Below are 115,343 nucleotides of genomic sequence, written 5' to 3'. Positions count from 1 at the left end.
GATACCCCCCCTACCTCTCCGCCGCCTGCTTCAGCGCCTTCAATGACGGCGCCCCGGTCAGCTTCTCCATCTCCGCAGCCACAATCTCCGCACGCCTTGCCGCCTCCAGGCGCTCCTTGGCCTTGGCCTGCACCGCAGCATTGTGCGCCTTGCGCAGTTTTTCGGCCACGGGCGAGGTGGGGCTTTTATCCGCGCCCGTGGCCGCCCAGTCTTGGGCAAACGAGTTCACCAGCCTCGCCAGCTCGGCATCATGCTGCTCCAGGTTTTGCATCACCTCATGAATTTCATCCGGCGTCGCTCCGGCGCTCGCAGACGAGCTGCGTGACGCTCCCTTGGAAGACGGCCAGAAGATCAACGCCAAAAACCCAACGACCACCACAGCCACCACCCCGATGACCAGCATGAGCTGTTGCTGCTGCGACGTCATTCGAACCGCCGGCTTGGGTGGCGGAGCAGCTCTCTTTTTCTCCACCACCGCCGGCACGCCTGGCGCTCGTACACCCGGTGCGCGCGGCACACTCGGTCCCGGTGCACGCACTGCAGGTGCCGGCGCAGCAGATGCCGCCGGAGCACTCGCACCCGGGCCCGCCCCCAGCCGCAACCCTGCACCCAAGCCCGCTCCCATTCCCACTCTCGGGGCAGTCCCCATGCCGATGCCTAGATCGATGGCCATGACATCGCCTGGCACCTCTCCAGGCGCCGCTGACTGCTTCATCGCCACATTGATGTGCGCACGCAGCTCTCCCGCATCCTGATACCGCTTCTCCGGATCGGGGTCGATGGCCTTGGCGATGATGCTGTCCCACCTCGTCGAGATTTTCGCAAACTCCGTGACCGAGCGCCGCGGCTCCCCCGGAATCGTGCCGGTCAGCATCTCATAGAGCACCACCCCTGCGGCATAAATGTCCACCCGGTGGTCCACCACGCTGCCGCCGCGAATCTCCGGTGCGGCATAATCCGGCGTACCAAAAGGGTTCTCCTGCTCCGCTTCGTCGGAGACTGGTCGCGCCAGTCCAAAGTCCGCCACCTTCACATGGTCGGCACCATTGACCATGATGTTGCCCGGCTTGATGTCGCGATGAATGATCTGATGCTCATGCGCAAACGTCAGTGCCTCGCACAGCTGCATCGCCAGGTTCGTCGCCTTCCGCAGAGATAGCCCGCCCTTGTGAATGAGATCGTGCAGGGACTTCCCCTCGATCCATTCCATCACCAGATACAGGTGCCCTCCCGCCGTGATGCCAAAGTCATACACACCCACGATGTTCGTGTGGTTCAGCTTCGCCATCGCACGCGCCTCGATCTTAAAACGATCGTTGAATTCCTTTTCAGCCCCAAACTCCGGCGGCAAAATTTTCACCGCCACCCGCCGGTCCAGGCTCTCCTGATACGCCTTGTACACCGCCCCCATTCCGCCGCAGGCAGCCAGCATTTCAAACTGGAACTGCGGCAGATAGGCGTTCATTGCCTCCAGACTCGGGACATCAAACGAAGGCAGCTCGCTGGGGGTGGATTCTTCGGACATGGTTGATTCATAACCTTCTACCACTTCCGCCGCGAGGAAATAATCTTAACGGTTCCGTCCTATAATGGCAGCTCAACGCACCGGCTCGGCAGCCGTCGGCGGCGCAGTGCCCACACCCGTCGCGCCAGCCGCGTTTTGTCTCAAGGCACTCAGCGACGGCGCCGTCTTCAGCTTCGCCAGTTCCGCAGCCACGACTTCCGCACGTTTCGCCGCCTCCTCCTTGCCTGCGGCTCTTCGTTCACGGGCCTTCTGCAAAACAAGTTCGCACTGTTCTGCACGCATTTTCTGCACGGCCATGTCTGCACGTCCTTGAATCGCCTCGCGCTGCGCCACATACGCTTTGCGCAGCGTCTTGAGCACTTCCGGCCAGAGCTGGTCCGGCTCCTCCAGCGGCTCATGATTCGCAATGTGGGAGATTTCACTCAGCACAAAATCCCGCTGCTGCGGCATCAGGCCGGTCAGACCACGTTGCAGCGCCGGGATGTATTTGTCAGCCAGGCTCTGCATTTCAGAATCCGTGCCTGTCTCCGTGTTGGCCAGCCATTGGGCCGCGAAATCAGTGATCATCAGCGCCAGCTCCGCATCACGTTTTTCCAGCTGCTGCATCAGCTCCTGCGGAGTTTCCGGCACCGGCACAATAACTGGCATCGCCGCAGGCACGGGCGTGGGCGTCGGAGCTGGCACAGGCTCCACCGCGATCTTCTTTTCGACCTTGGGCGCAGGTTCTGGCGCTTTCATTTCCGGTTCCACAGCGGGCGCCACCACCACCGGCTCCACCTTGTCGGCGGGCTCCTTCACTTTCTTAATTTCAGGATGCTGCTCAGTTTCATCAGCCTTGGAAACAGAGGCCGCTGAGTCCTTTGCCACAGGCGTCTCCGGCCCCCCTTCACTCCTGAACATCATCCCGCCCACGATGCCGATGACGATTACCGCAGCCCCGATCAATCCCAGATGCAGCGGCTTCAGCGCAGCTTTGCTCCTGGGCTCATCCTCCGCCAGCGCCACCACCTTCACCGGCTGCGCAGCCTGGTTGACCAGCATCGCAATATGCGCACGAAATTCGCCCACATCCTGAAAGCGCTTCGTGGGATCTGCATGCGTCGCCCTGTCAATCAGCTCATCCCACTTCGGAGACAGCGGCGCAAACTCCATCACCGAACGCCGGGGCTGCTGCGGCACGCGCCCCGTCAGCATTTCGTACAGCACCACACCGGCCGCAAAAATATCCGCCCGCTGGTCCACCGCACCCTTGCCCAAAATTTCCGGCGCCACGTAATCCGGCGTGCCGAAGGGGTTTTCCTCCGCTTCACCCGTGATCGGCCTTGCCAGTCCAAAGTCCGCCACCTTCACCTGATCATCCTCGCTGATCATGATGTTCCCCGGCTTGATGTCGCGATGAAGGATTTTGTGATGATGCGCAAAGGCCAGCGCATCACACAGCTGCATTGCCAGGTTCGCCGCTTTCCGCACCGGAATGCTGCCTTGATGTATCAGCGTGTGCAGCGTCTGCCCCTCCACCCATTCCATCACCAGGTACAGGTGCCCTTCCTGGGTGATCCCAAAGTCATACACCCCCACGATGTGCGTGTGGTTTAGCTTTGCCATCGCACGCGCCTCGGATTTAAACCGATCCGCAAAGTCCTCCTGCCGGCCAAATTCCGGCGGCAAAATCTTGATCGCCACCAGCCGGTCCAGGCTCACCTGCCGCCCACGGTAAACAGCCCCCATCCCACCAAAGGCCGCAAGCTTTTCAAACGCATACTGCGGCAGCAATGCGGCCATCTCCTCGACGCTTGGGACGTCAAACGGGGGTTGATGCTGGGCTGAGGGTTCCTGGGACATGAAAAAGGCGGCAGACTGTTACCGATACGCGCCCTGACAGCGAGTAAAATCACCATTGCTCGGTTTGCCCATCTCCAGCAGAGCTTCGCAGCCGCTCTTGCCAAACCGCCGCCCCTTTGCCCCTGCACAAAAAGAGACTCGGCATGAAAATCGACGGTCCAATGTGCCTGGGTCTGATACTTTTATCTCTTTTCCCTTCGGCGCAGATACCCGGCACATTTTTGGCGCAGATTATGCATAGGGAATTCATCGTGCCAAATCCCCCCCGGCATGTCAGTCGCACACCGTCCTCACCTCCTCCTTTTATGCCACGAATTCGTTCCTCTCAGCTTCTTTGAAAACACAACAGGTCGCATACCATCCTCACCCCCTTCTTTTATGCCACACTCCCCAGTCTCTGAAGAAAAGCTTGTCGGTTTCCCTGCCCGCTGCCTTTCACTACGCCAAAAGCTGCGCGTCTCAAAGCCCGAACTCGCCCACTGGCTCGGCGTGGGTCGCAGTTACGTCACCGTCTTGGAGAAAGGCCGCCAGGCTCCTTCCAGACCCGTGTTCCAATTGATCGAAAAACTCGAGGCTGCCGCCAATCTCAAACAGCTCGCCATGCACATGCCCCAGCCTGACACCACATCTGCACCCACCGAAATGGCAGGTCTCCCACCCGCAGCCATCGAAGCTCTCGACCGCTTGGTGCAGCCGGAGCCAACACCTGCACCCACGCCCGCAGTCAGCCCCGTCGAAAAGCACGTCATCCGCACAAAAAACACCTTCGCCCTGCGTGTCGCCGCCCTCCGTGAAAAAATGGGTGTCACCCGTCCAAAACTCGCCCAGCGCCTCGGCGTTTCCCGCCAGTACGTGACCAAAATCGAAAATGGGGCCCATGCCTCCCTGCCCGTCATCAAGCTGATCGAAAAACTCGAAGCCGAGATTCAAAACGAATCAGCCGTCGCCGCCGCCGCTGCCTCAGAACAAGAAACCGTCAGTGCTAACAACACACCACCCCAGGCAGCACCCGCCCCCGTTACGGCCCAAACTCCAGCCTTCTCGATTCCTGCGGCTCCCGCACCCGCGACCCCGCGCATCTCCCTCCTCCCCGTGCTCACCATCCCTGCCGCACGTGAACTGGCCTCGCCTGCCCAGGCCGTCTTCGCTGCCGCCGAGCACTTCGCTTTCAGCGTGACAGATCCCGATGCTTTCGCCCTCCGCCTAGCAGGAGATGCCATGCTCCCCCAGCACCACGATGGCGAACTCGCCATCCTCTATCCCAACAGCCTCCCTCACACCGGCAACCGTGTCGTCGCACGCCTCAGCGACAGCCTCGGCGGAGACATCCTCTTCCGCATCTACAGCACAGCAGACCACGGCCATTCCATCGTCCTCTCCAGTCTCAATCCCCTCTATCCCCCTGTCACACTGAGCCGCGAAGAAATCGCCTGGATCCATCCCGTCGCCACCACCGTCCGCCAGATGCTCCACTGAGTGACTCCGGCCAGTTGCCAATTTTCAGTTTTCAGTTCCCAGTTTACAATCACACCGTTTTCTTGCCCTCCCCGCCCCCCGGCGCGAAGAAGTCCCCATGTTCTTCCGCGCCCTCGCCCTTCTCTTTTCTGCAGCCACTCTCTCCCTCGCTGCAGACATCCAGCTCTCTCCCTCGGGCCCCATCTCCACCCCTCAGGCCGCTCGTGACGCCGCCCGCGCCGCCGCCAAGCCCGCACGCATCGTCGTAGCCCCCGGCACCTACCCCCTTACCGAAACCCTCACTCTCGGCAAAGAAGACTCCAAAGTCACCTGGTCCGGCAAAGACGCCACCTTCACCGCCGGCAAACCCATCACCGGCTGGCAGAAAGCCGAAGGCGGCCTGTGGAAAGCCTCTCTTCCCGACAAAGCCTGGACCTTCGAGCAGCTCTGGATCAACGGCCGCCGCGCCACCCTCGCCCGCTCGCCCAACAAAGGCTACTACCACATCACCGAAGCCGTCGGCGCAGGCGTGTTCCCAGACCTCAGGGAGAACATGAACTTCCACGCCTTCTCCATCGCCAAAGAGCAGTACGACGTCCTCAAATCCATCCCGCAGCCCGAGCGCGACCACGTCCTCCTCACCGTCACCCACGCCTGGGCCGTCGGCCAGTGCCGCATCAAGGAACTCAACGACGAAGTCCTCGCCGTCCGCATCAAAGGCCGCTCCCGCTACCCCTTCGTCGAATTCGAGCCCGACCAGCGCTGGTGGGTCGAAAACTTCCGCGCCGCACTCGATGCCCCTGGCGAATGGTTCCTCGATCAAGCCAAAGGCGAAGTCCTCTACATGCCCCTCCCCGGCGAAGACATGACCAAGGCCACCGTCACCGCCCCCGTCGTGGAAAAATTCATCACCATGAAAGGCGCACACGATGTGTCCTTCGAAGGCATCTCCTTTCAGAGCAGCAACTACCACTATCCAGCAGACGGCCTGCACGACGGCCAGGCCGCCACCACCAGCGACGGCAGCATCGAAATCGAAGACTCCAGCGCCATCCATTTCACAAACTGCGACATCTCCCACACCGGCCTCCACGCCCTCTGGTTTAAAAACGGCTGCTCAGACTCCACCGTCACCCACTGCCACCTCCACGACCTCGGCGGTGGCGGCGTCTATGTCGGCGAAATCGCACGCCCCACCGAAGAGCGAGTCAATCATCACATCACCATCTCAGACTGCATCATCCAGCATGGCGGCCGCCTCCACCCCAGCGCCTGCGGCGTCGTCTTCACCCACACCCAGCACTGCACCGTCACCCACTGCGACATCGCAGACTTCTACTACACCGGCATCAGCGCCGGATGGAACTGGGGCTACGGCGACACCGCCTCCCGCGAGACCACCGTCGAAAACAATCACATCCACCACCTCGGCTGGGCCTACCTCAGCGACATGGGCGGCTACTACGGCCTCGGCACCTCCCCAGGCACCATCATTCGTGGCAATCACGTCCACCACGTCGCCAGCCACCGCTACGGCGGCTGGGGCCTCTACAATGACGAAGGCAGTGCCGACACCCTCATGGAAAACAACCTCGTCCACGACACTTGGAACGCAGGCTTCCACCAGCACTACGGCTACTTTAACACCGTCCGAAACAACATCTTCGCCTTCGGCCACACCGCGCAGATCCAGGCCTCCCGCAACGAAGCCCGCCTCCGCTTCCGCTACATGAACAACATCGTCGTCTGGGACCCCGCCTCCCCCCTCCTCGACGGCGGCGAATGGAACTGGAAGTTCTTCGACAAACCCGAACGCGGCGATCCCAAAGACAGCCTCGTCTTCCGCAAAAACCTCTACTGGCCCACCGACGGCAAAATCCCCGCCACCCTCACCAAGACCCACTTCACCTGGGACGAATGGCGCAAGATGGGCCGCGACAAAGACAGCCTCTTTGCCGATCCCCTCTTCGAAAACCTCGCCGTACGCGACTTCCGCCTCCGGCCCAACTCCCCCGCCGAAAAAATCGGCTTCAAGCCCTGGGACCTCACCCTCGCAGGCGTCCGTAAAACCGACCCCGCATGGCGCACCCTCGCCGCCCAAGGCCACGAGTATCCCACCTGGGACACCGACGCCAAACCCTGGCCCGCACCCAATTACCAAATCAATCAAGACTTCGAACACGCCGGCCTCGGCACCCTCGGCATTCGCGGTGCCAAATACACCCACGAAAACAAAGGCGAATCCATCGCCGTCACCGACGAAACCGCTTCTCCGTTCACACCTGGCTCCAAGCGCGCTCTCAAAGTCCAGGACACTCCAGACCTCAAACACAGCTACGATCCCATCCTCGACATCTACCCCACCACCTGGGACACCGGCACCTTCCACGCCGAGTTCGATGTCATGGCCCAGCCCGGCGCTGATTGGTTCTTCGAGATCCGCGGCAAAAACCTCGACTTCGGCAACGGCCCCTACCTCCGCTGGCAGAAAGACCAGCTCGCCGCCAGCACCGACGGCAAAGTCCAGCTCATCAAAATCCCCGCCGGCGAATGGTTCCGCGTCTCCATCACCGCCACCACCGGCGCCGGCAAATGGTCCCTCGAAATCACCCGTCAGGACGGCACCCAGCACTCCTACCCCGACCTCAAGTGCAAGCCCGCCTGGACCAACGCCGGCTACCTCCTCTTCAGCGCCCTCGGCACCACCAAAACCGCCTTCTTCCTCGACAACCTCAAGCTCCAGCAGCTTAAATAACTCCATACCATGGCACGCAATGGATGCAGCCATTTGGCAATCAACCGCAGGCATCCCGCTCGATTCTGATTCGCGGTCATTCCTCCGCCCTTCGCGTTAAAAGAACAGACCACAGGCTTGACGAACAAACACCGGCATAACAACTGCCATGTCCTTTCTGTCCCTTTTGTCCTTCAGAAGGGTCACTGCGCTTTAGTTAGTCATTTTGTACTCTCGCCCTGATCAAACCGCCTGTCGAGAAGCCCCCCACTTCTCAACCGCGTAGCGGTGACATAACCGTAGCCGTCGGCGCCAACCCACGGCTCACTCATCCCCGCATTTCATCACCAAGCCTCTGAAATTCGAAAGGATTCGGGTTCAGCGCCGCTCTTTGTCCTACCACCAAATAATATGAGCGAAGACACCTACTGGGAAAAGACCGACAGCTTTGAGACGAAACTCCGCCTGCTCGAAGAAGCCTGGAAAAACAAGGACTTCCGCCTCGTCCGCTCGCTCACCGATTCCCTCCGCAGCACCACCCTGCAAGCCCAGGCGGAAGGCGAAGACCACGGCACCCCCTTCGTTCCCACCGCTCAGTTTGTGGCCGTGTCAGCACTGCCTCCCGCCTGGCGCACCTGGGCATCCGGCTGGCAGTTCTGCAAAGTGCTCACCCTGGATGAAACCATCGGCCTGGACCGTGCTCCCGAGCCCGTGGAGGTGCTGCTCAGTTGCGCAGCAGAGCAGGCCGTCTCACTCACCCGCGAAGTCCGTGTCGCCCGCATCCAGCCCGACCACAGCCTCCTCGAGGTGCCCAGCCAGACCCACAGCGAAGTACGCCGTGGCAAGGAGCGCCAGGCCCATGTTCTCTTCATGGCCGAAGGCGCTGCGCATCTGCGCCAGACCTACCTCCTCTTCTATGGCAACCCCGATGCCGAACTCCCCGCCTATCTGACCGACCTCCAAACGCGCGGCGAAGGCTACGCGCTCGACATCGAAAACGACGCCTACAAGGCCTCGCTCTCCCATCAGATGGGACAGCTTGAGCGCATGACCCTCAAGCGCGAGCACGGCCTCGAACTCTTTGCCGGCGGCGAAGGTCATGGCGAGCCCCCCGGCATTGACTGGGCCCACGACTACGCCGCCGCCGGTCACTTCCAAAAACTGCGCATCACCCTGTGGGAGCGCTGCCCCGACTATGAAGTCATTCGCGGCCCCCTCTGCACCATCGTCCGCCGCTGGGGCTTTCCTTATTCTCCCGTGCATCCCGTCTTCTCCCCCAGCCGCCTGCACATCGAGGTCGAGTACCGCTTTTACGCAGGCATTCCCTGGTTCCACAAGATCGGCCGCATGCACGTCATCAAAGAATTCGAAGCCGCCGCCCTGCGCGATGACGAGTGGGTCTTCTCCGGTCAGTCCTTCACCGAGATGCTCTGGATGGGTGCCGATGGCAAACTGCAAAGCGGCCCCGTCGACCCAAAGCAGCGCGACAACATCTGGGCCGTCGGCTTTGCCAACAAAGACAGCAAGGATTCCTTCGTCGCCCTCTATTTGGAGCACACCGCCCAGGGCATGCCCGAGCCCCGGCATTCAGGCTCGCCGCAGATGTTCTACCGCTGGCACGGTCATGTCTGGAGCCGCTATCCCTTGCCCCTGAAAGTCGTGCCCGCCGGTGCCGTCCTGCACCAAAAGAACGCCTACGTCGCCATCCCCTTCACCGCCGCCGAAGGCCCCGCGCAGCTCGAATCCTTGCGCCACTGCCTCGCCAATCCGCTCCACCTTTCACCCGGCGAAATCCCACGCAACATCACACCGCCCAAACCCACCACACGCCTCGCCCGCCCCGGTGAGGCAGGCGACAGCCCCATCTCCAAACAAGCCCTGTGGGAGGCCCTGCGCGAATGCAAGGACGAGCAGTTGTACACCGCCGACATCAGCGTCGTGGACCTCGGCCTCGTGCACGACATCAGCGTCCGGGGCGACACCGTCCACGTCACCATGTCCATGCCCCATCGCGGCCGCCCCCGCCTCGGCTTCTTCACCTTCGGCTCCGGCGGCAACTCCAAACCCGTCGAGCCCCAATTACTGAAAGTCCCCGGCGTCAAACACGTCGTCGTCGAACAAGTCTGGGACCCCGCCTGGTCCTCCAACCGCCTCACCGACGAAGGCCGCCGCAAGCTTGGCCTGGAGGGGTGAGTCAAACAATGCCAGTCATCATGAGCAATTAAAAAAGTGTCGCAGTAGCCTCAAACGGGAGGCTGAACTGTAGAGCTGTTTTCAATCGATTGTGCAACGGCCCACATCTCCTGCCTCTCCACCTTCCAAGGATGGCGCACCTTATTCAATGCCGGCGACGCCATAGGCCCTAAACTTCGCACTCGGCACAGCGGTTCCCTGCCAAGCCCTGCGGCACGTGCTGCTCTGGATGATAGGGATGCGCAGTGCGCGTCCGTGGAATCCTTCACTCCAACGTGGTCTGCTCCTCATCGCATTCCTTCTTTTCAAAAGCCACCGCTCCCAAGCGCATACGTCCTGGCTTTGCATGTGTGGTCCGCCACCTGCCATCCGAATCTGTAAAGGAGCCGTGAACCGTTTCGAGGGCATCGGCTTCACTGTCTCTCAGCAACAGACCTGTCTTCAGCAGCTCGCAATATCGCTTTACTCCCAGCTAAATCCATGACACGCGCTTATCTCATGAGAGCTGAAAAGCAATGGTCTTAAAAGCGCTTGCAATATTGGATTCATTCTTACCATCATAAAGCTTAAGCAAAGCATAAGGCATAAAATTGTATGGCATTTAATATTTCTCAAGAAAATCATAAGGCACTAAGAGCCATCATTGCGCTGCGCACTAAGCAAGTCGTTGTCGTAGTCGGCGCGGGGCTGAGTGCGCAGCCCCCTGCTAATCTTCCTGTTTGGTCGAACCTCAAAAAGCAACTTGAGGAAGATGCATTAGCAAAGCTGGATACACTTGAACAGTCTGAAAGAAAGCGACGCGAACCATATATCGCTCTAGCTGAAAGTGAGGAAAATTATGGCGCTTCGCTAAACAGGATGGGTAAACGCTGAAGGGATATTGAGGTTGAGGTCTCCAGCCATCCAATAGCAGATGGCTTTGAGATTGTTGAAGTTGCGGAAGCCGCGGGCTCGGCGGCGTGCGGTTTGGATGATGCCGTTAATCGACTCGATGGCAGCAGAGGTGATACGATGAGGGTAGTAGCGCGGATGCCGTCCCCAGTGGTTACGGATGCTCTGGGCCAGCTGCTTGAAGGCAGGCAACCGACAGCGTATCGCCCAGGAGCACCAGGCTTTTAGATAGGGTTGTGCTCTGCACCAGCAGGCCACTCCCAGGTTTCCCCTGCAAGCTCGCAAGGCCAAGGCCCTCGCCAGTGATTTGTGCCGGGCACAGAGGTCTTGACGCAACTTCCGGTGATTCTGGCTCAGCGTGCTCTCATTGCCGCGCAAGGCCCACAGCGCACCCTTCACATCGGCGTCATCACGCAGATGCTTGCGCATCGCCTCCACCGCATTGCCCGCCAGTTGCATGACATGAAAACGGTCGAAAACGATTTGTGCCTGCGGGCAACGTTCCGCACCCCTTTTGATAGGCCACACCCATGTCAATGGCGGCGAGTTACCTGCCAGGGTTGCGCTCCGTGCGCAAGGCATGGCCGCCACGAACTCACCGACACAGGCGGCGCTGCGCTCAGGTGTCATGAACAGCAGGCGCGGCCCGTTCGCTCGCGCTCATCATCTGCACCACCACCGTGGCATAACGGTGGCCGCGCCCGCGCGTGGCTGTTTCATCAATGGCTACGGCTGTCACATGGCTCCAATCCTGCTGGTCATGCGCCTGGGAAACATAATGCTGCGATGCGCCAGGGCGGGTGTCGTGTTCGGCCACAAGACCGGAGATGGCTGCCACGGGCATCTCCCGCGCCAGGGCCATGACGAAGGCCTCGAACATCAAGGTGAAGCCCGCTTTCCGGCCGCGCCCATGGCACCGTGACTTGTTTGACCTTGTGTTGTGGGCACTGGATGCGCGGCACCCGGGCGCTCAGGTAGGTGGGATGCTGCCAGTTCAGATGGCCGCCAGCGCTTCACCTCGTGATCAAGGGCCAGAGGCAGAGATGGCCGCAGACCGGACAAGGCATCTTTGCCCCCGCCTCCACCTCAAGGTCCACATACAGGAATTTTGTTCTCAGCATCTGCCTGTTCAAATCCGCTGCGCACGACCTTCCACGGCGTGTTCAATCCCAAAGCCATTGCAAACAAGTCGTTCTGGTCCATCCCCCAACTTGCAATCTCCTCCACTGCCGCGCCACCCGTTACCCATTCAATTCAGCGACGTGGCAAAATTATTGGCAGGCTTTTTCGCACCTTAAATCTGCATTGGGGGACACCAGTTACCGAGCAAGCATACGACGCGCGTTTTCAAACGCAGATGACACTAGACCGCCGTCAACATACGTTAAGTTGTGGGACTTAGGAATTTCTGGCATGATCACAACTAATATCGACCGCTTTGCAGGTCGCTCGTATGCCGAAGTGCACAGCAGCGGCCCACTGACCGAATTCAACGGCTTAGAAGTCGGAAATTACGCTCATACAATTCAGGCAGGAAAGCCGTTTGTTACAAATTTACATGGAACACTCCAGAATGATTCCAGTTGGATTTTCACCGCAGAGGATCTGGCACGAATTAAAACCCCCAGTTTTTTTGATTTTTTTATTCAGTGTTTGAGCTCAAGAACTCTTCTGTTTATTGGAATTTCAGCTGACGATTTTGCGATTGCTGAACATTTGCGACGACTGAAAAGCCACGGAGTGAGATTTGGTGGTCATTATTGGATTACGCATAGGAATGACAGGGCCACTGACGAGTTCGCTGAACAATATGGATTGCTAAGGATCGCCTATTCGCTAGCAGAGAGTGGCGACGCCCACCGGGAGGTTGCTGAGTTTATTGAGGACATTAAAAAGTTCATTGCCAAAGATGAACCTCCTCCAATCGTCATACCGGAAACAAAAAAAGAGAGGAATGTTTCTCTTCCTACTCCAGAGGAACTCCAAACACTTCCAGCGGAACAAATTAGGCAGGTTCTAAATCAAGAAGCTGTGAGAATTTTAAAATCGAATTCCCCCACAAAAGAGGATGACTACGACAAGCTACTTAAAAAGTACGATGAATGCGTATATCGCCTCTGGCGAGTCACCGCAAAAGAGCCAAATAACATCCTTTTTGGATACAAAATTATTTCCCACGTGTCAAAAGGAGGATTCGGGAATGTCTACGAGGCCGTAAGTCCAGAAGGCGAAAAAGTCGCAATAAAAGTTCTTTTAGAGAACATCCGAGAGGACCGTTCAATGCTCGAAAGCTTTCGTCGTGGCGTTTACGCCATGCGACTTTTGGAAGAAAGAAAAATCGACGGGATTGTTTGTTACAAGCACTCTTGGGAGCTGCCGGCCTGCACGGTAATGGATTATGTTGACGGCTACAGCCTTGAGGATGCGGTTGACTCAAAATTTATACGATCCTGGGCAACAAAATTTCGGATTGGGACACAACTGGTATCCATCTTACAAAATGCACATTCTGTCCCCGAACATGTTTTACATCGAGATTTGCGTCCGCCGAATATCATGTTGGAAGGCTTTCACTCGCCCGATGATGATGGCGATTGGAAAGTTGTCGTATTAGATTTTGATCTATGTTGGCACAAGGGAGCTACTGGAAACTCAGTCAATCCAGACAGCATCACTATTGCGTATCACGCTCCTGAGCAGTATCAGCAAACTGAAAAATCCAGTCGCCGCAGCGCCTTAGTGGATTCATTTGGCATTGGAATGACGCTTTTCTTTTTATTCTCAGGCAATCACCCACAGCCATACAGTGTCCAAAATAATATTGCTTGGTTGCAAGAGTTGAAGTGGAAAATTGGTAAGCTTGAGTGCCAAGCTTGGAAATCACTTCCTCATCGTCTTGCTCGGTTGATATTTTTTTCCACAATGAATGATCAACAATTTCGTTGGGATTTAACTAAAATTGCAGGAGAAATGAAGCGTCTAAGCGAGACATTGCGGGCTACAAAGCCGAATGATCCAGAGTTGATTGCGGAAGAAATCGCAGCAAGATGTGAGAGGCTGAACGACTATGTTTGGAGTCAAGAACATCTGAGGGCAGTGGTAGCGACCGTTACAGGTTTTGACTTTTGGATTTGGGGTAATGAAGGGTCCCAAAAAATTGAAGCCTCAATTTGTTGGTCTAATCAAGGCGATCGAGATTTTTCAACAGTCAAAAAGTACTTGCTGCCAAACGTCGATAAAGTTGTCTCGTGTCTCAAAAACGGCGGATGGAGTGCATCGGTTGTATCTCGCGGCTATGATCAAGTTAAGATCGGAGCTTCGATCGAATTGGCCAGAATTAAGACAACAGACGATATAACACGATTCGCGAATAGCTTTGCCGAAGGTGCCTCTTGTTTAAAGCTTATGTAAAGCCGTTTAAAAGCGCCAATTCGGAAAAGCACCATGCCGATTTGTCCATATTTCGCACGCTCCACCCCGGAAGACTGGAGCGTGGCTGCTGCACGCGAAGGCGAGGTGCTAAATAAAAATCACGAGCCTGGACCATCGTAGAAAACGACATCACCCATTAAAACAACAAATCCACTCTCCGTCTAGTTCCACAATCCTTGGGCACCAATTCCAGCGGAAAGATGAAATTCCTTGGCATCAGAGACCCATAAAGCGACGCATATAACTACTTCTACGCCGTCCCTTCATTCCACCCGGCCTCGTGAAGCAGCTGAGCTCCCATTTCAGCCTAAAAATTCAAAACTGATTTGATCGTGATTCATAACACTCACTTTCAGCAAGTGAGTCTGAGGAAGTTCGTTTGACCGCAGTGTGGCAATGACGCACAAGCCTCACAGGCTGATTCAAATCTCTGCCTCTTTCAGCCTTTTTGCGGCAAATCCGAAAGTCCCCGCGACTTTCAGAAAAATGCCATTCACTTGGCCCGTCGCAATCCCGTGCACTTCCACAACCTCTGGTGTAAACCACTGCAGCAACGCCCGCACTCCATGACCAACCGCCGTCACTTCCTCAGCAAAACCGCCGTTGCCTTCGCCGGTGTGCAAATCCTCCCGCGTTCCGTTTTCGGAGCCAATGAAAAGCTCAGCATCGCTTTTGTCGGAGCTGGTGGCAAAGGCTGGCACGCCGTGCAAAGCCTGCAAAACAACGACAGCGTGAACTTCGCCGCCTTTGCAGATGTCCATGAAGCCCGGGCCGCCGAGGCACGCAAAGCCAACCCCTCCGTGCCCTTTGTGTCCGACTTCCGCAGGATGCTCGATCAGCACGGCAAAAACATCGACGGCGTCATCATCTCCACACCGGACCACACGCATCACTTCAATGCCAAGACCTGCATGCAGGCCGGCAAGCCGGTGTATCTGGAGAAGCCGCTCACGCACAGCATCGCCGAGGCACGGGACCTGATGGCGCTGGAGCAGCAGACAAAGCTCGCCTGCCAGATGGGCAATCAAGGCCACTCCGGCGGCGGCATTCTCGTGCTCGAAGAGTGGGTGAAAGCCGGCGTCCTCGGGAATGTGAACGAAGCCCACTGCTGGGCAGGTCCCATCTGGAGCTACCCCGATGCACGACCCGCAGAAGAGCCGGTGCCCGCCGGTCTTGACTGGAATCAATGGCTCGGCCCCGCCGCCAGCGTACCTTACAGCTCCAAGTATCTGCCCGCTCAGTGGCGCGGCTGGTTTGAGTTTGGCAACGGCACGCTCGGCGACTGGGCCTGCCACAACATGGACGCACCGTATCACGTGTGGGGTCTCGACTGCCCCAGCCGCGTGGAGATTGAATCCTCCGGCCCCAGCAAGCTCTCCTTCCCGGCCAGGGTCAAGATCACCTACACCTTTCCCGCCAGCGCCACCCGCGGCGAGTTCAAACTGCACTGGTACCATGGCGCAGACCACGCCCTGAAACGCCCGCCGGAACTCGATGCCGCGCGCACCTTCCCAGATGGCGGCACCCTCATTCACGGCAGCAAAACCACCATCCTCATGGGCACCCACGCCGGCACACCCCGCGTGATCCCCGAGGCGAAGATGCAGGAGCTCAGCACCTCACTGCCCAAGGTGAACCTGAAGCGCTCCAACCACTGGGACAACTGGCTGCTCGCCATCAAAGGTCAGGAAACCTGCCGCTCCAGCTTCGCCTACGGCGGCCGTCTCACCGAGACCATGCACTTTGGCAACATCGCCCTGCACGTAAACCGCAGCCTCACCATCGACCCCACCACCCGCACCATCATCGGCGACGAAGAAGCCACCGCCCTCATGCACGGCCCCGCAGCGCGTGAAAGCTGGAAGGTGTGAGGAAAAAGACAGCAGCAAATACCCCGCGCGAAATCGCGCCAACGTCACCCAAAACTGAGCCCGAGCAGATGCATTGAAGTACGACAGACACTCCTTGTATGAGTGGAGTTGTCCTGATTCTGGGCTGAGATTGAACTCAAGCTTGGAACTCAGACTGGGTGGTGACGGCCAACCAGCCTGAGCGCGTGTGGGACAGACCGGAGGCACTCTTGATCCTTTGAGATCGTCAGGCAGCCAGTCGCTCACACGCCAGGACAAGCTCGAACTCGAACAGTTGACTGAGCCTGCCACAGGCCATGCCTGCAGCGGAAGCTCGCATCACAAGGAAGAAGTCGAACACTCAAACTCATCCTATCCATGAACACCCATTCTACCTCTGCTGCTGAGGTTGTCCATGTTGGCGTCGATGTCTGCGCCGAATGGCTCGACATCCACGGCATTCCAAGCAAAAAGAAGGCCTTCAGGCTGGCCAACACCACCGCCGGCCACCGCAAGCTCATCGCCATGCTGCCGCCTGGCGAACACGTCATCCTTGAGGCCACCGGCGGCTACGAGCAGGCCCTTTGGCTGGCCCTGCTGCGCGCAGGCAAAGCCGTAAGCAAGCTCAACTCCGCCCGCGTGCGCCACTTCGCCAAGGCCAGCATGAAGCTGGCGAAGACCGATGCCATCGACGCCGCCGTGCTCGCCGCCTTCGGTGCCGCGCTCAAGCCGCAGCCCGACACCCTGCCTCCTGACTGGGAGCTCGAACTCTCCAGCCTGGTCGGCCGCCGCGAGCAGCTGGTCACCGCACGCGCCATCCAGAAGACCCAGCTTTTGCAGCTGAGCCACCCGCAGATCATCACGCAGGCCAAGGTCCTGATTAAAGCTTTGAGCAGGCAGATCGCGCAGCTCGACAAGCTCATCAAGACCGCACTGGACCATCAGGACGCACGGGAGAAGGCCGCGCGGCTCCAGCAGATGAACGGCATTGCCCAGGTGGCCGCAGCCACTCTGATGGCCGAGCTGCCCGAACTCGGCAGCCTCGACGACTCGCGCATCGCCTCCCTCGCAGGTCTCGCCCCGCATCCCTATGACAGCGGGCCGATGCGCGGCCAGCGCCACATCCAGGGCGGACGCAAAAAGGTGCGACGAGTTCTCTACATGGCCGCAGTGCGTTGCGTGAGCATCAACCCCATCCTCAAAACCTTTTATCAGGGGCTGCTCAAACGCGGCAAGCCCTTCAAAGTCGCCATCACCGCAGTCATGCGCAAAATGCTCTGCGTCCTCAATCGCTTGATCGCCGATCCAAAATTCCAGCTTGCCAACTGACACAGTTGCTGTCTGTCGACCAGCGCCACCCCAATCCTCCGCGCCCACGCCCATCCCAGAGGCTGCGCATCCGCAGCAGACAACCATCCGCTAGTTTTTCGCCCCTCCCACGTTCTCTCCCCACCATGAAATCTCTTCTTCCACTCCTGCTGCTGGCAGCGTCTTCCGTTTTCGCACAAGACCTGGACGCCCAAAAAAAGAACGTCGTTACCATCGCCGAAAAGAACCAGGTCGAACTCCGCTTCGATCAACCCTACGCCGGCAACGACAATCCCAAGCAGAAGGTCGATCTCTACCTCCCCAAAAAACGCAACACCGACAAACCCCTTCCCGTCGTCGCCCTCATCCACGGCGGCGGCTGGGTCAATGGCGACCGCCTCGGTTACGCCGCCTCCGCCATCCAGTTCGCCCGCACCGGCGACTACGCCTCTGTCGCTGTCGGTTACCGCCTCACCAAAGAAGCCCACTGGCCCTCCCAGATCTACGACTGCAAAGCCGCCATCCGCTGGATCCGCGCCCACGCCAAAGAATACAATTTAGATCCCAACAAAATCGCCGTCATGGGCAGCTCCGCCGGCGGCCACCTCTCCTCCCTCCTCGGCACCAGCGGCGACGTCAAAGAACTCGAAGGCGACCTCGGCCCCAGCACCGCTTTCAGCAGCCGCGTTCAATGCGTGGTCAACCTCTGCGGCCCCGAAGACTTCACCCAGGCCCTCATGTTCGACAAGGATGAAAAGCCCATCGCCAAAGACGACGCCGTCTCCGGCCTCCTCGGCGGCACCTATGAAGAAAAACGCACTGAAGCTCTCGCCGCATCCCCCGTCACTTACGTCACCAGTGACGATCCTCCCTTCATCACCTTCCACGGCACCGCCGACAAACGCGTCGCCTTCCTCCACGCCGAAGCCATCCACGCCGCCCTGAAACAAGCCGGCGTCCCCTCCCTCCTCGTCCCCATCACCGATGGCGGCCACGGCTCCGTCGGCCATCCCGAAGTCATCGCCCGCGCCAAAATCTTTATTGGCAACACCCTCCGTGGCGAAGACACCCCCGTCGACGTCACCCCTATCCCCGCGCTTCCAGAAAAGAAGAAGTAGCATGTACACCCCCGCGCATTTCCAGGTCAATGACCGTGACACCCTGCATGAATTCATGCGCCGCCACAGCTTTGCCACCCTCGTCAGCCATGACGGCCAAGTTCCGCTGGCCACACACATGCCCGTTTTGCTGAATCCGACACAAGGTGAACACGGATTTCTCCTCTCCCACATGGCCCGCGCCAATCCCCAATGGCGCCATTTTGGCACCTCCGAGGTCCTCATCATCTTCACCGGTCCCCACGCCTACATCTCCCCCGCATGGTACGTCACCGAGCCCGCCATACCCACCTGGAACTACACCGCCGTACACGCCTACGGCATTCCACGCATCGTCACTGACCATGACCGATTTGTGCAAATGCTGCACGATCTCGTCGAATTCTACGAAACCGGACGCCCGAACCGCTGGCACGGCACCCTCCCCGCCGAATTCCGCGACGGCCTCATGAAAGGCATCGTCGGCCTCGAAATCGAAATCACCCGCATCGAAGGCATGTTCAAACTCAGCCAAAACCGTCCAAAAGATGCACAGTCTGTCATCGCCATGCTGGAAGACAGCATGGATCAGACCGATCGCGACACGGCTAAAATGATGAAAAAACTGACATGAAACCCCAACCTACCCCCCAACGGTTCGATGGCCGCTTTGTCACACTCACACCTCTCGATGTGGCTGCGGATGTGGCAGAACTGTTTGCCATTTCGCATGTCGATGAAACCACACGCAAACTGTGGCGCTACATGCCCTGCGGACCGTTTGCCCGTATTGAAGAGCAGGCAGCCTTTCTGCGTGGATGGCAGGCTACACCGAACGTGATCGCCTTTGCCGTTCGTGACGCCGCCACTCAGCATTGTCTCGGCAGCATCTCGCTCATGAGCATCCGCGCCGAGCATGGCGTGGCAGAACTGGGAAACATCTGGTATGCGCCTGCAGCACAGCGCACCAAAGCCAACACCGAAGCCTGCTACCTGCTGCTGCGTCACTGCTTTGAAGATCTCGGCTACCGGCGCATGGAGTGGAAATGCGATGCCCGCAATGAACCCAGCCGCAATGCAGCCCTGCGCCTCGGCTTCACGTTTGAAGGCATCTTCCGCCAGCACATGATCATCAAAGGCCAAAACCGCGACACCGCATGGTTTGCCATGCTCGACCACGAATGGCCGCAGATTGCCACCGCGTTCCGCCGCTGGCTCTATGAAGACGACTCAATCTCGCTCGGAAGATTAATCGCAGAAAGTCGCGGCGTACAGTCAGGCGCATGAAGCCCGCCCATTTCCTCCTGCTGCTCACCCCCGCGGCATTCGCCGCCGATGCGCCCAAACCCAAGCCCGAGTTCCAATACCAGACCGAAGGCATCCAGATCAGCCGGGCCACGGCCGACGAACCCAAAGTGAAAGCCTTCGGTCCCGAAACGATCAAGGCTGCCGCCAAATACCTCGATGACGGCGCCATCTGCTGGGTGCGCGAAAAAACCTGTGTGAACTGCCACACCACCGGCCCCTATCTGAGCGAGCGCCCGGCTTTGTCCAAACAGCTCGGCATGCCATTAGAGGAAGTGCTGGCGGACTTCGTGAAAACCGTGCCTGCAGAGGTCAAACCGCAGAAAGAAACGGAAAAGGATGGCATCAAATACTATGGCGGCTCCTGGTCGAGCATCTGGCGCTCCATGGGTCTCGCCGAATGGGACAAGCACGTGACCGGGAAGCTTTCCGCCCACACGGAGCGCTCTTTGCAGGAGATGCTTGCACGCCAGTCTGCCAATGGCTCCTTCGTCAGCTACGGCGAAGTTGAAATCCCACACATCACCACCGACTTCGAACTCACGCTGCAAGCTGCGCGTGCAGCAACCACCGCACCCGGCTGGCTCGCTGGACTGAAGGATGCGGAACTGCTCGCACGCATCGAAAAGATGAAGTCCTGGCTGCGAGACGCGCAGCCAAAGAATGACTTCGACCGCATCCTGCGCCTTCAGCTTGCGCATTACATGCCCGATCTAGTGCCTCAAACGCAACGAGATGCAGCACTGGCTCTGCTGTCCTCCAAACAGCATGCCGACGGCGGCTGGTCGCTGCGCGACATGTCCGCTGTTGGCGACTGGCATTTCAAAATGAGCGACACCGTGGTAAAGCTCATCAACGGCCTGCCGGATGTCGCAAAACCAGAAAGCGATGCCTACATGACTGCCGTTGCCATCGTCCTGATGCGTCAGAGCAACATCCCAGCAGGCGATGAACGCATCCAGCGCGGCCTGGCCTGGCTCAAGCAGGAGCAGCGCGTTTCCGGCCGGTGGTGGATGCAGTCGCTCTATCGCGGGAACTACAGCTACATCACCTACATCGCCACGGCGCAGGCTCTGAAAGCACTGGCCTTGTGCGACGAGTTGCACTGAGTTTCATCGCCTTGCGCGTCGATACACCGCCGGTGACTCTCCCATGCGTTTGCGGAAATGCTGGGTGAAGCTGCTCGCATCCACAAAGCCGCACTGCTGCGCAACCTCGCTCGCGGTCAGGGTCGTTCTCTCCAGCAAACGCACTGCCGCCAGCACCCGCGTTTTAATCAGAAACTCCTGCGGGGTGATGCCGAACGCGCTTTGAAACCGCCTCTGCAGCTGCCGCAGCGACTGGCCGCAGGATTTCGCCACATCTTCGATTAGCAACGGCTTGGAGTAGTCATGCCGGATGATTTCCACCGCCTGCGCCACGGTTTGAAACACCGGCAATCTGCGCTCCGCTTCATCAGGACGCCGCAGCGTGCCCATGACACCCTGCACCCGGCGTTTGGAATCAAAGAGCGGCAGCTTCGTCACCAGAAACCAGTCCGGGATGCCCTGAGAGTCCCACCACAGCTCGACGCGCTCGATCACGTCCACCTTGCCTGCCAGGAGGCGCTTGTCGTCGTCCACATAGGCCTGCGCCATCGTGTCCGGATTCAGATCAAAGTCCGTGCGCCCGATGATCTCGGAATCATCCGGCATCTGATAGCGCTGCATCAGCCCTTCACTGGCAAACATGAGATGCCCCGCTTTGTTTTTGGCAAAAAAGTAAACTCCCGGAATATGGTCAAACAGCCGCTGAAACAGCAGCGTCGGCTCCAGAGAGGCCATCCACGCAGCCCGTTGCTTCCTCCAGCGCGCAATTTCCGCCGCCGAACGCTTGGCGCGCACGCGGGGTCTCAGAGGCACATCAGATCGCCGGGGGGTCGTCACAAGGAGAAGGATGCCGTAGCGCAGACAACGCGCAACTGCCCCTCTCCACTTAACGCACGATCTTTTCCAGCATCGTCCGGCAGTCCTCCCAGGCCACTTCATGAGGCTGGCGCTTGTTCAGCGCGGCCAGTGCCGCCGTCACACCAGCGGCCTCTCCCATCGCCACGGCGTTGCCTGTCACGCGGTAGCTCGCATGTGCCACAAAATCCCCGCTGATGCAGCGTCCTGCCATCATGAGGCCGTCCACATCCTTCGCAATGAGCGCACGGAGCGGAATGTCGTAAGGAGTGAACTTTTTCACGCCACCGCGCTCGATGGTCAGCTTGTCATTGTCCGCCTTGCTCTTGGCATGAATGTCCACGCCAAAGGTCACACGCGCCACCGCGTCTGGGTGGCGTGCCCCCTGGGTGAGATCCTCCGTTTTCACCATATAGCGGCCATGGATACGCCTGCCATCACGCACGCCGATCTGCTCCGCCGTGGCCACCACCTGAAGGCCGTCCCACACACCGCCAAGCTTCCGCAAAGCGCGTGTGATGGTGAAGATCTCCCTGCGTGCGCGCACCGTGGCGGTGGTCATGGCGTCGGCGTCATCGGGGCGTACACCGTATTCGTGGTTCAGCATCAGCAGCACGATGTTGTCGCGCACATGGAAAATGGTCGGCATGCCATAGGAGGGGTCCACCCCGGCACGCTGAATTTCCGCTTTGAAGTTGGCCGTTGCCTCGACGTGCCACTTGAGGTCGCCCTGGTAAAAAGAGATGTACTTCCCCATCTGCGTCACGTCACGCACAACAGCCAGGGCATTCATGGTGAGCGGCTGGCAGGCGCATTCCGCCGACTTGTCATCCTGGCCCATCCTGCCCAGATCCCAGCCGCAGCCGGCGAGAGCGCCCAGCACGCCATCGCCCGTGGTGTCGATGAAAACAGGAGCCTGCCAGGCCTCACGGCCCGAACGTGACTCTGTGATGACCGTGGTGAGCTGCCTTCCCTCCCGATAAGCTGCCACCACCCGCGTTTGCAGGCGAAACTTCACCCCTGCCTCGCTGCAAAGATCCTCCAGCAGCAGCTTCATTTCATCCGGTTCATAAACAAAGCGTCCCGCGTCCGTGCCACGACGCGCACCGCGCTCATCAAGCAGCCGCGTGATTTCCCGCGTGAAGCCGGGCTTGTCGAAATCAAAGATCCAGGTGAGCAACCCCGCCGTCCACACACCGCCAAGGCAGCCGTTGGTCTCAAACAAACGCACCCGTGCGCCCGACCGCGCCGCAGCCACTGCTGCCGCCACACCGGCTGGCCCCGCACCGCAGACGATGACATCCGCATCATGCACCAGCGTCACGCTGCGGTTGGGTTCATCAAACGTCACTGCATTGCTCTTGTCTTCCGCAGCAGACACCCACGTGACAGCAGGCAGCACTGCCGGACCTGCGAGTGCAGCACGTAGAAAATGGCGACGGGAAAAATCAGCAGGAGCGGGCTTCATGGCAGAATGGCGGTGGTGGGTTCCGGAGCGGCGAGTACGCGTTGCAGTCTGCGGCTTCCGCCCCCAGCTTCCCAGCCCGAGTTGTTAACAAAAATAGCACAAACGCAACATGCCCGCCGCCCACGCCCCTGCTGGCCCATGGCCCACTTGGATCCGCCGCCTGCTCAGGCGCGGATGGCCCCGGCGTGTGCATCTGGCCCTGGAGTCCGGCACGCCAGCCTTGCGGGGAGGGCTGCCCGTGCATGACATTCCGCGCTTTTCCATCTGCCTTGCCGGTACCGGGCGCTACATCGTCCTCCGCCAGCAGAAGCTGGAAATCATCACGCTTCAGCGCGGGGACGCCGTTGTGGCCGCGCCCCAGGCGCTGATGGAGCCCCATGCATCGGCGCTCTATCTTGCCATGGGCTTCGTCTTCACGCCTGAGATGACGCGATACCTGCTGGCTAAAAAAGGCCGTGGAGGCCACCGGTTTCTTCAGACGCATCACTACTCAAGGGTGCTGGATGAAGACGGACGGCATTTCTTCCAGGCTCTGCAAAACCGGCGTGGTTCACCACCCGATGATCTGGCGGCACGTCGGCTCGTGGAACTCCTCATCATCAAGACCGCCGAGATGTCCGAGCAGCCCGAGCCAGCGGTAACAAAAGCTGGGAAGGCGCGATTCACCTGGCAGGCGGCCTGCCAGTTCCTTCAGGAAAACCTCCATCACCCCATCGGGCGTCAGGATGTGAGTTCTTTTCTACATCTGCATCCCAACCATGTCTCCCGGCTGTTCCGTGACTTCAGCGGCCGGTCTTTCCTCAATTACCTGCTGCTCGCACGGCTGGAACGCGCGCGCCCCCTTTTAAAAGATCCACAGCTCAATATCACGGAGATCGCGCACGCCTGCGGCTTCCGAGACGTGAACTATTTCATCCGCTGCTACCGCCGCAAATATGGCGAATCACCCGGCAAAACCCGCTTGTCGCATTTCGCATGATCTTTGTCGTGACGCAGATGCAGGGTTCTGCATTAATCTGCAAGCACAACCGCCCATGAAACCCATCGTTCAAATTTCCCTCGACCTCACGAACATCGACGAAGCGCTCGAAACCGCCGCCCTGGCCATGCGTGCCGGAGTGGACTGGCTGGAAGTCGGAACGCCGCTCATTCTTGCCGAAGGTCTGCATGGTGTCCGCGCCATGAGAAAAGCTTTCCCAAATACGCCGATCGTGGCTGACCTGAAAACGATGGATGGCGGCTATCTGGAGGCCGAGATGATGGCCAAGGCCGGGGCCACCCACGTCGTGGTCATGGCCCGCGCTCATGCTGAAACGGTGAAATGCGTGGTAAAAGCTGGCAAGGACTTCGGCTGCAAGGTCATGGGAGACAACATGATCTCCGAGGACATGATCGCAGGGGCCAAGTGGCTGGAGGATCTGGGCTGCGACTACGTGATTCACCACATCGGTTACGATGAGCGCCGGGGCATCGCCGCTGCTGGCATGCGCATGCCCAGCCCGCTGGATCAGCTGCGGGAAGTCGTGAACGCCGTCAAGGTGCCCGTCCAGGCCGTGGGAGGACTCAGTTTGGAGCAGGCCATCCAGTGCCCCAAATACGGCGCACCGCTCGTGGTGCTTGGTGCCCCGCTGACGATTGATGCCGACGCTTTCAAAACCGCTGACGGCAATCTCGAAGCTTCGCTGCGCATGATTTGCGAGGCCGTGCATGCTCAGGACGTTCCTGCTTTCTAATTCCACCTCTTTCCAACCCATGAAATCCGCCGCCGTCGTCAATTACGCGCCTGAAAAAGGCTCCGTCGAAGTCCGTGAAATCGAAACGCCAACCATCGGCAGCGAGGACGTGCTCCTCGAAGTGGCCAATGTGGGTGTGTGCGGCTCCGACCTCCACCAGTGGACCGCCGACCACTCCTGGCCGGTGAACTACCCCGTCGTGCTCGGCCATGAGTTTGGCGGACGCATCGTGGAAGTGGGCAAGGAAGTGGAAGGTTGGAAAGTGGGCGACCGCGTCGTCTCCGAAACCGCCGCCATCATCAGCCCGAACAACCCAATGACGAAGCGCGGGCTCTACAATCTGGACCCCACCCGCAAGGGTTTCGGCTACGGCGTGAATGGCGCCATGACGAAGTATGTGCGCGTGCCCAGCCGCATCCTGCACCATGTGCCGGACCAGCTTCCTTTTGAGCAGGCCTGCCTCACCGAGCCCTGCTGCGTGGCCTACAGCGCTGTGGTGAAAAACGCCCGCATCGAGCCCGGCGACCGCGTGGTCGTTCTCGGCCCAGGCACCATCGGCATACTCTGCGCTGCCATGGCACGCCTCTGCGGTGCCCAAGTTGCCATCGTCGGCCTGCCGCAGGACGCGCACCGTTTGGAAATCGCGAAGCAGTATGGCTGCGAAGTCATCATCGGCGATGCCAAGCCCTGGGCCACTGCCCGCGACGGACTCGGCTGTGATGGCGTCATCGACGCCGCTGGAGCGAGCATCACGCTGAAAATCGCGCTCGACATCGTGCGTCCGGCTGGATGGATCAGCAAGGTGGGCTGGGGCCCGCAGCCTCTGGGCTTCAACCTCGACCCGCTGGTGCAGAAGAACATCACGCTGCAGGGCAGCTTCAGCCACAACTGGCCGATCTGGGAGCGTGTCATCGCCCTGCTGAGCAGCGGCCAGTTTGACGTGAAGCCCATCATCGGCGGCGTGTGGCCTGTGACCGAATGGCACGAGGCCTTTGAAAAAATGCACAAGGGCGAAGTGGTGAAGAGCGTGCTGCGCCCGGTGTGATCGCCAGATCCGATTTCTGGTGGCTGAGGCACGGTCTTGGGCGAACACCCCAGGGCAGTGCCTGCCGGAACCGGGGCAATGGACCTTCACCCGCTCAGTGCTGGACTTTGTGAAGAAGTTCGTCAAATAGCGTGTGTGATGGACGGCGCCCTGCCGTTCTTCTTTCTTCACCCACCACCACCATGAAATCCATTCTCTGCCTCGCCCTCCTGGCGACCTCCGCATTTGCCCTCGATTATCCACGCGTCATTTTCTCGGATGACTTCGCCGCCGATGGTTTCGGCAAGGCCTGGGGCCACTACAAGAGCTCCAGTGTAGTGAAAGGCGGCGTGCTCGTGGGCATCACTGCGCCGGAGTCGGATCATGCCGCGGTAGATGTGATCCGCATCGCCCCGGAGACAGATCTGGAAGTGTCGGTGAAGTTTCAGCTGGTCAGCGATCAGGCCAAGGGCTTCAACATCTGGCTGGATGACAAGGACTACAAAGGCTCGCACGCAGGGCACATCTGCAGCATCTCGGTGAATCCGAAGGCAGTGGTCGTTGCCGATGCCAAGGCCGGCACCTTCAGCAATGACATCTACGCGCGCAAGAAGACGACCCCGCCCACACTGACTGCCGAGGACAAGGCCAACATGCTCAAGTGGACGAAGTCGACGCCCACCACGGTGTCGCTCAAGGAGTGGCACACGCTTACCGTGCGCACCCAGAACGATGTGGTGGAAACCAGCATCGACGGCAAGGTCGTCAGCACTTTCCAATCCCCCGGCGTCGCGCATGATCACAAGACGGTGGTGAGCATCACCACCAACCGCGTGGACGTGATTTACGACGACTTCAGCATCAAGGGCGTGGCGAAATAAGCAGACGAGTTTCCCTCTCACCAGTTTTTGATCCACTTGGCACCGAGGCTCGCATGGGCCTCGGTGTCTTTGCTTTTGGCCATGATGTTCTTTTCGTCTTCAGCATAGGACCAGAGGTCGTAGGTGCTGTTGATGGTGTTTTTCTTGTCGCTGTCGGCCTTGATGTACTGAAGCGGACGACCGAAGGCATCGACAAGAATGTAGCTGCCACCCACCTTGCGCCACATTCCCTGTGGCATTTCAGGAATCATGGCATTTTTAATTTCGTCTGCGCTGACCTGACCGTCCGACTGAGAGTTATTATTTCCGACAGACTGGGCTCCTTTGATGGCATCGCAACCATCGCCCCGCAGCGCCTGGTACAGGCATTTGGCGGCACCGATGCGATAGACCTTCCCCGGCATGACCTCGGCCGTCTCATCTCCATTTGCAGGTTCGGGGTATTCACCGTAGTGCTCACGGTAGCGATCCAGAGCAGACTCGACCATCTGGTTTGCACTTTGTGTCACCTGCCGCTTGGAGGAGCCCGATCCCCCGCTGCCAAGCACCAAGGCTGCAAGCAGGGCAATGATGCCGATGACAACGAGCAGCTCCATCAGCGTGAAACCATGGCCTTTATGGATGATTTTCATGGAAAAATGATATTTGAAACCGTGGCTTTGCCCAAGCTTTAAATCACTGACGCATTTCGCACAGACTTTGTCGTGGAACTGCGGGGCATGCCTCCGTTATGCTCACCGTTATGAATCCCAACCCAACCAGCAGTGACCCGAGCACCCGGCGGGCCTTTGTGAAGGCGTCTGCCGTCGCGGCGGTGGCACCCATGGCATCTGCGATGGCGGCGGATCAGGTGCTGACGAAGGCCCCCATGCGCGAGATCGAGACGGATGTGCTGGTGTGCGGCGGTGGCTGTGCGGGCACGGCGGCGGCACTGAGCGCGGCACGCAATGGCGCGAAGACCATGCTGGTGGAAAAAGCCCCGTTCGCGGGTGGCATCATCACCAGCGTGGGCCTGCCCTACTTTGATGGGATCGCGGACATCAAGACACACCGCGTGGTGGTGCGTGGCATCGCGCTGGAACTGCTGGCCAAGACGGGCGTGTGCAAGGCGGATGCGAAAGAGATCAAGCCGCACAATCCGACCATCCCGAACACCTTTGAGTTCAAGGTGCTGCTGGACCGTGAACTGCAGGCCTGCGGCGACAAGCTGACCGTGCTGTTCAATTCCTTTGTCTGTGATGCGGAGTCTGCAAACGGGCGTGTGACCTCGGTGGTGATCGCCAACAAGGACGGACTCGTCCGCATCAAGCCCAAGGTAGTGATCGACTGCACGGGCGATGCCGATGTGGCCGCCCGCGCGGGTGCGCCCACGGAACAAAGCGCCGAGGTGCAGCCGCTGACGCTGCATTTTCGCATTGGCAAAGTTCAGCGAGCACCTGACATCAGCAAGCTCTGCCGTGCTGCGCTGGTGAAAGCGCAGGAGCTGGGAGAACTGCCGCATTTCTACGGTCCGGGCGTGATGTTCATGTATGCCAATGACGAGGTTTACGTGCATGGCGTGCGTGTTCCCGCCAATCCCACGAATGCAGCGGATCTGAGCCGGGCGGAGATGCAGGGCCGGGCGGATGCGCTGGCCATGCACCGTGCGTGGAAGCGTGATATTCCCGCCTTTGAAGACTCCTATTTTCTCGAAGCCTATCCATGGATCGGCGTGCGTGAATCGCGCAGGCTCATCGGGCAGCACATTTTGAACGAGAAGGAAATCATGCAGGGCCGCCGGTTTGATGATGCCATCGCCACCGGCTGCTGGTATCTCGATCTGCACCCGAATAAAACCGTGGTCGGCAGTGCAAACGACTTCAATCCCGAGAAGGTACAGCCTGGTCCTTATGACATCCCGTATCGCTCGCTGGTGCCGCAGCAGATCGAAAACCTGCTGGTCGCGGGCCGCTGCCACAGTGCCACCCGTGGCGCGCATGCCTCCACCCGTGTGACGGTGACCGCCATGGCTCTGGGCGAAGCGGCGGGTTGTGCGGCGGCGATGAGTTTGAAGCAGAAAACTTCGGTCGCATCGCTGAATGGTCAGCGCGTACGTGAAGCTCTCTCCCAACAAAATTCCGGTCCTTTTACTGATTCCTAACACATGTCTCGTCTTCAAAATAAAGTCATCATCGTCACTGGCAGCGTCACTGGCATCGGCAAAGCCATCGCCAAGCGCTGCGTTGCAGAAGGAGCACGCGTGCTCATCCACGGCCTGGAGCAGGATCTGGGAGAGCAAACTGTGGCGGAACTCGGCGCAGAGAATGCCACGCTCGTCATCAAGGATCTGGCGGATGAGGCGGCCCCGCAGCTGCTCGTGGATGCTGCGCTGAAGGCTTTTGGAAAACTGGATGCCGTGGTGAACAACGCCGCGCAGGTGGGCACGGGCAACATCCAGACCACGGATGGCGTGTGGTTCCGCCGCATGCTGGAGATCAACTGCGTGGTGCCCTACCTGATCACCCGTGCCGCATTGCCGCATCTGAGCGCAACGCATGGCAGTGTCATCAACATCGGCAGCGTGAATGCGTACAGCGGCGAGCCCAATCTGATGCCCTACAGCGTGAGCAAAGGCGCGCTGATGACCCTGACCCGCAACCTGGGCGACACGCTGATGCGTGAAAACGGCGTGCGCGTGAACCAGATCAATCCCGGCTGGGTACTGACGGAGAACGAAGCCAAGCGCAAACACGAGCACGGCCTGCGCGAAGACTGGTATGCGGACCTGCCCAAGGTCTATGCGCCTGCCGGACGCATCCTGTGGCCCGATGAGATCGCCGCCTGCGCCGCGTGGCTGCTGGCCGACGAGTGCGGCCCGATCAGCGGCCAGGTCTTTGACCTGGAGCAGCATCCCTTCATTGGTCGCAATCCGCCGAAAGACGCCTCCACCATTCCCTCCAAATAACTCCCATGCCCAAACTCGCCGCCTTCCCCAAAGCCTTCATGCAGGCCCTCTGCAAAGAAGGAACCATGACCGTCTCCGAATGGATCCAGCTCGCCTCCAAGCTCGATGTGCAGGGCCTTGAATGGTACGCAGGCTTCCTTGAGATGGGCGATGAGAGCAACTGGCCGCGCTTCCGGAAAGAAGTGGAGGACACCGGCAAGGTGATCCCGATGATGTGCTGCTCTCCCGACTTCACGCACCCGGATGCCGACTTCCGCGACAAGGAGATCGCGAAGCAGAAACGCTGGATCGACATGACGCACACGCTCGGCGGATCCTACTGCCGCGTGCTCAGCGGACAACGTCGTCCGGAACTGACGCTGGATGAAGGCGTGAAACTGGCGGCTGAATCCATCTACGCCTGCCTGCCCTACGCGCAGGAGCGCGGCATCACGCTGATCATCGAGAACCACTACAAGGATGACTTCTGGGAGTATCCCGAATTCGCGCAGAAGATGGATGTGTTCTGCAAACTCGTGGATGCGGTGAATCACCCCAACTTCGGCGTGAACTATGATCCTTCCAACACCTACCTGGCGGGTGAAGACCCGATTGAGCTGCTGAAGCGTGTCTCGCACCGCGTGGTGACAATGCATGCGAGCGACCGCTATCTGGCGGAAGGCACCATCGAAGATCTGCGCAAGGAAGAAGGCGGCGCCATGGGCTATGCCAAGCGCCTGCGTCATGGTGAGATCGGCAAAGGCCTCAACGACTACGACGCGATCTTCACCGAACTGAAGAGCAAAGGCTTCAATGGGTGGATCAGCATCGAGGACGGCGTGGATGGCATGGAGCAGCTCGCACGCAGCGTAGAGTTCTTGAAAAAGAAGATCGCCTTCTACTGGCCGCAGTAAGCGATTCCGCCCCCTCCATTTTGTGATGAAAACGAACCCACGATATTTCCTGGGAGGCATGACCTTGCCCAGCGCTCTCCAGCCTTCTCCGAAAGCTACAGCCCGATGAAACACACTCTTTTTCTCAGCCTTCCAGCCTTTGCATCACTTGCACATGGGGAGACAAATTCAGGCCCTCTCCATGGTGCTCTGCTCATTGCGCCGGCCATCCTTGCGAAGGCGGCGGACACCGCAAAACCAAACATCAAAAGCTACGTGGCGAATTCGGACTTGGTCCAAACGACGTGCAGCTGAAGACTTTGGATCAACCCGTCAAAAAGCCGTGAGCCAGCGGAGTCATGCACGTCTTGCCTCATCTCCGAGCTGCGGTTAGGAGGACAACTGCCAAATTTGAGAAGTAAGAAACCACACTGATTCAACCATGAAACGCCTCCTACGCCAACTAAGCCCCTGCCTCCTTCTGATCTCCGCCGCCCTGCATGCCCAGGAGCCGGAGCGGGTCCGCGATGTCATTTACACCAAGCATGATGGCGTGGCGCTGACCATGGATGTCTTCAAGCCGGTGAAGCCAAACGGCGCGGGCATCATCAAGATCGTGAGCGGCGGTTGGAAGTCGAACCACAATGGCATCAGCGATGGCGGCTGGCCGAAGGCGGGATACACGACGTTTGTGGTCGTGCATGGCACGCAGCCGCGGTTTCAGGTGGAGGAGATCGTGGCGGATCTCAATCGTGCCGTGCGCTTTGTGCGTGCTCATGCGGCCGACTATGGCGTGGATCCGCAAAAGCTCGGCGTCACTGGCAGCAGCGCAGGCGGGCACCTGAGCCTGATGCTGGCCACACGCGGCGGCCCTGGCGATGCGAAGGCGGCTGATCCGATTGACCGCGAAAGCAGCGCGGTGAATGCCGTGGCATGCTTTTATCCGCCGACCGATTACCTGAACTGGTTTGAGCCCGGCGACAATGCCGTGGGCATCGGCAAACTTGCAGCCTATGCGGGTGCATTTGGTCCGAAGGCGGCGACGGAGGAAGGACGCACGGCATTGGGACGCGAACTATCATCGATTTACTGGGTTCACAAAGGCCAGCCGCCGATCTTCATCGTGCATGGCGATGCTGACCCGCAGGTTTCGATCACGCAGTCACAACGCTTTCTCAAGCGCTGCCACGAAGAGGGGGCGGTGTGCGAACTGGTCATCCGTGAAGGTGCCGGGCACGGCGGCTGGCAGGAAATGGCGCAGGACACAGAACGCATGGTCGAATGGTTCGATCTGCAGCTCCTTGGCAAGCAGCCTGCCAAGGCGTTCATGCTGGATGTATCCTCGCTGCCCAGCACACCGGTGCAGAAAGTGAAGAAGCCCTGAGTTCGCTCCGCCTTGGATCATGCAGGCCCTCTTCTCACAGCCACCGCTGGGGCCGATGATTCAGCGGCACTCGCCGAACGAGAGGGCTCCCCATGCCACGTCTGCTCCTGCATCCAGCGCGGCCACCAGAGACTCCAGATGGTGTGGCAGCCAGAGATCATCATGCCCCAGGCAGGCGATGTATTCGCCCCGTGCGCGCTGGATGCCATCATTGTTCGGTCCGCCCTGCTAGCAAGGCACCACCGGCATGCAAATCCACTCGAAAGACACGGATGACCTGTGCTATAGGCAGTTCTCATGGCTCTCACTCGCATTTATCTGATCCGTCACGGTGCCACCACCCTCACTGCCGAGGACCGCTTTGCCGGCGCCACCAATGTACCGCTCTCCGATGAAGGCCGTGCGCAGGCAGGCCGCCTGTCCCAGCGTCTGAAAGGCCTGCCGGTGGCAGCGGTTTACGCCTCACCTCTGGACCGCACGATGGAAACCGCGCGCATTCTGGCAGCGGCGCATCAGCTTGAGGTGCATCCGCGAGAAGGCTTGAAGGAAATCTCACACGGGCACTGGGAGCAGCTGACGCGTGCGGAAGTGGAGCAGAAATTTCCCAGCGAGGCCGCGGCCTGGGATGAAGATCCCTTCACCTTTGCCCCTGAAGGTGGGGAGAGCGGTCTTGCCGTGACGGCGCGGGCCCTGCCCGCCCTGATGGAGATCGTGCGGCAGCATGAAAGCGAATCGATCATCGTCGTCTCCCACAAGGCGACGATCCGCCTGCTGCTCAGCTCCCTGCTGGGATTCGATCCTCGGCGATATCGGGACAATCTGGATCAAAACCCGGCGGCCCTTAACGTGGTGGACTTCAAAGATCCGGTGCGTGCGCGCTTGATGCTCTTCAACGACACCTCGCATTACTCCGAGGACACGTTGATCAAGCCAGACACGCCGAAGGCCTGTCTGTCGACCTGGTGGACAAAATAACCCGGATCTGCCTCTCCATGAACGACGACCTTCTGCGAGATACCGAACGATTCCTCCATGAGCAGATCCCGATCACGCGCGCCATGGGCGTCAAACTGGAAAGCTACGACGGTGCGCAGCTTGTGGTGACGGCGCCGCTGGAGCCCAATCACAATCATCTCGGCACCGCCTTCGGCGGCAGCCTCAGCGCCCTGACCACCCTGACCGGCTACGCCATGCTCTGGCTGCAACTGGGAGACCGCCATGCGCACATCGTGATCCGTGAAAGCAGCATCCGCTACAAGCGTCCGGTGGGAGGCATGCTGCGCGCCGTTTGCCTGCGGCCCGATCAAGCTTCACTGGAAGCCTTCAAGGCAGCCTTCCAAAGCACCGGCAAAGCGCATCTCAAACTCCAGGTGCAGGTCATCCACGCCGAGCAAATCTGCGTGCTATTTGAGGGTGACTTCGTAGCACTCCGATAAGAGGCGCAGGCGCGCCTTCTCGCCTGGCCTTCGCGGCCCCCATGTCCACGAGTTCAACACGGCGGTTCTTCGCACGGCCTTCTTCGGTGGCGTTCCTTGCCACAGGAGAAGCGAAGGAAATCCCCACGGGGAACAGGCGCTCTTTGAGAATTCCTTTGCCCGCAAGATTTGCCACCAAGAAGTCTGTGCGTCGCTGTCATTGGATGGAATGTTGAACCTGGGAGTTGCCGGACTTGATTCGTTTCGCCCCCCTGGGATCCAACTTCCATTCCATCTTGCAAGAAGTGCGCATGCATGCCGTTCAAATTTCCCCATGATTCGCACGACACTGCTCTACCTTCTTCTCGGCACGGCCTCCCTGGCTGTGGCCGGCCAAACCCTGCCCGAAAGCGCCAAAGTCGGCCAGTTCTACGCCGGCTGCCAGGCCTATACTTTCAAGGCGTTCGACCTCATGACAGCGTTCGAAAAGATCGCCGCCTGCGGAGGCAAGACGGTGGAGTTTTTCCCCGGCCACTTGATATCCAAGGACGATCCGAAATCCAAGTTTGACCACAACACCACGGCCGAGCAGCGCGCCCCGGTGAAGGCCAAGCTGAAGGAACTGGGCCTCACGCCCGTGGGGTATGGTGTGGTGCGCCTTCTCAACAATGAAGCGGAGTGCCGCAAGATCTTCGACTTCTGCAAGGACATGGGGGTGGGCGTCGTGGTCAGCGAGCCCGCCGAAGACGCCTTCGATCTCATCGAAAAACTGGTGAAGGAATACGACATCAAGATGGCGATCCACAACCATCCGAAGAAGCCTCTGGACCGCAGTTACCGCTACTGGGATCCTGAGTATGTGCTCAGCATGGTGAAGGACCGCGACCCTCGCATGGGTTCCTGCGCCGACATCGGACACTGGGTTCGCTCGGGCGTGAAGCCCACCGATGCCATCAAGATTCTCAAAGGCCGCATCTTCGACAGCCACATCAAGGATCTCGACGCCTTCGGCGTGCGCGAGGCCAAGGACATGATCTGGGGCACCGGCCAGTCAGACATCCCCGCCGTGCTGAACCTCTTTGCCGAGCAGGGCTTTTACGGCCCGCTGGATGCTGAGTGGGAAAAAGACTGGGAAACCAGCCAGCCTGACGTGACCAAGTGCCTGGAGTTCGTGAAGAACTTCAAGCCCACGACGACGAAGTAACCGTCATATTTTAACTTCATTCCGCAGCGGCGCAGGATCATGCATCCTGCGCCGCTTTGTTTGGCAGCCGTTCAGGGCGTACTCACACGCACATCATCAATCTGCAGTTTCTTCCCCTGACCGATGAGAAACACCAGGCGCGACTTCGCCACATCAAATACCGTCCCTTTCGCATCGAGCTTCTGAGAATCGTTGACCGTCACAGTCACCTGATTGCTCCTGAGAGCCACATCCAGCTTGATCCATTCGCCGGGCCTGGCCTGCAGCGGTGCGCTGGCCAGACGCTCGACCCGGTAAAATTTTGGATCGGCCAGCTGCTCCGCCGTGGGCGGAGGCACTTTCCTGCCCTCCTTTGCCAAGGCAGCGCGCAGCTTGCCCTGCTCGATATGTGACTCGGGTGTACCGCGATCCTGGGCGATGGCCAAGGTGTTGCCATAGATGGAAACGCGCAGCAGATGCGCCGAACCGCCAAACGCGGATTCACCGTCGATGAGCATCAGGCAGTTGCCCTTTTCGTCGAGCTTCACCTTGCAGCTTACGGCAAGGTCTCGTCCGGCCAGAGGAGCAAAAACCGCAGGCCCGTGATCATCATCCTTGGCGCACACGCCTTGCAGCGCGCCTTCCACCACGGTCCAGGAATGGGCTCGTCCACCAGTGGTCCACCCCTTGGGCAGCTCGACAGCGGTAAAATCTTCGTGAATCAGTTCACCCGCAAAGGTGGAGGAGCAAAACGCAAGGATGAGCAAAGGAGAGCGCATGAAAACGAAACGACCCGGCATCGGGTGCTGTTGCGATCTGCGCACGAATAAATGTCGAAGGCAGCATCCGGCATTGACCGTACAACGTCCGCCCCCATGATTCTCATCATGCAAATCCGCAGCCTCTTCATCTCACTTTTCCTCTTCTGCCTTGGCGCAACCATCACGCGTGCCGAACAGTTTGTGCTGTTTGATGTCACCTTCACTTTCACCCAGGAAGACGCGCTCAATTCGAAGCCCAGTCAGTCGCACTACTACGTCAGAGGCGACATGCTGAATGCTGCGCGCCCCAAGGACTGGACAGCACCGGTGGACTATCGCAACGGCACCGTGCACGTGCGGCTCGAAGTCCTCGAAAAGCCCGCGGGTGATCAACCCACGACGTGGAGTGTCTGCTACATTCCGCACAAGGGTCAGAACCATGGTTATGGCTGCATCGGCACGGGTGTTTACAAGACAACGGGAGTGCATGAGAAGGATCTCGACATGACCCGCTTCTGGCAAAACGACGACATCATCTGGAGCCAGGGCATCAAAGAAATGCACCTCGTCCTCAAAGACGACCACAACCTCCACGCGCACAAGCGGCCTGATCCCGAAAAATTCTTCCCCACCAAGGTGCGCATGACACTGATTCAGGTTTCAAAGGGCTCGAAGTATGATCCAAAGCAGGTGACGGAACTGTCGGCGGCGAAGCAGAAGTAGGCGGCTTCAGGCTGACTCAGCCTGGCGTCGCATCTGCCGCCCTTTACGCACGAGCAGCACCAGCGGCACGAACCAGATAAAGTTGAGGAGGGTCGCGTATTTCATCGCCCTGCGTGTGAATTGGAAAAATGGGCTTTGGTTCATCACCGCTTTGGCCACGGCATCATTCACGTGCTCCGCCACAGCCACAGCTCCCAGCGCGTGGTGACGTGCCGCCACCATGGCCCCCTGCACCGCCTCCCAGCCTACAGCGCAGCCGCCATAGGCCTGCCAGCCAAGGGCGCAACCACCGATGGCCCAAACGCCCAGGCCTAGGCCGCCCCAGCAGAGCACGCCGACGGCCAGTCCGCCCAGTGACACCAGCCCAAAGGCGCAGCCACCCAGACTGATGGGAGCGATGGTGCAGGCACCAAAGGCGCCGATCACACCGAGGGCCAGATCTCCTGCGGCAAACCAAGCCTTCACAGGGCGGATGGGTTCGCCGCGCTTTCTGCCAAAGCGCAGGTGCACCAAGGGCAGCCCGAGCAGGGTGAAACGACTGCGATACTCAAGCTGCGGCACGCCCCATTTTCCCACCGGCAGGCTTTCAGAGGATGCCTCGCCCGCCTCATTCGCAGCCACACCCCTATTTTGCCGGAAGCCCCATACCAGGCCGCCGATGCAGAAAAGCTGACAGGCCAGAATAAGCCCGCCCAGCAGGGCCACAAAGAGGCCTGGCTGCTGCCGCGCCAGCGATGGCCCGGCAAAAATCAACGCGGTCATCAGCGCACAGAAAAGCACAATGAATGACATGATGACCAGGAAGAATCTCCGGATCATGCGCTGCTCCTCCGCTGAGCGGGCGCTGTCCATGCTCACCTTGTAGCCGATGCCCGCCGCCACGAAGGCCAGAAGAGGACTCAGCGCCCCATTGATGCATGCCATGATGAATGGCTTGCCTCCCGTCCCCCCTTTGGCCAGCGTGACACCGGCGGTGGCTGCGGAGGCAGATGTGGTGGCCAGTGGCAAAGCCGCAAGCACGCAGCAGGTGAAGGCCGCCGTGGGCATGGTCTGGCGCAGGGTGTTTCCCAGCCTGCGCTCCACCTGCTCCGCCAGCATGGCGCGGCCACGCGCCAGCCGCTGCTTCACCGCGTCCTCAGACAGCTCCAGGGACTCCGCCACAGCGGCCACGGATTCATTCTGGCGGTAGTAGAGCACCATGGGCTCGCGGTAGATCTCGGGCAGCGTTTGCAGCGTACGCCAGAGCATGGCGCTTTCCTGTTCCTGGATGGCGCTCTCATCCGGTGCGGGCTCGGCGGACGCAGGATGCGCAACCTCGTCCAGCTCTGCCGCCATCGCTGTCGGCGTGCGCTGCTGCCGGCGCAGGAAATTGTTGATCACATGCCGCGCGATGCCGCAGAGCCAGCCGCGCAGATTGCCCTTCTCGCGCAGCGTGCGCAGCTGCTGCCACGCGGTGATGAAAGTCTCCTGGGCCAGGTCTTCGCTTGCATGCACATTGCCGCAGGCGCTGTAAGCCAGCCCGCAGACGAGCGCCTGATGTCGCTGCACGATGCGGCTGAAGGCCCTCGTGTCACCCTGCAGGCTGAGCTCCACGAGTTGGGCGTCATCTTTAGTTCCAGGGATGAGAGTTGCAGTATTCATGTCATCCTCCAGTGGTCGCCTGCTCACCAGTGGTGACAAAAAATGTGCTTTTTCCTGCGAAACGTCAAACACAACGCCGCCATCAGCCGCTCAAGCCGGAAACTTGCACTATCTTATTCAGTCCGCTGTGCCAAGACTCTCTCCCATGAAACTCCCCGGATCTTCTTTCTTAACCGGGCTGCTCACCTGTTTTTTCGGAGTGATGCAGCAGACAGCCGCTGAACCGATTCAGGTGAAAGCTCAGTTTGTGCATGAGGATGGCAGCGCAATTTCCGGCATGGCCGTGCGCATGGTCATTGGCAGCGAGAAAGACTCACGCGCTCCGCATGCGGGAAAAACGCTCACGACTGACGGCGACGGCCGCGTGAGCTACACCGTCGATGCACCCATCAAAGAGCGGAAGATCCACACCGGCTCCGTCTTCTCCCGCTCGGCATCGCAATTGATCGAGGTCGGCATCGAGATGGAACTGCTTGGACGCCGGGCCTTGTATTGGATTGAATTGGATGTCGTCAAAGCCGGTCCCTTGATGGGCCTGGCGGCCTATGTGCCAGGCTCCAGCGGTCGGTTTGACCAGATGCTCAAGTTCAATGACAAAACGCATGCCTGGTCCTTTCCTGACGATCCCAAAGGCATGCAACTGACGAGCACAGGCGCCAATGTTCTGCAGCATGACGTGAAGAAAGACGCCGCGACGGGTCGCTGGGAAATCAGCCTGAAGGTGGAGAAGCAAAAGTGGGAGCGGCGCTGAAGCAGCTCAAGCCATGGCAATGCCGGCGCCATCCGTGAATGTCCGGAGCCAGTCAATGCGGCGCTNNNGGATGGGATACCACGCCGTCATCACGGCTGCACGAGCGATGAGGCAGTGGTGAAGCGCCGTTTCATTCACAGGACCGTACGCATCGCAGATCGCCCTCACGGTGGCGTGGTCTTCATCCAGAATCTGCGCATTCCAGATGATGGAGGCCACATCCCATTCGATCGGCCCTGCGAAGGTGTCCTCCCAGTCGGTCCACAACAGTCCGCGCGTCGTGTTCATGAAATTGCCCATGTGGGCGTCTCCATGCAGAGGCTGATGCGGACAGCGGCTGAGCACCTCGATGGAGTGCGAGAGGTGGTCCCTCAGCATCTCCTGCGTGGCTGCAGGGAACAGTTCACGGTCCTGCAAAATTGCGAGGCTTTCCGTGAGGATCGCCAGCTTGGGCAAAGGCTCCGCAAAGCGGTGCATGATGTCATGGCATACGCGCAGCGTGCGGCCGATCTCGTGGGGATCAGCCTCGGCATCCACACGGGTGACAAACTGCCAGAAGTTGATCGGATAGCCCAGATGCTCATGCGGTCCAGAAGGGAGATCGGGGTGCAGGGGGATCACGGGTGCGCCGTTCTCCGTCAGATGCCGGGCGATGGCATTCTCCCGCGCAAACCATTCCGTGCCCTGGCGCGGTCCGTCCACATCCTGCACCACGCGCGCCACCAGCGTTTCGGTAAGGCGCAGCACCAGCGTGCTGCCGTTTTGAAGAATGTCGCAGCGGTCCGGCGTGATGCCATGGGCGAGCACCGTTTCTGTGGCGGCGCGGATGGGAAGAGCAGTGTCAGTCATGAGGATGAAAGCGCCAAAATTCAGCCCACCCACTCGCACGATTTCACACAAGCGCCTGCAAGCGTTGCCGCCCAGCGCACGCGCCAGCCCGCGATCTCCGTGGCATACTCCCGCGCTTGATCGTCGTGGTAAGCCGGCTGTGGCTGCAGAGCGAGCGATTGGTCAATGATCACACGCACATCATCCGGCACACTGCTGTCACAGTCCCAGCGCACTGGCAGCCGCTGCGGTGCTTCATCCGCGAAACCGCTGTGGGCCTCGGGCACCGAATCGGCAAAGCGAACATAAGGTTTGATGTCGAGAACGGGCGTGCCATCGACAAGATCGACACCGGAGACAAACAGGCGCGGCGCGGCATCGCCTTCGAGTTCCACGCGATCCAGCTTCACCACGCTGAGGGTCAGCCGGTTCGGTCGAAAGGGCGAGCGCGTGGCAAACACCCCGCGCCGTTCATTGCCCCCGAGTCGTGGCGGGCGCACGGTGAGCGATGTCGGCTCTTCAGTGACCAGATGAAACTGCGTGATGAGCCAAAGGTGGCTGAACTGCTCGATGCCACGCACCGCCTCCATGCGCCGATACGCCGGCTCAAACTCCACCACACCCCAGGCACTGGGAACCAGCCCGGACTGCCGTGGCACACCGAACTTGTCGGTGTAGCACGTGCGCAGCGTGGCGATGATGTTCAATGAAATCATGAGACGAACTGAGCGCGCACATGCGCGTCCGCATCCATTTTCTTCATCGCTTGCTGAATCGGACGACCGCCTCATCTTCACCTTTCATGCATCCCTCCCGCCTGCTGCTCTCCATCCTTCTACTCACCACCTCCGCCGAGGCGGAACGCATGAGCTGGCTGGAGAATGACCACCTCAAACTGGGGGTGGACCTCGATCACGGTGGTGCCATCACCTTTCTAGCCAGCGTGAAGGACGGGGCCAATGTGATCAATAACTTCGACCTGGGGCGGCAGGTGCAGCTTTCGTTTTACTCCGGCCCGGTGCCCTTTGAAGCGAACGGGCAGAAGCCAGCGGAGCACTGGCGGCACATTGGCTGGAATCCGATTCAGACGGGCGACGACTTCAAAAATGCCAGCCGCATTGTGACGCACGAAAACGACGGCAGGCAGATTCACCTCACCTGCGTGCCGCTGCAATGGCCCCTCAACAACGTGCCGGGGGAATGCACCTTCGACTCCTGGCTGGAACTCGACGGCGCGGTGGTGAAGGCACGGGCACGGCTGACCAACACGCGCAGCGACACCACGCAGTATGCGGCGCGACTGCAAGAGCTGCCCGCCGTGTATGCCAATGCCGCGTTTCCTCGCGTGGTCAGCTACATGAATGACCAGCCCTTCAGCCAGGGGGCCGTATCCGCAGCGCCTGCACCTCATGGCAAACATCCCTGGTCTTTCTGGACCGGCACGGAAGGCTGGGCGGCGCATCTTGATGAGAAAGACTACGGCCTCGGCCTCATCACTCCGGGGCGCGTGCATTTCACCGGCGGCTTTGCCGGCAAGCCCGGGCCCAATGACACGCATGGCAACAGCACCGGCTACCTTGCCGGACAGGGACTGGAGATTCTCGACCACAACATCGTCTATGAGTTTCGCTACGAGCTGGTGCTCGGTACCCTGCAGGAGATCCGCGCACGCGCGGCCACGCATCGCCCGCAGGGTCCGCCCGTCTGGAGATTCACGCAGGATCGGCAGGGCTGGCACTACCAAAACGCCCGCGACACTGGCTGGCCGGTGAAAGACCACCTGCATGTGCTGCTGGAGCAGGACGATCCGCAGCTCATCAGCCCGCAGACTTTCTGGCAGGCTGCGGATGCCCCGTATCTCATCATCGACGCCGCCTTTCACACGCAGCAGAAGCACGGCATCGTGATGTGGCAGCCGCATGGGCAACCGGGTTTTGCATCCGCAAACATCATCGCATTTCCCCTCGATGCTGACGGTGAGTTCCACCGCCATGTGATCCCGCTGTCCTCCACCCCCAGCTATCGCGGCGGCATGCTGCGCCTGCGGATCGACCCCGTGGGCAACGCTGAGGCTGGCGCATGGATGAAAGTGCGCAGCATACGGCTTTCGGCCAAGCCGGAGTGAGTTGCAGGCCGGTGATCGACCGCCTTGGATAAATCATTGTACAAGAGTCGGCTTCTTTCTTCGTTTAGTCGCACACCTCTCCATCACCATGCTCCGCTCCGCACTCTGCTTCTTCTCACTCGCTGTTACTTTACCCCTCGTCGCCAAAGACCAGGCAGCACCGGAAGGCTTCACCGCCATCTTCAACGGCAAAGATCTCAGCGGCTGGAGCGGCAGCGACAAATACTGGTCCGTTGAAGATGGCTGCCTCACCGGCGTCGCCGATGGCAAGCTGGACTATAACCGCTTCATCACCTGGAAAGACGGCAAGGTGAAAAACTTCGAGCTGCGCGTGAAAGTGAAAGTCACCCCCGGCGGCAACAGCGGCCTGCAGTATCGCGGCCAGGAGCGCCCTGACCTCGGCGAATGGGTCGTCACAGGTTATCAGTGCGATGTTGTCCCGGCGAAGGATGACTACAATGGCATGCTCTACGAAGAGCGCGGCCGTCGCATCCTCGCCCACACCGGAGAGAAGGTCATCATCGATCCCCAGGGCCAGCCCTGGGTTGTCGGCAAGCTGCCCATCCAGAACTTCCCCGCTGACCAATGGCACGACTACCGCATCCTCGTCGAAGGAAATCACCACCAGCACTGGATCGACGGCGTGCAAACCGTGGACGTCATCGACCTCGATGAAAAGGGCCGCGCACTTGAGGGAGTGATCGCCGTGCAGGTGCACGTGGGACCGGCCATGAAAATTCAGTACAAGGACTTCTTTGTGAAGCACCTGCCTGCAGACCTGTCACTGCTCAGTGCCACGCAGGCCCCCATCCCGGCCGATGCCGTGAAGGTGGTGCCTCAAGGTGGGGGCAAGCCAAAGAAAGTCGCCAAGTGATCTGGTCCGACGCTCACTTAGCGCCGTAGGCACTGGTCAGGTAGTCGATCAGCGCCGTGTTGTCCGCTGGCAATGGCGCGGCGTATTTTTCTTTCATCTTCTTCACCGTCGCCTCCCAGAACTTGCGGGGCAGCGGTGGCTGGGTGGACACATACTCCGTGGAGTGGCAGGTGATGCACAGGCTCTGCGCCAGCTCCGAACCTGCGCCGGGCTTGTAGGCACCGCTTTCTGCCGGCCACACAAAGCTGGAAAAATCAGGCGCATCCACAGTGGCCTTGTCTGCGGCCGAAAGGCAGACTGCACTGGCACTGATCACACACAGGCTGAGAAAGATTTTTTTCATGAGACAAAGAGGAGTGGGTTGGCGTGGCATCAGGGCGTTCAGGCGACGGTCACGTGGGTGGTTTCCACCACATTGCGCATGTAACCCTGCGGATTCCACAGCGGCTCCATGCCCTGCGATTCTCCCAGGCGGTTCACGGCGCGCACCTTCAACTCGCAGGGGCCTTTCTTCTGCGGCTTCCACGCAAAGGACCACGGGCGGAAGGAGTATCTGCCCAGATCTTTGCCCAGCTCAGCAGCCTGCCAGGTACGCCCGCCGTCATCAGACACCACCACTTCCGTGATGCCGGCACCGTGGTCAAAGGCGATGCCGCTGAGGTGCGTCACCACGCCGGCCTGTACCTGCGCCCCGTCCAGATGGCTGGTGAGAAAGGAGCGGATCTTGAACCGCGTGATGGGCACCGTGCTCGTGGGTGTAGTGCCGGGCTCCACACAGCCTCCGGGGGTGGTGGCGATGCGGTAGCCTGTAGCCATGAAAAATCCGTCAAACGCGTCCTTCACCACATTCAGCTCGTTCAGGTGCTTCACCCAGTAGGTGCCGTAGTAGCCGGGCACCACCAGCCGCAGCGGGTAGCCGTTCAGCAGCGGCAGCGGCTCGCCGTTCATTTCGTAGGCCAGCAGGATCTCGCCGTCCAGCGCATGGTCCATTTCCAGCGCCTTGATGAAGTCCGGTGTCTGCGGCAGTGTCGGTGTGTCCAGCCCGTTGCACACCACCTGTTTGGCCCCGGCCTGCACTCCGGCCTTGGTCAGCACGTCCTTCAGCCTCACACCACGCCATCTGGCATTGCCCATGGCACCGTTGCCCAGTTGTCCGCCTCCCACGCGCGGCTGGAAAAATCCACGGCTGTTCCCGGAGCACTGGTTTACCGCCACCACCTCCACTTGCTCAAACTGCGTCTTCAGCTCCTTCAGGGAAAGCTGCAGCGGTTTGTCCACCAGCCCCTTGATCTCCAGTCGAAAGGCGGCCGCATCCACGCTGCGCGGAATGTTCGCCAGATGGTAGCGCACGAAAAACGCATCGTTCGGCGTGATCACCTCCTTGAACACCTCCATCGGCGTCTCCAGTTGCGGTGGCCGCGTGGTCAGCAGGATGAGGGGCCGCTTCTGCGGAAACTGCACCATCCGGCGCTCGCCATTGGCAAAGGGCAGCGTCACGCGCTCCTCCGCCCCGGCCCCACGGCCCAGACTCAGTCCGGCCACCGCCGCACTGGCCTGTGAAAGAAACTGACGGCGGGAGGAGCGGGAGTTCGGGATCATGGCGTGTTCGAAAAGAAGGTGGCTGGCTCAGTCGGAGGAGGCACGATTCAGCAAAAATCCGCAGCCGCAGTTCGCGGCAGCCTGCCAGTCTGGCAGCACCACCTCAAAAACATGCGGCGGGCCATCTGCAGCACCGCGCCATGAATCAACGCTCCAAATGCCTTGAATTCTATCATTCCAGCGCAGCCTTCGCTCACCTCTCATGCATCCGCCCGGACCTCAGTCCACCATCCGCCATGTCAGCTCCATCCCCATGCCCACAGGCAGCGGCGTTACCGGTCCCGCAGGTGTCTCCAGCAGCGTCATTGTCTGCGCCGCCTTCTCCATCTGAAACCGCTTTTCCGACACCGGAAAGCCATAAAACGCCGGGCCATTGAGGCAGAGAAAACTTTCCAGCAGCGCCCGCCCCTCCGCCGTGCCGAGATCCGCACCAGCCTCTTCAAACGCCATCGTATAGAGCTGCGGCGCACAGCCGCCGGTGAAGCAGCCCGCCGCGCAGCCGCAGGCCGTGGCCTTCGTGGTATGCGGCGCACTGTCCGTGCCCGCGAAAAACTTTTTCTGCCCCGCCGTCGTCACCGCCTGCCGCAAGGCAGTGCGGTCATCCTGAAACTTCACAATGGGCAAACAGTACAGGTGGTACTTCAGCCCCTGAATCAAATGTCCCAGCGTGTACAGCAGATGCTGCGGCGTGATCGTCGCGCCCACATGTGCGGGCGCACTCGCGACAAACTCCGCCGCTGTGCGTGTGGTGATGTGCTCGCACACGATGCGCAGCTTGGGATGCGCCTCGATCAGGCGCGGCATCCGCTCCGTGTAAAACCGCGTCTCCGCATTCTGCTGCGCGTCGATGTAGTCCGGCCCGCTCAGCGCATGCTGCTCGCCATGAATGCACAGCACAATCCCGTGCTGCTCCATCGCCCGCAGCACGTCGCTGCCGATCAGGTCATCCATCGGCATGCCATGCTCTGCGTTCGTCGTCCCATGCGGCGGGTAATATTTGCAGGCCCGCAACTGCCCCGACGACGCACCTTCCGCAATCATTGCCGCCGTGGTCTGCCGCGTCAGGTAAAGCGGCACAAGGAGCTGCTCAAAGGCATCCGCCCCCGCTGCCCGCAGTTCCGCCGAGTAGCTCTCAATCGACCACCCATCGCTCTGCGCCGCTCCTGAGATGCGCGACACCGGCGGCTGCGTGTTCGGCATCGCCAGAGCCCCTGCGCAGCCCATGGCCAGATGCGCCTGGACATACGAGGCCATTGCGGGGCCTTGGCGGAAATGCGTGTGAAGATCGAACCACTTGGGAAGCGTGAGGGTCATGCTCTTCCGTTAGCTCGGTGCGCCGTTGGTTCAATCGCGAGATGCAAAGTCTTCGCCATGAATCCACCCAACTGAGGGAGGCATCTTGCGAGCATCAGCGTTTTCTACGTCGCACAAGAAGCAGCAGACCGGTCGCCAGCAGCAGCATGCGCGAAGGCTCAGGCACGACGTAAATGATCCCATTGGAGAGGAACTGATCCGTGGCGAAAAACCATCCGTTGCCCAGGGTGGGAAGGGCCAGATCAGCCGTGGTGAAGGCTCCGCTGGTGCCGTCGGCGTTGAGATTCAGGGTGGCCCAGTCGACAATGTTAAAGACATCGCCCCAGCCGGGATTGTACGCGGCAGCCAGTTCCACTTTGATGGTGCTGCCAGCATTCAGCCCGAGCGCGCCTGTGACCTTGATGGAGTCATACAATCCTCCGGTGGCCGAGTCTTTGAAGGCGCTGACTTGGGCAGCCACGGTGGGGTCGGCTGCATGACTGCTCGTCCCGCCCAGGGTGAGGAGAACACGCGGGCTGCCACTGCTTGCGCCCGTGACCAGCGTGAGATTGGTAAAAGTCAGGAGCCCGAGGCCGTCCCCTGCACTGGCAACCGCGCTGAGTGAACCATCCGTGGAGCTGCCCGGTTTCAAAATCGACCCTGCACCCATGACCACCGAGCCCATCACGCTGCCGGTGCCGCTGAGCACCTGATTGCTCAGGGTCTGGGTGCCACCTGTGACTGCGCTGACATTGAGCGTGGCTCCGCTCCTGACCTCGATCCATGGGCTGGAGGCCACGGCACCCGCACCGCTGAGCGCCAGGGTGCCGGCAGCAACGGTCGTCTTGCCCGTGAAGGTGTTCGCAGCAGTCAGAGTTAGAATACCAAGACCATTCTTGGTCAGACCACCGTCAGCCGTGCCATCCAATGCCGTGTCATGCTCCAGACTGTCGGCGATGGTGATGTTGAAACCGTTGGTGTCGATGACCGCACCCCCGGCCTGCACTTTCGAGGTGAGGTTGGCCGAGTCGGGAATGAAATTGGTCGCGCTGTTGTTGTCCGTGGCCTTCAGCGTGCCACCGTTGAAGTTCAGCACCGCAAGACGGTTGCTGCCCGCACTAGTCGCTCCGCTCGATGTATTCATGGCAAAGCCACGCGTGGAAAGCACCCCTGCATTGAGCGAAATCGTGCTGACGACACTGGACAAATTGGCTGCCGCCTGGTTGCCGCCGTTGAGAAAGAAATAGCCGGAACCAGAGCTCGTCATGTTCAGCGTGCCGCCGTTCATGATCACGTTCGCCGCACCGTTTTCAGACAGCCCATAGGTGCCCAGCGCCCACGTCACCGCCCCCGTTCCACTCACCGTCAGCGTCGCAGTCCCATTGTTGGCAAAACGCGTGGCGCCGCCCATCGTCAGGCTGCCAGCAGAGACGTTCACACTGGATGCCGTGCCAGTCGCTTGCGCATAAAGAGCATTGTTGATCGTCAGCGCCCCGCCAGTCACATTGATGGTGCTGGTCTGGATGAAGGCACGGTTGCTGTTGTTGAAGACCACGGTGCCGGCGGAGACATTCATGGTGGCCCCGTTATCAAGCTGCAGACCGTTGTTCCCATTCCCATCTCCAGTGCCGCTGTGAGTGGCGGTGGCACCTTCAAAACTCAGGATGCTCCCTGCGCCGCTGACAACCAGCCCTTTCTTAAACGTTTGCGTTCCCGATTGAAACCGCAGAACCCCGCCGCTGTTCACCGTAACCGCGGCCACTTGAAAGTCCCCATCGCTGTTCATCCTCACATCACTGCCCGTCGCCGCGAGCGTGCTGGCCGCATTGGTCATCGAGATCCCGCCGGTGAAGTTCAGTGTATTCGCACCACTGAGCGTCAAAGCCCCCCCCAGCCCGCTGACCTGGCCGCTGTAAGTCACGGTGCCACCCGTGTTGTTGGCGATGTTTAAAGTGCCTGCGTTAATCGTGGTCGTGCCGGTGTAGGTGTTCGCTCCGCTGAGAGTCAGGGTGCCCGTGCCATTCTTGGTCAGGCCGCCATCCACGGTGGCACCCAGCGCGCTGTCGTGCTCCAGATTGTCAGCGATGGTGACGCTGAAGCCGTTGGTGTCGATGACCGCTCCCCCAGCCTGTACTTTGGAGATGAGGTTGACGGAGTAGGGGATGAAGTTGGTGGAGCTGTTGTTGTCCGTGGCTTTCAGCGTGCCGCCATTGAAGTTCAGCGCCGCCAGCCGGTTGGTCGAATTCGCTCCCAGGTTCATGGCAAAGCCGCGTGTGGAGAACACCCCCGCATTGAAAGTGATGCCGCTGGTCACCGCCGTGTTGAAGGCCGCTCCGTTGCCGCCGTTCAGATACAGATACGTGGTTCCGGAGCTGGTCATGTTCAGCGTGCCGCCATCCATGATGATGCTGCCCGTCCCGTTTTCAGACAAACCGGTACCGCCCACCGACCACGTGACTGCGCCAGTGCCGCTCACGGTCAAAATAGCCGTGCCGTTGTTGGCAAAGCGATTGCCTCCTCCGAGACTCAGAGTTCCTCCGGAAACATTGATTCTCGCCGTCACGAGGTTGCTTTGGGCGATGAGCGTGTTGTTCATGTTCACCGTGCCACCCGTGATGTTGAGCGTACCCGCCTGCATCCAGGACCGGCTCGGCGTCAGGCCCACCGTGCCCGCACTGACATTGAGCGTGCCGCCATTGAGAATCTCCAGGCTGTCCTGCTCGCCCGAACTTCCGCCGCCAATACCGTTTACCGTCACGGTTGCTCCGGTGAAATTGAGCACGCTGCTCGCGCCGTCCACCTTCAGGCCGTTATTGAAGATCTGGGTGCCGGACTGCAGCGTCATCGTGCCGCTGCTGATCAGCACATCGGCGGCGATGGTGCTGTCTCCGACAAAACGCACATCCGCCCCCGTGGAGGTGATCTTGTTCGCGGTGGAGGCAAAACTCAGACCGCTGAAGGTGATCACCCCTGAACCCGTGATGGACAGGTCACTCGCTGTGCTGCTGATCGCTGAGTTGAAGGTGAGAGCGCCACCGGTGGCATTGATGGAGCTGGTGGCCCCCAGGGAAAGGGCCAGGCTCAGCGTTTCCAGGGCGGATGAATTGTTCGTCAGACTGCCGCTCAAGGTGAGAGCATTGCCAGTCAGCGTAAACGCATCCGCGCCCGCGTTGAAAGTCAGACCCGCGACCGCAAGGCCGACGATGTCGTTGTTCAAGTTCGTCCCGCTCGTTCCGGCACTGCCAATCGTGAACGTGTCACCACTGGCGGCAGGCAGAGCATCTGCAGACCAGTTGGTATTGCCGGAGCTGTTCGTGTTCCAGGCAGCATCCACATCCCCCACCCATAGCAGGGTGGCGGCGCGAAGAGAAGCGGGCGCTCCGCACATGGCTGCACAAACGAGGACAGCGAGACCCAGCCAGAGCCTCTGACGTAAACAAAACATTCTATTCTTTTTTGGGGGGGGCCGAGACGTTGACCCAAACTCGGCCTTCTGCAACGCCTTCATGTCGATCCACTGCATAGATGCCCTTTGCTTCTCACGAAACCCTCACAAACCGACCTGATGCCATAGCAAAATTAAAGATATGCCCCGCCATTCATCGCCTCGCCTTTACTCAAAGCTCTTGCTCACCGCCACATGGGCGGCAGCCACCTCCGCATCACGTCACCACCGCTGCGAAAACAGCCGCAGCCACGCAAACCGCAGTTTGGCGTGACTTCGTGAGTTGAATGTGGCAAACACAAGACTGAAACTGACTCACTAAATCACCCTGTTTCCACTCATGACAACCAACACGCTTTCCCGCCGCTCCTTCCTTGGCACCGCCTTCACTGCCGCCGCTGGCCTCACACTTCCTCGTTTTGCCGCTGCCGCTGACAAGCCCAGCTCCGTCTTCAATGGCGTGCGCATCGGCTGCATCACCTACAGCTACCGCAGCATGGCCAAGACCGCCGAGGAGACGATCAAGGCGCTGCTCAATGACGGCCTGAGCGAGACCGAGCTCATGGGCGGGCCGACCCAGCTTTTTGCAGGCCTCAAAGGCGGCAAGATCACCGACGCCGAGCGTGAGCAGCAGCTCGCCAAGTGCGCCGAAATGCGGAAAATGTACAACGACGCAGGCGTGAACATCCACATCCACAAGATGGGCTTCGGCCAGTCGGATGAGGAAATCGAGTTCAACTTCCTCGTGGCCAAGGCGCTGGGCTGCACCGCCGTGACCACCGAGCGCAACGCCATCCTCGCCGCGCGCGTGGCCCCGTTTGCGGACAAGCACAAGATCTGGGTCGGCTTTCACAACCATACCAACAACCTGCCGGAGATGGACAAGTTCGACTCCATCCTGGAACTCGGCCAGTACATCGGGCTGAACGTCGATATCGGCCACTACGTCGCTGGCACCAAAGGCAAGTCGCCCATCCCAGTGCTGGAGAAGTATCATGCCCGCATCACGAATTTGCACCTCAAGGACCGCACCGCCGACGGCGGCAATGTCCCCTGGGGCCAGGGCCAGACACCGATCAAGGAAGTGCTGCAGCTCATGAAAAAGGAAAAGTGGACCTTCCCCGCCGAAATTGAGCTGGAATACAAGATTCCTGAGGGCTCTGACGCCATCGCTGAGGTGAAGAAGTGCGTGCAGTATTGCAAAGAAGCGCTGGCGTAAGCGAGCCTTGCGCCTTTCAGCAAGTCACGGCCTCGGAGTCGCTTGATGCGGCTTCGAGGCCTGTTGTTTTGGGGAACGCCGAAAGGTGCAGGGCAGCGAGACGCTCGGTCACGGAATCTTGAGCAGCTCCTGTTCCGTCCACGAATCGGTGCGTCGCGCTTCCTTTTCGCGGACCGCTTTGAGAAAGTCCGGTGAGACGGGCTCCGCACCATGCTCCCACTCACGCCGGAGATAAGTGAGAATGGCCGCCAGAGGCTCATCGCCCAAAGCGCCCAGCGGAGGCATGTCGAGCTGGTAACGCCTCTTTTTGACCGTGATGTAGCCGCGCACGCCGTGGAGCACGATGCGACTTAGCCGGTCGGGCGAGCCATTGACCCATTCGGAATCAATCAGCGGTGGGGCGATGCCATCGAGGCCTGAACCACTTGGCTGATGGCAGCCAGCGCAGATGCCGGAGTACAGAGCCTTGCCCATGTCAAAACGGCTCTGCTCATCAGCCGTCAGCGGGCGCGGCGGCTTGAACCCTGCGGGCGCAGGCTTGCCCGGCCAAGTCAGCATGTCCGCCACCTTTTCGGTGCCGGGAGTGTCGAGAAGAGCAGGTTTGGCTTCGAGCTTCACCTTCCGGCGTGTGAAGTCCGCCGAATTGGAGGCGAAGCCAGCGAGCAGCGTTTTGCGAGGCGTGGCACCGGCCTTTTCCGCGAGTGCCAGGAACCGTGAGACACGGGCCGGATTGCGTTCGCTGGCCACACAGCCCGCCAGGCTTGAGATCAGAGTCTTGCCGCTTCCAGAGGCAAGGCAATGCTCCAGCAGTTCCAGCTCGCGGCCTTTGACCCCGCTGAGGATGGCTTCGGCCAGATAGGGGTGATCGGGCACGCGGCTGGCCATCGTAGCCATGGCCAGATCGGCCGCCGAGTCCTGGAACTCGCCAAGCGTCAGCGCGATTTGAGTCTGCACCTGCGAATCCGGTTCGGTGGCGGAGAGGGCGATGAGCCTGGTCACCACAGCGGCGCGCCCTTCCCCGGCCAGGAAGACTTCAGCGATGCGCACGGCACTGTTGCGCACGCGGGCATCGACGTCAGCGAGCGCGGCCTCGATCACCGGCCAGGTGGTCTTGCCCATGCCATCGAGCGTCCACAAGGCATGCATGCGGCCGAGCGCGACATCGCTGTGCGTGAGAGCTTCCAATGCGGGGACAACCCCTGCATCCGCACGCTCGACAAGCAGGCGCTGGGCGGTTTCCCGGTGCCAGGAATTGGTGTGAGCGAGGATGGGGACGAGCTCTGCATTGCCAAGCTTCGCCAGATTGGGTGCAGGACGTGCCTTGGCATTTTCAGGAACGATGCGCCAGATCCGTCCCAGGCCGCGTGGATTCACAAGATCGTGCTCCTGGATGTACTTTTCCAGATAGGGGCTGAGTGAGATGCGGTGCTGGATGATGCCCCGGTAAAAATCGACGATGTAAAGCGCTCCATCGGGTCCCGTGGTCATGCTTACAGGACGGAAGCGCTCATCCGTGGACGCGAGAAACTCACGCTGATTGTAGGCTTCACGCGCCACGAGCCTGCCTTTTTCGAGGGTGACAATGTCTCGCTTCACGAGATGCAGAGCCGGCTCGCAGGCGAAGGCATTGCCAAGAGCATCCGTCGGGAAGAGATCGCCTCGGTAAATCCAGGGTGAGCACGCGGCGGTAAAGTTCTTCAGTTTGTGACCCGCCATGTTCTCAGGAATGTAGGCGCGGTTCGTGCCGGGGGTCACACGGATGGGCCACACGGCCTGGTTCACCGGCGGGCTGATGCGGCCCCCTGACCTCTCATAGTTCGGATTGCGCAGACGGTAATGGGAGGGCCACATGTCGCCCTGCAAGTGGCCGGAGTTGAAGTTGTAAAAGAGACGGCCAAAGTCATCCTGACTGAGCCCATATTGGCCACGCATGGACGAGAGGCTGCGTTCGAAAACGCCCGCGCCACGCCAGCGAAAACGCGCCGCGTATTCTGCAAAGTAGATCCAGTTGTCCAGCCCCCAAAGCGGCGAGTTCGCGCCATGTTCCGGGTTCGCCAGTTCGGGGCGGCCAGGGATGGTTTGTGCGCCGGCATCCTTCGCCACCAGGATCTTCTCATCCGCCTTGTCATCGCCATTCTTGTCCGGGCAATACCACAGCATCGGCGGTGCGCCCACCAGCGCGCCTTCGCCAATCGGCAGGACCGTGCGGGGCATGATGAGTTGATCGAGGAAGACCTTGCTTTGATCGAAGCGCCCGTCGCCATCGGTGTCCTTGAGAATCACGATCCGGCCCACCGGCTCATCCTCACGATTGCCCTGAATGTCCGGCATGTACCCGAGCATCTCCACCACCCAGAGCCTCCCATCCGGACCAAACTGCGCAAAGATCGGATCCCCCACCAGCGGCTCACTAGCTGCCAGTTCCACCCGGTAGCCCGGTGCCACCTGGAAGGTTTTCAATTCCTCATCCGCAGACAAAGCCCGCGTGTCCGGAACAAGCTCCGCCGGCACCAGCGAGGGCGGCACCTTCCCCATTGAGTCCCCATTTTGGGCGTAGACCGTTGAGACAAAAAACAAGACAGGCAGAGCGAGGATCCGGGAAAGAGGGTGGCGTGTGAAATTCATGAGTGGTTGCGAAAGCGGCTTTTATTGCAATATGGCATTGCAATACGGCCATGCACCCTGTGATCTTTAGCACCGTAAGCCAATCGCAGTGCATCTTGACGGTTCAACGTCCTTTGGGGCCAGGAGCATGCCCCGATCCAGGAAGCGCTGCAGCTCATGAAAAAGGAAAAGTGGACCTTCCCTGCCGAACCGAAGCGCAGCGAGGGTGGCCAGCCGCAGGCTGCCCGAAGGGCAAGCGCAGCGAGGCAAATTGAGCTGGAGTAAAAATCCCCGAGGGCTCCAACGCGGTGGCTGAAGTGAAGAAGTGCGTGGAGTACTGCAAAGAGGTGCTGGCGTGAACTTGTGTCGCCGGCAAAGGTGCTTCATGCTCGTGGTTACCCGAGCATGAGCATCTTTCATCACCTTTATGACCCAGAGGCGACGATCTGGAATATCTATCTCAAGTTCGTTTTTGCAGACCTCGATGGCGAGCGTTCGCCGTCGCTCCAAAGAGCTATCGAATGGTTTCGTGAATACCCCGGTTATCGGGGCTACCCAGGCATGGAAACAGATGAAGTCACAACGTTAAAAAACGTGACCTCACGTTCGGTCAAAGAAATCAACATTGACCAAGGCATTCAGTTCTTGGAGAGCACCATCATTGAGGCTGTCCATTATGCCAGCAATGAGCGTCTTGAGGCTGGACAAGCGCGGTCGCTTGCAGAAGCCTTTATGACCGAGTTCGAATCGCCGCTTGTCTTCTGCAACTGGGTCCCCAGCAGCTCCCCCAATTGGGGACTGAGTTATGGCAACGTCACCGATCCCGAATTGGGCTATACCCTCGAGTATTTCCTTTGCTGCATCGACCGCAATCGGATCGGCTTTGTGTTTTCCTTAAACAACGAGTGACGAGTGACGAGTGACAAGTGGCGATGGGCCGGCGTGAACATGCCGATGTCGACCCATCGCACGGCCGCCATGAAGTGTCCGCATTAGCTGTTCCAACTCTTACAGATCTCCGCATGCGCCGCCGCCACCGCCGCGTCATGCTTCCGGGCCTTCTCATACCTCACCGCAAAGCTCCCCGGCTCTTCGGAGCCCATGAGCAAATGCCGCGCTTCGCCCACCAGCGCATCCTTTCGCTCCTTCGTGACCGGCGGCTTTTCCTCCATCGCCTCATCCATCATCACCACACACTGCGAGAGCTGCCGCAGCCAGGCAAAGCGCTCATGCTCCATCAGCAGCTTTAGAAACTCCATCGGCGACCGGATCTCATTTCCCTCCGCCTCATAGGCTGCACGCTCGGCGTTCATGAGCAGCTTATGCAGGCTGAGGAGCTGGTTGCGGAGGGCTGGCAGAGGGTGGTCGTTCATGGCCGTTCCATAATGCAGTTCCACCCTGTCATCTATCCATTACTTTCCACTCCCGGCTCCTGTAGTCATAGCTCAAGGAAGGAATGTCTGCGCCCGAAGTTTCCTTGATGTCGGGTTGTGCCTGACCCGGATGATCCATGACAAAGGGCTGGCTGACATAATGGGTCAGGATCCAAGGCTGGCCATGGAGACGCAGCGTCGCAGGAGAAATCTTTGCAGGATCCACAAGCTTGCTCGCATGGACTTGATGATAGATTGGATTCGCAGCCAGAAAATCAGACAACAGCCGAGTCGCCCTGGCTTCTGCTCTCCACAAGCCGGCATGCAGCCAGCACGCCAGCATCAGAGCCGTTACCAACAAGCACATGGCGGCCCTTCTCTGCCAATGCGGCCAACGAGCCATGACTCCCCGTCCCCAGGTCAAAACGCCCAATCCCCCGCCACCGAGCAGAAACAAAAACAAGGGATACCGCTTCCGTGAATCCAGCGAATACCCTCCGGCTGGCACATAAATCAAACTGGCCAGCAGGAACAGGATCAGCATGGCAATCACCACCTTTTTACCATGACCTTGGTCGATCTCGTTGAACCCGTCCGAAACCGCTGGAGCCATCCACAAGGCAGCAACGCCAACCAAGATGCAAAGGCCCAAACCAAACCATCCCAAAGGCCATTCACTGGCGGCTATCTGCCAGAGAGCCGGGCTGAAGACAGGAGCCCCGATGTCCAGCCATTGCCAGAGATTGCCCAGCGGGCTGAGCAAAGCCGGCCAGTGAAAATGAGGCTCCATATAAAGGAGGTGGTCCTGCGGTTTGAAGAGGACGTAAACAGCAAGATACAAGCACGCCATCAGCGGAGGAACCCAGTGAATGGAAGGTTTCAACCAAGCCCGCCACGCGACTTGCTGAGGAGTCATCAGCCACGCAGCGCCTGCCACAAAGGCCAGGGCAAAGAGCAGGTGTTCATGAACCAGCAGCGAGGCGGCAAAAACCAGCCCCCACGTCAGCCGCGCCCAGTTTGGAATGGCATGGATTCGCAGAAACATCCAGATGGACACCCACAAAACCAACGAACTCAGAACGTAGGGCAAGGCAGACGTCCAGGTAATCGCCTGGAATCCAAACGGCGAACAAGCAGCGAGAATTGCCAGCACCAGCGCGCCATCCTGAGGCCCACACTGGCAGCGGAAAACCAGGTAGAAAAACTGACACGTCACTATATGCGAGCCGATGGCGAGAAGCCCCGGCATCCACGGACCCCAATTCAAGATCCATCCGACCAGTCCATGCTGGAGAAGGCGCCAGAAGCCTCTTTCTTCGAAGGCATTGCCCAAATATTCCACTCCACCCACCCGTGCCATCTGGGACAAAGGATAGTCATCGATGGCCCAGACATAAGCCTGCAGCATGGGGAAATAAGACAACAACCCCATCAATGATATCAAAAGCAGGGGTCTCCATTGGGAATGAATGGGACCTTGCAGAGATTGGATGCCAGCCATCTTTTGCCGTCCGTTAAGACGGTCTTGGAAATCGTTGTGAGTAATTGAATGAGCGATCGATGCTTATAAGAAATTTCGTCAAATTGTGTCAACCGTAATAAGCAAGTCATTCATTTGTATCTGTGTGGCGCTTTTGACTTCAAAGTGATGAAAGCATCACCTCATGCCCCTACCTGCACCGGCCAGAGAACAATCGTTCATCGGAGCTTGAGAACTCAAAATGGCAATGGTGTCCAGACACGAAAAAGCGCGGACTTTCGTCCGCGCTTTGAAGAACAAACCAATCAGACCAGGCAGGATTATTTGTGATACTCCTGCAGCGCACACACCTGCACCTCAGTCCCTTGCAATGACTTGATCGCCCGCAGTGCGGCATCAGCACCACGCAGCGTCGTCATGATCGGGATGCGGTTCTGCATCGAGGCGGTGCGGATCTTGATTTCATCCTCACGCGGGTTCTTGCCGCTGGGGGTGTTGATCACCAAAGCCATGTCCTTGTTCTTCATCAGGTCGATGACGTTCGGGCGCTGGCCGCTGGCGAGTTTGGGAAGGATGTTAACTGCGATGCCGGCCTCCTTGATCACGCCGCCGGTGCCGCTGGTGGCGTAGAGGGTGAAGCCGAGGTCGGCGTAGCCTTTGGCGATTTTCACCACGTTGGGGCGGTCGGTTTCCTTGACGCTGATGAAGACATTGCCCTTGGTTGGCAAGGTACCGCCGGCGGCCATCTGGCTCTTGGCGAAAGCCATGCCGAGGTCGTAGTCGATGCCCATGACTTCGCCGGTGCTCTTCATTTCCGGGCCGAGAATGATGTCCACTCCAGCGAACTTGCTGAAGGGGAACACGGCTTCCTTCACGCTGTGGTGCTTCGGAATGACTTCCTCAGTGAAACCCAGTTCCTTCAAAGTCTTGCCCGCCATGATCTTGGCCGCGAGCTTCGGCAGCGGCACGCCAATGGCCTTGCTGACAAACGGCGCAGTGCGGGAGGCACGCGGATTGACTTCAATCACATACAAGTCATCGCCCTTCACAGCGAGCTGCATGTTCATCAAGCCGCGCACGCCGAGCGCCTTGGCCAGCTTCTTCGCGGCATCGCGAATGCGGTCCTGCATGGCAGGGGTGAGGCTGAAGGGCGGGATGACGCAGGCGCTGTCGCCGGAGTGAATGCCAGCCTCTTCGATGTGCTCCATGATGGCTCCAATGACGGTCGTCTCGCCGTCGCTGATGCAATCGACATCCACTTCGGTGGCGTCTTCCAGGAAGCGGTCCACGAGCACGGGGCGGTCGGGCGTAGCCTCGACAGCATTCTTCATGTAGTGCGTCAGTTCCGCGTCGCTGTAAACGATCTGCATGGCGCGGCCACCGAGCACGAAGCTGGGGCGCACAAGGCTCGGATAACCAATCTTCGCCGTGATGGCCAGCGCCTCTTCCAGCGAGGTCGCGGTGCCGCTCGGAGCCTGGTGCAAACCGAGATCATCCAGCAGCTTGGCGAACATCTTGCGGTCTTCCGCGAGTTCGATGTTCTTCGGCGAAGTGCCGATGATGCGAACCCCGTTTTCTTCCAATCCTTTCGCGAGATTCAGCGGCGTCTGCCCGCCGAACTGGACGATGACGCCGAGCACCTGATCGTGGCGGTTTTCGCGCTCATAGATGTTCAGCACATCCTCCAGCGTCAGCGGCTCAAAGTAGAGCTTGTCGGAGGTGTCGTAATCGGTGGACACGGTCTCGGGATTCGAGTTCACCATGATGGTCTCATACCCCAGCTCGCGCAGGGCGAAGGACGCATGCACGCAGCAGTAGTCGAATTCAATCCCCTGCCCGATGCGGTTCGGGCCACCACCCAGGATCATGACTTTCTTGCGGTCGTTGTCCCGCACTTCGTCCTCGATGCCGTAGGTGCTGTAGTAGTAGGGCGTGTAGGCCTCAAACTCCGCCGCGCAGGTGTCCACCAGACGGTAGGTTGGGACCACTCCATACTTGATGCGACCGGCGCGAATGTACTTCTCATCCACACCAAAGGAATGAGCGAGTTGCTTGTCGGAGAAGCCCATGCGCTTCCATTTGCGCATCGCTGCGGTGAGAACTTCCGCCTTCTTTTCCTCCGTGCGCTCTGCTTCAGGAATCTGGGCGATCAATGCTTCGCCAGACTGGCTGGGGATGAGCAGGTCTTCCTTCACGATGTCCTCAATCTGCCGCAGGAACCACCGGTCGATCTTCGTCAGCTCAAACACGCGCTCCACACTCCAACCCTTGGCGAAAGCCTGGCCCAGGAAGAAAATGCGCTCCGCATTCGGCACCGTCAGCTTTGAGGTCAGCGTCTCGTCATCCACTTCCTTGTCGGCTCCATCGCCGATAAGGCCGAAGCGCTTGATTTCGAGACTGCGCAGGGCCTTCTGCAGGGATTCCTTGAACGTGCGGCCGATGGCCATGGCCTCGCCCACAGATTTCATCTGCGTGGTCAGCGTCTCGTTGGCACCCGGGAATTTTTCAAAGGTGAAGCGTGGCACCTTGGTCACCACGTAGTCGATGGACGGCTCAAAGCTCGCCGGCGTCTCGCGCGTGATGTCGTTCTTCAGCTCGTCCAGCGTGTAGCCCACCGCCAGCTTGGCGGCGATCTTCGCGATCGGGAAGCCAGTGGCCTTGGAAGCCAGCGCGGAACTGCGGCTCACACGCGGATTCATCTCGATGACGATCATGCGGCCCGTGTCCGGATGAATGGCGAACTGGATGTTCGAGCCTCCTGTCTCCACGCCGATCTCGCGGATGCACGCAAAGGAGAAATCACGCATGATCTGGTACTCGCGGTCCGTCAGCGTCTGGATCGGAGCCACGGTGATGGAGTCGCCGGTGTGCACGCCCATGGGGTCGAGGTTTTCAATGGAGCAGATGATCACGCAGTTGTCCGCCTTGTCGCGCATGACCTCCATCTCGAACTCCTTCCAGCCCAGCAGCGACTCCTCGATGAGCACTTCCGTCACGGGCGAGAGATCAAGGCCGCTGGCCGTGATGGTTTCAAACTCCTCCTTGTTATACGCGATGCCACCGCCGGTGCCGCCCAGCGTGTAGGCAGGGCGAATGATCAGCGGCATGGTGCCGATCTGCTCGGCAATCGCACGCGCCTCCTCAATCGTGTGGGCCACGCCGGACTGCGGCAGGTCCAGCCCGATCTTGAGCATGGCATTTTTAAACAGCAGGCGGTCCTCGCCTTTCTCGATGGCATCCGGCTTCGCACCGATCATGCGCACGCCGTGCTTTTCCAGCGTGCCCGCACGGTGCAGGGACATGGCGCAGTTCAGCGCGGTCTGGCCGCCCAGCGTGGGCAGCAGCACATCCGGCTTTTCCTTGATGATGATTTTCTCCACCATCTCCGGCGTGATCGGCTCGATGTAGGTGCGGAAGGCAAACTCCGGATCCGTCATGATCGTGGCCGGATTCGAGTTGATGAGCACCACTTCATATCCTTCTTCGCGCAGGGCCTTGCAGGCCTGGACGCCGGAATAGTCAAATTCACAGCCCTGGCCGATGACGATGGGGCCGGAACCAATGACGAGGATGCGATGGATGGTTGTATCTTTGGGCATGGGGGAGGAAAATATGACGAAATCCGGGTGCGGATGACGAGTGCGGCGGGTTGAGAGGGGTAGAAAGCGTATGATTTGGGCGCTTTCGGAGCGAAGGAACCACTGGCTGGCAGGCCAGGGCTGCGGCATCGCGGGGCCGGAAAGCCCGGCATCTTGCACAGTCGATGCGGTGCGTCAAACGCAGGGGTGTAAAAGACGTGAAATAGCTCCCAAAAAGGGGCTGTTTTTCCAATTTCCTGCTCAGCGGCTCAATTCACTGAGATTTTCACCCCGATATCCTTGTAAGCAGCAGTCATCTCCTGTGCGATTTGTGAATAACTTCGTCCGTCGAGAAGCAGGTCCAGATGTTTGAACGGCGCGGTCTCAGCCTTCATGTCCGGCGGCGGAAAATTCGTCGGGTAGCTGAAGCGGCCGCCTTCGAGGTGCTTGACGCGCGGATCTTTGAAAAAGGTGCGCAGGGCTTCGGTCTCGCCATAGACCGCGTCCATGAACTTGATGAACCGCGTGCCTTTTTTGTCGCCATCCAGATGGCAGAAGAAATACACCGCGAGCACAGACCGGAAATACAGCTCCCCCATCTTTCGATTGGTGGTGTCGGCGATGCCTGACCAGGTGGCACGGTTCATCTTCAGGTGCTCCTCCAGATTGCCAATCTCGATGGCATACCCACGCTTCTGCATTTCCTGGATGTGGTCTTTCAGGCCCTTCTGGTGTGCGTCAGCACGGAACTTGCCGGCGTTGTAGGGCAGCATTTCGGTGTATTCCGCCGTGCCCTCGATGACCCACACGGGCAGAAAGGTCAGGTAGGCGTCCATCACCTGATGGGTGATCTCATGGATCAGGGTGCCCCCGTCGTAGTTCTCGTCCTTGGCGTAGGTCTTGCCCAGAAGCTTGAGGCCGATGCTGGGAAATGGCACACGGAAGATCTTGTCCCCGCTCATATACACACCCCCGGAGTTTTCAGGCCCGCCGGCAGCGATGTAATCCTTCCGCGTCTCAAACAGTTCGGCCTGATAGCGTTCGAAACCCTCGGGCGGACGGCAGACCACCCCCCAGGGCAGTGAGGAAACAAGGGACTTCGTAGCCTCAAAAGTCCGCGCCACTTCTTTCATCACGCTGGGCATGAGCTTGGCCTGCGCGGTGAACTCAAAACCTTCGGACCGGTACACACATTTTCGCGCCACCGAATTCTCCTCAATCACCTGAATTTCAATGGATTTAGTCGGAACCACCACGTTTTCAGGCCAGGTGCGTTTCTCGATGGGAACCCGGTTCAGAGAGGCCGCGGCCACGGCAGGCGTTGCCCCCTGAGCAGTGGGTGAAGCTGGCGCGGACAAGCTTTTCACATACGCCTGATCTTCGGCACACAGGCGGACGAGAGGCAGCTGGTGCTCTTTGCCGTCCGCCATTTTCAAGGTGACGCTGTCGGCGTTGCTGCTGACCAAGGCGGCCTGGATGACGCGTCCCTGCGTGTCCTTCCAAGGGCGCGGAGCCGTCTCCTCTGCCACTGCCAGTTGGATGTGCGCAATCGTGCAGCACATGGCAAGAATGATCCGGGATGGACGGAAGCTCATGACCGATTTATACAATGTCAGATGTTGATCGTGCAAATGCTTCCTGTTTGAAACGAGTAAAAGGGTGTCATGGTGGGCGGGACCCGGCCCTAGGGTCCGACCACTTTTTTTAAATTCGTCATCTCATGTGCGGCTTTCTCGGATGGTTTCGCCTGCCACACACGCCTTGGCGTGAAGATGAGCGTGCCTTGCGCAGGCAGTCGCTGCGGATGATCGTGCATCGCGGTCCGGATGACAGGGCGGAGGCAGAAGGCGAAGACTGGTGGATGGGCTTCCAGCGGCTTTCGATCTTGGATTTGAGCGATCACGGCCGGCAGCCCATGTCGTTTGGTGGCGGAAGATTCACCCTCACCTTCAACGGTGAAATTTACAATTTCCGCGAACTGCGCGCAGGTCTCGGTGAAGTTAAGCTGCCATCCTCAGGAGACACGGCGGTGCTGGGAGCCCTGCTGGAGCGTGCGCCAGTTGAGCAGGTGCTGGCGGGCTTGCGCGGCATGTTTGCGATCGCTTGGCATGATGCTGAAGCTGGATCGGTGGTGCTGGCGCGGGATCACTTTGGCATCAAGCCGCTGTATTATCGCATAAACGCAGCCGGTGAGCTCATTTACGGTTCTGAACTGCGCGCCGTGCGGAAGCTGGGCGGTGGCGGCCAGATTTCCCGTGTTGCCCTGGCCCAGTATTTCCAGCGGGGCGCGGTGCAGAGTCCTGAGACCATGTTTGATGACGTGCGCTGCCTGCCCCCAGGGCACCTGCTCACATGGCGTGGGGGCAAAACCGAGGTGAGACGCTGGTTTCAGCCTGCATGGCCCGGCCGCGAGGCCTGGGTGCATGATGCGGTGGAGCAGCGCCGCATGGTGCGTGAGGGCGTGCTGGAAAGCGTGAAGGCCCATCTGGTCTCCGATGTCCCGGCGGGCGTCTTCTTGAGCGGCGGGCTGGATTCCACCCTCCTGGTGGCCTGCATGCGTGAGGCGGGCCAGAAACACATCAAAACATTTTCCATTGGCTACGAAGAAAACGCGGGGGTGCCGGACGAGAGCGATACCGCGCGGCGCACCGCAGAGTATTTCGGCTGCGAATTTGTGCGTGAACGACTCACGGCTGCTTCGCTGGAGTCGAGTCTGGACGGCTATTTTGATCAAATGGACCAGCCGACGGGTGACGCGCTGAACACCTGGCTGGTGTCGCGACTGGCTTCCAAAGAGGTCAAGGTGACGCTCAGCGGGCTGGGTGCCGACGAATGGTGGGCAGGCTACAACTACCACCGTCTGATTGCCGTGGCCGCGAAGTCGCCGCTGCTTGCAGCAGGCAGTTGGATGCGCGGCATAGATTCAATGCTGCCCCAGGGCGCACGCGGGCATAAGGCGTGGAAGATGCTGTTTTACGCCTTGGGCGGTGCCGGACGCAACGTGAGCGAATGGCAGTCCTATGGACGCACGATCATGCCGCCTGAACAAGTGGCACGACTTTTGCGCGGAGATTTCAAAATGCCATCCTCTCCAGTCTTTGAACCACAGTCTCCAGATTCGTGGCTGCACGAACTGCTCCTGCGCGAAACGGAGACCTATCTGGCCAACACCCTGCTGAGGGACAATGACGTCATGAGCATGGCGCACTCGCTGGAACTGCGTGTGCCGCTGGTGGACAAGGAGATCTTTGCCTTGGCTGGCAGGCTGCCGCCTGAGTGCAAACTGGACACACGGGGCGGCAAGCGAGTGCTGCGCGAGGCCTTCCGCAGCCTCCTGCCCCCGCAGATTTATGATGACCGTCAGAAGAAAACCTTCACGCTGCCGCTGATGAAATGGATGCGGTTGCCCAAATGGCAGGAGCGCATCCGCGACACGCTGGACTCCCAGCGCTGCCGTGACCGCGGCTGGGTGGATGAAGCGCAGAAGCGGGACATTTGTGAAGCATATTTCAGCGGCAGTCTGGAATCCACCGCAGCATGGCCGTTGAGTCAGCGCGTTTGGATGCTATACGTGCTGGAGGAATGGGCGCGACGACACTACGACGAAATGAGGGAACACCAATGACACCGGGTATTTTGCAGGTGTTCAACCGCTACCTTTCCCCTGGCGGCGAAGAGATGAGCGTGAACCGCATTTTCCAGCACCTGAGTGCTCAGCATGCCATGTCGCGGTGTTTCTTCGACAGCGCGGATTGGAAAGGCGAAAGCGCTCCAGGACCTGCCGGGCAGGCAAGGCGGCTTTTCTACAACAAGGAATCGCGTGCGCAGTTTGAGACGGCTCTGGATGCCAGTGGTGCCGGTGTTGCCTTGTTTCACAACATCTTTCCGGTCGGCTCGCCGTCGTTGTACCATGCCGCTCTGGAGCGCCGTCTTCCTGTGGTGCAGTATCTGCATAATTATCGTCCTTTTTCAGTCAGCGGCACTCTGCAGGTAGACGGCAAGGTGGTGCAGGACGCACTCTATGGCAGCTACTGGAAAGAGATTTCCTCAGGCGCATGGCAGGGCTCCGTGGTGAAAAGCGCCCTCTTCGCGGTCATGCTGAAGGCCCTTCATCGCAGCGGATGGTTGAAGAGCGTGAAGGCATGGATCGCCATTTCAGATTTCATGCGGCAGAAGTTGGTCAGTTCCGGTTCACTGCCTGAAGCGCGTGTTCACACCCTGCGTCATGCCTGGGATGCGATGCCGCAGCCCCCGGTGGCGGAGGATGCGGGCTACTACCTCTTCCTCGGACGTCTGGTCGAAACCAAGGGCGTCATTCCCTTGCTGGATGCCTGGGACGAATTGCGTGCACAGCTCGGTAAAAAGACACCGTCGCTGCACATCGCCGGAGAAGGTCCGCTCAACGATGCCGTTCAGCAGCGCGTCCGCACCAATCCCTACATCGGCCAGCTCGGCCACACAGGCGGTGAAACCAAACGCGAGGCGCTGCGGCGCTGCCGCGCCGTGATCGTGCCTTCCACCTGGTGGGAGCCCCTCGGTCTCGTGGTCTATGAAGCGTATGATTATAGCAAACCGGTGCTCGCGGCAAACTCAGGCGGCTTGAGTGAGATCGTACAGCATGGTGTCACCGGTTTGAAGCATGAGCCGGGGAATGTTCATGGCATCGTCCAAGATGTGCTGGCCATGGAGGCCACTCCTGCCACTGAGCGTCTCGTGATTGGCAGCGCAGGACGTCAATGGCTGCTGCGGGAGGCCAGCCCACAGGCCTGGTTGCAGCGCTTTGAGAAAATCCTGGCCGAAGCGGTCAAAAGTTAGCCGCGTTGCCGGTGCGCCTGCATACGCTTCTGGAACAATCGTAAACGGCTCGGTTTCCCCTCACTGCATGATCGTCACCCGTGCACCGACAGAAACATTCTGGAAAATCGTCTCCGCCATGTCGCGCGGCAGGCGGATGCAGCCATGCGAAGCCGGAGATCCGGGATGGGGAATGGCACCCGCATGCAGCCCGATTCCATAACCGGTGATCCGCATCCAGTAAGGCATTCTGGCACCCACGAAACGACCTCCCGGAGGAATGCGTGACACACCCGCCGTGGCATTGCTGTTCACCACATCACCATTGCTGTCAATGATCATGCCATAGCGGTTCGAACGCTTGTTCACGATCTTTTCCATGATGCGAAACGTGCCCGTGGGTGAAGCAAAACCGCTGCGTCCGGAAGCGACGTAAGTCCAGCCGACGTTTTCACCGCCTTTGAAAAGATAAGCCTTCTGTTCGCTGAGATCAATGTTCACACTCAGAGGACCAGGCTTGCTGCTGCCATTCCACACATACATGACCGGCTGCGATGCCAGCGGCGGCATGATCATCATGGGGCGACGAGCCACTTCGATGCGTGAAGAGAACAGTGAAAACTCAGGCATGGCACACTGGCTCAGGAGCAGTGCGCATGCGGAAGAAATGAAAAGACGTGTGGCTCTCATAGCAGTCACAATTCTAGGAGCATGTTGCACGCCCATGCAACCCATCAGCCAAGGCCAGGAGTCAGTTTAAATTTCACTGGCTCCGCTGATTCCAGTAAATCTTAACATTCTTGCTGCGACGACCTGCGGCGATGATCTCCAGATCGCGATCTCCATCCAAGTCAGCGCAAACGGCATCTTCACAGGCCATCCCGCCCTCGTCGATGAAGGCTTCCTGCCAGCCGTTGCCATCCTCTTTCGTCGTCCAGAACAGCTTCACCGCCACCTTGCCAATCTTCTGCTGCGCACGCCAGCCCACGACAATCTGGCGGTTGTTCAAGCCCAGCAGGTCATGCGTGGCGATGGCATGACCATCGACGAGTTGATCGCTGATCACATGGCGCTGCCACTCACCGTTTTTGGGCCCTTCCGGCTTCGGGGTGTAAATCACCAGCTTGTCCCCATGCATCGGCTCAATCGTCGTGACATACGGCTGCCCGCCCGCAAACGCGCCATAGCGCACCTCACCCGCGCCCAGCAACTCGGTGGAGTCTTTGGGGTGCTTGGAGATCCAGTGCTCCTTCCAGCCGTTATCAGATTGATCCAGCCTCACCACGCCTTCACGTCCACACAGCAGCAGGCTTTCAGCTTCGGTGCCCGGCGCGGGAATGATGTCCAGGTTATGCGTCTTGTGCATCGTTCCCTGCACCAGCGTGGTGTTCCACTCCTTGTGCGGATCTTCCGGCATGTGGTAGGCCAGCACTCGCACACCCTCGCCTTCTCCATTCTTGTCATTGCCGCGGCCATGCAAAGGCACCACCACGAGGTCATAGCGTCCGGCCCGGCTGCGCACCCACTTCATGCGGTGCGTCGTGGGTTCATGCGCCAGTTTCACCGGCTCCCACTTCTGCGTGCGGTCCGTCGGCGGGATCAAATAAAACACCGCGCCGCTCCCCACCGTGTCTCCCGGATTCCACCCGGCCCCCACGGCGATTTCGCATTTGCCATCGCCATTGATGTCGCGCGCCGCGATGCACACATGGTCCTTCTCCGTCAGATTTTCAGCAATGACATGTTTCTTCCAAGTCGGGTTTTCATACCAGACGATCACCTTGCTGTCCGCCAGCAGGATGTCCGTGCGCGCGTCTCCATTCACATCCGCCACCGCCAGCCCGTAGCCGATGCCGACAGCATCATCGATCTGCTGTTCTTTAAAATTCGGGGTCTGCCCCTGCACAGAGGCGGCGAGGAGGGAGGCAAATAACAACGCGTTTTTCATGATCACCCAGCCTAGACGTAAACGCCGGCTGGAATCAATCTCACAAACTCACACCTCCTCGACTTTCCGCCGCCAGCGCATCCCCAGTGCCACACTCCACTGGTACTTCCGCGCGTGCTCGCGGATCAGAAACGGCATGTCGCAGGTCTTGGCCAGATCAAAGTGCGGCTCCAGCAGGGACGTGAGCCACTCGCGCGTCGATCCCTGCGGCCAGTTGCCACGTGGCGTGAATTCTTCCAGCCAGGTGCAGGGCGTCGTCAGCAGCAGCTGACCTCCTGGCCGCACAAGCCCTGGCAGACGCTCGATCAGCTTCAGCGGATCCGTCAGCCGGCAGAGCAGATTCGCCGCATGCACGATGTCGTAATCGCCAAGATCGCTGCGCAGGTTCATCGCATCCCCCTGTTCAAATCGCACGCGATCACGCCGCAGATTCTCCGGCACACGAGCCACCAGCGCCGTTTTCGCGCTGCCTTCATCCACGCGCTCGTAGCTCATGCTGCCGTCACGGGCCAACGCCGTGGCTGCATCGACAAAACTCTGCGAGTAATCAATGCCGAGAACACTGACACCGAAATTCGCCAGCTCAAAGCTCGACCGCCCGACCGCGCAGCCCAGATCCAGCGCCACGGCTTCACAGGGCGTGCGCGGCAGATCAATCAGCTCCATCACCGTCCGCACCGGAAAGCCCAGCGCCTCACGCGGCCCGCTCTCCCATGGCAGCACCTCCGCAGGCTGGCCGTAGTGAAAAAGCAGGTATTCGTCGAGCAGGCGACGGGTTTCGTAAATGTTCATCGGTCAGTCTACTCAGCAGCCAGGGCTTCCAGCAAATATTTCGACGGCTGGAAGTGCTCGTTCAGAACGGTGACCTTGCCATCGCGGAACATGCGCGTCTGCTTGATGTCAAAGTTCGGCGTCTTGTGCGGCGCGAACAGGATGTCATCATGCGTCGCGTTCTGGTGACGCTTGAACTGCGCAGGGGTGATGTGCCCGCCCAGATGATCGTCACGCCCCGTGGCCAGATGGCAGGTGCCCAGCACTTTTTCATCCTGGATGTCCGCACCCGAAACCGGCAGCACCTGCGTGCCAAAACCAAGTTCTCCAAGCACGCCCGTCATGGGGTCATCCGCCAGCTTGGCGTTGTGCGCATCAATTGTGCTCTGGTTGCCTGCAATGAGTTCCGCCTTGATGATGCGGCCGCCCGTGACGGTCAGCTTGCCCAGTGTGCCGTCTTCGTATTTCAAAGGAAAGGTTCCTTCCGCACCGGTGGGCACGAAGTAAACCTCACCTGCAGGCAGATTCGCGATGTCAGGTGCATCCCCCTGGCACAGGCCGTGGCTCTTCTGCGCTTCCTGACGGCTCAATTCAAGACGCACCGTCATGTCGGGTCCGTTTTCCACGGTGAAATCGATTTCCACGGCATCAGCACGAGTCATCGCCTTGCGCAGCTTTTCGGCATCGATGCTCACCACTTCATAATCCACCGCAAGGCCAGAATTGAGGATGACATCGTTCACGCCATGCAACGTCGCACCACGGAATCCATACTGCTTCGCGAATGCCGTCAGCGGTGCCGTGGCGGAAAAGGTCGAGATGCAGAGAATGATGTCGTAGTTCGGATAAATGTCCTTCTCCAGGCTCAGCTCCTTGCCGCTCATGTCCACGCAGAGATCCGGCAGATCCAGATTGCTGCCGGTGGTCTGCTGGTAGGCAAACATTTCGCCTCCCTTCAGCGCCAGCTCTTCGGCCACGCCGTTTTTCAGCCCCAGATAAAAATGCTCATGCGCCCGTTTTTGAATGGGGCGCTCGGGATTCTTCAAGAACGCGTAATCCTTCGCTTCAGCGAGATCCGGCAGGTCGATGAGGATGCAGATCTTGCGCCCGAAAGTGGGCTTGAACACGGTGCCGAGCAGGCGTGAGAGATCGAATTTTGGAAACTGACGCCCTTGGGCAGTGGTTTGAACGGTTGACATGGGAGCAGCGATCATAGGCATGGGAGAGTGTCAGGCAAATACGCCCTGCAATTTTAGGCGGATTCATTGAATTGCGCTCCATCAACCAAACTGATCCCACAACAACTTCGCCACCATCGCCAGCACCACGGCGATGAAGATGATGCGGATAAACGGAGCCCCATGACGAATCGCCATGCCAGCCCCCAGCCGCCCACCAATAAGCTGCCCGGCAATCATCACAGCGGCGATTTCATAATGAACTCGCGCGTAGAAAACGAAGATGATCAGCGAGGCCATGTTGCTGGTGAGGTTCACCACCTTGGTAAAGGCCGTGGCACGTGTCAGTTCCAAACCCAGCAGCGAGATGCAGGCCAGAGCCCAGAAGGTTCCCGTGCCGGGGCCAAAGAAGCCGTCATAAAATCCCAGCACGCCTCCCGCCAGGCAGGCAAAAGCACCGATTTTTAATCGTGCCTGTGCGGCTGTTTTTCCCAGCCCAGGACTGAGCAGCACATACACTGCAATGCCCAGAAGCATCCAGGGCACGATCATTTTCAGCACAGCGTTGCTGATCAGCGTCACCACCCAAGCACCGGCCATGGCGGAAACAAAAGTGATCAGCACCGTCAGCCTCACCTGCGGCCATGAAACATATCCCGCCTTCGCATACTTCCGCACCGCCATCAGCGTGCCCCAAACAGCCTGCATCTTGTTCGTCCCCAGCGCCATCTGCGGCGGCAGCCCGGCCCACAGCAAAGCAGGCAGCGAGATCAGCCCGCCACCGCCCGCGATCGCATCGATGAATCCACCGCTCAACCCGGCTGCGAAGAGAAGACAGATCGTTTCCCAGCTCATGCTTTGCGGCCCAGGATGCGGTCCAGCGAATCCGAGGTCTGGTAGATCAGCGCCTCCGGGTAATGAGCATACGGATGAAAATATTCGAAAGTCAGGAAGCCCTCATAACCCGTGTCAGCCAGCGCATCCGTCACCGCAGGCCAGTTCGTGGTCCCGTCGAGCAGCGGCCTGAAGGTTTCGAGGCTGAAGTCCGTCCCCTTTTTGGTGAACTCCTTCAGGTGCACGTTCTTCGTGCGCTTGCCCAGCACCTTGGCCCAATGCTCGGGAAACTGGAACATGCTGATGTTTCCCGTGTCAAAATGCACGCGCACATGCTCGCTGCCAAAGCCGTCCACAAAGGCGTTCATCTCCATCGGCGTCATCAGGTAGCCGTTGAAAAAGATGTTCTCGATGTTGAGGCAGACCCTCAGCTTCTCCGCCTGCTTCGCGAGCTGGCCCACGGCCTCACGCGCACGCTGATCGCACACATCATTCGCCACCGGTTCGTGATCCGTGCGCCACGGAATGTGTACCGCACCCGGAACGACCAGCACATTCTCCACGCCCAAATCATGCGCGCATTGCGCGATCTTCCCCGCCAGATCCATGCCCTGCGCCCGCTTCGCAGGATCATTGCTCGTCAGCGGATACGGCCAGAACAGGAACGAGCACAACCCGCTGATCTGAATGCCAATCTCGTCCGCCATCTTGCGGATTTTCACATAGTCCGCCGTGCCATGCTTCGGCGAGAGATCATTGTCGAGATCGTAATTCAGCTCGATGCCGTCGAATCCCGCATCCTTCGCCAGTTGCATGCACTCCCGCAGCGTCATGCGCTCAGGATACGGAAAAGCCCACAGGTTGATCGACTTCAGCATCTTGTACTTCTTCACTGACCCCCGCCGCGCATCGGGCGCTACAACGGGAGCCGCACGCACAGGCTCAAAAGCCAGGGCACTGAGCCCCACGGAGGCAATGGTGGCTTTGAGGGCGTCACGGCGGGAAAGAATGTCGGCGGGCGGGTTCATACTTGGATGCAATCAGAAGCAGCAAACGAAGGCAAGAGGAAGAAACTCGCCGCGCCTCGCAAGATCAGTTGAGCAGGATGCGCTTGCCTTTGACTCCGGCATTTGGAGAATCGCCCTTCTCATGAAACTGCTCCTTCCTGTCTTTTTCGCCGCCCTCACCCTTTCCGCCGCTGAGTCCGGCGCACCGGTCGGCAAGTTTCAGCAGCTCGATCCCACCATTCCCACCCCTTCTCCGCAGCGCAATGCTTCCGGCGCTCCAGGCACAGCCTACTGGCAGAACCGCGCCGACTATGACATCAGCGTCGAACTGGATGACGTAAAACGCACCATCACCGGAGAGGCCACCGTGACCTATCACAATGCCTCCCCGGATCCCCTGACCTACCTCTGGGTGCAGCTCGATCAGAATTTCCTTTCCCACACGGCGGACTCGCGCGCCGTGCCCAATACCAAACGCGGCATTGATCCTTCCAAGATCACCTACTCCGCACTCGACCGCCTGCTGGCCTACGAAGACTACGATGGCGAAATGAAGATCAGGAAGCTCACCGATGCCAAGGGCAATCCCCTGCCGCATGCCGTGGTGAAAACCATGCTGCGTCTCGATTTGAATGAACCCCTCGCAGCCGGAGCCGACTTCGTCTTCAAGATCGCCTGGAGCTACCCCATCAACGACTGCGAACGCATCAATGCGCGCACCGGCTATGAGCACTTCAAAGAGGACGGCAACACCATCTACACCATCGCCCAGTGGTTCCCGCGCATGGCGGCCTACACGGACTACGCGGGCTGGATCAACAAGCAGTTCCTCGGCACCGGCGAGTTCACTCTCGAATTCGGCAACTACACCGTGCGCCTCACCGTTCCGGACGATCACATCGTCGCCGCCACAGGCACCCTGCAAAACCCGGAAAAAGTGCTGACACAGTCGCAGCGCGATCGGCTCAAACAGGCCGAAAGCGAAAAGACCAAGCCCCTCTTCATCGTCACACCAGATGAGGCCAAAGCTGCGGAAAAATCCAAGCCCAAAGGCAGGAAGACCTGGATCTTCCAGGCAGACAACGTCCGCGATTTCGCCTTCGCCTCATCACGCAAATTCATCTGGGATGCCATGGCCGTCGAAGGTGCCAAGGTGAAGGGCAAGCCCGTGATGGCCATGTCGCTCTACCCCAAGGAAGGCATGCCGCTGTGGGACAAGTATTCGACCCATGCCATCGCGCACACCATCCAGGTCTATTCACGCTACACCTTCGAGTACCCCTATCCCGTAGCATGGTCGGTCAACGGTCCCATCGGCGGCATGGAATACCCAATGATCTGCTTCAACGGCCCGCGCCCTGAAAAGGACGGCACCTATCCTGAGAAGACCAAGTATGCCCTCATCGGCGTGGTGATCCATGAGGTCGGGCACAACTACTTTCCCATGATCGTGAACAGCGACGAACGCCAGTGGACCTGGATGGACGAAGGCCTGAACTCCTTCGTCGAATTCCTCACCGAAGAAGAATGGGAGAACGACTGGAAGCACCGCCGCAACGAACGCGGCATGACCGACTACATGCGCCTCAAGGACCGTGCGCCAGTGATGACCAACTCGGAATCCATCGCTGATCTCGGCCCCAATGCCTACGGCCAGCCCACCGTGGCCCTCAATATCTTGCGCGAACACATCCTCGGGCGCGAGGCCTTCGATCACGCCTTCAAGACCTACGCCAAACGCTGGATGTTCAAGCGCCCCACCCCTTCCGATTTCTTCCGCACCATCGAGGAGGCCAGCGGCGTCGATCTCGACTGGTTCTGGCGCGGCTGGTTTTACAGCACGGACCATGTCGATGTCTCCATTGATCAAGTGAAGTGGCTCCAGCTCGACTCACGCGATCCCGCCATCGAGAAGCCCAAAAAGAAAAAGGAGGAGGACGAACTTCCTAAAACCCTCACCCGAGAGCGCAACTACTCGCTTTCCAAGCGCATCGACCGCTACCCCGAACTCAAGGATTTCTACGACAGCTATGACAAGGCCACCGTGCTGCCGAGTGAAAAGAAGAAGTTCGAATCTCTCATCAAAGAGCTCAAGGAGGAGAAGATCGACCCCGCCTTGCTGCAGACCAAGCACAATTTCTACCTCATCGAATTCAGCAACGTCGGCGGCCTCATCACCCCCGCCATCTTGAAAGTCGAATACACCGATGGCAGCACCGAGGAGCTCAAGCTCCCCGCCGAAATCTGGCGCTTCAACACCGAGAAAGCCGCCAAGCTCCTCTTCACCAAAAAGGAGCTGAAATCCGTCACCTTCGACCCCCGCCAGGAACTCGTGGACACCGACATCGAAAACAACTTCTGGCCCCGCCGTCCTGTGAAAAGCAAGTTCCAGCTCTACAAGGACGACAAAGCCCCCAATCCCATGCGCGAGCTCACCAAGCCGGAGAAAGACGATAAAAAAGAAGAAGAGAAAAAGAACTGAACGAATCCACGAAAAGGGGCCAAACAAGTCCGCGCACTCAAGGTTCTGAAAGCGCCCAACCATAGGGTGGGGCATACAATGCCATCTTCATCCGCGACATTACGTCGCGGCACACCAGCCCTGAAGGGGCTGCGTAATATAGCCCAGAGTCAGCCGAGCCTAGGCGAGGCGACCCTGGGTTTGGCAATTTGCGACAGGAAAGCAAACCCAGCACTCCGTCACATCTCAAACTCACCAGCAGCGTCTGCAAAGAGCCCCGCCACGCACCTCTGTCGCGCTACCTGCCGCTCCCGCAAGACCTCTCAACAATTCTCATCATCCCCCGCAAAGGAATCCCCACCCACTCCGGCCGGTTGTTCAGCTCATAGCACACCTCATACACCGCCTTCTCCAGCAGGCACACCTCCAGCAGCCTCTGCAACTCGGCTTCATCACTCGGCAGAAACGCCGCCCCCTTGGCCATGCTCAGATAACCATCCAGAAAACTCTGGCTCACACGCTCCCCCCACTCCGCCAGCCGCTCATCATCCTCACCCCGCTTCGCAGCAGCTGTGTGCGCCGCATAATCAAAGGACCGCAGCATGCTGGCCACATCCCGCAGCGGCGTATGCTTGGCGCACCGTTCGCTCAATAGCCTCCCCGGCTCGCCTTCAAAGTCGATGATGAAAAACTCATCTCCCACATCAAGCACCTGCCCCAGGTGATAGTCACCATGATGACGAATCCGCATGGCGCAAAAGGTCCGTTCCATCAGCCCTTCCAGATATCGCAAAATCTCCTCCTCACGCCCTAGCAGTGCGCTCACCTCGCCGCGGCATTCCGCAGGTAGCTCCCTCTGCTTCTGCTCCAGCATCCTCATCATGCGCCGCATGACCGCAGCCATCGACTCGCCCAGCCCACCCTGATAGGCCTCGTCAAACCTCTCTGGCGCAAAGTCGGGATCTTCAGTCTCCGCAGCCAGCGCCAGATGCATCTCTGCCGTCCGTCTGCCCAGCAGACGCACCCGCTCAAATCCCTCCTTATTCCATCCTTGGCTTAGCGCATTCAGCGTCGTTTTCCACGCATCACCTTCGCTCACCACATTAGCCACCAGCAGCGCCAGCACACGTGGTTTGGTGCCTGCCACCCTGTATTCAATCGCCCCGCAATAAACCGGCACCTGCGCAAACTTGTGCCGCTCGCTAAAATACCTTAGCAGCTCCGCATCCGGATTCACCCCCGCATCAGGCCTGCGGTACAGTTTGAGAAAAAATCGCTCGTCATACAGCAGCGACGAATTGCTCTGCTCCAGCTTCAGCAAACGTGAAGTCATCGGCCTTCGCATCCCCAGGATGCTCTCCTTGAATTCCGCGCCGCAAATCCCCACCAGTTCCCCCCTGCCGCAGATCAGCCTCTCCTCCTCCGCAATCATCTTCATCAGCACCGCGCGAAATCTCTCATCCTCCAGCGCATCAAACAACACACCATCCGCGCCCACTTGCAGCGGCAGCAGATACGTCTCCGCCGGCGCTTCCACATAATTGACCCGCAGCAAAATCATCCGCCCCACATCTCCTAAAGAAAGCACCTCCAGCACTTCCGCTCCACGCAGCCTGTGCGCCTTCCCGCCAAACCACCGGCAGCCACGTAAATATTCGGCAAAGGCCTCCCCACGCAGCGTCTCCAGCGCATGTGTCCACTCGTCATCATTGCTCACCTGTCCGGCCATGCCGACCGTTGCTGCAAATCCTCTCCACACGCAACACACCGCGCAGCATAAAAAAATGAGGCGGTCGTTACCGACCGCCTCACGAATTGAATCAACGCGTTGTCCCCGGATTACAGGTAGTCGTTCACCAGGTTTTCCATCATCTCCTGACGACCGCTGCCGAGGAGCGGCTCACCATTGGCAAGCACATGCGCTTCGAGTTCTGCGAAGCCGACTTCGCCCTTCTCGATCTTCGCACCGATGCCGCTGTCGTAGCTGCTGTAACGCTGCTTGATGAAGGCGTCGATGCGGCCGTCTTCGATCATCGCGTGCGCGATCTTCAGACCCCGGGCAAAGGCGTCCATGCCGCCAATGTGGGCGTGGAAAAGATCCACAGGCTCAAACGATTCGCGACGGCACTTCGCGTCGAAGTTCAGACCGCCGGTGGTGAGACCGCCCATCTTGAGCACTTCCAGCATGATCTCCGTGGTGAGGTAGATGTTGGTCGGGAACTGGTCGGTGTCCCAGCCGATGAGGGTGTCACCAGTGTTGGCATCGATGGAACCCAGCGCGTTCGCGGCGATGGCGACCTGCATCTCATGACGCATGGAGTGGCCGGCGAGCGTGGCGTGGTTGGTTTCGAGGTTGAGCTTGAAGTGCTCCAGCAGGTTGTGCTCGCGCAGGAAGTTCAAGCAGGCCGCAGCATCCGAATCATACTGGTGGGTCGAGGGCTCACGTGGCTTCGGCTCGATGTAGAACTGACCGGTGAAGCCGATCTTCTTCTTGTAATCCACCGCCATGTGCAGCAGGCGGGCGAGGTGATTGACCTCACGCTTCATGTCAGTGTTCCAAAGCGTGGCGTAGCCTTCGCGGCCACCCCAGAAGGTGTAGCCTTCACCACCTAGGCGATGCGTCACATCCATGGCCTTTTTCACCTGCGCGGCGGCATAGGCAAACACTCCGGCATTCGGGCTCGTGGATGCCCCCTGGCAGTAGCGCGCATGGGAGAAGAGGCAGGCCGTGCCCCAGAGCAGCTTCTTGCCCGTCTGCTTCTGCGCTTTTTCCAGCTCGTCAGCCACCGCGTCAAAGGCGGCGTTGCTCTCGGCCAGCGTATCGAGCTCAGGAGCCACATCGCGGTCATGCCAGCAGTAGTAGTCCACGCCGAGCTTTTCCATGAACTCAAAGCAGGCCCACACGCGGCGCTGCGCATTGGCCACGGAGTTGCTGCCGTCATCCCACGGGCGCTGGGCCGTGCCGCCACCGAATGGATCGGACAGCGAGTTGCGCATCGCGTGCCAGTAGGCGACCGCAAAGCGCATCTGCGAGCGCATCGTTTTGCCACCGACGATTTCGTCAGGGTTGTAGTGCTTGAAGGAGAGCGGGTTGCGGCTCTTGGGCCCTTCATACTGAATTTTGGGGATGTCGGGGAAAGCGTCGTTCATGGTAGGAAGGCCAAGGGAGACGAAACAGGGCGCTGTGCAACTGGTTCGTCTGACTCTGGGCGGACACTTTTTGGGCCAAATTGGACACCCACGCCGACTCAGAGCGCCTTCTTGTTCGTCTCCTCTGCCAGCCAAACCGCGACCAAGGTGATGACGGCCATGACAATCAGATACACCGCCACCAGCCATGGTTTGCCCCCAGTTTGATCCAGCAATGCCGTGGCAATCAGCGGCGCCATGCCACCCGCCAACGGTGACGCAAGCTGATACCCCAGCGACGCACCGCTGTACCGCACCCGAGTGCCAAAGAGCTCGGAAAAGAACGCTGCCTGGGGGCCATACATCGCCGCGTGACCGATGAGCCCAATAACCACAGCCAAAATAACCAGCCCCATCTGCCGGGTCTCGATCATCCAGAAAAACGGAAACGCGAAGAGCAGCAGAAAGAGCGCCCCCCCCAGATACACCGGCCGCCGGCCAATACGGTCCGACAACGCCCCAAAGCACGGAATGGCCACCAGCTGCACGGCTGAACCAATGAGCACCGCATTGAGCAAAGTGGCCTGCGGCATCCCGAGCTGCTGCGAGCCATAGCTCAGCACGAGCACGGTGAAGATGTAGAAGAAAGCGTTCTCCGCAAAGCGCGCCCCCATGGCCAGCAGCACGTTGCGCGGGTGATCACGCAGCACGGCTAAAATCGGCACCTTCGGGCCTGCGTCCTGCGCTTTGGCCTCGGTGAAGACCGGGCTCTCGATGATCTTCAGCCGGATGAACATGCCGACGCCCAGCAGCAGCACCCCCAGCAAAAACGGCACCCGCCAGCCCCAGGAAAGAAACGCCGCCTCATTCATGGAAGACACGATCATGAAGACAGCGTTCGCCAGCAGCAATCCCACCGGCACCCCGGCCTGCACCCAGCTCGCATAATACCCGCGCTTGCCGGTGGCCCCATGCTCCACGGCCATGAGCACCGCGCCACCCCACTCTCCGCCGACCCCAAAGCCCTGGATAAAGCGCAGCAGCACCAGCAGGATGGGTGCCCAGACCCCCACCTGTGCATACGTCGGCAGCAGGCCGATCAGCACCGTCGCCACTCCCATCAGCATCAGCGTCGTCACCAGCATCGACTTGCGGCCGATCTTGTCGCCGAAATGACCGAAAACAATGCCCCCGACTGGCCGTGCAAAGAAGCCCACCGCATACGTCGCAAAGGCCGCCATCGTCCCCGCCAGCGCGTCAAAATTCGGAAAGAACAGCTTGTTAAACACCAGCGCCGACGCCGTACCATACAGGAAAAAATCATACCACTCAATGGTGGTGCCAATGAAGCTGGCAATGACGACGCGGCGGGTGCTGTTGGGATCGGACATGGCGTAAAACCGTTCAGGCTGACAAGTTGAGGGATGCAATACAAGACGAAAAGATTCTTGCAGTGCCCTTCTCGCATCCAAATCGTCCCGCCGGTGTTCATGATCCGTCACCACCATGAAAACCGCCTTCCGCCTCCCCTTCCTTGCCGCATTCCTCCTCGGCGGCATTTCATTATTCGGCCAGACCACCGGCTCCTCCATTGACTGGGACAAAGCCAGGCAGCTCTACCAGCGCGAACAACGCGGGGGAAAACTAAGCCCCGAGGAGCAGACCTATCTCAGCAAAGCCAAGGAAGCTCGTAAAGGAGGAGGAGGCGGCGGCCGCCCGGCGAATCAGCGCAAAGCGCCTGACTCTCTCAAGCCTCTCACAGACATGACCGCCGAAGAATCGTATGAAGGCGAGGACGGTGGCCTCTACGGCAAAGGCAGCAACGAGCCCCCCGAGGCCTTGCAAAAATCAGCCGCCTCAGCCCTCGCCCATATCACCCCCCTCGATGCCGAGGGCAAGCCATCTGACAGCGGCAAAATCGCGCTGGTCTCCATCAGCATGTCAAACGCCACCCAGGAGTTCTCCTTTTTCAAAGGCATCGCTGACAAAGACTCACGCAAGTCCGACAAGCTCACCATCGTCGATTGCGCGCAGGGTGGCCAGACCATGGCCGCGTGGGCGAAGCCAGAAGGCCGCCCATGGCCCGAAGCCATGCACCGCCTGCAACGCGCCGAAATCAGCCCCCACCAGGTGCAGGTGGCATGGGTCAAGCTCGCCAACGCCGGCCCCTCCGGCACCAAGACCGAGCACCTGGCCACGCTGGAGGCAGACACCGTCAAAGTCCTGCACCTACTCAAAGAGCGCTTCCCAAATCTCCGCATCGCCTACCTCGGCAGCCGCATCTATGCTGGCTATGCCACCACCGGCCTCAATCCCGAGCCCTATGCCTATGAGGGTGCCTTCGCGGTCCGTCACCTCATTCAGCAGCAGATGAACGGTGACGAATCCCTCGCCCTCAACAAGTCCCCACTCCTCCTCTGGGGCCCCTACCTCTGGGCCGACGGTGAAAAAGGCCGCAAGTTCGACGACCTCAAATACACCAAGGACGACTTCGGCCCCGATGGCACCCACCCCAGCAACAGCGGCCGCGAAAAGATCGCGAAGCAACTGCTGGAGTTCTTTGCCACCAGTCCGCTGGCCAGGACCTGGTTTGCGAATTGATCTCCATTCGCAATTGCAGAGAACTGCCAAATCGTAGCGGGTGAAGGAATTGCGGTGATCCGATCCTTCCTGCGATTCCACTTCATTGATGAGGGCCGCCGTCATCGACGTTCCCAGTTGGCAGCAACACGTTCTGTCTAGTCTCGAAGCAGATCCGACATGATCAAGGGCCTGCGGGCCGAAAAGGCGAAGGCGCCGGGATTTCTCCCGACGCCTTCATGGTGGATCGGCCCTCATAAGCCGGATTCTGTGTCCCCGATGCCCTTCGGCACCTGGCTGTGATCATTTATCTGTCAGGCTGATCACTCAGCCTGCCCCTGCTTGCGCAGTGGAGCGACTATTACCCGGAGGTATCCATCCCTTGCGGGACTTGCGGCCAGGCGGGCCTTTCTCCTGTTCTGTCTTGCACCGCATGAGGTTTGTCGTGCCCCCTTCCTCGCGGTTGGGGCGGTGGGCTCTTACCCCGCCGTTTCACCCTTACCCACGCTTGCGCGCAGGCGGTTTGTTTTCTGTGATACTGTCTGTGACTGCGGCTTGCACCGCAACCCCCACGCTTTCACGTGGCATGCTGCCCTGTGGTGTCCGGACTTTCCTCTGGCATCTCCGCCTTGCAGCAAAAATACCAGCGATCACTCCGACCGACCCGACGTGAGAGTAAGGGCTTAAGCGAAAAGGGCAAGCAGGGCCTGCGTGGAAAGATGCCGCGAAACTTCTTCCCCCGCTCCGGTGTTGCACCCCATGCACCCACCACCGCCATGAAACTCCTGCCTTCCTTCCTCCTTGCCCTCACAGTCAGTTTCTCACTGACCCGTGCCGAAGACGCTCCCACACAGAGCCCCGGTGCCGGCCAGGGTGGCGCGAAGATCCGGGAAATGATCCTGCAAAAATTTGACGCCAATAAAAACGGCACGCTGGACCCCGAAGAGAAGGCCGCAGCCATGAAGGCCATGCAGGAACGCCGTGGCGGCAGCCCCGGCTCCTCAGGTGACTCCCCTAAAGGCGGCGGCCCCATGCAGGCCATGCTTCTGCAAAAGTTTGATGCCAACAAAAACGGCGTCCTCGATCCCGATGAAAAAGCGGCAGCCATGAAAGCCATGCAGGAGCGCAGGGGCAAGTCCGGCGGGTTTCCCGGCGCTGGTGGCACTAGCACGGAGGGTGGCAGCAAGTTCCGCCGTCCGCCGGAGCAGTCTAAGTAGTAAAGTGATGTGGGCACTCCTGCCCGCAGGACGAACGTCCAGGAACCTCCGTGCGGGCAAGAGTGCCCGCATCACTTCATTCTCACTTCCCAACGCTGTCCTTGAGCAGCTTCAGCAGCGCATAGTCCGCGTACTGGATGTCGCTGATCTTCCACACACCGCCCTGCTGCACGCAGTGGAAGGTGATGCGCTTCTTCTCATCGAAGTTCACAAAGGTCACCAGCACGGCGACCTTTCCGTCCTCCGTCTTCGCCGGGTGAATGACGAACTCCTTGATCTCCATGTCCTGCGCGTCGTAGAGCGGGTCTCCATTGATCGCACCGACTTCGCCTTTGGAATCAAGGGTGTCTTTCCACAGCAGATCGCCCAGCTCCTTCGTGAAGTAATGGTCCACCAGCGCCCGGTTCTTGTCCTGGAAGAACGGCGACGCCTTTTTCTTCTCTGACTTGTACAATTCAGCGACCAGCGCATCTGGCGTAGCCGCCTTGTCAGCAGCGTGAAGAGTCAGACCGCAGGAAACAAACAGCAAAAGCAGAGTGAGGAGGCGCATGCGGCTGCTATCGCCGCAAACGCCCCAAAGTCGAGTCCATCATCTCACTCATCCGCGTCCTTCTTGCCCTTCTTCTTCGGGGCGTCCGGCAGCGGCACGCCGCGCTGGCGCGCCTCCCACTCCGCGTAGCCTTTCTTGCTGTGATTTCCCACATACTGGTAGGTGTCAAAGATCGCTCCATTGCCAAGCACACGCGGGTCTTTCTCCTCCTTGAGCATGGCTTCCAGCTTCGTCCGCAGTTCTTGTTTCTTCGCAGCGAACTCGGGAACGTTGGCCAGGTTCTTCAGACACTCAGGATCTTTGACCATGTCGTAGAGTTCCTCCTCCGATCGGTAGTTGAACGCCAGATCGTAGAAGAACCCCTTGTTCTCCACGATCCATGTTTTTGTGGGCCCATCGTCGCAGTTGCCGTAACCGGTTTCGGGATTGCAGGCAGGCCAGCGCTCCGGGTGGTAGTTGTGACTGTAGAAAAACTCCGGCGTGCGGATGGCGCGCACGGGATAGCCCCAGTCGTTCGGACGCCCCAGATCGTGGCGCTCCTTCCCCGCCAGCATGATTTTGCGGTCCTCGATGAAGCCGCTCTTCTCGCTGCGCAGGAGGTTCACCAAACTGCTGCCGCTCATCTGCTCATGCTTCGGCAGTCCCGCCAGTTCGAGATACGTAGGCGCAAGATCGCGCACATTGACAAAATCTTCCACGACACGCCCCGGCTTGATCCCCTTCCCCCAGCGCATGGCCAGCGGCAGATGATACCCGTCCTCATAGATCTGCCCCTTCACCCGTGGAAACGGCATGCCATGATCCGACGTCACAATGACCAGCGTGTCCTCCAGCATGCCCGCCTTCTCCAGCAGTTCGAGCGCCTGTCCGATCTGCTTGTCGCCCCATTCCACCTCGATGGCATAGTCCGCCAGATCACCGCGCACCGTCGCATTGTCCGGCAGGTAGCCCGGCACCTTCACATCCTCAAGCTTCTTGCCCAGACGCACACCGCTGTCCAGTTCATAGCCACGGTGCGGCTCCTTGAATCCCATCCAAAAGCAGAACGGTTGCGCCTTGTCACGCTGCGTCAGGAACGCCTCAAAGTTGCGCGGATAATCCGTGGTCGCGATGCCCTTCGCTGGAACCTCCTGCTTGAACTCATCAAACGCCGGCCCGGCCGGATTGCGCGTGCGGCCTTCCAGTTTGAACTCCCCCGGCCCCCAGCCTTTGCCAGTCAGGCCCACGGTGTAGCCGCCTTTTTCCAGCAGATTGGGATACACGGCAAACTTCGGCGGGAAGATGCCGCCATGGCAAACCGCCTCCTCAAGCTGCCAGGAATTCCGCCCCGTGAGGATCGTGGCACGGCACGGACTGCACTTCGGATTGGAGGTGAAGGCGTTTTTAAACAGCACCCCTTCCTTCGCCACGCGGTCAAAGTTCGGCGTCTTTACCCAGTCACAGCCGTAGGCGCCCGCATGCTGCCAGCCCCAGTCATCAAAGATGATGAAGAGGACGTTCGGACGCGGCGCATCCGCAGCACAGATGCCGGCAGCGAAAACGAGAGCAGCAAGGACGGCGAGACGGAATTTCATGCGCCGTGAAACGCATGAGAAGTCCTCAACTTGCAGCCGCTTCTTCCACGCTCACACAGGTGCAGACGAGGTGGCGGTCGCCATACACATTGTCGATGCGCGACACCGGCGGCCAATACTTCGACTCCTGCACCCACGGCAGCGGGAAGGCGGCGGCTTCACGCGTGTAGGCATGCGGCCAGTCGCTCTTGGTCACAGCCGCCGCAGTATGCGGGGCCTGCTTGAGCGTGTTGTCCGTGGGATGATACGTGCTGCTCTCGACGCCGATCATCTCCGCGTGGATGCACTGCATCGCCTCGCAAAAGCGGTCGATCTCAGCCTGGCTCTCGCTCTCCGTGGGTTCGATCATAAGCGTGCCGGAAACAGGCCAGCTCATCGTCGGCGCATGATAACCAAAATCCATCAGCCGCTTCGCCACGTCTTCCACCGTGGTCTTGTGGAAATGGCTGAAATCAAGGATGCACTCGTGCGCGACAAGCCCCTTGCTGCCTTTGTACAACGTGGGGAAATTCGCCTCCAACTTTCTGGCGACATAGTTCGCATTGAGGATGGCGTACTTCGTCGCATCCACAAGGCGCGGCCCCATCATGGCGACATACATCCATGAGATCGTGCAAATGCTCGCGCTGCCCCAGGGGGCGGAGCACACCGCGCCTTCACGGCGGTCCGTCTGCCATGTGTGATGTCCCGGCAGATGCGCACGCAGATGCGCCGCCACCGCGATGGGCCCCACACCCGGTCCGCCGCCGCCATGCGGAATGCAGAAAGTCTTGTGCAAATTCAAATGGCACACATCGGCGCCGATGCGCCCCGGAGAGGTCAGCCCCACCTGCGCATTCATGTTGGCGCCGTCCATGTAAACCTGACCGCCATGGTCGTGCACCGCACGGCAGATTTCGACGATGGACTCTTCAAACACACCGTGAGTCGAAGGATACGTGACCATCAGCGCGGCCACCTTGTCCTTGTTCGCCTCCAGCTTCGCCTTCAAATCATCGACCGAAATGTTGCCCTGGTTGTCACAGGTCACCGGCACCACCTTGAATCCAGACATCACCGCGCTGGCCGGGTTTGTGCCATGCGCCGAGGTGGGGATGAGGCAGACATCGCGATGCGCCTCCCCACGCGCGGCGTGGAAGCGCTTGATCGCCAGCAGGCCGGCGTATTCGCCCTGAGATCCCGCATTCGGCTGCAGCGACACCGCATCAAAACCCGTGCACTCCGCCAGCCAGCCTTCGAGATCACTGAACATCAACCGGTAGCCCTCCGTCTGATCATGCGGCGCGAAGGGGTGCAGACCGTTCACCTCCGGCCAGCTCAGCGGCATCATCTCCGCCGCAGCATTCAGCTTCATCGTGCAGGAGCCCAGAGGGATCATGCTGCGGTTCAGCGCGATGTCCTTCGACTCCAGACGGTGCAGATACCGCATCATCTCCGTCTCGGAGTGGTAAGAATTAAACACCGGATGCGTCAGAAACGCGGACGTGCGGTGGTGCCTCGCGGAGCAGTGCAGCGGATTTTTGTCATCCAGCACCGGCGGCTGCTGCGCCTTCGAAATACCAAAGGCGGTGAGCAAATTGAGCAGTTCCTCCTCACTCACGCGTTCGTCCAAAGCGACGCCCACCGTGGTGGCGTCGATCTTGCGCAGATTGATGCCGAAAATTAGCGCACGCTTGAGCAGATCATCAGCGTTCGGCACACGCACGCTCAGGGTGTCAAAGAACTCATCGCTCAGCACATCCAGTCCCGCGCGCAGCAGCTCGCCTGCCAGCCACACCGCTGCGGCATGCACCCGGTGCGCGATGGTCTTGAGCCCCTGCGGTCCGTGATACACTGCATACATGGACGCCATCACCGCCAGCAGCACCTGTGCCGTGCAGATGTTGCTGGTGGCCTTCTCACGGCGGATGTGCTGCTCACGGGTTTGCAGAGAGAGCCGATACGCAGGCCGGCCCGAGGCATCCTTGGAAACACCGATCAATCTTCCAGGCAGCCGACGCTTCAGCGCATCCTTCACCGCCATGAAGGCCGCATGCGGCCCGCCAAAACCCAGAGGCACACCAAAGCGCTGGCTGTTGCCCACACAGATATCCGCTCCGAATTCACCCGGCGGCCTCAGCACCGTCAGCGCCAGCAGATCCGCACTGACGATGAGCAAGGCTCCTGCCTCATGCACTTCGCCTGCCAGCTCGCCAAAATCATGAATGACACCCTGCGTGTCAGGATATTGCACCAGCACGGCGGCCAGCCCCTTGGTGCCATCGTGCTTCCACTTCAGCACGTCCCCCACCTCCACCCGGATGCCCAGCGCGTCCATCCGCGTGCGCACCACCTCGATGTTGTGCGGATGGCACTGGTCAGAAACAAACACGCGTGATGACCCTGCCACCTGCGCCACCGCCAGCCCCAGCGCCTCGGCGCATGCGGTGCCTTCATCCAGCAGCGAGGCGTTCGCCACATCCAGCGCCGTGAGGTCACGGATCATCGTCTGAAAATTGATCAAGGCCTCAAGCCGCCCCTGCGCGATCTCCGCCTGATAGGGCGTGTAGGCCGTGTACCAGCCGGGATTTTCCAGGATGTTCCGCTGAATCACCGGCGGCGTGAAGGTGTCATGGTAGCCGAGCCCGATGAACGAGCGCATGACCTTGTTCAGCCCCATGATCTGCCGCATGCGGCGCAGCGCCTGCTCCTCGCTCAGCGGCGGTGCCAGATTGAGCGGCTCACGCACGCGGATGCCTTCCGGCACCACCTGGTCGATGAGCTCATCGAGCGTTTTGAAACCGAGCGTTTGCAGCATGCTCCCCGCCTCGGCGGCGGAGGGACCAATGTGACGGCGGGAAAAATTTGTAGGCATCGGAATCGGAGCGGTTTGTGGAAGCCGCCACGCTACCTAGCCGCAGCCCCGTGTCACTTGTCAAACAAGGCCCAGAATTTTTTCTCGGAGGCCTTCTGCTTGCCCTTGGCTTCGCGCAAAAACGGTGCCAGCGAGGCCAGGTTCAAGATCACGTGATTGAGGAAATTGAACGGCGTGCGCAGAGGACGCTCGAAATCCACAAACAACACCACGCGGTAGCCGTCGGTGTCATTCCAGACTTCATGATTATACGTGTCATCAAAGATGATCGCGCTGCCTTCCTGCCAGGCATAGACCTGATCGGCGATGCGGATGCGGCACTGGTGGCGCGGCTCCGGCACCATCAGCCCAAGGTGCATGCGCAGCACACCCGCGAACGGGCCCCGGTGCTCCGGGATGTGCTTGTTCGGCGAAAGGATCGAGAAAAAGCCGGTCGTGCAGCCGGGGATCTTGGCCAGCACCTTCATGGTCTCCGGGCAGTGGCGGGCGTTTTCCTCGCAGTCCATGCCGACCCCTTTAAGGAAGAACGTCTTCCACTGGTCATCGCCTTGGATCATGCCGACCTCCTTCACGATGTCCTGAAAGCTGGGCATCGCATCCCGGTATTTCATCACTGAATCGACTTCGGCGCGCACCTTCTTCCAGTCCGCCTCAATGTCCTTCACCCAGGGGAAGTGCCGCGAGTCATAGATCGGCGGATCACCGTGAATGGAACAATGCGCAATGACCGCCTCAACAACGTCCTGCAGACGATTAACGAGGCGCTCCACCCAGCCGCTGGCCGGAAAGGTGCGGTGTCGGCGGTGATAGGCGTCAATCGGCTTGAGCTGGAAACCGGCCGGGACAGTGGCAATGGGTGAGGATGCTTCGGAAGGCATGAGACTAAACTCCGTAACGAGTAACGAATTTGTGACCTCTTGCAGCCAAAAAGAGCGCGTCAGTCGTTCAAAACCACACCGCGTTCAGGCAATGTGCTTGCCGTAGGCCGCAGCATCCATCAGCGCGTCCAGCTCAGCCGCGTTGGACGGTTGAATTTTGAAAATCCAGCCGCCGGTATAGGGCTCACGATTGAGCAGGCCCGGATCACCGCTTAAGGCCTCGTTGATGGCCACAATCTCCCCCGCCACTGGCGCGTAGATGTCGCTCGCCGCTTTGACGGACTCGATCACGCACACCTGCTGCCCCGCGCTGACCTGGGTGCCCACCTTCGGAGGATCCACAAAGACCACGTCCGTCAGCTCCGCCTGCGCATGATCCGTGATGCCGACCGGAGACGGGCTTTGGGTGGGATCAATCCATTCGTGGGAGTCACGGTAGCGGAGATTTTCAGGGACGTTGCTCATGGGGATGTCAGTTGGGAATATTAGAGGGAGGGCTTGCGATAAAACGGCTTCTTCACCACTTCCGCCGGGAAACGCCGCCCGCGGATTTCGATTTCCAGAGTGCTGCCGATCGTGGCGGCGCTCAGCGGCACATAGGCCATGCCGATGCCAGCTCCGAGGCTGGGAGACTGCGTGCCGCTGCACACCTCACCGATGATCTCCCCGGCAACTGCCACCGGATAATGTGGGCGCGGCGGAGGGGCCGCGCCAGTCATGCGGAAGGCGGCCAGTTTGTCCGGCAGTCCGGCGGCCTTTTGCGCCACCAGCGCCTCGCGGCCGGTGAAGTCGCCCTTGTCCAGATCCACAAAGAAACCGAGTCCCGCCTGCAGCGGCGTGCGCTGCTCAGAAAGATCATTGCCATTGAGCGGATACCCCATCTCAAGGCGCAGCGTGTCTCGGGCCCCGAGACCGCATGGCATGCCGCCGGCAGCCTTCACGGCATCCACGATTTTGCGGAACCACGCTTCCGCCGTCTCCATCGGCATGAAAAATTCAAAACCTTCCTCCCCGGTGTAACCGGTGCCGCAGAGCCACATCGGCCCTTCGCCGGTCATCGAGACAAGAATGGTGTTGTGCTCCGGAAAGGATGCCGAATCACCAAAGATCGCCGCCGCCACTTCGCGTGCCTTCGGGCCCTGGATCGCCAGCCCGGCCGTGAAATCACTCGCGTTGGCCATCATCACCTCATCGTCCTTGTTGAGCTGGGTTTCCAGATGCGCCCAGTCCGCATCGATGCGCGAAGCATTCACCACAAGGTAAAATTCACGCTCGCTCGTGCGGTAGGCGATCAGGTCGTCGATCACGCCGCCGAGCCCGTTCAGCAGCAGGGTGTACTGCCCCTGCCCGGGCTGCAGCTTGGTGATGTTGTTCGTCAGCACCCGGTTCAAAAATGCTTCGGCATCCGGACCGCTCACGATGAACTGCCCCATGTGCGATATATCAAACACGCCCACGCTCTGCCGCACGGCCTTGTGCTCGTCGACGATGCCCGTATACTGCACCGGCATGTCCCAGCCGGCAAAGGGCACCATGCGGGCCCCCATTTCCACATGCACAGCGTGTAGGGGAGTACGGCGAAGAGGAGTGAGGTCAGACACAGTGCGCGCATGTTGTGAAGCGCGGAGGCTTTGTCAATTCTCACGGCATTTTGGGCCGATTTCTGAATGCCAATCTCATTTGCAGGCCCTCGCATCCGCTACATACTCCGCGTCCCCCAATCGCCCGCGAAAAAAAGCCCCAACCATGGCAGCACCCTTCCTCACTCAGGACTTGCACATCCGCTGGTCCACCCTGACCCCCGAACACATCGAAGCCGACATCCGCGCCGCTCTTGAAAAAGCGCAGGCAAATCTGGATGCCGTCATCGGTCAGGATCGCGGCAAGCTGATGAACTTTGACTCCGTCGTGCTCGGCCTCGACGAATGCACCCGCGAACTGAACGAAGCCTGGGGCCTGGTCACCCACCTCGATTCCCTGTGCAACTCCCCCGCCCTGCGCGAGGCGCACAACAAGATGCTGTCCGAAGTCAGCTCCTTTTTCGCCAAGATCCCCCTCAACGAGCATCTCTGGGACCTCTTCGTCACCTACAGCAAGACCGACGAGGCGAAGCATCTCCCCCCAGTGCGCAAACGCGCCCTGCAGGAGGCCATGGAAGGCTTCATCGAGGCCGGCGCCGATCTGCCGCCCGACAAGAAAAAGCGCATGGAGGAGATCGAGGCCGAGCTCTCCAAGCACACGCAGAAGTACTCTGAAAACGTGCTCGATTCCACCAACAAGTGGGAGATGCTCATCGAAGACGTGGATCGTCTCAAAGGCCTGCCGCAGACCGCCATCGACGCCGCCAAAGCGGATGCTCTGGCCAAAAACCTCGGCACTCCCGAGAAGCCCGTCTATCGCTTCACTCTGAAGGCCCCCTCCATGATTCCGGTCATGGAATACCTCGAAGACGAAGGCATCCGCCGTCAGGTCTGGGAAGGTTCCTGCAGCATTGGCCGCGGCGGCGAACACGACAACACTGAGCTCGTCTGGAAAATCCTGCGTCTGCGCCATGAGAAGGCGCAGATCATGGGCAAGGCGAACTTCGCCGACCATGTACTGAACCATCGCATGGCCAAGAATGGCCAGAGCGCCCTCCGTTTCATCACGGATCTCTACGAGCGCGTGCATGAGGCCTTCCAGCGTGAAACCATCGAGCTTCAGGAGTTCCGCGCCGACAACGCCCACCAGGCCGTCGACCTCTTCGAACCATGGGAAGTCTCCTTCTGGAGCGAACGCCAGCGCAAATCGAAGTACGATTTTGATGAGGAGGAGCTGCGCCCCTACTTCCCCATCGACAAGGTGCTCAACGGCATGTTCCAGCTGGCCGAAAAGGTCTTCGATCTGCGCATCACCAGCCGCGAAGTCATCTACGTCGAGCCCGGCAAAGAAGCCCCGGCCAATGTCAGCACCCAGCCCGGCAAAGCCGGTCCCGTGGAAGTCTGGCACCCTGAGGTGAAATTCTACGAAGTGCGCAACGAGAAGGGCGTCCACATCGGCTCCTTCTACGCTGACTGGCATCCGCGCGACTCCAAGCGCGGCGGAGCCTGGATGAATTATCTCAGGATGGGCGTCCCCCCCAGTGGCGAGCGCGACCGCCGCCTGCACCTCGGCCTCATCTGCGGCAACATGACCCCTCCCGTGGACGGCAAGCCCGCCCTCCTCACCCATGATGAAGTCACCACCGTCTTCCATGAGTTCGGCCATCTGCTCCACCAGCTCTGCGGCAATGTGGAAATCCCTTCGCTCAACGGCGTCAGCGTTTACTGGGACTTCGTGGAGCTTCCCTCGCAACTCATGGAAAACTTCTGCTGGGAACGCGAGAGCCTCGACCTCTTCGCCCGTCATCATGAAACCGGCGAAACGATTCCCGCACGCCTCTTCAAAAAGCTGCTCGCCGCCAAAAACTACCGCAGCGCCAGCGACATCATGCGCCAGCTCGCCTTCGGCAAGCTCGACCTCGAACTCCACATGCACCACGCCACCGATGAAGGCGTGGACCTCGACAAGCTCGCGCGCTCCATCCTCAAGGGCTACCTCATGCAGCTCAAAACCGAGCAGCCCACCATGGCGCGGCGTTTCGGCCATCTCTTCAGCAGCCCCGTCGGCTACGCCGCCGGCTACTACAGCTACAAATGGGCCGAAGTGCTGGATGCCGATGCCTTCACCCGCTTCCAGCAGGAAGGCGTGCTGAACCCCACCGTCGGCCGCGAATTCCGCGACACCATCCTCAGCAAAGGCAACTCCGAAGACCCCGCCAAGCTCTTCCAAAACTTCATGGGCCGCGACCCCGACGCCATGGCCCTCCTCGTCCGTGCCGGCCTGGCATAAAGTAGGATGGGTGTGGCGACAGCCCGCCCGTCCATGAGCGCGTGGAAAACACCTATGACTTTGGTCTCCTCCCAAAGCCGGGCGGCTGTCTCTCCATCTATGTCTTCGCCGCCCTCCCCCGATACGCCACGGCAAAGAACACACACACCACCGCCGTCAGCGCCGTCTCTCCCCACCAGAAGCGCGACCAGTCCGTGATTTTCCCCACCGTGCAGGCATCAAACCACCAGCCGCCGCCTAGATAGCCCAGCAGATTGCCCACGCCGCTCATCAGCATGGCCAGCAGCGCCTGTGCACGCACCCGCCATTTAGGGTCGATGCGCTCCTCCAGATAAATCTGCGTGGTGATGAAATAGAGCGTGTACGCAAACCCATGCAGAAAGGTGCCCAGCATCACACTGGCCAGCGTGTCGATGGTATTCAGCGAGTAGCGCACGACACAAATGGCGATCCCCGAGAGGAACACCCACTTCAGCCTGAACCGCGCCATCACGTTGGCCAGCAGCAGCATCACCAGCACCTCCGTCGTCTGCCCCAGAGATATGACTGCGGAGATGTTCTGCACACCAAGATCATGCAGCTGCCGCGAAGTGTAGGGATAAAACGCCGCCAGCGGGATGCAGTACAAAGCAGCTGTGATGAAGACCACGCGGTGATCACGGTGGATGAGCAGCCCCAGCGCATCTAGGCCCAGAATCTGTTTCCAGGTGCGGTGCTGCACCACTTCTCCGGGCGGGATCATCGGCAGCCGCCACGTCAGGCTCATCACCACTAGCCACAGCCCCGCAGCGGTCACTCCCGCCACCAGCGAGGCATCCGCCCGCAGCACAAAACTCACCGTCCAGCAGCCAGCCATCCAGCCCCCGGTCGCCCACGCACGCAACGGGCCAAACTGCACCTTCGCATCGTGAAGCTGAGAAAAAACGATGCTGCTGGTCACGCTCCACGCGGGCAGAGCCACCAGCGCCAGCACCTGCGCACAGATCAACACGGCCCCGTCACTCCAGCCCCAGTCCAGGGCACCACAGGTGAGCAGCAGCGCCAGGCTCGTCGCCGCCGTCAGCCAGCGCAGCAGCAGCACCGGCGAATGCTTCTGATCCGCCAGCGCCCCCACAAACAGCGGCGAAATGAACGCCGCAGTGGCAGTCGTGGCAAACACCCACGGCACCAAGTGGCCGCGGCCGTGCGCGTTGAAGACGTTCGAAAGCGGCACGCTCCACATTCCCATGGGCAGCGCCGTGCAGAAAAACAGCGTCGCCAGCGATTTGCGGCTGGCCTTGGCATCCGGGGCGGGGTTGGACATCGTTGTTATTTTTGAAATAAGCCGGGAGGACGCAAACTCCAACAACGAGTCTGTAAAAAGCGTTGGTTGCACCTCCGGCCCGCCTTTCCATCTTCCGCGACCTTTCTACCTCCCCTCCCAACCTCCCTTTTTTCATGGAAAACGTCATCATCATCGGCACCGGCTGCGCCGGATACACCGCAGCCATCTACACCGGCCGCGCCAACCTGAAGCCCCTGATCCTCTCCGGCAACATGCCCGGCGGCCAGCTCACCACGACCACGGAGGTCGAAAACTTCCCCGGCTTCCCGAACGGCATCATGGGCCCGGAGCTGATGATGAACATGCAGACCCAGGCTGAAAAATTCGGCGCACGCATCGAGTACGCCCTCGTCAGCAGCGTCAAAAAAACCGCCGCAGGCCACTTCGAAGTCCACACCGATGGCGGCACCGTCTATGAGGCCCACACCGTGATCGTCGCCACCGGCGCCTCCCCCAAGCACCTCGGCCTGCCCAACGAAAAAAGCCTCATTGGCAAGGGCCTGACCAGTTGCGCCACCTGCGACGGCGCTTTCTACCGCAACGTCCCCGTCTGCGTCGTGGGCGGCGGAGACAGCGCCTGCGAGGAGGCCGGTTTCCTCACCAAATTCGCCAGCACTGTTTATCTCATCCATCGCCGTGACGAACTGCGCGCCTCCAAGATCATGGCAGACCGCGCCCTCGCCAATCCCAAGATCAAGCCCGTCTGGAACTCCACCATCAGCGAATACCTCACCGATGAGAAGGGCGAGATGCGCGCCGTCACCCTCGAAAACCTCGTCACTGGCGAGAAGAGCGAACTCGAGCTGAAGTGCGTCTTCGTTGCCATCGGCCACGTGCCAAACGGCCAGTTCCTCGGCGATCTCGTCGATACCGACGAAGGCGGCTACATCCTGCAGACCCAGGGCACCCGCACCAAAACCGAAGGCCTCTTCGCCGCAGGCGACGTCGCCGACCACGTTTACCGCCAGGCCATCACCGCCGCCGGTCAGGGCTGCGCCGCCGCCCTTGAAGCCGAGCGCTATCTCGCCGACCACGGCGTGCATTGATCCTCTGGTCGTAGGATGGGCGTGGCGACAGCCCGCCCGTCCATCAGCGTGCGGCAAACACCACCTTATGCGCGCGCCACAAACCGCAGCCGTGTACCAAAGAGGCAGAACCCGCGATAAAGCAGGCCCTTCCCAATACCACCGGAATGCTCACTCTGTAAACAGCACCCGGTGAATCGGCGCCGGGTACGGCACGTCCGGCCCCTTCGCCTCCGTCCAAAGAATGCGGTTCAGCTCATCCTCCGGCGCTTCATCGAACTCATCAAAGTCCATCATCGCACTGGCCTTCGCTCCAGGCGATGCCGGAGTGTTCTTAGCCAGAAGGTCCACCTTGGGCTCCCGTGCGCGGTACTCCCTCATCACAGGCTCATTCGTAAAGCAGCGGAACATCGGCGTCGCACCCGCGTCATACTGCGTCATCGGCGGCAGGCCCAGAATCAGCTCCATCGTGCGGATCATGCTCGCCGTCGTGTAAAGCGTGTGGTCCAGGCTGCGCGGCTTCACCCACGGGCTGATCACAGAGCCGATCGTGCGATGCGCATCCACATGGTCTGGCCCGTTCTGCGCATCGTCCTCGATCACGAAAATCGCCATCTGCTTCCAGAACTTCGACTTGGTGGCCGCTTCGACGATCTTGCCAAAAGCCAGGTCATTGCTGCCCACGCAAGCCGCAGGCGTGTGCGCACCGGGCGTGGTGCCCTTGGTGTGGTTTTCTCCCAGCGCCATGATGGTAAAGCGCGGCAGCTCTCCGGTCCTCTCGGCCTCATGCAGGTCGTTGATCCAGTTCTGGCATTTGTCCATGTCCCGCGTTTCGCTCCACTTCCCGCGGTTGACACTCGGCACACGCTGCGCGCCTTCGCCATACGTCTTGAAGCTGATCCCCGCACGCCTGCACTGGTCCCACAGATAGCCCGCCGTCGGTGTTTCGAGCTCGTCATTCCCCGGCAGCTTGTCCTTGCGGGAGGAGTAGCTCTGCGTCCACGAGCGCTGATTCCAGTCCGTGGCTATCGCCGCATCGCACCAGCTGTGCCCGTCCACGCTCACCTCTCCGTTGCAGTACAGATTGTCCAGCAGCACGTAGTCACGAGAGAGCTGATGCTGGTTGGGTGTCACATCCTCGCCGTACAGCGTGATGCTCGGGTCGCCGTTGCCGATGGTCCTGCCCTTGGCGTCCTTCAAGTCTCCGAGCACCTGGTCATAGGTGCGGTTTTCCTTGATGATGTAGAGCACGTACTTGATCGGGCAGGGCTCGCCCACCTTGGCAGGGATCACGCAGTCGTTCGGCTTCTGTGCCGTGCGCAGCATCTCCGGCTTGTAGGGCGAGTTTTTCCGCACCTGTGCCGTGTAGGCGGTCATCTGCTTGTCATCCGGCTTGGGGATGAAGCTCACGCTGCCGTCCAAGGTGCGCCCGGGGTGGATGGCCTTCTGCTTTTCCCCCGGTTTGAGCTCGCCGTCCTTGCTGGGGTCCGGCATGGCGCTGATTCCCTTGCCATTGCCCACCAGCAGCGTGCCGCCATCGCTGCTGACCGCCAGGGAGGTGGGGTACCACCCCACGGGGATGAAGCCCTCCACCGCGCTGATCTTTTCCACATACTTCTCCCCAGGTTCCGAGACAGACTCGCCGATGTTCACCACCATCACGCAGTTGTTGTCCGCATTCGCCACAAACAACGTCTTCCCATCCGGGGAAACCGCCAGCGCATCCGGCGTGCTGCCTTCAGGCGACTGCGGGTAGAGCGAAGTCGAAATAATCTCGCGCGTCCCGTCCCACAGCCGGCGGGAGGAGTCGGGGTCCTCGCCCTTCTTCTCCAGCGTGCGGGTCTGGATCACATGCACCGTGTTGTCTCCCGCGCACGCCACAAACAGCCGACCGTCCGGTGCCAGCACCATGTCATTCGGGCGCACCCCCACGCTGAGATCGCGCAGCTTTTTCCCCTGGGTCGCATCCACGATCGACACACTGCGCGCGCCCCAGTTGCTCACATACACATGCTGCTTGTCCGCGCCAAAATGGCACGAGTGCGGGTGCAGCCCCACGTCCACCGTCTGCTCCACCGCCAGCGTCTCGGCATTCAGCACCCACAGCTCGTGGTTGGCCTCGTTGCACACATACAGCCTGCCGTCTTCCGGATGCACGGCGATGCCCGCCACAAACTTGGGCTGGCCCTCTTTCGCCACCTTCACCGAGGTCAGCGGGGTAAACGCCCCGGCCTCATAATTAAACACGTGCACCTCTCCCGAATTGCCGCCGCTCACAAACAGCCTCTTTCCCTCGCGATCAAACGCCAGCCCGTTCCAGATGTGCGGGATGGGGATGAACTGCGTCTGCTTCTGTTCTGCCACACTGAGCACTGCCAGCCCGGGACTGTTGTACCCCGCGCACACGGCCACCGCCACCTTGCCGTCTGGGGAGAGGATCATCTTCAGCGGCATGTCTCCCGGCAGTGTCACATGGCTGCCTGCGGGGGAGAGCTTCCACCCGTTGAACAGCGTCCCGCTCCCGGACGGTTTGGAGGGCGTTTCGGCATGGATCAATGTGGCTAAGACAAGCGGAAGGAAAAGAGCACGGCGCATGGGCAACAAACGCCGGAAACCGGCCTTTTTCGCTTTTCTCCGCAACATCCCTGCCTCCCTGCCCTCCAGCAGGGGATTCAGCCCCCTTCCAGCATGGATTGACGCTGGACAGACGCGCTGTGGCACGGCATATGATCGCGGCTTTTCAGGCCGCGCAAACGTACCCCTCACGCATGAGTCAATCGGCAATCCCCCAGGCCATCCGCATCCTCCTTCTTCCCGCCCTCGCACTGCTGGCTTCCTGCCAGAGCGCCAGCACACGCGGGCAGACGCAATATCTCGAAGCCTTCTCGACCACAAGCGTCCCTCATTCCGCCCTGTACAACGCTGACCAGGACTCCTACTGGGATGGCGATGGCATGTCCGGAGCACCCAGCATCATCATCGACATCAGCGACCAAAAGGCCTACTTTTACAAAGGCGGCGCACTCGCGGGTGTCTCCGCCTTGTCCACCGGCGACGAACGGCATGCGACCAAGCCCGGGAACTTCAAAATCTTCGAGAAGGATCAATGGCATAAATCCAACCTCTACGGCGACTTTGTGGACAGCGCTGGCAATGTCGTCCAGGCCAACGTGGATGTCACCAAGGACAAGGCGCCTCCAGGCACGCGGTTCGAAGGCTCCAAGATGCACCACTTCATGCGCTTCGTCGGCGGCATCGGCATGCACGAGGGTTTCCTGCCCGGCTACCCCGCTTCCCATGGCTGCGTCCGCATGCCACCTCACATGGCGGCCATTTTTTACCACAACGTCTCCAAAGGCACCCCCGTAACGGTGCGCCCTTGATAATTTGCCGACGCTGAAATCATGACACCGGAAACCCCGCTCGAAATCGAACCCGTGGATGTCAGCAATCTGCTGTCACGCCCTGGCGAGCGCAGTTTCCGCCTCATCGACTGCCGCGAAGAAAGCGAATGGCAGATCTGTCATCTTCCGGACGCGCAGCTCGTTCCTTTGTCTCGCTTCGGCGAACTGGCGCCCCAGGTCTTCACCGATACTCAGGAGCACGTCATCATCTACTGCCACCACGGCATGCGCAGCCTGCGCGCCACAGAGTTTTTACGGCAGCGCGGCATCATTCGTGCACAGAGCATGCGCGGCGGCATCGACGCCTGGTCGGACATGGTCGACCCCGCAACGCCACGTTACTGACACACATCCGGATGAGTTTGCTGTGGCACCCAGTGCCTGCGCGACTACCCTTCACGCCCCCCCCCCGCACACGCACCCACGCATGGTACGACTCATCACACAGCAAGGACAGCTCATCGACTGGAATGACGAAAAGACCCATCCGTTCCCGGATAATCTCGTCTTCCTCGATTTGCTGAACCCCGGCCGTGCCGAGGAGCTGGAAGCAGAAAAGTGGCTCGAATACCAGCTCCCCACGCGTGAAGAAATGCAGGAGATCGAGGAATCCAGCCGACTCTACACCGAGAAGGGCACGCTCTACATGACCGCGTGGCTGCCCGTCGGACTGGACAACCCGGATCCTGACAACACGTCCATCTCATTCGTCATCGCGCCCGACTGCCTCACCACCGTGCGCTATGCCGATCCCCTGTCCTTCCGCATACTCGCCGATCAGGCCAAACGCCAATGCACGCTGCCTCTGACCAGTGATGCGGTCTTCCTCCTGCTGCTGGAGCTCATTGTCGCCCGCATCGCCGATGCGCTGCAAAGCGTCGAAGGCGACATGAAAAAAATCTGCCGCGACATCTTCAGCCTCGATCCGCACAAAGCGCACGCCGCGATGGAAAAAGACCTCAGCGATGTGGTCAAGCTGCTTGGCCGCCGCAGCGCCCTCGTCGCCAATGTACGTGAGAGCCTCCTCAGCATCAGCCGCATGCTGCAGTACTTCCTCAACAACGCCGCCAGTTGGATGCGCGCGGACCTCGCCGCTCAGTTCCGCAGCGTCATGCGCGACATCAAGAGCATGGACGACTACACCAATCAGCAGACGCAGGAGATGACCTTCCTGCTGGAGTCCACGCTCGGCCTCATCAACATCCAGCAGAACCAGATCATCAAGATCTTCACCGTCGCCAGCGTGCTCTTCATGCCCCCGACCCTCATCGCCAGCATCTACGGCATGAACGTCGGCCTCCCCGCCGCCACCAACGGCTGGGCCTTCCTCCTCGTCATGGTCATGATCGTGCTCTCCGCGATCCTCCCCATCGTTTACTTCAAGCGCAAGCGCCTGCTCTGAGTCTAGAACTGGTAGCTGAAGCGGATGCTCCCGAAGTGTGCCTGCAGATCACGGCGGAAGAACTGTCCCTGATAGGATAGCATGAGGCTGAACCGCTCATTGAAAGCAAGGTTTACCCCCAGTCCGGCCACCACATAATCCTGACCAGGAGCCTGCTGGCCGCCAGTGGATGAGAAGGGCACATTGATCAGTGACACGCTGGTGCCGTTGTTGTTTTTGACGTTCTGCCGCTCATAGCTCAGACGCACCTGCGGTGTGATCGTCCCAAAGCCTGCCTTGATCTGCTTGGAGGCGGACCAGCCCACCCGGCTGACCAAAGATTGATAACTCTGCGCGCTGTAATGCAAGGCCGCCAGACCACCGCCAGTTTCATTGTACGCGTCCACCGAACCATGCAGATAGTCCACACCCACAAAGGGGCCGGTCACCAGCGTGTTGTTTTGGAAGCGCAGATTCCAGCCTGCGTTGTACTGCACCGAATGAGTGTAAGTTCGCGTCGTGCCAAAAGCCGTCGGAAATGGCACCCCGGGATTGCGAATGGAATCCATCTGATACGTGCCAAAGCTGTAGAGCAGGCTGTTCCAGAAGCTGCCCCGCACATAGGAAACGTACGAGGACAACGCCGGACCTTCGAGGTGCAGGCTGCCTGCGTTGCTGGTGTAGCCCTGGCTGCTCTGCAGGAAGGAGGCGGCGAAACCGAGTGTCAGTCCCCGTGAGAAATGACGCTCTGCCCCGACGCCCGAAGCCCACGAGTCAATCTGCACACCTGACTGCGTGCGGATGGGATTGAGTTTGACGTTGCCGTAGTTCACCGTGGCAAACACTTCCCACTGCCGGCTGCGCGCCACACGTTTGGCGATGGGTGAGGCCTTCTTGGGATCGCCGTCCCCTTCACCGACAATGACCCCGTCATCCAGTGCCGCGGTGATGGAGCCTGAGTCGTCGCCTTCTTCACCACCACCAGAACGAAGGTTGAAGAGGTGCCCGTTCAGATCACTCGTCACCGTGTTGCCCCCGGACACCAGTGCCTGCACTTCGACAGCCGCAAGAGCCAGGCCGCCATTCGTGTCGATGATGGAAAACACACCGTCGCTCGGGTCGAGATAACTGGTAAAGCCGCTCGCCAGGTGCAGGCTGCTGTCATTCAAAGCCAGGCTGGCCGCAAAACTTCCCGCATTGGCATCGCCGCTGTTAAGGTGCACAAGCTGCCATTGGTCGCCGCCGCGGAAGTTCGTCATGCCATTGGGATTGCCGATGACGACCGTGCCTCCAGCCGTGGCATCGAGCTTGCCATGCAGATTGATGGAATCCGCCGCCGTGGCATTGCTGAGGTTGTTGCCCAAACCCGCGCCACTGAACAGATCCAGCCGGATCACGCTGTCAGCGCCCATCACCACAGCACCCGAACCCGAGGTGGTGAGCGCAAAGGTCGAAGCCGTTGCCGCCACTCCCGGATCACCCACACTGAACGTGCCATTGATGAAAATCGACTGGTCCACCGCCGTGGTGATGGCCCCCGTGCCAGCCAGCAGGCTGTCACTGCTGAGATCGAGCTGCGTCGTAGTCACCGATGCATTCGCAATCAAGGCAGCGCCGTTCTGCACCGTGGTGGGGCCGTTGTAGTCACTGTCGGCACCCACCACCAGCGTCGTTCCATCCACCACCAGATCCGAGCTGGCGCTGGCACCACTGATGCCTGTGCCGCTCACATAGACCGTTCCGCCCCCTGTGATGGTGAGGACCGTGCCGTCCTTCACCAACCCGCCCGTCAGATTCAAAATGCCGCCACCCACATTGATGCTCGCATTCGTCTCAGCCGTGATCGCCCCGGTGTAGCTGCTCGTGCCTCTGTTGCGCAGCGCTCCGCCACCACCTGCACCGCCGCCGTTGAGAGCGAGCGTTTCGGACGTGCTGTAGTTCACGTTGTTGAGCATCAGCGTCGCACCGCTGCTCACGGTGGTGCCTGCGGCTCCAGTACCCAGCGCATTGTTGCGGGTCACCTCCAATGTACCTGCGCGCACGTTCGTTGTGCCTGCGTAGGTGTTGTCACCGTTGAGTTTCAGCGTCCCAGTCCCGGCCTGCGTCACCCCACCGCTGCCGCTGATCACGCTGGCAAAATCCGTCCCCTGGGTCACCGCATCCGTGCGGTTGAATGCCAGCGTGCCGTTGTTGCTGAGCGCACTGCTGGCGGACAGCGAACCCGTGGTGCCACCGCCGCCGATCTGCAGCACACCTGCGCTGATGGTCGTGGCACCGGTATAGGTGTTCGCACCGCCAAGCACCCAGGTGCCACCGCCAGTTTTCGTCAGCGTCGTGGCATCACCGTTGTCTCCAATCACGGCAGCAAGGGTGTTGTCACCAGTATTCGTTCCGGTGAGGATCAGCGTGCGGATGCCGCTCTGACTGTTGAAACCCATGCTGCCCGTGTTGGTGAAATTCACCGCGCCGGTGCCGGAAGCATCCAGGGTGCCGCCACTGCTGCCAACGCTGAACAACCGGTCCGTGCTGGTCGAACCCCCGGTGTATTGCAAGGTGCCACCATTGAGCACCAAGTTGGACGCGGCATTGGTGGACGCCCCCACATGGCTGCTGGCACCACCATCTGCGAGCACGGAAACACTGAGCACACCAGCGTTGATCGTCGTGCTGCCACTGTAGCTGTTGTCCCCCGTCAGCGTGGTGGTTCCTGAACCCGCCTGAGTGAAAACACCGCTGCCACTGATGTCATTGGCGATGGTAAGCGCATCCGAACGGTTGATCGTCAGACTGGCATTGTTGATCACCGCGCCAGTTCCGAGCGTGCCCGTGGTCCCACCCGCACCCACCTGCAGTTCGCCAGCACTGATGATCGTGATGCCCGTGTAGGTATTCGCACCCGCGAGCACCCAGGTGCCAGCGCCGGACTTCGTCAGCGCAGTCGCACCACCATTGTCACCGATCACTGCGGCAAGCGTATTGCTGCCGGCATTGGTGCCGGTGAGCGTCAGCGTGCGTGCGCCACTCTGACCATTGAATCCCATGCTGCCAGTGTTAGTGAAATTCACCGCTCCTGTCCCCGAGGCATCTATGGCGCCGTCGTTGGTTCCCACGCTAAACAAACGGTCCGTGCTCACATCCGCACCCGTGTATTGCAAGGCCCCCCCGTTGAGCACCAGGTTCGTCGCTTCATTCGTGGACGCCCCCAGATGGCTGTTGCTGCCACCATCTGCAAGAACTGCCACACTGAGCACTCCAGCATTGATCGTCGTGCTGCCAGTGTACCCATTGTCACCCGTCAGCGTCGTGGTGCCTGAGCCCGCCTGCGTGAGCGAACCGCTGCCACTGATCGCGTTGTCGACGGTGATGTCATCTGAGCGGTTGATAATGAGACTGCCGTTGTCAGTCACCGCCCCACTCCCGAGCGATCCCGTGGTGCCACCAGCGCCGATCTGTAGCACGCCCGCATTGATGGTCGTGATACCGCTGTTGCTGTTGTTCCCCGTAAGCACCCACGTTCCCAGCCCAGACTTCGTCAATGCCGTCGCGCCACCATTGTCGCCGATCACGGCGGCAAGCGTGTTGTCCCCAGTGTTCGTTCCGGTGAGAGTCAGCGTGCGGATGCCGCTCTGGCTGTTGAATCCCATGCTGCCGGTGTTGGTGAAATTCACTGCTCCCGTGCCAGAGGCATCCAAGGCACCGCCATTCGTTCCCACGCTAAATAAACGGTCCGTGCTCACATCCCCGCCCGTGTATTGCAAGGTACCACCATTGAGCACCAGGTTCGTCGCAGCATCGGTGGACGCGCCAAGGTTGCTGTGGCTGCCACCATCGGCGAGCACCGCCACACTGAGCACTCCGGCGTTGATCGTCGTGCTGCCGCTGTAACTGTTGTCACCCGTCAGTGTCGTGGTGCCCGCCCCCGCCTGCGTGAGCGAACCGCTGCCACTGATGGCGTTGGCGATGGTCAGTGCATCGGAACGGTTAACGATGAGGCTGGCGTTGTTGATCACCGCACCTGATCCCAGCGTTCCCGTCGTGCCACCCGATCCCACCTGGAGCACTCCAGCGTTGATGGTCGTCGTTCCTGTGTAGCTGTTGGCTCCGGTCAGCGTGAACGTGCCCGAACCTTCTTTGACAATCGAAAGCGCTCCTGCACCGCCGTCTTGAATGACACCGCTGAAGGTGGTGCTGGTGTTGTTTCCGCCCGTCGTCAGCGCTGCCGCATCCACGGAGTTGTTCTGCACGGTCCCTGAACCTGCCAGCGAGCCGATGCGTGCATTCAGTCCATTCAGCTCCAAGGTGGCATGCGAGCCCAAAATGATGGCTGAATCCAGGTTGCTGCCGCCAATTTGAAGCACCCCGGAACTGACGGTGGTGGCCCCCGTGTAGGTATTGGCTCCAGTGAGCAGCCAGGTGGCAGTGCCGTCGATCGACACCGAAGTAGCGCCGCCAAAATCGCCGATCGCTGCTGCGATGATGTTCACTCCGCTGTTCGTGCCCGTGAGCAGCAGGTTGCGGTCACCACTCTGGCCGTTGAATCCCATGCTTCCCGTGTTCGTGAAATTCAGCGCACCACTGCCAGTCACATCGATCACCGCGCTGCCGATGCCCACACTGAACAAGCGATCCGTGCTCGCATCTGCCGCACCCGAGTATTGGAGCGTGCCGCCGTTGATCACCAGGTTCGCAGCGTCGCTCGCCGCCGCGCCGATGTTGCTGCTGCTGCCGCCATTGGCGAGGAAAGTCACATTGAGAACACCGGCGCTGATCGTCGTCGCCCCGGTGTAGGAATTCGTGCCGCTGAGCGTGGTCGTGCCTGATCCAGCTTGCGTAAACGAACCGCTGCCGCTGATCGCATTGGCGAGGGTGAGGTCATCCGAACGGTTGATCACCAGGCTGCCGTTGTTGATCACCGCTCCGCTGCCCAGCGAACCCGTGGTGCTGCCACTCCCGGCTTGCAGCACTCCTCCGCTGATGGTCGTGGTGCCGGTGTAAGTGTTCGTTCCTGTCAGCACCCAGGTGCCTGCGCCGGATTTCACCAGCGAGGTCGCTCCACCGTTGTCACCGATCACCGCAGCAAGCGTGTTATCGCCAGTGTTCGTGCCCGTGAGGGTCAAAGTGCGCGTGCCGCTTTGGCTGTTGAATCCCATGCTCCCCGCATTGGTGAAGTTCAGCGCGCCTGCGCCGGAGGCGTCCAGCGTGCCGCCGCTCGTTCCCACGCTGAAAAGCCGGTCCGTGCTCGCTGTCGCTCCCGTGTATTTCAGCGTGCCCCCGTTGAGCACCAGATTGGTCGCGGCGTTGGTGGATGCACCGATATTACTGCTGTTGCCCCCATTGGCGATGGACGCCACACTGAGCACTCCGGCACTGATGGTCGTGCTCCCGCTGTAGCTGTTGGCGCCGGTCAGCGTGGTGGTGCCGGCACCCTGCTGCACCAGCGAACCGCTGCCGCTGATACTGTTCGCAAAGAGGATGGCATTCGAATGGTTGATCACCAGGATGCCGTTGTCAGTCACCGCTCCGCTCCCGAGCGTGCCCAAGGTTCCACCATTGCCGATTCGGAGCACCCCGTCGCTGATGGTCGTGGCTCCAGTATAAGTATTCATTCCAGTGAGCACCCAGGTGCCAGTGCCAGATTTCACCAGCGAGGTGGCGCCACCATTGTCACCAATGGCTGCGGCGAGAGTGTTGTTGCCGGCATTCGTTCCGGTGAGCGTCAGCGTGCGCGCACCGCTCTGACTGTTGAACCCCATGCTGCCCGTGTTGCTAAAATTCACCGCGCCCGTGCCCGAGGCATCCAGCGTGCCACCACCCGTCCCAACGCTGAACAACCTGTCCGTGCTGGTCGCAGCCCCGGTGTATTTCAAAGCACCACCATTGAGTACCAGGTTCGCCGCTGCGTTGGTGGAAGCGCCCAAGTTGCTGGCGCTGCTTCCGTTCGCGAGTTGCGCCACGCTCAGCGTTCCCCCGTTGATCAAGTTGATGCCCGTGTAGAGGTTGGACCCTGAAAGCACCCAGAGCCCGATGCCATTTTTATAGATGGAGGTGAAGCCGCCGCTGTCCCTGATGTTAGCGGCGATGGTGTTGTTTCCCGTGTTGCTGCCTTGTAGAAACAACACCCGTGCTCCAGCCTCGCTGTTGAAGCCCATGCTCCCGGTATTGGTGAAGTTCACGGCTCCCGTGCCCGAGGCATCCAGCGTGCCCCCACTCGTTCCCACGCTGAACAGGCGGTCCGTGCTGGTCGCAGCCCCGGTGTATTTGAGGGTGGACAAGCCGAGCACCAAATTGGTGGCTGCGTTGCTCGAAGCACCAATGCTGCTGGCCACACCGCCATTGGCGAGGCTTGAAATGATCAGCATGCCCAGATCAATCCGGGTGCTTCCTGTATAAGTATTCGCACCAGCCAGCACCCAGGTGCTGGAAGCAAGTTTGATCAGTGACGTGGCTCCGCCGTTGTCGCCGATGATCGCTGCGAGCGTGTTATTGCCTGTGTTGTCGCCATTGAGAATGAGTGTGCGGGCGCCCGTCTGCCCATTGAATCCCATGCTGCCTGTGTTGGTGAAGTTCACTGCGCCAGCGCCCGAGGCATCCAGCGTTCCGCCGCTCGTTCCCACGCTGAACAGACGGTCCGTACTGACGGCCGCACCCGTGTATCGCAGCACACCACCATTGAGGATCAGGTTCGCGGCGGCACTCGTGGCCGCACCCATGCCGCTGGCACTGCCTCCATTCGCAAGGCTGGAAACCGCCAGCTGACCTCCGGTGATCGTGGTGGTCCCCGTATACCCGTTGACGCCGCCAAGCGCCCACTGACCAGCTCCAGTCTTCATCAGTGAAGTGGCTCCTCCGTTGTCATCGATACTCGCGGCGATGGAGCCACCACCCCCCGTCCCGGTGAGCGTCAGCGTCCGCGCGCCAGTCTGGCTGTTGAACCCCATGCTCCCGGTGTTGGTAAAGCTCACCACACCCGTCCCGGATGCATCCAGCGTACCGCCGGCAGTGGTGACCGTAAACAGTCGGTCCGTGGACACCGCAGCCCCCGTGTAGCGCAGCGTGCCGCCATTCAGGATGAGATTGGACGCGATGTTGCTGGAGGCCCCGATGCTGCTGGCCGTCCCTCCGTTTGCCAGAACGGCAGCGCTGAGCACACCGGTAGTGACGACGGTGCCACCCGTGTAGGTGTTGCTGCCCGTCAGCGTGAGCGTGCCGCCTGTGCCTCCCTTGTTTAAGGCTAGATAACCACTGCCTCCGTCTTGAAGGACTCCCGAAAAAGTGGAAGTCCCGGCACCCAGGACATTCAAAGTGGCCCCCGTGGCCGTGCCGTTCTGCACCGTGCCCGCTCCGGCCAGTCCTCCAATGCTGTTGTTAAAACCATTGAGTTCAAGCACAGCCCCGCTCGCAACCGTCACTGCCGAACCAACGCTGAATGCATTCGCAGCTCCCGCCTGGAGTTTCCCCGCGTTGACAAAAGTGGCGCCCGCGTAGCTCTTGCTTCCGGTAAAGGTCGTCGTGCCGCCGCCCGCTTGCGTGAAAGTGCCGGTGCCGCCGATGGAGTTGGCAAGAGTGACCGCATCAGAGCGGTTGATGACGAGGGCCGCGTTGTCGGTCACCGCACCCGTTCCCAGCGTTCCTGATGTGCCTCCGCCTCCTATTTGCAGCACTCCGGCGCTGATGATCGTCGTGCCAGTGTAGCTGTTCTCACCGGCCAGCACCCATGTGCCAGCGCCCGATTTCGTCAGCGAGGTGGCGCCCCCGTTGTCCCCGATCACCGCAGACAGAGTGTTGTTCCCGGTGTTGGTTCCAGTGAGGGTCAGCGTGCGCGTGCCGGAGCCATTCAGTCCCAGATTGCCGGTGTTGGTAAAAGCCACCGCGCCTGTGCCGGAGGCGTCCAGTGTCGGCGTTGTTCCTGTGCCGATGCTGAAAAGACGGTCCGTCGTGGTGGCAGCCCCGACGTAACGGAACGTTGCATTGATGACCAAATTGGCGGCGTCGCTCGTCGCGGCACCGATGCTGCTGTTCTGCCCGCCGTTGGCCAGATTGGACACGTTGAGAATGCCTCCAAGCACACTCGTCACCCCCGTGTAGGAGCTGGCACCCGAAAGCCCCCAGGTGGAAATCCCCAACTTTTGCACGGTCGTTGCTCCACCATTGTCGCCGATGGTGGCCGCCAGACTGTTGGCGGCGGTGCTGGTGCCTGAGAGCAGAAAAGTATGCGCACCGCTGTTCGTGAAACCGATGGAACCAGTGTTGGTGAAGTTGACCGCACCCGCACCGTTCGCCTGCAGGCCGCCACCGCCCACTCCTAAAGTGAAAAGCCGGTCGGTGGTTGAGCCCGTACCAGCATAGATCAATGTGCCGTTGATGACCAGGTTTGACGCCGCATTGGACGCGGCACCAATGTTGCTGGCCACTCCGCCATCCGCGAGACTGGTCACTTTCAAACTCCCACCGCTGACGGTGGTGACTCCGGTGTAAGAGCTGTTCCCGGAGAGCACCCAGGTGCCAGCGCCTGATTTCGTCAGCGCGGTCGCTCCACCATTGTCGCCAATCGCTGCGGCCAGAGTGTTGTCATTCGTGTTGCTCCCACCCAGAGTCAGGGTGCGTGCACCGCTCTGACTATTGAACCCCATGCTGCCGGTGTTGGTGAAGTTCACCGCAGCCGAACCCGAGGCATCCAGCGTGCCGCCATTGGTCCCCACGCTGAACAACCGGTCTGTGCTGGAACCGCTTCCCGTGTATTGCAGAGTGCCCCCATTGAGCACCAGGTTGGTGGAGAGGGAGGTGGCCGCGCCAATGCTGCTGTTGCTGCCACCATTAAACAGCGTGGCTGCTTTCAGCACGCCGCCGCTAATCGTCGTTGCTCCGGTGTAACCGTTGATTCCGGTCAGTGCCCAGGTGCCGTCACCGGACTTCGTGATTGCTGTGGCTCCGCCATTGTCACCGATCAGAATGGAGATGGTGTTGCTGCCGGTGTTTGTTCCGGTGAGGGTCAGGGTGCGTGCGCCACTCTGACTGTTGAAACCCATGATGCCCACGCTGGTAAAGTTCACCGCCCCAATGCCTGAGGAGTCTAGCGCACTCCCTGCCGCCGTTCCCAGGCTGAAGGCGCGGCTGGTGCTGACTGCATCTCCCGTATACTGAAGTGTGCCGCCGTTGAGCACCAGATTGGTCACGGCATTGCTTGCGGCACCGATGCCGCTGGCGGAACCACCATTGGCAAGACTGGAAATGGACAGCACCCCGCCTGTGATCGTGGTGGCCCCGGTGTAAGTATTCGCACCAGAGAGCACCCAGGTGCCCGTGCCGCTTTTGACCAGCGAGGTGGCGCCGGTGTTGTCACTGATGATAGCGGCGAGCGTGTTGTTGTCCGTGTTCGTTCCGGTCAGAGTCAGGGTGCGTGCTAATGTAAATGAGCGCCCCATCAGACCTGTGTTGGTAAAGTTCAAAGCTCCTGTGCCTGATGCATCAATAGTGGCCGTGACCCCCACGGAAAAAAGACGATCCGTACTGACCCCGGCTCCGATGTACTTGAGTGTACCCCCGTTGATTTGAAGATTGTTGGCCACCGAGGTTGATGCCCCGATGTTGCTGGCGCTCCCGCCGTTGGCCAAAGTGCCCACGATCACGGTGCCCGCTGAAATGGATGTAAAACCGGTGTAGGTGTTCAACCCTGAGAGAGTTGCTGCGCCCTGGGCATTGCTGACCGTCCCCGTGCCACTAATCACATTTGACAGAGTAAAGGCGTCCGAGCGAAACAGCACCAAAACCCCGTTGTTCACGATGTTGCCCGTACCCGCCGTGCCGCTGGCAGTGCTGTGGCCAAGCTGCAGCACGCCTCCGCTGATGGTGGTGGTGCCCGAATAGGTGTTGTTACCGGTCAGCACCCATTTGCCCGAGCCGAGCTTCGTCACTGAAGTGGCACCGCCATTATCGCCGATCACCGCCGCCAGCGTGTTGAACCCCAGCGATGAGCCTATCAGTGTCAGTGTGCGTGCACCGGTCTGACCGTTGAATCCCATGGCTCCAGTGTTGGTGAACTTCAAATCACCCGTGCCGGAGGCCTCCAGCGAGATGCCATTGGTTCCCAGGCTGAACAACCGGTCGGTGCTGGACCCGGCACCAGTGTATTGAAGTGTGCCTCCGTTCAAGACGAGGTTGCTCGCGTCACTGGACGCAGCACCGATGTTGCTGGCCACACCACCATTGGCAAGATTCGTCACATTGAGGATGGTTCCACCGTTCCCAATGATCGAGGTTACTCCCGTGTAGGTATTCGCCCCGGTCAGCGCCCAGATGCCGGCATTGATCCGCGTGAGCAATGTCGGTCCGCCATTGTCCCCGATGACTGCCGCAATCGTGCTCGTCCCCCCGCTCGCATTGGCCAGTGTAAGTGTACGCGCGCCAGTCTGGTCATTGAACCCCATGCTTCCCGTATTGGTGAAGGTCACTGCACCGCTGCCAAACACATTCAATGTGGCTCCGGAAGTGCCCAGACTGAACAGCCTGTCCGTACTGACCGTGCCCCCCGTGTACATGAACGTGCCGCCATTGAGCACCAGATTGCTGGCAGCATTGCTCGATGCGCCAATGCTGCTGGCGCTGCCACCATTCGCCAGGGAACTGACTTTGAGCACTCCGGTGCCGCTCATGGTCGTGACACCCGTGTACGTACTGGCCCCGCTCAGCACCCAGATGCCGCCGCCGGCTTTGGTGACTGAAGTGGCACCGCCATTATCGCCGATCACCGCCGCCAGTGTGTTGTCGTTCGCATTGATGCCGGTCAGAGTCAGCGTGCGTGCGCCGCTCTGACCATTGAAGCCCATGCTGCCCGTGTTGGTGAAGTTGATGTTAAAACCACCCGAGGCATCAATCGTACCACCACTGGTGCCAACACTAAACAGCCGGTCTGTGTTCACCGCTGACGCAGCGCCTGGCGAGTATTTGAGCGTGCCACCGTTGAGCACAAGATTCGTGGCTGCATTGCTCGATGCCCCGATGTTGCTGCTGCTGCCACCATTGGCCAGAGTGATCACATTCAGCACACCACCGTTGATCGTCGTCACGCCCGTGTAGCTGTTCGTACCGCTCAGCGTGGTGGTGCCCGTGCCAATCTGGGAAACACTTCCGCTGCCGCTGATGGTGTTGGCAACGGTAATGTTGTCTGATCGGTTGAATGTCAGGTTGCCATTGTCAGTGACCGCCCCGCTTCCCAACGTGCCGCTGGTGCCGCCATTGCCCACCTGCAGCACACCGCCGCTGATCGTCGTCACCCCGCTGTAAGTATTGGCTCCAGCCAGAACCCAGGTCCCCGTTCCAGCCTTGGTCAATGCGGTCGCCCCCGCATTGTCACCAATGCTTGGATTCATCGTGTTGTTCTGCGTATTGGTGCCGCCCAGGACCAGCGTTCTTGCTCCCGTGGAGGAGCCAAATCCCACTGCCCCCGTATTGGTAAAGACCAGCGCCCCGCTGCCGGAAGATTCAATCGTCGCCACTGGATTTGCCGTGCCCGTGGGCACTTCAAACAGACGGTCCGTCGATGCTCCCGTCCCGACATACCGCAAGGTGCCCAGATTGGTGATCGAAAGATTGCCCGCCGCAGAGCTCGATGCCCCAATGCTGCTCGCCACCCCGCCATTGCCAAGATCGCTCACCGTCACAACACCCCCGTTGCTGATGATCCGGGTCACCCCGGTGTAAGTATTGGTGCCGCTGAGAGTCAGCATCGTGTTTCCATTGCTCGTCACACCGCCGGCCCCGCTGATCGTCTGCGCCAGATTCACCGATCCTGAGCGCGAGACAACCAGGGTTCCTCCGCTGTTGATGATGATCTCTCCCGTGCCAATGCTCCCGGTGCTCCCTCCGAGATTGCCAATCGCCACTGCGCCTCCATTGATCGTTGTCGTTCCCGTGTATGTGTTGTTGTCACTGGTCAGCCGAAGCGTGCCAAATGTGTTCGACTTCACCACCGACGTCGCGCCTCCATTGTCCCCAATGCCGCTGGCCAGCGAAATGATACCGCCGAAGGTGCTGTTGCTGAATGCAAAGGTCAGCGTGCGCGCCCCAGTCTCATCATTGAAGCCGATGTTCCCAGTGTTGGTAAAGTTGAGCGTCGCAGCCACCGGAAGACTGATGGTGCCGCCCGCAGCACCCACGCTGAACAAGCGATCTGTGCTGGTGGTTGTGGCGTTGTTATACTGCAGTGTCCCGCCATTGAGCACCAGATTGCTCGCCGCATTGCTGGAGGCCCCGATGTTGCTGCTGCTGCCTCCATTGGCAAGGCTCGTCACATTCAGCACACCCCCGTTGATCGTCGTCGCTCCTGTGTAGCTGTTGGAGCCTGACAGCGTCCATGCACCCGCCCCGGCCTTCGTCAGCGCCGTGGCACCACCGCTCTCACCGATCACCGCAGCCAGGAGGTTGCTGCCCGTGTTAGTGCCGGTCAGAGTCAGCGTACGTGCGCCGCTCTGACTGTTGAACCCCATGCTGCCCGTATTGGTCAAACTCAGCGCGCCACTGCCGGATGCATCCAGTGTGCCGCCGCCCGTGCCCACGCTGAAGAGCCGGTCCGTGCTGACTCCCGCGCCTGTGTATCGGAGCGCACCACCGTTGAGCACCAGATTGGTGGCGGCACTGCTTGAGGCGCCGATGTTGCTGGCACTGTTGCCGTTGGCCAGCGTCGCCACACTGAGCACACCGCCGCTGATCGTCGTCGCCCCCAGGTAGCTGTTCGTACCGCTGAGCGTGGTCGTTCCCGCACCCGCCTGAGTCACCGATCCGCTGCCACTGATGGTGTTGGCAACGGTAATGCTGTCTGAGCGGTTGAATGTCAGATTGCCATTATCAGTGACCGCCCCGCTGCCCAGCGTGCCGCTGGTGCCGCCATTGCCCACCTGCAGCACACCGCCGCTGATCGTCGTCGCACCGGTATAGCTGTTGGTTCCGGTGAGCACCCAGGTGCCCGCACCCGTTTTCGCCACTGCAGTGGCCCCACTGTTGTCACCAATCGCTGCCGCGAGCGTGTTGGCTCCCGTGTTCGTGCCCGTCAGTGTCAAAGTGCGCGTACCCGTCTGGCTGTTGAACCCCATGCTCCCCGTGTTGGTGAAACTCACCGCGCCCGTACCAGAGGAATCCAGCGTGCCGCCAGTGCTCCCCACACTGAACAACCGGTCCGTGCTCGACCCGCCCCCCGTGTAGAGCAGCTTGCCGCCATTGAGCACCAGATTTGTCGCCGCACTGCTCGCAGCACCGATGCCGCTGGCGCCGCCGCCATCGGCCAGACTCGTCACGCTCAGCACTCCACCATTCAGCGTGGTTGCCCCCGTGTAGGTGTTCGCCCCTGTCAGCACCCAGGTGCTGGACACCAACGTATGCGTCACAGATGTTGCCCCGCCGTTGTCGCCTATGACGGCCGCAATCGTACTGGCACCACCATTGGAATTCGCCAGCGTCAGCGTACGCGCCCCCGTCCCGACGAACCCCATGCTTCCCGTGTTGGTGAAGTTTACCCCGCCCGTTCCAAACGCATTCAAAATGATGCCGGAAGTCCCCAGGCTGAAAAGTCGGTCCGTGCTCACCGTGCCGCCGGTATAAGTGAATGTACCACCATTGAACACCAGATTGCTCGCCGCATTGCTCGATGCCCCTATGTTGCTCGCCACTCCACCATTCGCCAGGGAGCTGACCTTCAGCACCGCCGTGCCGCTCACGGTCGTCACCCCCGTGTAAGTGTTCGCCCCGCTCAGCACCCAGATGCCCCCCCCGGCCTTGGTGACCGAGGTCGCGCCGCCATTGTCACCAATCACTGCCGCCAGCGTGTTGTCATTCACATTGTTGCCCGTCAGAGTCAGCGTGCGCGCACCGCTCTGGCCATTGAACCCCATGCTTCCCGTGTTGGTGAAGTTGATGTTGAAACCGCCGGAAGCATCAATGGTGCCTCCACTGGTGCCCACGCTGAACAACCGGTCCGTGCTAACCGCCGCACCAGCACCAAAAGAATATCTCAGCGTACCTCCATTGAGCACCAGGTTCTCCGCCGCATTGCTGGAAGCCCCGATGTTGCTGTTGCTCCCGCCATTGGCGAGATTCGTCACATTAAGCACACCACCGTTGATCGTGGTGGCACCCGTGTAGCTGTTGGAACCAGTCAGCGTGGTGGTGCCCGTGCCAGTTTTGGAAACACTGCCGCTGCCACTGATAGCATTGGCCACAGTCAGGTTGTCAGATCGATTGAATGTCAGGTTGCCATTGTCGATGACGGCCCCGCTGCCCAGCGTGCCGCTGGTGCCACCATTGCCCACTTGCAGCACACCGCCGCTGATGGTCGTCACCCCCGTATACGTGTTGGCTCCAGCCAAAATCCAGGTTCCCGCTCCAGCCTTGGTCAAGGCAGTCGCACCCACATTGTCACCAATGCTCGGATTCATCGTGTTGTTCTGCGCGTTCGTTCCGCCCAAGACAAGCGTCCTCGCTCCGGTCGACGAACCAAACCCCATGGCTCCAGTATTGGTAAACACCAGCGCCCCGCTGCCTGACGACTCAATGGTTGCCACTGGATTTATCGTGCCCGTGGGCACCTCAAACAGACGGTCCGTCGAAGCTCCTGTCCCGACATACCGCAACGTGCCCAGATTCGTGATGGACAGATTGCCCGCCGCAGAGCTCGATGCCCCAATGCTGCTTGCCACTCCACCGTTGCCCAGATCGCTCACCGTCACAATTCCCCCGTTGCTGATGATGCGGGTCACCCCGGTGTAGGTGTTGGTACCGCTGAGAGTCAGCATCGTGTTTCCATTGCTGGTCACACCACCAGCACCGCTGATGGTCTGCGCCAGAGTCACCGATCCCGAGCGCGAAGCAACCAAAGTTCCTCCAGCATTGATGATGATGGCTCCAGTGCCGATGCTCCCGGTGCTTCCACCCAATGTGCCAATCGACACAGCGCCGCCGTTGATCGTTGTCGTTCCCGTGTACGTGTTGTTGTCACTGGTCAGCCGAAGTGTGCCAAACGTGTTCGCCTTCACCACGGATGTCGCCCCGCCGTTGTCCCCGATGCCGCCTGCCAGGGAAATGATTCCACCGAAGGTGCTGTTGCTGAATCCGAAGGTCAGTGTGCGTGCCCCTGACTCACCATTGAAGCCGATGCTGCCTGTGTTGGTAAAATTGAGCGTCCCGGCCACAGGAAGACTGATGGTGCCGCCTGCGGTGCCCACACTGAAAAGTCGGTCTGTATTGGCGGTGACAGTGTTGTTGTATTGCAGGGTGCCTCCATCGAGCACCAGATTGGCGGCCGCATTACTGGAGGCTCCGATGTTGCTGCTGCTGCCTCCATTGGCCAGCGCGCTGGTGCTCAAGATGCCGCCAGAGATGATCGTCGTGCCGGTGTAAGTACTATTCCCAGAAAGCGTCAGCGCACCGGCACCGTCCTTGGTCAAACCAGTGCTGCCTCCGAGCGCCGCACTGATCGTCGCCGCTGTGTTCGCGGTGATCGTCGAATTCAAAAGGGTCAGCGCGTTTCCTCCGTCCGCCAGGGTGTAGCCCGAATTAAAAACCATGTTCCCGACGGTCACCGCCCCGCCCAGCGTCACCGTTCCTGCCGTCCCGCCAAAAATGGCTGAGTCCGGCGTGGCGCTGTTCCAGATCGTGTCACCACTGCCCGTATTCCAGTTGCCCAGGCCATCCGTCCAAGTCCCAGTCCCACCCGTGATGGTACTGCCATCTCCAGTGACCGTGTCCCAAGTCAGCGTTGCTGCATGCGCCACAGGCCCCGCCTGCCAAAAACCTGAAACGGCCAAAAAAAGCACCGCCCAGCGCGTCCGACACCAGCGCAATGCCTTGAGAGATGGCTCAAATGTCGGGGCGCTTCTGCAAGAATGGGTTACATAGACCAAGCTAAAATCTTTTTTCATGTATCAAGTTATAAATTGGTTATTAACCGGTCTTCTTCTTAAGATATAAATCACACCAAGGACACCAACCCACCGTCCTGTTATTTGCCCGCGTGTCTCCCACCCTTTCAGCGCACTCATTCAGCGGCTCACCGCACCCTGCTCTCCCCCGGACAAAGCCCCGCAGATGCCGCCACACAGCAATAAGAAATACACCTGACTCTGAGATGTATTAACACAGGCATGGTGATCAATTTGCATAGTCCAGAGGCAGATTTGAATTAAATGTTATATCAAAAATAAGATAAACATTTATCTCTCCGCAAGGATAAACTTGAGTTTATGCAGGCCAAAACCACCTGCACAAACTTAGAAACAAGCATTCGGGGTCACTTGATTACTTATCCAGGCTCATCATCGGAAAATCCGCACTCGGCACATGCTGCCCCGTCATGATCGTTTTCATCTTTTCGATGAGATCGGCATGCCCTGCCGCCACGTCTCGTGTCTCGGCGGGATCCGTAGCGATGTTATAGAGTTCTTCGGTCTCGGCTCCCCCTTTGCTCTTCGCCTTGCCCTTGCCGGTCAGGTTGCGGCGCACCAGCTTCCAGTCGCCCATGCGCAGGATTTGCTGGCCTCCGTAGCTGGCAAACTCATGGTAGAGGAACTCGCGCTCCGGCTGTTTGTCACCCAGCAGCGTCGGTGCAAAGCTGATGCCGTCAGTTCGAGGCGTCTGGTCCTTGGCCCCCACAAGTTCAAGCAGTGTGGGCATCCAGTCCTCAAAACCCGTGATTCGCTCACTGGTCGTTCCCGCCTTGATCCTGCCCTTCCAGCGCACCACGCAGGGAGAACGAAACCCTCCTTCATACAGCGTGCCTTTGCCATCCCGTCGGCCTTCGCTGGAATTGAAGAACGCGCAGTCCGTGCCGGCCAGTCCCTGGTGCGTGCCGCTGACGGGGCCGTTGTCACTGACAAAGACGAAGATCGTGTCGTCATCCAGACCGAGTTCGGTGATGAGCGCCACCATGCGCCCGATCTCGCGGTCCATGCGCGTGATCATCGCTGCATACGCAGCCTTGGGCTTGAAATGCGGAAGGTAGCCGTTGCCACCGGGATAGGGCGGATCATCGAATTTCCCGAGGTATTCCTGCAGTGAATCATCCGGCACCTGCAGCGCCACGTGCGGCACGGTCGTGGGCCAGTAGAGAAAGAAGGGCTGGTCCTTGTTGGCACGGGCAAATTTCAGCGCCTCTTCCGTGATGAGATCAGCCGAGTACTCGCTGCCCTTGAAGCGCTGGTAGCTCTCCGGTTTGGACGGGTCTTCATCAGCCCTGAGCTTGTCGTTCGAAGGGAAGGGCGGATTCTTGAGCTCGATGGTGTGGTCGTTGTCCCACAGGTAGGTCGGATAAAAATTATGCGCCACCCCCTGGCAGTTGTAGCCAAACCAGCGGTCAAATCCCTGCTTCAGCGGCTCCCCGGTGGACCCCGGACCACCCAGGCCCCACTTGCCGAAACCACCCGTCGCATACCCAAGCGGCTTCAGCACTTCAGGAATGAGCACCGTGTCAGCAGGAATGGGAAACTGGCCTTCATGTTCTGGCCTGCCCATCTTGGGCAGCCCCTTGGCATCGTCGGCCTGCCGGTTGTCGCGAATAAAGGCGTGCCCCGGATGCAGGCCGCTCATCAGCACGCAGCGTGACGGCGCGCACACCGCATTGCCAGCGTAATGCTGGGTGAAGCGCATGCCTTCAGCCGCCATGCGGTCGATGTTTGGCGTCTTGATGATCTTCTGCCCGTAACAGCCCAGATCCCCCGGCCCGAGATCGTCCGCCATGATGAAGATGACATTGGGCTGGCGCGCCTGCACCGTCAGCGTCAGAGCGAGCAGAAGAAAGAGAGACTTCATGGTGGATGGGAAACGGCTGCCGGAGCCGTTTGTTTCGCTTTCTGCTTCGGCAGCGAATCGATCTTCCATTCCATCCACAGCGTCAGCAGCAGCATCGCCGCAATGAGCAGGAAGATGACATAGAAACCTGGGCGTGAGAGAAACTTCATAAGAATGTCTGCGGCCAACAAAAAAGCGAGTTTCGTCCCGCTCGCACCGTCTTTCCCATGCCATGAAATTCACCGCCCTGCTTGTTCTGTTTTTCGCCGCCCTCCAGTCCGCACGGGCGCTCCCTGAGGCGGAGCTGCAGCGCTTCATCAATGAGGCCATCAAAGCTGGCGGCGGTGAAGTGGTCATTCCACCCGGCGTGCATCTCATCGAGCGCGGCCTCGTCGTGAAAGACGCGAAGAAACTCCGCATCGTCGGTCTCGATGCCGAGAACACCGTGCTGCAACTTCCGCCCGTCGCCTATGCTTTGGCTGCAGGCACCACTGCAGCAGGTGCCACCGCGATCCCGGTGAAATCCCAGCGCGGCTTCAAGCCGGGCATGCGTTTGAAGATCGAGGCCGATGGCGAGCCCGACAGCTTCACCAAAAAGCCCAGGCCCTACCACCTTGCCATCGTGAAAGCCGTCGAGAAAGAGGCCATCCAGCTCGAGTCCCCACTCAAATTTCCCATTCCAGACGGCACCCTGATTCGCCATGAAGATGCCCCGAACCTCATCGAAATTCGCGGAGCCAGCGAAGACGTGCTCATTGAAAAGCTCACACTGGACGGCGGCCGCGTGGAGGGCGATCCCCCCATTCGCGGCCACACTCAGCTCTGCGCCGTGTTGGCCTCCGGAGCCTATAGCTACGAAAAAGGTCCCACGGGACCCAAGGTGAAAAAGCTCGTCATTTCCCGCTGCTTCATCCAGAACTGCCACGGGCGCGGCATCGCTTTGTACTCTGTGGAAGGAGCCGAGATCGACGACTGCACGATTCGCGACACCGCGGATGAGGCGATCGACCTTGATCACTTCACGGTGAAGGCCGTCGCCACACACAACCACATCGCCCGCAGCCATGTTGGGGTGGAGTTAAATGATGCCACCGACTGCCTCGTGGCAGGCAATGAATTCCTCGAATGCAGCACTGGCATCAATCTCTGGCGCTGGTGCAAACTGCCGGGGCTGAACGAAGGAAATCTGATCGTGCAAAACGTCTTCGAACGCACCCGGGGCAACGCCGTGCAGATCGCCACCGGCACGAAGGGCAACACCATCGCGCAAAATGAGATCACCGGCTCAGGCAAAAACGGCATCATCCTGTCCGGGGAGGCCCAGAGAGTGAAGGCGAACAAAATCACCGGCAGCGGCATGAAGAACACCGTGATCCAGGAAGGCAAACACGACGTCTCCGAATAATCACCCGCCGTAAAGCGCCTGCACCAGCCCGAGGACTCGCTCACCAGGCAGTGCCCCGATTTCCATCTGGTTCATCGTGTAGGCAAAGCTGATCCCGCTCTCAGGATCCGCAAAGGCCAGGCTGCCACCCGCGCCGGGGTGACCGTAGGCGCGGCGGCTCGGGCCATAAAGCTGGCGCAGCTTGCCGCCATCTGACTCAGGCTCTTCATTCAAAGGGTCCTTCATCATGCCCGTGGAGAAAGCGATGGGAGTCAGCAGCACGGAATCCACCTCCTGTGTCAGCGTCTTTTCAAACCGGCGCACCACCGTTTCAGGCACAACCTGCACCCCGTTCCAGACACCGCCCTGGGCCAGCATGGCGTAAAATTTGGCCAGCCCCTGCGCACTGCCCACGCCGCCCATGCTCGCATAACCGCGTGACCACATTTCGCTCTGATTGAAGTCGCTGACCGCATTCAGGCCAAAGGGTGAGGTGAACGTGCGCTGCGTGAGCGTGCCCGCCGTATTGAAGGCTTTGATAAAAGGCTGGTTACTGTTGGCAATGCTGATCTTCCCGGGATAGACCGGTGAGACGCGGTCCCACTGCGCACTGGGAAGCCCGATCCAGAAATCGAGCG

The 115,343-nt window shown here is 59.9% G+C and carries 81 protein-coding genes and 1 other RNA gene (1 of these 82 cut by a window edge); 39 read left to right on the top strand and 43 right to left on the bottom strand.

From position 1 onward, the window contains the following. Positions 1 to 10: 10 nt before the first annotated feature. Both ACILSL_RS01580 and ACILSL_RS01575 read right to left on the bottom strand, forming a co-directional pair. Positions 11 to 1,525, bottom strand: coding sequence for a serine/threonine-protein kinase (locus ACILSL_RS01580; RefSeq protein ID WP_395730237.1), 1,515 nt, complete (start codon positions 1,523 to 1,525; stop codon positions 11 to 13). A gap of 72 nt (positions 1,526 to 1,597) precedes the next feature. Next, positions 1,598 to 3,367, bottom strand: a complete 1,770-nt coding sequence (locus ACILSL_RS01575; protein WP_395730236.1) for a serine/threonine-protein kinase — start codon at positions 3,365 to 3,367, stop codon at positions 1,598 to 1,600. A gap of 378 nt (positions 3,368 to 3,745) precedes the next feature. Here ACILSL_RS01575 and ACILSL_RS01570 point away from each other — a divergent pair, with 378 nt between their 5' ends. From ACILSL_RS01570 to ACILSL_RS01555, 4 genes are all read left to right on the top strand, one after another. Further along, positions 3,746 to 4,843, top strand: coding sequence for a helix-turn-helix domain-containing protein (locus ACILSL_RS01570; protein WP_395730235.1), 1,098 nt, complete (start codon positions 3,746 to 3,748; stop codon positions 4,841 to 4,843). Between the two features lie 97 nt (positions 4,844 to 4,940). After that, positions 4,941 to 7,577: a right-handed parallel beta-helix repeat-containing protein gene (locus ACILSL_RS01565; protein WP_395730234.1), complete on the top strand. Its 2,637-nt coding sequence runs from the start codon at positions 4,941 to 4,943 to the stop codon at positions 7,575 to 7,577. Between the two features lie 390 nt (positions 7,578 to 7,967). Continuing rightward, positions 7,968 to 9,749, top strand: coding sequence for a metal-sulfur cluster assembly factor (locus tag ACILSL_RS01560; protein WP_395730233.1), 1,782 nt, complete (start codon positions 7,968 to 7,970; stop codon positions 9,747 to 9,749). Between the two features lie 594 nt (positions 9,750 to 10,343). Beyond that, positions 10,344 to 10,622 (top strand): hypothetical protein, encoded by a 279-nt coding sequence (locus tag ACILSL_RS01555; RefSeq protein WP_395730232.1) that lies wholly within the window; start codon positions 10,344 to 10,346, stop codon positions 10,620 to 10,622. Here ACILSL_RS01555 and ACILSL_RS01550 read toward each other — a convergent pair. Continuing rightward, positions 10,599 to 11,270, bottom strand: a complete 672-nt coding sequence (locus ACILSL_RS01550) for a transposase (protein ID WP_395730231.1) — start codon at positions 11,268 to 11,270, stop codon at positions 10,599 to 10,601. The genes ACILSL_RS01555 and ACILSL_RS01550 overlap by 24 nt on opposite strands. Continuing rightward, positions 11,260 to 11,520, bottom strand: coding sequence for a hypothetical protein (locus ACILSL_RS01545; RefSeq protein WP_395730230.1), 261 nt, complete (start codon positions 11,518 to 11,520; stop codon positions 11,260 to 11,262). Before ACILSL_RS01545 ends, ACILSL_RS01550 begins: the two co-directional genes overlap by 11 nt. Positions 11,521 to 12,053: 533 nt before the next feature. On the opposite strand from ACILSL_RS01545, the gene ACILSL_RS01540 reads away from it, so the two are divergent. The 7 genes from ACILSL_RS01540 to ACILSL_RS01510 all read left to right on the top strand — a co-directional run bounded on the left by ACILSL_RS01540 (position 12,054) and on the right by ACILSL_RS01510 (position 20,741). Further along, positions 12,054 to 14,051, top strand: a complete 1,998-nt coding sequence (locus ACILSL_RS01540) for a protein kinase domain-containing protein (protein WP_395730229.1) — start codon at positions 12,054 to 12,056, stop codon at positions 14,049 to 14,051. 587 nt (positions 14,052 to 14,638) lie between these two features. After that, positions 14,639 to 15,943, top strand: coding sequence for a Gfo/Idh/MocA family protein (locus ACILSL_RS01535; protein ID WP_395730228.1), 1,305 nt, complete (start codon positions 14,639 to 14,641; stop codon positions 15,941 to 15,943). 357 nt (positions 15,944 to 16,300) lie between these two features. Beyond that, the gene (locus ACILSL_RS01530; RefSeq protein ID WP_395730227.1) at positions 16,301 to 17,251 is read left to right on the top strand and encodes an IS110 family transposase; all 951 of its coding nucleotides are present in this window, start codon (positions 16,301 to 16,303) and stop codon (positions 17,249 to 17,251) included. Between the two features lie 125 nt (positions 17,252 to 17,376). Further along, positions 17,377 to 18,348: an alpha/beta hydrolase fold domain-containing protein gene (locus tag ACILSL_RS01525; RefSeq protein WP_395730226.1), complete on the top strand. Its 972-nt coding sequence runs from the start codon at positions 17,377 to 17,379 to the stop codon at positions 18,346 to 18,348. A 1-nt stretch (position 18,349) separates the two neighbouring features. Next, positions 18,350 to 18,961 carry an FMN-binding negative transcriptional regulator gene (locus ACILSL_RS01520; protein ID WP_395730225.1) on the top strand — a complete coding sequence of 204 codons (612 nt, stop codon included), beginning with the start codon at positions 18,350 to 18,352 and terminating at the stop codon, positions 18,959 to 18,961. After that, a complete protein-coding gene (locus ACILSL_RS01515; RefSeq protein ID WP_395730224.1) occupies positions 18,958 to 19,614 on the top strand; it encodes a GNAT family N-acetyltransferase in 657 nt (218 codons plus the stop codon). Before ACILSL_RS01520 ends, ACILSL_RS01515 begins: the two co-directional genes overlap by 4 nt. Beyond that, positions 19,611 to 20,741, top strand: coding sequence for a prenyltransferase/squalene oxidase repeat-containing protein (locus tag ACILSL_RS01510; protein WP_395730223.1), 1,131 nt, complete (start codon positions 19,611 to 19,613; stop codon positions 20,739 to 20,741). The genes ACILSL_RS01515 and ACILSL_RS01510 overlap by 4 nt, the downstream gene beginning before the upstream one ends. Positions 20,742 to 20,744: 3 nt before the next feature. Here ACILSL_RS01510 and ACILSL_RS01505 read toward each other — a convergent pair whose 3' ends face one another. Both ACILSL_RS01505 and ACILSL_RS01500 read right to left on the bottom strand, forming a co-directional pair. Next, on the bottom strand, positions 20,745 to 21,533 hold the full coding sequence (locus ACILSL_RS01505; protein WP_395730222.1) for a helix-turn-helix domain-containing protein: 789 nt from the start codon (positions 21,531 to 21,533) through the stop codon (positions 20,745 to 20,747). Positions 21,534 to 21,606: 73 nt separating this feature from the next. Further along, positions 21,607 to 23,043, bottom strand: a complete 1,437-nt coding sequence (locus tag ACILSL_RS01500) for an FAD-dependent oxidoreductase (RefSeq protein ID WP_395730221.1) — start codon at positions 23,041 to 23,043, stop codon at positions 21,607 to 21,609. A gap of 109 nt (positions 23,044 to 23,152) precedes the next feature. On the opposite strand from ACILSL_RS01500, the gene ACILSL_RS01495 reads away from it, so the two are divergent. From ACILSL_RS01495 to ACILSL_RS01480, 4 genes are all read left to right on the top strand, one after another. Further along, positions 23,153 to 24,022, top strand: coding sequence for a helix-turn-helix transcriptional regulator (locus ACILSL_RS01495; RefSeq protein WP_395730220.1), 870 nt, complete (start codon positions 23,153 to 23,155; stop codon positions 24,020 to 24,022). 55 nt (positions 24,023 to 24,077) lie between these two features. After that, on the top strand, positions 24,078 to 24,776 hold the full coding sequence (locus ACILSL_RS01490) for an orotidine 5'-phosphate decarboxylase / HUMPS family protein (protein ID WP_395730219.1): 699 nt from the start codon (positions 24,078 to 24,080) through the stop codon (positions 24,774 to 24,776). 19 nt (positions 24,777 to 24,795) lie between these two features. Beyond that, positions 24,796 to 25,821, top strand: a complete 1,026-nt coding sequence (locus tag ACILSL_RS01485; RefSeq protein ID WP_184339341.1) for a zinc-binding dehydrogenase — start codon at positions 24,796 to 24,798, stop codon at positions 25,819 to 25,821. Between the two features lie 182 nt (positions 25,822 to 26,003). Then, entirely contained in the window at positions 26,004 to 26,681 is a 678-nt protein-coding gene (locus tag ACILSL_RS01480) for a hypothetical protein (protein ID WP_395730218.1), read from the top strand. Positions 26,682 to 26,698: 17 nt separating this feature from the next. On the opposite strand, the gene ACILSL_RS01475 is transcribed toward ACILSL_RS01480, so the two are convergent. Continuing rightward, entirely contained in the window at positions 26,699 to 27,313 is a 615-nt protein-coding gene (locus tag ACILSL_RS01475; protein WP_395730217.1) for a type II secretion system protein, read from the bottom strand. Between the two features lie 110 nt (positions 27,314 to 27,423). Here ACILSL_RS01475 and ACILSL_RS01470 point away from each other — a divergent pair, with 110 nt between their 5' ends. The 4 genes from ACILSL_RS01470 (at position 27,424) to ACILSL_RS01455 (ending at position 31,881) form a co-directional block, all read left to right on the top strand. Next, a complete protein-coding gene (locus tag ACILSL_RS01470) occupies positions 27,424 to 28,821 on the top strand; it encodes an FAD-dependent oxidoreductase (protein ID WP_395730216.1) in 1,398 nt (465 codons plus the stop codon). 3 nt (positions 28,822 to 28,824) lie between these two features. After that, positions 28,825 to 29,625: an SDR family NAD(P)-dependent oxidoreductase gene (locus ACILSL_RS01465; protein ID WP_395730215.1), complete on the top strand. Its 801-nt coding sequence runs from the start codon at positions 28,825 to 28,827 to the stop codon at positions 29,623 to 29,625. Between the two features lie 5 nt (positions 29,626 to 29,630). Then, positions 29,631 to 30,518, top strand: coding sequence for a sugar phosphate isomerase/epimerase family protein (locus ACILSL_RS01460; RefSeq protein ID WP_395730214.1), 888 nt, complete (start codon positions 29,631 to 29,633; stop codon positions 30,516 to 30,518). A gap of 421 nt (positions 30,519 to 30,939) precedes the next feature. Next, positions 30,940 to 31,881 carry a prolyl oligopeptidase family serine peptidase gene (locus ACILSL_RS01455; protein WP_395730213.1) on the top strand — a complete coding sequence of 314 codons (942 nt, stop codon included), beginning with the start codon at positions 30,940 to 30,942 and terminating at the stop codon, positions 31,879 to 31,881. 60 nt (positions 31,882 to 31,941) lie between these two features. Here the strand turns inward: ACILSL_RS01455 and ACILSL_RS01450 are convergent, their stop codons facing one another. Then, entirely contained in the window at positions 31,942 to 32,085 is a 144-nt protein-coding gene (locus ACILSL_RS01450; RefSeq protein WP_395730252.1) for a glycosyltransferase, read from the bottom strand. Positions 32,086 to 32,178: 93 nt separating this feature from the next. On the opposite strand from ACILSL_RS01450, the gene ACILSL_RS01445 reads away from it, so the two are divergent. The 3 genes from ACILSL_RS01445 to ACILSL_RS01435 all read left to right on the top strand — a co-directional run bounded on the left by ACILSL_RS01445 (position 32,179) and on the right by ACILSL_RS01435 (position 34,500). Further along, on the top strand, positions 32,179 to 32,856 hold the full coding sequence (locus ACILSL_RS01445) for a histidine phosphatase family protein (RefSeq protein WP_395730212.1): 678 nt from the start codon (positions 32,179 to 32,181) through the stop codon (positions 32,854 to 32,856). A 17-nt stretch (positions 32,857 to 32,873) separates the two neighbouring features. Continuing rightward, positions 32,874 to 33,317, top strand: a complete 444-nt coding sequence (locus tag ACILSL_RS01440; RefSeq protein WP_395730211.1) for a YiiD C-terminal domain-containing protein — start codon at positions 32,874 to 32,876, stop codon at positions 33,315 to 33,317. A 313-nt stretch (positions 33,318 to 33,630) separates the two neighbouring features. Beyond that, positions 33,631 to 34,500, top strand: coding sequence for a sugar phosphate isomerase/epimerase family protein (locus tag ACILSL_RS01435; protein WP_395730210.1), 870 nt, complete (start codon positions 33,631 to 33,633; stop codon positions 34,498 to 34,500). Positions 34,501 to 34,571: 71 nt separating this feature from the next. Here the strand turns inward: ACILSL_RS01435 and ACILSL_RS01430 are convergent, their stop codons facing one another. Then, positions 34,572 to 35,258, bottom strand: a complete 687-nt coding sequence (locus ACILSL_RS01430; protein WP_395730209.1) for a hypothetical protein — start codon at positions 35,256 to 35,258, stop codon at positions 34,572 to 34,574. A gap of 96 nt (positions 35,259 to 35,354) precedes the next feature. On the opposite strand from ACILSL_RS01430, the gene ACILSL_RS01425 reads away from it, so the two are divergent. After that, the gene (locus ACILSL_RS01425) at positions 35,355 to 35,963 is read left to right on the top strand and encodes a hypothetical protein (protein ID WP_395730208.1); all 609 of its coding nucleotides are present in this window, start codon (positions 35,355 to 35,357) and stop codon (positions 35,961 to 35,963) included. 6 nt (positions 35,964 to 35,969) lie between these two features. Here ACILSL_RS01425 and ACILSL_RS01420 read toward each other — a convergent pair whose 3' ends face one another. Further along, the gene (locus ACILSL_RS01420) at positions 35,970 to 37,604 is read right to left on the bottom strand and encodes an RNA polymerase sigma factor (protein ID WP_395730207.1); all 1,635 of its coding nucleotides are present in this window, start codon (positions 37,602 to 37,604) and stop codon (positions 35,970 to 35,972) included. 202 nt (positions 37,605 to 37,806) lie between these two features. Here ACILSL_RS01420 and ACILSL_RS01415 point away from each other — a divergent pair, with 202 nt between their 5' ends. Then, positions 37,807 to 38,355 (top strand): hypothetical protein, encoded by a 549-nt coding sequence (locus ACILSL_RS01415; protein WP_395730206.1) that lies wholly within the window; start codon positions 37,807 to 37,809, stop codon positions 38,353 to 38,355. Positions 38,356 to 38,361: 6 nt separating this feature from the next. Here the strand turns inward: ACILSL_RS01415 and ACILSL_RS01410 are convergent, their stop codons facing one another. After that, complete coding sequence (locus ACILSL_RS01410; RefSeq protein WP_395730205.1) at positions 38,362 to 39,204, bottom strand: phosphotransferase; 843 nt, start codon at positions 39,202 to 39,204, stop codon at positions 38,362 to 38,364. Between the two features lie 20 nt (positions 39,205 to 39,224). Continuing rightward, complete coding sequence (gene tsaA / locus ACILSL_RS01405; RefSeq protein ID WP_395730204.1) at positions 39,225 to 39,899, bottom strand: tRNA (N6-threonylcarbamoyladenosine(37)-N6)-methyltransferase TrmO; 675 nt, start codon at positions 39,897 to 39,899, stop codon at positions 39,225 to 39,227. A gap of 86 nt (positions 39,900 to 39,985) precedes the next feature. Between tsaA and ACILSL_RS01400 the strand changes: the two genes are divergently transcribed. Next, the gene (locus ACILSL_RS01400; protein WP_395730203.1) at positions 39,986 to 41,308 is read left to right on the top strand and encodes a hypothetical protein; all 1,323 of its coding nucleotides are present in this window, start codon (positions 39,986 to 39,988) and stop codon (positions 41,306 to 41,308) included. An 88-nt stretch (positions 41,309 to 41,396) separates the two neighbouring features. Continuing rightward, positions 41,397 to 42,182 carry a DUF1080 domain-containing protein gene (locus ACILSL_RS01395; protein ID WP_395730202.1) on the top strand — a complete coding sequence of 262 codons (786 nt, stop codon included), beginning with the start codon at positions 41,397 to 41,399 and terminating at the stop codon, positions 42,180 to 42,182. Between the two features lie 13 nt (positions 42,183 to 42,195). Here ACILSL_RS01395 and ACILSL_RS01390 read toward each other — a convergent pair whose 3' ends face one another. The 4 genes from ACILSL_RS01390 to ACILSL_RS01375 form a co-directional block, all read right to left on the bottom strand. Continuing rightward, entirely contained in the window at positions 42,196 to 42,525 is a 330-nt protein-coding gene (locus ACILSL_RS01390) for a hypothetical protein (protein ID WP_395730201.1), read from the bottom strand. Between the two features lie 38 nt (positions 42,526 to 42,563). Next, positions 42,564 to 43,781 carry a molybdopterin-dependent oxidoreductase gene (locus ACILSL_RS01385; protein WP_395730200.1) on the bottom strand — a complete coding sequence of 406 codons (1,218 nt, stop codon included), beginning with the start codon at positions 43,779 to 43,781 and terminating at the stop codon, positions 42,564 to 42,566. Between the two features lie 219 nt (positions 43,782 to 44,000). Next, positions 44,001 to 45,095 carry a dihydroorotase gene (locus tag ACILSL_RS01380; RefSeq protein ID WP_395730199.1) on the bottom strand — a complete coding sequence of 365 codons (1,095 nt, stop codon included), beginning with the start codon at positions 45,093 to 45,095 and terminating at the stop codon, positions 44,001 to 44,003. A 94-nt stretch (positions 45,096 to 45,189) separates the two neighbouring features. Next, positions 45,190 to 48,462, bottom strand: a complete 3,273-nt coding sequence (locus tag ACILSL_RS01375; RefSeq protein ID WP_395730198.1) for a beta strand repeat-containing protein — start codon at positions 48,460 to 48,462, stop codon at positions 45,190 to 45,192. 397 nt (positions 48,463 to 48,859) lie between these two features. Here ACILSL_RS01375 and ACILSL_RS01370 point away from each other — a divergent pair, with 397 nt between their 5' ends. After that, positions 48,860 to 49,738 (top strand): sugar phosphate isomerase/epimerase family protein, encoded by an 879-nt coding sequence (locus ACILSL_RS01370; protein ID WP_395730197.1) that lies wholly within the window; start codon positions 48,860 to 48,862, stop codon positions 49,736 to 49,738. Positions 49,739 to 49,846: 108 nt separating this feature from the next. Here ACILSL_RS01370 and ACILSL_RS01365 read toward each other — a convergent pair whose 3' ends face one another. Then, positions 49,847 to 52,264, bottom strand: coding sequence for a c-type cytochrome (locus tag ACILSL_RS01365; protein WP_395730196.1), 2,418 nt, complete (start codon positions 52,262 to 52,264; stop codon positions 49,847 to 49,849). 483 nt (positions 52,265 to 52,747) lie between these two features. On the opposite strand from ACILSL_RS01365, the gene ACILSL_RS01360 reads away from it, so the two are divergent. Then, positions 52,748 to 53,251, top strand: coding sequence for a hypothetical protein (locus ACILSL_RS01360; RefSeq protein WP_395730195.1), 504 nt, complete (start codon positions 52,748 to 52,750; stop codon positions 53,249 to 53,251). Positions 53,252 to 53,334: 83 nt separating this feature from the next. Here ACILSL_RS01360 and ACILSL_RS01355 read toward each other — a convergent pair whose 3' ends face one another. The 4 genes from ACILSL_RS01355 to ACILSL_RS01340 all read right to left on the bottom strand — a co-directional run bounded on the left by ACILSL_RS01355 (position 53,335) and on the right by ACILSL_RS01340 (position 60,368). Beyond that, complete coding sequence (locus tag ACILSL_RS01355; RefSeq protein ID WP_395730194.1) at positions 53,335 to 53,715, bottom strand: hypothetical protein; 381 nt, start codon at positions 53,713 to 53,715, stop codon at positions 53,335 to 53,337. Between the two features lie 28 nt (positions 53,716 to 53,743). Next, on the bottom strand, positions 53,744 to 55,123 hold the full coding sequence (locus ACILSL_RS01350) for a hypothetical protein (RefSeq protein ID WP_395730193.1): 1,380 nt from the start codon (positions 55,121 to 55,123) through the stop codon (positions 53,744 to 53,746). Positions 55,124 to 55,515: 392 nt separating this feature from the next. After that, a complete protein-coding gene (gene carB, locus ACILSL_RS01345; RefSeq protein ID WP_395730192.1) occupies positions 55,516 to 58,794 on the bottom strand; it encodes a carbamoyl-phosphate synthase large subunit in 3,279 nt (1,092 codons plus the stop codon). Between the two features lie 248 nt (positions 58,795 to 59,042). Further along, the gene (locus ACILSL_RS01340) at positions 59,043 to 60,368 is read right to left on the bottom strand and encodes a hypothetical protein (protein WP_395730191.1); all 1,326 of its coding nucleotides are present in this window, start codon (positions 60,366 to 60,368) and stop codon (positions 59,043 to 59,045) included. A 125-nt stretch (positions 60,369 to 60,493) separates the two neighbouring features. On the opposite strand from ACILSL_RS01340, the gene asnB reads away from it, so the two are divergent. Continuing rightward, positions 60,494 to 62,398: an asparagine synthase (glutamine-hydrolyzing) gene (asnB, locus tag ACILSL_RS01335; RefSeq protein ID WP_395730190.1), complete on the top strand. Its 1,905-nt coding sequence runs from the start codon at positions 60,494 to 60,496 to the stop codon at positions 62,396 to 62,398. Then, a complete protein-coding gene (locus ACILSL_RS01330; RefSeq protein ID WP_395730189.1) occupies positions 62,395 to 63,588 on the top strand; it encodes a glycosyltransferase family 4 protein in 1,194 nt (397 codons plus the stop codon). Before asnB ends, ACILSL_RS01330 begins: the two co-directional genes overlap by 4 nt. Positions 63,589 to 63,648: 60 nt before the next feature. Here ACILSL_RS01330 and ACILSL_RS01325 read toward each other — a convergent pair whose 3' ends face one another. The 6 genes from ACILSL_RS01325 to ACILSL_RS01300 all read right to left on the bottom strand — a co-directional run bounded on the left by ACILSL_RS01325 (position 63,649) and on the right by ACILSL_RS01300 (position 69,326). Next, the gene (locus tag ACILSL_RS01325; RefSeq protein WP_395730188.1) at positions 63,649 to 64,197 is read right to left on the bottom strand and encodes a L,D-transpeptidase; all 549 of its coding nucleotides are present in this window, start codon (positions 64,195 to 64,197) and stop codon (positions 63,649 to 63,651) included. A 133-nt stretch (positions 64,198 to 64,330) separates the two neighbouring features. Beyond that, on the bottom strand, positions 64,331 to 65,515 hold the full coding sequence (locus tag ACILSL_RS01320; protein WP_395730187.1) for an FG-GAP and VCBS repeat-containing protein: 1,185 nt from the start codon (positions 65,513 to 65,515) through the stop codon (positions 64,331 to 64,333). Positions 65,516 to 65,563: 48 nt separating this feature from the next. Beyond that, positions 65,564 to 66,307, bottom strand: a complete 744-nt coding sequence (locus ACILSL_RS01315; RefSeq protein ID WP_395730186.1) for a putative 4-mercaptohistidine N1-methyltransferase — start codon at positions 66,305 to 66,307, stop codon at positions 65,564 to 65,566. Between the two features lie 8 nt (positions 66,308 to 66,315). After that, on the bottom strand, positions 66,316 to 67,485 hold the full coding sequence (locus tag ACILSL_RS01310) for a hypothetical protein (protein ID WP_395730185.1): 1,170 nt from the start codon (positions 67,483 to 67,485) through the stop codon (positions 66,316 to 66,318). A gap of 81 nt (positions 67,486 to 67,566) precedes the next feature. After that, positions 67,567 to 68,319: a TSUP family transporter gene (locus ACILSL_RS01305; RefSeq protein WP_395730184.1), complete on the bottom strand. Its 753-nt coding sequence runs from the start codon at positions 68,317 to 68,319 to the stop codon at positions 67,567 to 67,569. After that, positions 68,316 to 69,326: a sugar phosphate isomerase/epimerase family protein gene (locus tag ACILSL_RS01300; RefSeq protein ID WP_395730183.1), complete on the bottom strand. Its 1,011-nt coding sequence runs from the start codon at positions 69,324 to 69,326 to the stop codon at positions 68,316 to 68,318. The genes ACILSL_RS01305 and ACILSL_RS01300 overlap by 4 nt, the downstream gene beginning before the upstream one ends. Before the next feature lie 121 nt (positions 69,327 to 69,447). On the opposite strand from ACILSL_RS01300, the gene ACILSL_RS01295 reads away from it, so the two are divergent. Then, positions 69,448 to 71,787 (top strand): M1 family metallopeptidase, encoded by a 2,340-nt coding sequence (locus tag ACILSL_RS01295; protein WP_395730182.1) that lies wholly within the window; start codon positions 69,448 to 69,450, stop codon positions 71,785 to 71,787. A 277-nt stretch (positions 71,788 to 72,064) separates the two neighbouring features. On the opposite strand, the gene ACILSL_RS01290 is transcribed toward ACILSL_RS01295, so the two are convergent. The 3 genes from ACILSL_RS01290 to ACILSL_RS01280 all read right to left on the bottom strand — a co-directional run bounded on the left by ACILSL_RS01290 (position 72,065) and on the right by ACILSL_RS01280 (position 76,286). Continuing rightward, complete coding sequence (locus ACILSL_RS01290; RefSeq protein ID WP_395730181.1) at positions 72,065 to 73,525, bottom strand: maltokinase N-terminal cap-like domain-containing protein; 1,461 nt, start codon at positions 73,523 to 73,525, stop codon at positions 72,065 to 72,067. Between the two features lie 80 nt (positions 73,526 to 73,605). Next, positions 73,606 to 74,916, bottom strand: coding sequence for a xylose isomerase (gene xylA, locus ACILSL_RS01285; RefSeq protein WP_395730180.1), 1,311 nt, complete (start codon positions 74,914 to 74,916; stop codon positions 73,606 to 73,608). Positions 74,917 to 75,014: 98 nt separating this feature from the next. Then, the gene (locus tag ACILSL_RS01280; protein WP_395730179.1) at positions 75,015 to 76,286 is read right to left on the bottom strand and encodes an MFS transporter; all 1,272 of its coding nucleotides are present in this window, start codon (positions 76,284 to 76,286) and stop codon (positions 75,015 to 75,017) included. Positions 76,287 to 76,401: 115 nt separating this feature from the next. On the opposite strand from ACILSL_RS01280, the gene ACILSL_RS01275 reads away from it, so the two are divergent. Continuing rightward, positions 76,402 to 77,496, top strand: coding sequence for a hypothetical protein (locus ACILSL_RS01275; RefSeq protein ID WP_395730178.1), 1,095 nt, complete (start codon positions 76,402 to 76,404; stop codon positions 77,494 to 77,496). A gap of 219 nt (positions 77,497 to 77,715) precedes the next feature. On the opposite strand, the gene rnpB is transcribed toward ACILSL_RS01275, so the two are convergent. Beyond that, an RNA gene (rnpB, locus tag ACILSL_RS01270) (RNase P RNA component class A) lies at positions 77,716 to 78,141 on the bottom strand. 110 nt (positions 78,142 to 78,251) lie between these two features. On the opposite strand from rnpB, the gene ACILSL_RS01265 reads away from it, so the two are divergent. Beyond that, entirely contained in the window at positions 78,252 to 78,692 is a 441-nt protein-coding gene (locus ACILSL_RS01265; protein ID WP_395730177.1) for a hypothetical protein, read from the top strand. 82 nt (positions 78,693 to 78,774) lie between these two features. Here the strand turns inward: ACILSL_RS01265 and ACILSL_RS01260 are convergent, their stop codons facing one another. The 6 genes from ACILSL_RS01260 to gcvT form a co-directional block, all read right to left on the bottom strand. After that, the gene (locus ACILSL_RS01260) at positions 78,775 to 79,242 is read right to left on the bottom strand and encodes a DUF3828 domain-containing protein (protein ID WP_395730176.1); all 468 of its coding nucleotides are present in this window, start codon (positions 79,240 to 79,242) and stop codon (positions 78,775 to 78,777) included. 44 nt (positions 79,243 to 79,286) lie between these two features. Continuing rightward, complete coding sequence (locus ACILSL_RS01255) at positions 79,287 to 80,816, bottom strand: sulfatase (protein WP_395730175.1); 1,530 nt, start codon at positions 80,814 to 80,816, stop codon at positions 79,287 to 79,289. A 25-nt stretch (positions 80,817 to 80,841) separates the two neighbouring features. Then, a complete protein-coding gene (gene gcvP, locus ACILSL_RS01250; protein WP_395730174.1) occupies positions 80,842 to 83,670 on the bottom strand; it encodes an aminomethyl-transferring glycine dehydrogenase in 2,829 nt (942 codons plus the stop codon). A 53-nt stretch (positions 83,671 to 83,723) separates the two neighbouring features. Further along, positions 83,724 to 84,548, bottom strand: a complete 825-nt coding sequence (locus tag ACILSL_RS01245) for an aspartyl/asparaginyl beta-hydroxylase domain-containing protein (protein WP_395730173.1) — start codon at positions 84,546 to 84,548, stop codon at positions 83,724 to 83,726. An 84-nt stretch (positions 84,549 to 84,632) separates the two neighbouring features. Then, entirely contained in the window at positions 84,633 to 85,013 is a 381-nt protein-coding gene (gene gcvH / locus ACILSL_RS01240) for a glycine cleavage system protein GcvH (protein WP_395730172.1), read from the bottom strand. A gap of 20 nt (positions 85,014 to 85,033) precedes the next feature. Next, positions 85,034 to 86,149 carry a glycine cleavage system aminomethyltransferase GcvT gene (gene gcvT / locus ACILSL_RS01235; RefSeq protein ID WP_395730171.1) on the bottom strand — a complete coding sequence of 372 codons (1,116 nt, stop codon included), beginning with the start codon at positions 86,147 to 86,149 and terminating at the stop codon, positions 85,034 to 85,036. A gap of 145 nt (positions 86,150 to 86,294) precedes the next feature. Here gcvT and ACILSL_RS01230 point away from each other — a divergent pair, with 145 nt between their 5' ends. Then, positions 86,295 to 88,418 carry a M3 family metallopeptidase gene (locus ACILSL_RS01230; RefSeq protein ID WP_395730170.1) on the top strand — a complete coding sequence of 708 codons (2,124 nt, stop codon included), beginning with the start codon at positions 86,295 to 86,297 and terminating at the stop codon, positions 88,416 to 88,418. 97 nt (positions 88,419 to 88,515) lie between these two features. Here the strand turns inward: ACILSL_RS01230 and ACILSL_RS01225 are convergent, their stop codons facing one another. Then, positions 88,516 to 89,721 (bottom strand): MFS transporter, encoded by a 1,206-nt coding sequence (locus ACILSL_RS01225; RefSeq protein ID WP_395730169.1) that lies wholly within the window; start codon positions 89,719 to 89,721, stop codon positions 88,516 to 88,518. Between the two features lie 134 nt (positions 89,722 to 89,855). Here ACILSL_RS01225 and trxB point away from each other — a divergent pair, with 134 nt between their 5' ends. Continuing rightward, positions 89,856 to 90,788, top strand: a complete 933-nt coding sequence (trxB, locus tag ACILSL_RS01220; protein WP_395730168.1) for a thioredoxin-disulfide reductase — start codon at positions 89,856 to 89,858, stop codon at positions 90,786 to 90,788. A 150-nt stretch (positions 90,789 to 90,938) separates the two neighbouring features. On the opposite strand, the gene ACILSL_RS01215 is transcribed toward trxB, so the two are convergent. After that, positions 90,939 to 93,362, bottom strand: coding sequence for a beta-propeller fold lactonase family protein (locus tag ACILSL_RS01215; protein WP_395730167.1), 2,424 nt, complete (start codon positions 93,360 to 93,362; stop codon positions 90,939 to 90,941). Positions 93,363 to 93,535: 173 nt separating this feature from the next. Between ACILSL_RS01215 and ACILSL_RS01210 the strand changes: the two genes are divergently transcribed. The 3 genes from ACILSL_RS01210 to ACILSL_RS01200 all read left to right on the top strand — a co-directional run bounded on the left by ACILSL_RS01210 (position 93,536) and on the right by ACILSL_RS01200 (position 95,573). After that, complete coding sequence (locus ACILSL_RS01210) at positions 93,536 to 94,150, top strand: L,D-transpeptidase family protein (protein ID WP_395730166.1); 615 nt, start codon at positions 93,536 to 93,538, stop codon at positions 94,148 to 94,150. Positions 94,151 to 94,171: 21 nt separating this feature from the next. Then, positions 94,172 to 94,516 carry a rhodanese-like domain-containing protein gene (locus ACILSL_RS01205; RefSeq protein WP_395730165.1) on the top strand — a complete coding sequence of 115 codons (345 nt, stop codon included), beginning with the start codon at positions 94,172 to 94,174 and terminating at the stop codon, positions 94,514 to 94,516. A gap of 82 nt (positions 94,517 to 94,598) precedes the next feature. Beyond that, a complete protein-coding gene (locus tag ACILSL_RS01200; protein ID WP_395730164.1) occupies positions 94,599 to 95,573 on the top strand; it encodes a magnesium transporter CorA family protein in 975 nt (324 codons plus the stop codon). A gap of 2 nt (positions 95,574 to 95,575) precedes the next feature. On the opposite strand, the gene ACILSL_RS01195 is transcribed toward ACILSL_RS01200, so the two are convergent. From ACILSL_RS01195 to ACILSL_RS01185, 3 genes are all read right to left on the bottom strand, one after another. Next, entirely contained in the window at positions 95,576 to 111,310 is a 15,735-nt protein-coding gene (locus tag ACILSL_RS01195) for an autotransporter-associated beta strand repeat-containing protein (RefSeq protein WP_395730163.1), read from the bottom strand. Positions 111,311 to 111,833: 523 nt separating this feature from the next. After that, the gene (locus ACILSL_RS01190; protein WP_395730162.1) at positions 111,834 to 113,342 is read right to left on the bottom strand and encodes an arylsulfatase; all 1,509 of its coding nucleotides are present in this window, start codon (positions 113,340 to 113,342) and stop codon (positions 111,834 to 111,836) included. After that, positions 113,339 to 113,491 carry a hypothetical protein gene (locus ACILSL_RS01185; protein ID WP_395730161.1) on the bottom strand — a complete coding sequence of 51 codons (153 nt, stop codon included), beginning with the start codon at positions 113,489 to 113,491 and terminating at the stop codon, positions 113,339 to 113,341. The genes ACILSL_RS01190 and ACILSL_RS01185 overlap by 4 nt, the downstream gene beginning before the upstream one ends. 62 nt (positions 113,492 to 113,553) lie before the next feature. Here ACILSL_RS01185 and ACILSL_RS01180 point away from each other — a divergent pair, with 62 nt between their 5' ends. Continuing rightward, positions 113,554 to 114,726 (top strand): right-handed parallel beta-helix repeat-containing protein, encoded by a 1,173-nt coding sequence (locus ACILSL_RS01180; RefSeq protein ID WP_395730160.1) that lies wholly within the window; start codon positions 113,554 to 113,556, stop codon positions 114,724 to 114,726. On the opposite strand, the gene ACILSL_RS01175 is transcribed toward ACILSL_RS01180, so the two are convergent. After that, on the bottom strand, positions 114,727 to 115,343 hold the 3' portion of the coding sequence (locus ACILSL_RS01175; protein WP_395730159.1) for a serine hydrolase domain-containing protein. Its footprint extends 559 nt past the window's final position; 617 of the gene's 1,176 nt are visible here — the last part of the coding sequence; its start codon lies off the right edge, out of view; the stop codon is at positions 114,727 to 114,729.

This window comes from Prosthecobacter sp. (assembly GCF_044222345.1).
Classification (GTDB): Bacteria; Verrucomicrobiota; Verrucomicrobiia; order Verrucomicrobiales; family Verrucomicrobiaceae; genus Prosthecobacter.
The sequence above is the reverse complement of the archived record's forward strand: the minus strand, read 5'-3'. Positions and strand labels throughout refer to the sequence as shown.

Coding starts and splice junctions, on each gene's coding strand:
- ACILSL_RS01580 (WP_395730237.1), bottom strand. CDS start 1,525: ATGTCCGAAGAATCCACCCCCAGCGAGCTGCCTTCGTTTGATGTCCCG.
- ACILSL_RS01575 (WP_395730236.1), bottom strand. CDS start 3,367: ATGTCCCAGGAACCCTCAGCCCAGCATCAACCCCCGTTTGACGTCCCA.
- ACILSL_RS01570 (WP_395730235.1), top strand. CDS start 3,746: ATGCCACACTCCCCAGTCTCTGAAGAAAAGCTTGTCGGTTTCCCTGCC.
- ACILSL_RS01565 (WP_395730234.1), top strand. CDS start 4,941: ATGTTCTTCCGCGCCCTCGCCCTTCTCTTTTCTGCAGCCACTCTCTCC.
- ACILSL_RS01560 (WP_395730233.1), top strand. CDS start 7,968: ATGAGCGAAGACACCTACTGGGAAAAGACCGACAGCTTTGAGACGAAA.
- ACILSL_RS01555 (WP_395730232.1), top strand. CDS start 10,344: ATGGCATTTAATATTTCTCAAGAAAATCATAAGGCACTAAGAGCCATC.
- ACILSL_RS01550 (WP_395730231.1), bottom strand. CDS start 11,270: ATGACACCTGAGCGCAGCGCCGCCTGTGTCGGTGAGTTCGTGGCGGCC.
- ACILSL_RS01545 (WP_395730230.1), bottom strand. CDS start 11,520: ATGTTCGAGGCCTTCGTCATGGCCCTGGCGCGGGAGATGCCCGTGGCA.
- ACILSL_RS01540 (WP_395730229.1), top strand. CDS start 12,054: ATGATCACAACTAATATCGACCGCTTTGCAGGTCGCTCGTATGCCGAA.
- ACILSL_RS01535 (WP_395730228.1), top strand. CDS start 14,639: ATGACCAACCGCCGTCACTTCCTCAGCAAAACCGCCGTTGCCTTCGCC.
- ACILSL_RS01530 (WP_395730227.1), top strand. CDS start 16,301: ATGAACACCCATTCTACCTCTGCTGCTGAGGTTGTCCATGTTGGCGTC.
- ACILSL_RS01525 (WP_395730226.1), top strand. CDS start 17,377: ATGAAATCTCTTCTTCCACTCCTGCTGCTGGCAGCGTCTTCCGTTTTC.
- ACILSL_RS01520 (WP_395730225.1), top strand. CDS start 18,350: ATGTACACCCCCGCGCATTTCCAGGTCAATGACCGTGACACCCTGCAT.
- ACILSL_RS01515 (WP_395730224.1), top strand. CDS start 18,958: ATGAAACCCCAACCTACCCCCCAACGGTTCGATGGCCGCTTTGTCACA.
- ACILSL_RS01510 (WP_395730223.1), top strand. CDS start 19,611: ATGAAGCCCGCCCATTTCCTCCTGCTGCTCACCCCCGCGGCATTCGCC.
- ACILSL_RS01500 (WP_395730221.1), bottom strand. CDS start 23,043: ATGAAGCCCGCTCCTGCTGATTTTTCCCGTCGCCATTTTCTACGTGCT.
- ACILSL_RS01495 (WP_395730220.1), top strand. CDS start 23,153: ATGCCCGCCGCCCACGCCCCTGCTGGCCCATGGCCCACTTGGATCCGC.
- ACILSL_RS01490 (WP_395730219.1), top strand. CDS start 24,078: ATGAAACCCATCGTTCAAATTTCCCTCGACCTCACGAACATCGACGAA.
- ACILSL_RS01485 (WP_184339341.1), top strand. CDS start 24,796: ATGAAATCCGCCGCCGTCGTCAATTACGCGCCTGAAAAAGGCTCCGTC.
- ACILSL_RS01480 (WP_395730218.1), top strand. CDS start 26,004: ATGAAATCCATTCTCTGCCTCGCCCTCCTGGCGACCTCCGCATTTGCC.
- ACILSL_RS01475 (WP_395730217.1), bottom strand. CDS start 27,313: ATGAAAATCATCCATAAAGGCCATGGTTTCACGCTGATGGAGCTGCTC.
- ACILSL_RS01470 (WP_395730216.1), top strand. CDS start 27,424: ATGAATCCCAACCCAACCAGCAGTGACCCGAGCACCCGGCGGGCCTTT.
- ACILSL_RS01465 (WP_395730215.1), top strand. CDS start 28,825: ATGTCTCGTCTTCAAAATAAAGTCATCATCGTCACTGGCAGCGTCACT.
- ACILSL_RS01460 (WP_395730214.1), top strand. CDS start 29,631: ATGCCCAAACTCGCCGCCTTCCCCAAAGCCTTCATGCAGGCCCTCTGC.
- ACILSL_RS01455 (WP_395730213.1), top strand. CDS start 30,940: ATGAAACGCCTCCTACGCCAACTAAGCCCCTGCCTCCTTCTGATCTCC.
- ACILSL_RS01445 (WP_395730212.1), top strand. CDS start 32,179: ATGGCTCTCACTCGCATTTATCTGATCCGTCACGGTGCCACCACCCTC.
- ACILSL_RS01440 (WP_395730211.1), top strand. CDS start 32,874: ATGAACGACGACCTTCTGCGAGATACCGAACGATTCCTCCATGAGCAG.
- ACILSL_RS01435 (WP_395730210.1), top strand. CDS start 33,631: ATGATTCGCACGACACTGCTCTACCTTCTTCTCGGCACGGCCTCCCTG.
- ACILSL_RS01430 (WP_395730209.1), bottom strand. CDS start 35,258: ATGCGCTCTCCTTTGCTCATCCTTGCGTTTTGCTCCTCCACCTTTGCG.
- ACILSL_RS01425 (WP_395730208.1), top strand. CDS start 35,355: ATGATTCTCATCATGCAAATCCGCAGCCTCTTCATCTCACTTTTCCTC.
- ACILSL_RS01420 (WP_395730207.1), bottom strand. CDS start 37,604: ATGAATACTGCAACTCTCATCCCTGGAACTAAAGATGACGCCCAACTC.
- ACILSL_RS01415 (WP_395730206.1), top strand. CDS start 37,807: ATGCAGCAGACAGCCGCTGAACCGATTCAGGTGAAAGCTCAGTTTGTG.
- tsaA (WP_395730204.1), bottom strand. CDS start 39,899: ATGATTTCATTGAACATCATCGCCACGCTGCGCACGTGCTACACCGAC.
- ACILSL_RS01400 (WP_395730203.1), top strand. CDS start 39,986: ATGCATCCCTCCCGCCTGCTGCTCTCCATCCTTCTACTCACCACCTCC.
- ACILSL_RS01395 (WP_395730202.1), top strand. CDS start 41,397: ATGCTCCGCTCCGCACTCTGCTTCTTCTCACTCGCTGTTACTTTACCC.
- ACILSL_RS01390 (WP_395730201.1), bottom strand. CDS start 42,525: ATGAAAAAAATCTTTCTCAGCCTGTGTGTGATCAGTGCCAGTGCAGTC.
- ACILSL_RS01385 (WP_395730200.1), bottom strand. CDS start 43,781: ATGATCCCGAACTCCCGCTCCTCCCGCCGTCAGTTTCTTTCACAGGCC.
- ACILSL_RS01380 (WP_395730199.1), bottom strand. CDS start 45,095: ATGACCCTCACGCTTCCCAAGTGGTTCGATCTTCACACGCATTTCCGC.
- ACILSL_RS01375 (WP_395730198.1), bottom strand. CDS start 48,462: ATGTGCGGAGCGCCCGCTTCTCTTCGCGCCGCCACCCTGCTATGGGTG.
- ACILSL_RS01370 (WP_395730197.1), top strand. CDS start 48,860: ATGACAACCAACACGCTTTCCCGCCGCTCCTTCCTTGGCACCGCCTTC.
- ACILSL_RS01360 (WP_395730195.1), top strand. CDS start 52,748: ATGAGCATCTTTCATCACCTTTATGACCCAGAGGCGACGATCTGGAAT.
- ACILSL_RS01355 (WP_395730194.1), bottom strand. CDS start 53,715: ATGAACGACCACCCTCTGCCAGCCCTCCGCAACCAGCTCCTCAGCCTG.
- ACILSL_RS01350 (WP_395730193.1), bottom strand. CDS start 55,123: ATGCTGCAGGCTTATGTCTGGGCCATCGATGACTATCCTTTGTCCCAG.
- carB (WP_395730192.1), bottom strand. CDS start 58,794: ATGCCCAAAGATACAACCATCCATCGCATCCTCGTCATTGGTTCCGGC.
- ACILSL_RS01340 (WP_395730191.1), bottom strand. CDS start 60,368: ATGAGCTTCCGTCCATCCCGGATCATTCTTGCCATGTGCTGCACGATT.
- asnB (WP_395730190.1), top strand. CDS start 60,494: ATGTGCGGCTTTCTCGGATGGTTTCGCCTGCCACACACGCCTTGGCGT.
- ACILSL_RS01330 (WP_395730189.1), top strand. CDS start 62,395: ATGACACCGGGTATTTTGCAGGTGTTCAACCGCTACCTTTCCCCTGGC.
- ACILSL_RS01325 (WP_395730188.1), bottom strand. CDS start 64,197: ATGCCTGAGTTTTCACTGTTCTCTTCACGCATCGAAGTGGCTCGTCGC.
- ACILSL_RS01320 (WP_395730187.1), bottom strand. CDS start 65,515: ATGAAAAACGCGTTGTTATTTGCCTCCCTCCTCGCCGCCTCTGTGCAG.
- ACILSL_RS01315 (WP_395730186.1), bottom strand. CDS start 66,307: ATGAACATTTACGAAACCCGTCGCCTGCTCGACGAATACCTGCTTTTT.
- ACILSL_RS01310 (WP_395730185.1), bottom strand. CDS start 67,485: ATGTCAACCGTTCAAACCACTGCCCAAGGGCGTCAGTTTCCAAAATTC.
- ACILSL_RS01305 (WP_395730184.1), bottom strand. CDS start 68,319: ATGAGCTGGGAAACGATCTGTCTTCTCTTCGCAGCCGGGTTGAGCGGT.
- ACILSL_RS01300 (WP_395730183.1), bottom strand. CDS start 69,326: ATGAACCCGCCCGCCGACATTCTTTCCCGCCGTGACGCCCTCAAAGCC.
- ACILSL_RS01295 (WP_395730182.1), top strand. CDS start 69,448: ATGAAACTGCTCCTTCCTGTCTTTTTCGCCGCCCTCACCCTTTCCGCC.
- xylA (WP_395730180.1), bottom strand. CDS start 74,916: ATGAACGACGCTTTCCCCGACATCCCCAAAATTCAGTATGAAGGGCCC.
- ACILSL_RS01280 (WP_395730179.1), bottom strand. CDS start 76,286: ATGTCCGATCCCAACAGCACCCGCCGCGTCGTCATTGCCAGCTTCATT.
- ACILSL_RS01275 (WP_395730178.1), top strand. CDS start 76,402: ATGAAAACCGCCTTCCGCCTCCCCTTCCTTGCCGCATTCCTCCTCGGC.
- ACILSL_RS01265 (WP_395730177.1), top strand. CDS start 78,252: ATGAAACTCCTGCCTTCCTTCCTCCTTGCCCTCACAGTCAGTTTCTCA.
- ACILSL_RS01260 (WP_395730176.1), bottom strand. CDS start 79,242: ATGCGCCTCCTCACTCTGCTTTTGCTGTTTGTTTCCTGCGGTCTGACT.
- ACILSL_RS01255 (WP_395730175.1), bottom strand. CDS start 80,816: ATGAAATTCCGTCTCGCCGTCCTTGCTGCTCTCGTTTTCGCTGCCGGC.
- gcvP (WP_395730174.1), bottom strand. CDS start 83,670: ATGCCTACAAATTTTTCCCGCCGTCACATTGGTCCCTCCGCCGCCGAG.
- ACILSL_RS01245 (WP_395730173.1), bottom strand. CDS start 84,548: ATGCCTTCCGAAGCATCCTCACCCATTGCCACTGTCCCGGCCGGTTTC.
- gcvH (WP_395730172.1), bottom strand. CDS start 85,013: ATGAGCAACGTCCCTGAAAATCTCCGCTACCGTGACTCCCACGAATGG.
- ACILSL_RS01230 (WP_395730170.1), top strand. CDS start 86,295: ATGGCAGCACCCTTCCTCACTCAGGACTTGCACATCCGCTGGTCCACC.
- ACILSL_RS01225 (WP_395730169.1), bottom strand. CDS start 89,721: ATGTCCAACCCCGCCCCGGATGCCAAGGCCAGCCGCAAATCGCTGGCG.
- trxB (WP_395730168.1), top strand. CDS start 89,856: ATGGAAAACGTCATCATCATCGGCACCGGCTGCGCCGGATACACCGCA.
- ACILSL_RS01215 (WP_395730167.1), bottom strand. CDS start 93,362: ATGCGCCGTGCTCTTTTCCTTCCGCTTGTCTTAGCCACATTGATCCAT.
- ACILSL_RS01210 (WP_395730166.1), top strand. CDS start 93,536: ATGAGTCAATCGGCAATCCCCCAGGCCATCCGCATCCTCCTTCTTCCC.
- ACILSL_RS01205 (WP_395730165.1), top strand. CDS start 94,172: ATGACACCGGAAACCCCGCTCGAAATCGAACCCGTGGATGTCAGCAAT.
- ACILSL_RS01200 (WP_395730164.1), top strand. CDS start 94,599: ATGGTACGACTCATCACACAGCAAGGACAGCTCATCGACTGGAATGAC.
- ACILSL_RS01190 (WP_395730162.1), bottom strand. CDS start 113,342: ATGAAGTCTCTCTTTCTTCTGCTCGCTCTGACGCTGACGGTGCAGGCG.
- ACILSL_RS01185 (WP_395730161.1), bottom strand. CDS start 113,491: ATGAAGTTTCTCTCACGCCCAGGTTTCTATGTCATCTTCCTGCTCATT.
- ACILSL_RS01180 (WP_395730160.1), top strand. CDS start 113,554: ATGAAATTCACCGCCCTGCTTGTTCTGTTTTTCGCCGCCCTCCAGTCC.